Genomic DNA, 114,931 nt, shown 5'->3' with positions numbered 1-114,931 from the left:
GATGGTGGTGTTCGCGTTGCTGGTTTCGGGTCGACTGGTGCAAGGCCTGACGATGGGCGCGGTGAAATAGAATCTCGGCGCCTTTCATTGAACAGTGGGAAAACATGAGCAAGAGCGCACCGCCCATCGCCCTCGCAGAAGCGGACGATGCCATCGACTCGGAAGAGGAACTGCAGGCGCGCGTCGCGTGGCACTACTACGTCGGCAACCTGACGCAGCAGGAGATCGCGCAGCGCATCGGCAGCAACCGCGTGCGCGTGAACCGGCTGCTTGCCGCGAGCCGCGAGTCCGGGCTCGTGCAGATCACCATCAACAGCAAGATCGCGCCGTGCGTCGCGCTGGAGGAAGCGCTCGCCAAACGCTTCGGCCTGGAGTGCGCGATCGTCGTGCCGACGGGAGCGAATAACGAAGCGAACAACGCGGCGCTCGGCATCGGCGCGGCCGCCTACTTCGCGAAGCAGATCGTCGCGGGGCAAACCATCGGCCTCGGCTGGGGCCGCACGATCCGCGCCGTCCTTCGCGCGATGCCGCAACGGCACTACGGGCCCGTGTCGGCGGTGTCGCTGCAGGGTGGCTTGTCGCATTGCCCGAGCATCAACACGTTCGACATCGTGTCGGACTTCGCCAACATCTGCCGCGCGGATGGTTATCTCTTCGCCGCACCGATCTACGTCAGCAGCCAGAAGGCGCGCGACGTGATCCTGCAGGAAGAGACCGTGCGCGAGACCTACGAGCTCGCGCGCAATTCGGATCTCGCGCTGCTCACATGCGGCGATCTGACGGAATCGCTCGTCGTGACATACGGCATCGACAATCCCGAGCAACTGCGCACGCTGGAGAAGGCGGGCGCGGTCGGCGACATGCTCGGCCATTTCATGGATGAATACGGCGAGCTGATCGATCATCCGCTGAACCGGCGCACCGTCGCCATCACGCTCGAAGACCTGCGCAAGATCAAGCGCGTGATTCTCGTGAGCGGCGGCAAGAAGAAGTTCCACGTGACGCGCGCGGCGTTGCGCGGGCGCTATCCGTCGGTGCTCGTGACCGATGAGGACACCGCGCGGCGTCTCTGCGACGAGCCTTGAAGACGACACCATGACGACCATCGACAGAAACCGCGAGTTCGCGGGCAAGACCGTGCTCGTCACGGGCGCGGGCAAGGGCATCGGCCATGCGACCGTGCATCTGCTGATCGAGCGCGGCGCGCGCGTCATCGCACTGAGCCGCAGCGCCGCCGATCTCGACGCCTTGAAGAAGGAGACGGGCTGCGAAACCATCGCCGTCGAGCTCGCCGATGCGAACGCCGCGCGCGAGGCGGCGCGCGCAGCGCGGCCGGTCGACCTGCTCGTGAACAACGCGGGTCTCGCCGAATTGCAGCCGTTTCTCGAGACGACGGTCGAATCCTTCGACCTGACGATGAACGTGAACCTGCGCGCCGCGATGATCGTCGCGCAAGAGTGTGCGAAGAGCATGATCGAACGCGGCGTGGGCGGGTCGATCGTCAACGTGTCGAGTTTGTCCGCGAATGTGGGCTTCGCGCTGCACGCGGCGTATTGCGCATCGAAAGGCGGACTCGATGCGATGACGCGCGTGATGGCCAACGAACTCGGGCCGCATGGCATCCGCGTGAATGCGGTGAACCCGACTGTCACGATGACGCCGATGGGCGAGAAAGCCTGGAGCGACCCTGCCAAGGCCGGTCCGATGCTCGCGCGCATTCCCTTGAACCGCTTCGTGCAGCCGGTGGAAGTGGCGCGCACGATCGCCTATCTGCTGAGCGACGACTCGAGCATGGTGAACGGCGTGAGCCTTCTGGTCGATGGCGGTTTCCAGGCTTGCTGAGCCGACTTCGACGAGCCGCATATATCCCTGTACAAAGGAACGACGATGGAAGCACTGGTTCTCGAAGAGGCGAGGCGCATCAGCTTGCGCCCGTTCAGCCTGCCGCAGGTCGTGGGTCCGCGCGACGTGCGCATCCGCATTCATACCGTGGGCATTTGCGGCAGCGACATTCACTACTATCAGCACGGCCGCATCGGGCCGTTCGTCGTGAACGAGCCCATGGTGCTGGGGCATGAGGCATCCGGCACGGTCGTCGAAGCAGGCGAGGAGGTGAAGCATCTCAAGGTGGGCGACCGCGTGTGCATGGAGCCGGGCGTGCCGGACATGGAATCGCGCGCATCGCGCGAAGGCATGTACAACCTCGATCCGAAGGTGCGTTTCTGGGCGACGCCGCCGGTGCACGGGTGCCTCGCACCCTTTGTCGTGCATCCGGCCGCATTCACGTACAAGCTGCCGGACAACGTGAGCTTTGCGGAAGGCGCAATCGTCGAGCCGCTGTCGATCGGCCTGCAGGCCGCGAAAAAGGCCGCGATCAAGCCTGGCGATGTCGCCGTGGTGCTGGGCGCGGGCACGATCGGCATGATGTGCGCGCTCGCCGCGCTTGCGGGCGGATGCAGTCGCGCGATCGTCTGCGATCTCGTTCAGGAGAAGCTCGATCTTATCGGCGGCGTGCAGGGCGTGACCGCGGTGAATATCCGCGAGAAACGCGCGCTGGATGTGGTCAACGACCTGACGGACGGCTGGGGCGCGAACATCGTGTTCGAGGCGAGCGGCAACGAGAAGGCGTTCGAAGGCATCGTCGATCTGCTGTGCCCGGGTGGCTGTCTCGTGCTGGTCGGCATGCCGCAGCACGCGATTCCGCTCGACGTGGTGGCCGTGCAGATCAAGGAAGCGCGCATCGAGTCGGTGTTCCGCTACGCCAATATCTTCCCGCGCGCGATTCAGCTGATTGCATCGGGCAGGCTCGACGTGAAGCCGTTCATCTCGCGCACGTTCCCGTTCGCGGAAGGCATCAAGGCGTTCGAGGAAGCGGCGAGCGGCGTGCCGACCGACGTGAAGGTGCAGATCGTACTGGAAGAGTGAAGTGAAACTCACATAACTATACGGAGACACGCCATGCCCGATTCATCAATGACGGCGATCGTATGCCGCGCGCCGAAAGACTATCGCGTGGAACGCGTGGAGCGTCCGCGCCCCGGCAGGAATGAACTCGTGATTCGCATTGCCGCATGCGGCATCTGCGCGAGCGACTGCAAATGCTGGTCGGGCGCGAAGATGTTCTGGGGCGGCCCGAATCCGTGGGTCAAGGCGCCGGTCATTCCGGGGCATGAATTCTTCGGGTATGTGGAGGAACTGGGCGAAGGCGCGGCGGAGCACTTCGGCGTGCAGAAAGGCGACCGCGTGATCGCCGAGCAGATCGTGCCGTGCGCGAAGTGCCGCTATTGCAAATCCGGCGAGTACTGGATGTGCGAGGTTCACAACATCTTCGGCTTTCAGCGCGAAGTGGCCGATGGCGGCATGGCGGAGTACATGCGCTTTCCGCCGACGGCGATCGTACACAGGATCCCCGACGGCATTTCGCTCGAAGACGCGGCGATCATCGAGCCGCTCGCGTGCTCGATCCATACGGTGAATCGCGGCGATATCCAGTTGAGCGACGTCGTCGTGATCGCGGGCGCGGGACCGCTCGGCCTGATGATGACGCAGGTCGCGCATCTGAAGACGCCTAAGAAGCTTGTCGTGATCGATCTCGTCGATGAGCGCCTGGCACTCGCGCGCGAATACGGTGCCGACATCACCATCAACCCGAAGACCGACGACGCACTGGAGACGGTCCGCTCGATCACCGACCGCTATGGCTGCGACGTATATATCGAAACGACCGGTGTTCCGGCGGGCGTATCGCAAGGGCTGGAGCTGATCCGCAAGCTCGGGCGCTTCGTGGAGTTCTCGGTCTTCGGCGCCGATACGACCGTCGACTGGTCGATCATCGGCGACCGCAAGGAACTCGACGTGCGCGGCGCGCATCTCGGACCGTATTGCTATCCGGTCGCGATCGATCTGCTCGCCCGCGGCCTCGTAACCTCGAAGGGCATCGTCACGCACGGCTTCACGCTGGATGAGTGGGACGAAGCCATCAAGGTCGCGAATTCACTCGATTCGATCAAGGTGCTCCTCAAGCCGAAATGATTGCATCTGCAATCATCGTGTGAATCCATGTGGCAGGAACCGGCAAGCGATCGTGCTAAGCGCGAACAGGCTGCGAATGCGCTCAATGAACGCCTGCCGTCGCGGGACAACGGACGTGTCAGAAAGGCGCCTCGGCCACGTGCCAAAGCACGCCCGAAGGATCGAACACGAAACCGACCTTCATGCCCCAGCTCTGCATCGCGGGCGCGCGCGCCGCGTTGACGGGAAAGCGCTCGCGGAGCGCTTCGGGATTCATGTCGCGCCACCAGGCATCGACATCACGCACCAGCATCTGCAGCATGCAGTTCTCCGCGAATTCCTTCACATAGAAATTCTGCAGGATGAAGCTGAAGCTTTCGGCTTTCAGCATGGCGACGTCGTCGTCCTGATGCGTGATGCGAAAGCCCAGTGCTTCGTAGAAGCGTTTGGACAGCTCGAAGTCCTTGGCGGGAACGAAGGGGCGCAGCGCGAGGAGTTGGCTCATCGGAAAGAGTCGGCGTGGCGGGAGCGCACAGTGTACCGGTTCATCGAGGTGGCGGCGCGCCGCCACCATCGGCACCACGCCCCGCACACACGCATCACGATCCCGACGCGTGCAGGAAGATCTGGTTGAACGTCCTGTTCCACTGGCCTCGTTCGCTCATCGTCATGGCCGGATCGACGAGCGCGACGCTGATGCCCTGCAGCGGCGATGCGACGCTGCGATTGGTGGGAACGTAGTCGCGCGAGACGAGGATGCGCTGGGCATCGACGGATAGCAGGTAGTCGTAAAGCAGCAGCGCCGCGGCCGGATGCGGCGCATGCGTGAGAAGCGCGACGCCGTTCGCGCGCGCCGCCGCCGGCTGCAACACGAACCAGTCGATGGGCGCGCCACGACGCTTCGCCTGCGCGGGCATGTAGTTGTAGACCTCGAGCGCGAGCGGCACTTCACCCGCAACCACGAGATTGTTCAACAGCGAGTTGCCCGTGCGCGCGGCCACGCCGTTCGTATCGACGAGCGTGCGAAAAAACTCGATGCCCTTGTCGCGGCCCATCTGCGTGGCGACGGTCGCGAACCAGTCCGCGCTCTTCGCTTCGATGCCGAGCTTGCCTTTCCAGTGCGCGGCGAGGAGATCGTCGTAGCGCTTAGGAAGGTCTGCGGGTCTGATGAGGCGCGTGTTGTACGCCTGAACCCATACCGAAAGCATCGTCGATGCCCACTGGCGATGCGCGGGCACCACGTTCGACGCGAGCTCCGCGAGCACCGGCGACGACACCGGTGCGAGCAGCTTTTCGCGCCGCAGCGCGTCGAGATATGACGAACCGGTGTGCACCGCGTCCACGATATAGCGATGCCCCTGCGATTCCGCGACGATGCGCTGCACCACCTGCTCGTCGCCCGCGCGCCAGACGTTGACCTTGATGCCGTAGCGCGCTTCGAACGGATCGATAAGCGGGGCGACGTCCGGCTGTGCAATGGACGTGTAGAAGTTGAGCTCGCCTTCTTCCTTCGCGGCGGCGAGGATTTTCCCGGCGCGATCCGGTCCTTCGTATGACGCGAGCGCGAGATTCGGCTGCGGCTGCGATTCCCTGGCGCTCGGCGCGATCGGCAGGCCGGCCGCGCCGAGCGCGAGCGCCGTACCGGCCAGACGCATCATGTCTCTTCTCGTCGTTGTCATGGGGTCTCGGGCCTCGTCGTGTCGGTCGTTCGAATAATTGCACCTGCAACTACATGCGCCATCATGACGCCATTCCGGCGAAGTTGCTTTGCCATACGAGATGCAGGCGCGCGTTGAGTTCGTCGGGGAATGGTCCCATGCCGGAGACTGCGCATAACTCCTTCAATTGCTGCATCGAAGAGAATCCGCCGAGCGCCGTCGTCACGCCGGAATGCGCGAGCACGAAGCGAAACGCAGCCTGCGCGAGCGAGATTCCCGTTTCGCGAGCGAGAAAACTGACCCGCGCCGCCTTCTCGCGCATTTTCCCGGCATCCGTAGCGTTGGCGGAGATGTCGCGCGCAAGCGGATGATGTGCTTCTCCGGCGACGCTCTGATCCGAGAGAAAGCCACGCGCCAGCACGCTGTAGACCGCGGCTCCCGCGCCGGCGTTGCGTGCATCGTCGAGAACGGCGCCGCCGTCCTTGTCGACCTCAAGGTTCGCGGGCAGCACCATGCCCGCGCTCGGATTGAGCAACGTGTACGGCACGTTGAGCATGCCGAACATGCCTGTTGCGAGCAACTCGCGCACATAGGGCGCGTCGTTGCCGCGACAGACGAAGCCGACGTGCCGCACCTTGCCCGCATCGAGCAATCGTCTCAACCCTTCGAGCGCGCCGCGCGGCCCGAGAAAATGCTGCACGCCCAGCGTGTGATAGTCGCTACCGGCCGGCGCGCGCGATCCGGCCACGGGCGCGTTGTGAACCTGCAGCACATCGAGATGATCGACGCCCAGTTCCTTCAGGCTCGATTCCGCGGAGCGCACGACATGCGCGGCGATATCGTCGAGATTCCCGGCGCGTATCTCGACCTTCGAGTTGAGCAGGGGGCGCGCGCCAAGCGCGTGCAGCACGCGGCCCAGGTTCGCTTCGGCGTCGATGTAGTCGGGCGCGACGTCGAAGTAATTGATGCCCGCTTCGAGCGCAGCCTCGACGATGCGCAACTGCTCGTCGAAGCTGCCGCGCACCATCAGGCCCGCGTTGCCGCCGCAGCCGAAGCCGATCTCGGACACCTTCAGATCCGTGCGCCCGATGCTTCTGTATTTCATCGCGAGCCTCCGGACGCTTGATCAGGTCGTGCTCGCGCTGGCTTCGCGCGCGGCGATTTCCGCCTCCTCGATGCGGCGATGCAGATCCTTCACATCCTCGATGATCGGGCCATAGCGGTCCGCATCGTCATTGAAGAAGCCGCGATGATAGAGCTTGCGGAAGTTGTGCTTGAGAAGCGGCTTGCTGTAATCCGGCGCTTCGCCCGATCCGTAGATGATGTCCGGCGATTCGCCGCGCCAGAAGTTAATCGGATCGAGCCCTTCCTCGACGCGGCGAATCTGCTCGTCGAGTTGCTTGCGCAGCAGCACGATGGGGATGTCGGTGCGGCCGAGCAATTCCTGCGAGCGATCGGTGATCGGGCCCTGGGCGTCCCACACGAGCGCGTCCTGCGCGAGCACATAATCGAGGATCGGCTTGCCGTTCTCGTCGAAGCGCGGCGGCTCGTACCACGGCACGATGTCCTGCTTCGGCGCCTCGACGCCCGGCGGCGCCGCATAGACCTGATAGCAGATGTGATACGTGTGCTCGTCGTCGATCGGCACGCGAATTTGATATTCGCTGCGCGGCGCGCCGGTCTTGCCCGTCTGCGTGAAGAACGGGAAGATCACGGTCGAGTGCTCGCGCGTGTAGTCCTCGTCCGCGCCGAGCTCCTTCGAATAGCGCACGCCCTTCGAGATGCCGTGCGTGCTCGGATTCGCATACAGCTCCTTGATGCCGATTCCGGTTTTCAGGCGCGTATGCAAGGTATGTTCGGCGCGCGCGGCCGCTTCCTCATAACGTCCCTGCTTCTCGAGAACGTACTGGAACATGTGTCCGTGCGCCCATGCGCTGTGTGTTGGATCGCCCGTGTTCTCGTGACATTGGAGCCAGTTGCAGTCGATCTTCATGATGGCGACCTGGCGAATCGCGTTCGGCCATACGAAGAGGTCCCAGCGCGGCAGCGCGGGTGCGGGCAGAGGCCCGAGGTACGCGAACACGAGACCGCCCAGCTCCTGCACCGGATACGCCTTCAGCTTCTGCTTGATCTCGCCGCGCGGCGTGGCTTCCATCGGACGCTCGACGCACTTGCCGTCTTCGTTGAAAAGCCAGCCGTGATATGGGCAGCGCAAACCGCACTGATCGGGGATGCCGAACTTCAAGTCGACGTTGCGATGCAGACAGCGATCGCCGATGAGACCGAGCGTGCCGCTCTTGTCCTTGTACAGCACGAGGTCCTCGCCGAGCACGCGCACCTTATGTACCGGGTTTTCTTCGTCGAGCTGCGAATAGGGCGCGATCGGAATCCAGTAGCGCCGCATCAGTTCGCCACCGGGTGTGCCTGGTCCGACGCGTGTGAGTCTTTCGTTCATCGCTGCACTCAGCATGTTCCGTCTCCATGTTCAGGTGAGTGCAGATTAGGGTTCACGTATCGTTCTGACAAGCGGCACAAATTCTGTTGGACAGAATCAATGTCCGGCGCTATAAATTCCCTCACGAACGAACATTGAGGAGACGGACGCGATGAACCTCGACCACCCGATGCAGTCGGCGCAGACGGATGCGTCATACGACGAAGCGAACGAGATCGAGGACAAGCGTCCGCGCGTCGAAGCGGTCGAACGTTCGCTTGCGATCCTTCAATGCTTCCGCCTGCCGGGCGAAGCGTTGTCGCTCGCCGTGCTGGCGCAGCGCTCGGGCTTCTACAAGAGCACGATTCTCAGGCTGTGCGCATCGCTCGTGCACATGCGTTTTCTCGAACGCGACGCGAGCGGGCATTTCACGCTCGGGCCGGAATTGCGGCGTCTGGGCGCACTGAGCGAGGCTGAAGTGAGCCTCGAAGATCTGGTGCGTCCCGCGTTGAAAAAGCTCTCGACCTTCACGCGCGAGACGGCTTCGTTCTACGTGCGTGACGGCGACGAGCGCGTCTGTCTGTATCGCGTGAATTCCCCGCGCTCGGCGCGGCATCACCTGGACGAAGGCTCGCGTCATCCTTTGAAGGGTGGGGCAGCGGGGCGCGTGCTGTGGGCATTCGATCCGCAATCGCGTGGCGAGGAGGCGAGCATGTCGGTGCGCGCGCGCGGCTGGGTGGTATCGAAAGGCGATCGCGATCCCGATCTTGCCGCTGTCGCCGTGCCGCTTCTGAACGAGCGCGGCGAACTGCTCGGTGCGCTGACGGTATCGGGCCTGCTCACGCGCTTTACGACGGATCAGGTGAAGGTATTCCGCAAGATGCTGCTCGATACCGCGGCCGCGCTCAAGCCGCGCCTGCCGATGAGGAGCGTGCTCGAGAGCACGGCCTACGGCATCAGAAGAGATTGAACTCGGGGCGCACTGCCGCCGAACGTAAGGAGGAGTGGTTTCATGTCTTTGCAGATGGGTGCATCCGATGCGCCGATGAACATGCGTGTGACGGCGATCCGTTACGCCGCCGACGACATCAACGTCTACGAAATTCGCCGTCCGGACAATGCGGCATTGCCGCGTGCGGAGCCGGGCGCGCATATCGACGTGCATATGCCGAGCGGGATCATGCGTCAGTACTCGCTCGTGACGGCCGATGGCGACGAGCGAGCGTATCTCATCGGCATCAAGCGGGATCGGGCGAGCCGGGGCGGGTCGCGGTTCATGCATGAGCAATTGCGCGTCGGTCAGATGCTCGATATCGGCGGGCCGCGCAACAACTTTCCGCTGTGCGAGACGGCGGAGCATACGGTGTTGATTGCGGGCGGCATCGGCATCACGCCGATCTGGTGCATGGCGCAGCGTCTGATGCGGCTGAACAGATCGTTCGAGTTGCATTACGCGTGTCGGGAGCGGCGCGAAGCTGCGTTTCTCGATACCTTGACTTCGTTGCCGCAGGCGAAGCTGCATTTCGATGCGGAGCGTGATGGACGTGTGCTCGATATCGCGGCGATCGTCGCGTATGCGCCTGCTGGTTCGCACTTCTATTGCTGCGGGCCGCAGCCGATGCTGGCGGGCTATGAAGCCGCGACGGCATCGATCGATCCGGAGCGCGTGCATATCGAGTATTTTGCGCCGCGCGCGGCGGCGGCGGCTTGCGAAGGCGGGTTCGTCGTGCAGTTGCATCGTACGGGGCAGCAGTTCGAGGTGCCTCCAGGTAAAACGATTCTTCAGGTCTTGCGCGAAGGGGGTGTTGCGGCGCCGTATTCCTGCGAAGAGGGGATTTGTGGGGCGTGTCAGGTGGATGTGATCGAAGGCACGCCGGATCATCGGGATAGCGTGTTAAGTGAGCGGGAGCAAGCCGCTGGGGACACGATGATGATTTGTTGCTCTGGCGCCCGGGGTGGGCGGATTGTGATTGATTTTTGATTTTTGATTTTGGTGTGTTTGTGTGCTTGTTCTTATGTGGAATCCTGAGTTCTTAGTGGTCTATTGGTGTTGCCCCTGTGCGGGGCGGCAGTCACTTTCTTTGCTGCTGCAAAGAAAGTAACCAAAGAAAGCAGCTTTTGGCCCGGAGTGCTTGAGGCAGACTCGTTGTCATGGTTCGGAGTGGCCCAGCCCCTAAGTGTCGCCTTCAAAGGACTAACGGGGCGTGGCTCGCGCACGGTCTGACGAGCTAGTCCGTTTAGGTGGCTGGTTCAGCCCCAAAGCGTTCCGGCACAGCGCTACGCGCTGCCGCAGGGTCTGCAAGGGAAACCAATCTTTAGCGAATGCAGCGAGATGGAGGCGTTATCCAAGAAGCACGGGCAGACCCGATGAACCCTTCGGTCGCGCAGCGGGCCGGAGCTCTTTGGTGCTGAACCAGTCCGTCATGCAATACGAGGTGGCAGACCGTGCGCGAGCCACGCCCCGTTAGTCCTTTGAAGGCGACACTTAGGGGCTGGGCCACTCCGAACCATGACAACGAGTCTGCCTCAAGCACTCCGGGCCAAAAGCTGCTTTCTTTGGTTACTTTCTTTGCAGCAGCAAAGAAAGTGACTGCCGCCCCGCACAGGGGCAACGCTAATAGACCACTAAGACTTCAGGATTCCACAGAAGCGCAAGCAACGAAGCAAACCCACCCCAACAAAAAACTCAAGAATTCACTTCAACAGACTTATCGAGCCCCATACCAGCCGAGGTATTCAAACCCTTCCTCGGATCCCCTTGCTCCGGATAAGCATAAGGCCCGAGGCGCATGATCGAAACCACCGACAAGGCGACCAGCCCAGAAAATACCCACAACGCCAGATGATAAGAATGCGTGAGGTCATAGCAGAGTCCGGAAAGAAAAATCATGATCCCCGCTCCCCAACCCCAGCAAGCCCACATCCCCCCGCAAACGCGGCCAAACAACCTCAAATCGAAATAGCGACTCACGATGAACGTGATGATGTCGGCCTCCGCGCCAATACTCACACCGATCATCGCCGAAGCAGCCATCGCAGCATCACCGGTCGCGCCCGCAGCGAGAATCACCACGCCGCATAGCGTAAGACCGAACGACATAGCCGCGACGTAGGGCGCGTGAACACGGTCCATCAGATAGCCGGCGAACAAACGGCCGACCGCGGAAGCAAGACCCGCGATGGATAGCATCGTCCCCGCTGCGCGGACGGTCTCTCCGCGATCGGTCATCATCGGCACGAGTTGCGAAAGCAGGGCGAGCAACACGCCCGACATGCAGAAGATCGCAATGCCCAGCAGACGGAACGTGCGGTCGTGACGGAAGATCGTCCACAGCGAAGGCAAATCGGCACGCGCCTCGCGCGCACGGCGAGAGATCGCTTCGTCGACGCCCGGCGGCATCTTCACGAGGAAATAAAGCGCGGGCATGGAAAGCACCGTCATCAAAGCGGCGACGCCGAGATAACCCGTGCGCCAGCCGAAATGACGAAGCAGATAGCCCGCGTATTGCGGCATCAGCATCGCGCCGATCGCCGTGCCGCCCACGGTCAACCCGAGCGCCAGCCCACGCCGGTGATCGAAGCGCGCACACACGACCTTCGCATACGGCAACGCATTGCTGCCAGGCGCGAAGAAGCCGACCATCACGAATACGAGGCAGAAAAGCACCAGCGACACAGGAATCACGCCGACAAGCGCAATCGATCCCGCGAACAACAGCAGGAACAACAGAGTAGGACGACGCACGCCAAAGCGGTCGATCAGCGAGCCGAGCACGATCGTGCCCGGACCCATCGCGAACTCGAAGATGGTAAGGCCGAGCGACACCTGCGCGCGGCTCCAGCCGTTCTCCGCGGCGATCGCCTTGATGAAGGTGCCGAACATGAACGCCGATATCACGCCCGCGCCGACGGAAAGGCAAATCGCGCCGCCAAGGACGGTCCACCATCGATTGATGTCTTGCTTCAAAGCATGTCTCCTGCATGTCCGCGCGTGCGTGGACGAATTCGATTGTTCATGCACCTAGCGCGGCGAGCAGATCTTCCAGATAGCCCGCGCTTACCGGGAGGATCAGCATCGTGCAATGCGGACGCAACTGGTCGGCGGTGCGCGCCGGCGCGCGGTCGTCGTCGGAAGGACCGATCACGCCCGACACGGTCACACCGCGGCCGCGATACGCCTGCGCCGCGACCGCGCCCGCCTGCGCATCGTCGCCTTCGCGGCCCGCGATCACCACGAGATCCGGCGTGCCGAGCCACGCATTCAATGCGGCCGCGTTTGCATCGACGCTACGCAGGATGCTCGCGGCGTCCGTGCCGTCCGTCTGCAACAGCGCGGCGAGCTCGCTTGCGCGCACGAATTGCACATCGGCGTGTGCGCGCCCGGTGCATCTTCCCATTTCCGCATCGTCATCCGTAAGAGCAATGACCCTGATGCGGCGCGGCGCGGAATTCGCGGCTCGTACCCTGAAACGCACCTCCGAGGGCGCGCGATGTTCGGGCGTCGTCACTTCCATGGATCGATCGTCATGTGGATCGCGCCTTCGACGCCTTCGCCCTGCAAGGTGCGCAAGGCGAGATCGGTGTCGTCGAGGCCGAAGGTGTGAGTGCTCATCTGCGCGACATTCTGGCGATTCGCGGCGATGAGTTGCAGCGCCAGCTCCACCGACTGATAGCTGTGCCCGCGCATGCCCTTTATCGTGAGGAAACGCGCGATGATCATGTCGCTGTTGAACTCGGGAATCGGCACGCGCTTCTGGCCGCCGAGCACGACGGTGCCGCGTTTGCGCGCGAGCTGAATCGCGGATGTGACCGTCGCAGGGCCTCCCGACGCGCAATCGATGACGAGATCCGCCATCGCGCCGCCGGTCAGGTCGGCGACGCGTTCGAGCACGTCTTCCTGATCGACTTCGATGGTGTGATCCGCGCCCAGGCGCTTCGCCAGTTCGAGACGTTCGCGATCGGTCTTCGTCGAGAGTCCCGTCACGATGATCTTCGCCGCCCCCGCTTCGCGCGCCGCGACGACGCACGAAAGCCCTTGCTGCCCCGGCCCCTGAATCACGACGGCCTGACCCGGTCCCGCACCGCCTTGCAGATAAGCCCATTCGATGCCGTTGCCGAGCGGAAGCGCGAGCGCCGCATGCTTGGGCGCGACGTTCGAGGGCACGCGATGAAACACCGTGTTCAACTGCAAGTACTGGTACTGGCTGAATCCGCCCCAGAAACTCGGCGCGGTGCGCAGGCCCGTCGCTCCGTAGCGCAGGCCGTTGAGCCGCCAGTCGGTCGCATCGCAAAGACGGAACTCGTTGGAGAGACAGTATTCGCAATGGCCGCAAGGCACGTACTCTTCGAGTGCGACGTAATCGCCTTCCTTCAGGCCCCATCGCGCGCGCGCGAGCTCCCCCCCTTCCTCGATATGCCCGACCGTTTCATGCCCGAGAATCAGCGGCCCGCGACTTTGCGGCAGTTGACGATAGTAGGGGCCGTCGCTGCCGCACACGCCCGTGATCGCGACGCGCAAGAGCCCCGTCGATGCGGTGATGTCCGGCCGCTCGAACGTCTGAATCTCCGTGCGCGAAGGCGCGACAGCAACGGCTGCCTTGAAGGTGCGCGAGGATTCGCTATGTCGATGTGCTTCGTTCATGCGTGAAATGCGCGCGAGGCTTCATGAGTCATGAAGCCTCGCGCTCGCCCTCGTCAGATGGTGGTGTGTGCCTTGCCCGCTTCCGCATAAAGCGCGTCGTGCGCGCCTTCCTTGAACGGCTTGTCGCGATGCAGGACGATCGCGACCGAGCGCACTTTCTGCGATTCCGGATCGCGTCCCGGCGGCTCGATGCCCTTCTCGGCGAGCGCACGCGCTGCCTTCATCAAGCGATGGCGCACCATGATGATGCCGTTGTCCGTCGACACGAGATTCTCGCGCGTGCGGTCCTGGATCGGGCCCATGCTTTCCTGCAGCGAGGCATCCTGCATCGCGATGCCCTCGACGCCGCTATACGTGATGCCCGCTTTCTGCGCGGCGCGGTCCATAAGATAGTTGTTGGTCTTGTTCTGCAGCGGAATGTACGTGCCGGGGATGTAGCGCACGTGGATGCCCTTGCCGTCTTTCATCGCCTGCACTTCGGCTTCGGTCAGGTCGCGCGTCGGATGGTAATCGAAGCTCCAGGCCCAGCAGTTCTCGTCATCGATCGGCACCCAGAAGTGACCGTGCACCGGATGGTCTCCGCGCGGCGGAACCATCGTGAAGCAGGGCATGACCCACGGCGTGATGCGCCAGTAGTACTGGTTGTTCTCGGCGTTGCGGCGTGCGCCGATGAAGAGGCCGCCGTCCGATTCCACCACTTCGAACACCGGGCTCAGATCGGACAGGTTGTACTGATTGCCGCGCGAGCCCTTGAACAACGGGTCCGTGTTGAGGCTGCCGCTGTGCAGGAACGAGACGTGGCTCGAATCGACGCCGCCTTCGAGCGCCTGCAGCCAGTTGCATTCCTGCAGCCGCTTGCTCATGAACGACTGACTCGCCGGTACGGTCGAGAACTCGAATGCCGGCAGCGGCGGCTGCTCGTCCTTAGGCCCCATGTAGACCCAGATCACGCCGCCTTGCTCGACGAGCGGATACGACTTCAGCTTGATCTTGTTGCAGTAGCCGCTCTCGGCCGGTTCCGACGGCACGTCGACGCACTGGCCGTTCACATCGTATTTCCAGCCGTGATACGGGCAGCGGATGCCGCCTTCCTCGTTGCGGCCGAACCAGAGCGAGACGCCGCGATGCGCGCAGAACTCGTCGATGAGGCCGAGCTTTCCCGTCGAATCGCGGAACGCCAGCATGCGCTCCGACAGCAGCTGCAGGCGCACCGGCTCGCCGCCCGGCTCCGCGAGTTCCTCGGAAAGCAGCGCGGGCAGCCAGAAGCGCCGGAACAGTTCGCCCATCGGGCTGCCAGGGCCGGTTTGCGTGACCAGATCGTTTTGCTCTTTTCTCAACATAGTGCTTGCCTCAGGGTTTGCTGTCGTCTCTCGACGTGTCTTCGTGCGGACCGGGCGCGCCGCATGCGCTGCGCCCTTCATTCATGCCGTTGCTTACGGTTCTGTTCTTCGTGTCGTCTTCCAAGTGTTCCGTATAAAGGAACACTGTTCTTTAAACAGGAACAAAGTTATCATTTGCCTTATTCCATGTCAAACGGAGAAGGAGAAACCCGATGCATCAAGCTTGCGCATTTGCCCGCCTTTGCAAAGCCGGCGACGTCGCCGATGGCCAGGCCATCAAGGTCGAGAAGAATGGCCTCACGCTCGCCGTGTTCAACATTCAGGGCGAATACTTCGTCACCAACGACACCTGCACGCATGGTCCCGGTTCGTTGTCGGAGGGCTATATCGACGGCGACGTGGTGGAGTGCGATTTCCATAACGGCTCGTTCAACATCAAGACGGGCGAGGTCGTCGCGCCGCCCTGCATGATTCCGCTCAAGACATACAAGACGCATGTCGAGGACGGCGAGGTGACCATCGAGATCGACGGCCAATGAAACATGCGCTCGAGCGCGTGCGTTCTTGCGTGCGCGCCTAGCGCGATGTCGCTGCTTTCAGGATCAACGTGAGTCCGCTCTTCACCCCGTTCGCGTTCACGGAAGCGTTCGTGATCTGCGCACGCCCGTCGCCACGCGCGAACTGCACGATCGCGATCGAGTCCTGGTTTTTCAGCCGCACCAGGCCCTTCAATCTCAGCAGCGAATCGCCATGCTGTTCGACGAGCGCATCGACGCGTGCGTGCAGCGCGTCGATATCGGGCGCTTCGTCGATCGCGATGAAGCGCGTCACCGCATCGTGTGGGCGTCGTCGAGAGAAGGGCACCGCAACGGTGTTCTCGCTGCGAGGCACGGGTTGAGAGAGAAGCGAGAGCGCGTCCTGTAGCCCGAAGCTGGCGTTGGTCGAATGCGCGATCCGCGCTCCGCGATACGTGTCGCGCAAATTCGCTTCGACGGAAGCAAGCTCGCGCGCACTGACCATATCCATCTTGGTGATGATCACCGCATCCGCGCCTTGCAGTTGCGCGCGTGCAATGCATTCGTGCGAGAGCGTATCGAGCGCGTTGGGTGCGGCGATCGTCGTGAACGTGCCTGCGATGCGGTAGCGTTCCTTCACGAACGCATTGAGACTCAGTGACGCGACGAGCGGTCCGGGATCCGCGAGTCCGGTAGTTTCGATGACAACCATCTCGAAGCGCGCGATGCTGCGATGCAGCCGCGCCCAGAACAGCTGCTCCAGCGCCTCGTTGAGCGCGGGCAGGCCGCTGCAGCAGACGCACGCATCGGCGAGCAGCACCGACGCATCGCCCGAGAATCCGAGCGTTGCGTGATCGATGCCGACTTCGCCGATTTCATTGACGATCAGCGCGGCGTTGGAGAAGGGTGCTTCCTTCAGCCAGCGCGAGAGCAGGGTTGACTTGCCGCTGCCGAGAAAGCCGGTCACGACATAGACCGGTATGCGTTCGCGATGCATGTGAGACGGAGATCAGCCGCGCGCGCCGAGCTTGCCCGCGTGATAGTCCCAGACCTTCTGCAGGAGATTCGGCTTCCAGAGATTGCGCCGGATCACCTCGATCTGTGCCGCATCGAGCACGGTCGGCTCGCCGAGCTGGCTTGCGAGATACTGGCGATGCGCGTTCTCTTCCAGATAGAACGCGAGCACGAACGCCTCGAGAATGCTCGACGCCGCGATCACCGAGCCATGCGACTTCAGCATGGCGACGCGATGTGGCCCGAGTGCTTCGGCGAGCTCCTCGCCGAGTTCGTTGCGATTGATCGACGCGGTCTTGGGAAAGCGTTGAATCTCGCCGAGCACGGCGGCCTGCATGATGACGGGCAGCACCGGCTTGCCCGTCATGCTGAAAAGCGTGGACCACAGCGGATGCGCGTGAATCACCGAGCCGACGTCCGGCCGTCGGCGATAGATCTCCGAGTGGATGTGAAACTCCATCGGCGGTGCGGCATCGCCTTCGATCAGATTGCCGTCGAAATCGATGATGACGATATCGGCCGCCGTGAGCGCGCTGCGCACCGACGCGCCGGAGTTGATCAGCATGCGCTCCTGGCCGGGCACGCGCCAGCTTGCGTGCCCGTTGAAGTCGATCACCTCGGCGCGCTCCAGCATGAGGATCGCGTCGGCCAGCATGCGCTTCTGGCCGGTGTGGCTTTCGCTTTGAATCGTTGCGGTCGAGTTCATGACGTGACGTATTGATGATGCGCGTTCAACGGGACGACTTCCACGGAATCAGCTTGCGCTCGAGTTCGGTCAGCACGACCGAGATGCCATAGCCGAGCGCGGCGATGACGAGCAGCCCGACATACATCGTCTCGACGGACAGCAGCTCCCATGCGTTCCAGATCATGTAGCCGAGGCCGCTCTTCGAGCCGATCATCTCCGCGATCGCGATCAGCATGAGACCGAGACCGATGCCGAGCTTGATGCCGCTCATGATGTGCGGCACCGCGCCCGGCAGCGCGATCGTGCGAAACACCTGCCAGCGGCTCGCACGGAAGTTGCGGCCGACGTCGAGATAGATCTTGTTGATCTCGAGCACGCCTGTCGCGGTGTTGATGAGCACCGGGAAGAACACGCCAATCGCGACCATCACGATCTTCGATGCTTCGCCGAGGCCGCAGATCAGAAGCAGCAGCGGGAAGATCGCGCTCTTCGGCACGGGATACGTCGCCGCGATGAGCGGATCGAACACGGCGCGCAGCGGCCGCGAAAGACCGATGGCGACGCCCAGGATCAGCGCCGGAATGCCGCCCGCGAGCGTGCCCCAGAAGAGGCGTTGCAGCGTGGCCCAGGTGTTGTCCCAGAGCGAGCCGTCGTTGACGAGCGCGATGAAGGTGCCGAACACCTTCGACGGCGCGGGAAAGAAGCGTTCGTCGATGACGCCGGTTTCCGCGAGTATCTGCCAGACGATCAGCAGCACGATCGGCGATGCGATGCTGATCATGCGGTCGCGGTTGTTGCCCGAGAACCAGCGCTTGAGCCGGGAAGGAGAGGACTTGTATTGCATCGCCGGTGCGGTAAGTTTTTGCGCGGTTTTCATGCGTGAATCTCGCCAAGGTCGCGTGAACGGGCGCGCTGAACTTCATCGCGCAGTTGCCCCCAGATGGAATAGACGAACTCGCCGTACGCGGGCCGCGAACGAAGTTCGAGCACCGAGCGCGGACGTTCGAACGGCACGTCGACGATCTGCTTCGCCGTGCCCGGCTGCGCGGTCATGATCATCACCCGGTCGCCGAGCGTCACCGCTTCGTCGACGCTGTGCGTGATGAAGAGCACCGTCTTGCGTGTCTCCTCCCAGATGCGCAGCAACTCTTCCTGCAGCAGCAGCTTGTTCTGTTCGTCGAGTGCGGAGAAGGGCTCGTCCATCAACAGGATGTCGGGATCGTTCGCGAACGCGCGCGCAATCGACACACGCTGGCGCATGCCGCCCGAAAGTTGATGCGGATAGGCTTTCGCGAAACGCGTGAGGCCCGTGCGGCTCAGGTAATGACCGACTACTTCGCGGATCTGCGCCTTGGGCACGCCGCGCAGCGTGAGACCATAGGCGGCGTTGTCCCACACGGTCATCCACGGAAAGAGCGAGTCGCCCTGAAACACCATGGAGTTGCTCGGGCGCTTCTCAGCGGGCGCGCTGATCTCGACGGTGCCGCTCGTCGGCTCTTCGAGATTCGCGAGAATCCGCAAGAGCGTGGACTTGCCGCAGCCGCTCGGTCCGACGATCATGAAGAAGCAGCCCGTCGGGATGTCGAGCGACATGTTGTCGAGCGCGGTCACGACGCCGCCGCCCGACTGGAACGACTTGGTCAGGTTGCGCAAGCGGATCTTTGCCGGCGCATCTTCGGGAATGGGGGAAATCGACATGCCGGCTCCTTACTTGAGAGGTTTGTACGGGCCGAGTTCCTTCACGGCGTTTTCTGCAAACGACGTGTCGAGCACTTGCGCGACCGTGACGTTGCCCTTCACGACGCCTTCGCTCTTGAAGAACGCGAGGTCGTTCTCCAGGCTTGCAACATTGAGCTTGCCATCCGGGTTCGTGCCCTGGGGCACGATCGTGCGATAGATGCCGGCGTCCTTGATCGGCGTGTATTCGGTCAGGATCGAAATGACTTCCGGCGCGTTCGGGCCTGCCAGCTTGCCGTTCGAAAGCGCGTTGTTGTAGTCGCGCACGGCGCGGATATACGCGCGCATGAAGGCCTTCGCCGCTTCCGGATGATCCTTGATGAAGCCGGTGGAATAGAGCACCACAGCGAGCTGATGATTCGGATAGATTTGATCGTCGCCGACCACGCGCACTGCGGCGCCGCGCTTGACGGCTTCCGTCGCCGAGGGCTCGGTGGTGAGCGCGGCATCGACGGCCTTGTTCTGCAGCGCCATCACATGCTGCGGGAACGAGAGATAGATGCGCTCGACATCGCTCGTCTTGAGGCCGGCTTTCTTGAGCGCCTCGTTCATGGTGGACGTCGATGCGCTGCCGGTCGCGCTGCCCGCGACTCTCATGCCCTTCAGGTCCGCAAGGGATTTATAGCGGCCGTTCGCGACCAGATCGCTGCGCACGAGTAGCGGCTGATAGCCGTATCCCGGCGGCGTCGAGCCCTTGTCCGCAACGATCTTGATGCCGATGCCGCGCACCACCGCGTTATAGAGACCGGCCGAAGGCGAGCCGCCCGCGACATCGAGCTGGCCCGCGCCGAGGGGCGCGACCATCTTGGCGCCGGAGTCGAACGGGATGAACTTCGCGTCGAGTCCCTCCTGGTGGAAGTAGCCTTTCTTCTCGGCGATGAAGAACGCGACGTCGCTGCTCGCGTTGGCGATGCCGACTCGCACGGTCGTCACGTCGGCGGCGGCGGCCACCGATCCCAGCGCGACCCACGCGACGAGCGTCGCGCCCAATACCCTGACTCCTTTCACTGCATGTCTCCTTGATCGAACTTCAACGCGCAATCCTTCATGAGGCGCGGCGCCCGCGCGCCGTGCCCTGTTAGTCGATCAGGGGCGCGACGTGGGGCGCCGGTGTTCATTTACTGCATCTTTCTATCGTTCCTTTATATGGAACGACGTGTCGTTGTATGGAACAACATTAGCATTGGCGAAAACGGGGTGTCAATGCAAAATCGAATCAGAAGCGATGGCGCAGCGAAAGTTTGACCGCCACCTGGTTCGGCGTGGTCGATTGTCCGAGCGAGCCGATGGCCGCGACGGCGGGCTTGCCGGTCGAGTCGATGCCCGATGCATGCTGCCATACGCCCACGAGGTTCACGTCGGTGCGCTTCGAGATGAAATAGTCGGGCCCGAAATCCACTTGCTCGTATTTCGCGGATTCGGCCCTCGTATAGTCGAAGGAGGCGGCGATCTGCAAGGTCGGAATGACGAACCAGCGCGCGTTCACTTCGTAGCTGTTGAAGGTGGCCTTGCCGGTGTTCGGTGTGGTAGGCGTGCGCAGGATGTCGTTGAAGCGCGTGTTCGTATACACGAAACCGATCTTGCCGGCGCCGAAGCTATAGGAGATGCCCGCGCCGAAGATCTCGACCGAGTTCGCCGATGCGTAGCCGCTATAGACAGGGCTCTTGCCTGGCGACGTGTAACCCGTCTCGCCCGGATTCACGGTGCCGTCGTAAGCGGACACCGACGGATTGTTCACGTTGTCGTAAGCGATTGCCGCGGTGATCGGACCGTTCACGTAAGACGCGGCGAGCGTATAGACCCGGTTCGATGCAAAATTGCCCGCGACGCCGCCGGGCGCGAAGATGCCGGAAAGGCGCAGACCGTAGAGGTTCGGCGACGTGTACTTCACGGCATTGTTGACGCGGAAGTTCGAGTTGAGGTTGTCGAAGTCGCCTGGGTGGGTGCCGACCCACGCCCACAGCGAGGTTGCCGCGATCTCGCCGATCCATTCGGTCATCGGGTCGTACTGACGGCCGAGCGTGATCGTGCCGTAGGGGCTCGACAAGCCGACGAACGCCTGCCGCCCGAACTCGCGGCCACCCTGAAGCAGCTTGCCGTTGGAAGTATCGAATCCGTTTTCGAGCGTGAATATCGCCTTCATGCCGCCGCCGAGATCTTCGGAGCCGCGCAGGCCCCAGCGGCTGCCGTTCGTCTGTCCCGTCACCGTCTCGATGTTCGAGTGTCCCGACTGGTTGTTGATATAGACCACACCGGCGTCGAGCAGGCCGTACAGCGTGACCGAGCTCTGGGCATGCGCCACGCCGGCACCGGCCAGCATGGGAAGTGCGAGAAACATCGCTGTCTTTTTCATGGGGTCTCCGTCCCTTGTTTCATCGTGATGCCGGTTCGTCGAACCGGGATGCTTTGCTGCGAAATCTTCTAATCGTCTTTTTCGTGAAAGCAGATTGATATGGATGACTAACGGAATCTATGTCTTTGGCGCACTTCTCGCACCGCTTTCTGACGAATGTTCGTTTCCTTCTACCTCGCGCCGCGCGGATCGGCGGCATTGGCGGGAACACCAGTGGAATTTTGGGGCTGCGATTATGTTCCGCTATACAGAACTATGGTCTGCTAGAATGGGACGAATCGAGTTTCGCTTTGATTAGGTCCCTAAGTCAAGCGGAACGAAAGCTTGTCAGGGTTATTCCGCATATGAACGACGCGGGAACGTCCGGGATTCGAACGATCCGTTGTTTTTGCATCGCGGGAGATTGCATCGGAACAATTCAAGGGATGATTACTGACGTTCTTTTATACGGAACGCTATTCCATTTTGGTGTTTGTGGAGTATATTTCGATGAAATCAGAGGTCATGCAGAACGAAGCAGGCAGGGCGCAGGACAAGGAAGAAGGACCGCAGAGGCTGTCGTCGGTGACTGCGGCGCTCCAATTGCTCAAGGTATTTTCGGAGCATGAGCCGGAGCTGGGCATCAGCGTGCTGGCGAAGCGCATGGGAATTGCGAAGAGCACGGCGCACCGCCTCGCGAGCGCGCTTCTCGCCGAGGGCATGCTGGAGCAGAACGCGGAGAACGGACGGTACCGGCTCGGCATCCAGTTGTTCACGCTGGGCGCGCTCGTGCGTCGTCGCTTCGACGTGGCGAAGCAGGCCGTGCCATTCCTGCACGTGTTGCGCGAGCATACCGACGAAACCGTGCATCTCGCGGTGCTGGACGATACGAGCATCGTGTACCTGTTCAATCTCGAGAGCGATCAGGCGATCCGCATGCGTTCGTACATCGGCGTGCGCAAGCCCGCGTTTTGCACCGCCGAAGGTCATGTGCTGCTTGCATCGCGCACGCCCGACGTCATTTCGCGCGTGCTGAAGGAAGGGCTCACGGCGCGTACGCCGAAGACCAACACCGACACGCAGGTCTTCCTGAAGACGCTGGAGGCGGCGCGGCGCGACGGTTACTCGATCGACGACGAAGAGTCGGAGGTCGGCATGCGCGGCATCGCGGCGCCCGTGCGGGACATCTCGGGCAACGTGGTGGCGGCAGTGGGTATCGGCGGGCCGGCGCAACGGCTCACTAAAAAGGCGCTGCGTGCAGCGGTGCCGCATTTGCTTACCGCGGCCGAAGGCATTTCCGCAACACTCGGATACCACAGGCTGCTATGAAATAACTCTTGAAACCAGGTGGATTCATGCATTCGGACGGCCACGCACGTCGCATCACGCTCGCAGCATCTGATCAAACCTTCGAATGCGGGGCCGGCGATGTGATGCTGCGCTCGGCCCTGCGCGCGGGCATCGCATTTCCGTACGAATGCAACGTGGGGGCGTGCGGCAACTGCAAGTTCGAACTGGTCGAAGGCGAAGTCGATGTCGTGTGGCCCGAGGCGCCGGGCTGGAGCGCAAAGGATCGTGAGCGGCGCCGCTATCTCGGCTGCCAGAGCGCGCCGCGCGGCGATTGCACGATCAGGATGCGTCCGTCCGCGCACTATGCGCCGAAGCATGCGCCCCGCCACGTGAGCGGCACGCTCACCGCGCGCCGCGCGATCACGCACGACATCGAGGAATTTTGCTTCGATCTTTCCGGCGACATGCCGTTCGAACCGGGCCAGTATGCGCTTCTGACGCTGCCTGGCGTCGCGGGCCCGCGCGCGTATTCGATGAGCAATATCGCCGATGCCGCAGGTCAGCCGCGCGAACTGCATTTCCAGATTCGCCGCGTGCCGAACGGGCAGGGCACGGGCGTGCTCTTCGATGCGCTCGAACCCGGCGCGCGCATCGATATCGACGGGCCTTATGGCATGGCGTATCTGCGCCGTGACGTGAAGCGCGACATTCTCTGCATCGCGGGAGGTTCGGGTCTCGCGCCGATGATCTCGATCGCGCGCGGCGTCGCTGCCGAGCCCGCGCTCGACGACGTCAAGCTGCATTTCCTCTATGGCGGCCGCACGCCGCGCGACGTATGCGGCCGCGACATGCTCGAAGCGTTGCCGGGCTGGGCCGAGCGTCTGCACTTCCAGGCCGCCGTGTCCGATGTCACGCCCGATAGCGAAACCGTCTGGGATGGTCACGTCGGCTTCGTGCATACGGTCGCCGAATCGCTCTTCGGCGAGCGCTTGCGCGACATGGAGATCTATTTCGCCGGACCGCCCGCGATGGGCGCGGCCATCCAGCGCGCGCTCGTCGCGTTGAAGGTGCCATTCGAGCAGGTGCACTTCGACCAGTTCTACTGATACGCGCAATACGCGCCGCATGAATCCCCAACACGCTGCCAGGAGCAGACCTTGTCCAAGCTTAGACTTACCTTCGGATGCTGGAATTACGACCGCACGCGCGCATTGATGGACGGCAGCGTGCAGCCGGACGGCATCGATCTCAACTATCTGAACATGCCAGTGGAAGAGACGTTCTTCCGCATGCTGCGTCATCACGAGTTTGACGCATCGGAGATGTCGCTGTCGTCGTACACGATGTCGTGCTTTCGCGAGCCGCGTCCGTTCATCGCGATTCCGGTGTTTCCGTCGCGCTTCTTCCGTCATTCCTGCATCTACGTGAACGCGGATTCGGGCATCGAGAAGCCGCAGGACCTGATCGGCAAGCGCATCGGCAATCCGGAGTATCAGATGACCGCGCCCGTGTGGATTCGCGGCATTCTGTCGGACCATTACGGCGTGCCGGTCGATAGCGTCACGTATTACACCGGCGGCGAGGAAGAGCCGAATCGCCCCGAGAAATTGAAGCTCGATCTGCCTTCGAACATTCGCGTCGAGCAGATCGGCCCGGACAAGACGCTCTCGCAGATGCTGCTCGACGGCGAGATCGATGCGCTTTATACCGCGCGCATGCCGTCGTCGTATGTGAACGGCAAGGGGCGCGTCAAGCGTCTGTTCGAGAATTACATCGACGTCGAGCGGCAGTATTTCCGTGACACGAAGATGTTCCCGATCATGCATACGGTCGTGCTCAGGCGGGAAGTCTATGAAGCGAATCGCTGGGCTGCGCAATCACTGTACAAGGCGCTGATCGAAGCGCAGCGCCGCACGTATGCCGATCTCAACGAAACCGCCGCGCTCAAGTCGATGCTGCCCTGGCTGAACGCACATGTCGAAGAGACGCGCAAGGAAATGGGCGACGATTTCTGGCCTTATGGTCTCGACAGGAATCGCGAGAATCTGCGCACCTTCCTGCGCTATTCGTATGAGCAAGGCTTGTCGAAGCGCTTGCTCGAGCCGGAAGAAATCTTCGCGGCCGAGACGTTCGAGTCCTTCAAGATCTGAAGCGCGAACGTGGTGCGCCGCGCTTCGTTCTGCGCGGCGCGTCCTTCATGAAAGCGAGACGCCCAATAGCTTGCCGAGCCCGAACGTGCAGCCCGCGGCGATCATCCCGATCAGCACTTGCCGCACGGCCGAAAAGAGCGCGCCGCGGCCATTGAACAGCGACGTGAAGACGCCGATGGCCGCAAGCCCGAGCCCGCTCAACGCGATGCATTGCACGATGCCTTCCGCGCCGCTCGACCAGAGAAACGCGACCGCCGGACAGATGGCGCCGATAGCAAACAGCGTGAACGATGCAAGCGCGGCAGTCCACGGATTGCCGCCGAGTTCGCGCGGATCGAGACCGAGTTCCTCGCGCGTGAGCGTGTCGAGCGCCTTGTCCTTGTCGCGCATGATCTCGGCGGCCACGCGCCGCGCCTCCGCAGGATCGATTCCTTTCGCCTGATAGATGAGCGCGAGCTCGTGGCGCTCCGCATCGGGCATGTGGTCCAGCTCGTCCTTTTCCTTCGCGATCTGCGTGCGCGCCAGTTCGCGCGCGTTGGTGACGGAGAGCCATTCGCCGAGCGCCATCGAGGCCGCGCCCGCGATGAGTCCGGCGAAGGCGGTCAGAAGCACCGTCCTGCTGTCGCTGCCCGCGCCCGCGACACCCATGATGAGGCAGAAGTTCGACACGAGGCCATCGTTCGCACCAAGCACCGCGGCGCGCAGGTCGTTGCCCGATGCGACGCCGCGATGCCACGATTCCGCTGCGGCGATCGCATTGCCCTTGTCGAGGCCTTTGTTGCGGTTCGCCACCTCCTGCACGATGTCCGCATGATGGCGTTCCTCCGCTGACATCTGGGCGGCGTCCGGCTGCCCGGCGTACTTGTCGCGATCGGCCATTTCGTTCGCGGCGACTGAGCGCAGCACGAAATCGGGCCCGAACGCGCGTGCGAGCATGCGCATGATCCGCGTCTTTGCACCGATGCGATGTGCTCCAACGGAAACGCCGTTCGCCCGCAGTTTCGCTGCCCATATGTCCGCGTGCCGGCGCTCGGCTTCGGCCAGTTCGGCATAGACGAGTCGCTTGTCTTCCTGCTTTTCGGCTTGCGCGAGCGTGTCGTAAAGCGCGGCGCTGTCGAGTTCGTCGGCGAGATTGGAGGAGAAGCGCTTGAGCTCGGCTTGGGACGCCATGACGTCACCTTTTATCGTTCGTCTCGTTGGTTCAAGAGTAAAGACGAACGTCACGCGCCGGTGCTAATACCCCCACGAAACGCGATGAGTGAGAATGTAAGCGCGTCTCATCGTCGTCATCGTTCAGGCGCTCAGATGTCCAGCACCAGTTCGTCCGAGCAGGCACGCGACACGCAGATCATGATTTCCGAGGCTTGCTCGTCTTCATCGAGAACGAAATCGCGATGATCGGCCTCGCCCGCGAGCAGGCGCGTTCTGCACGATCCGCACGTGCCCGCCTCGCATGAGCTCGGCGTTTCGATGCCGTTCGCGCGCAGCGCATCGAGGATCGTTTCGCCGGGTGCGACATTCACGCATCCGCCGCTGCGCGCGAGCCGCACCGTGAAGGCTTTTTCGCCGGCCGCGTTCTCGTGCGCGCTCGTGCCGAAGTCTTCGAAATGCACGGCGGAAGAGGGCCAATGCGAAGTCGCGTCGCGCACCGCCTGCATCAGAGGACGCGGGCCGCAACAATAGACGTGCGTATCGCCGTGACGTTCGGCGACGAGCGGCGCGATGGCGAGCGAGCGCCCCCGATCGCCGAAGTCGTGATGCAAGCGCACCCGCGACGCGAATTCGCCCGTCTTGAATTCGTCGAGAAAGGCGGTCGATTCGGGCGAGCGCGTGCAATAGATCACGTCGAATTGCGCATCGCGCGCGGCGAGTTCGGCCATCATCGCGCGCATCGGCGTGATGCCGATTCCTCCTGCGATCAGCAGATAGCGCGACGCGTCGTTCGCGAGCGGAAAGAAGTTGGCGGGCGGCGAGACTTCGAGCGTCGCGCCGACGTGCACGTCGCAGGCCATGCTGACCGATCCGCCGCCGCCCGCCGCATCGCGCTTGACCGCGATGACATAGCGATTGCGTTCGGATGGCGCGTTGCACAGCGAATAGCGCCGCGCCATGCCGGCGGGCGCGTGCACGAGCAGATGCGCGCCGGCGGTGAAGGGCGGCAGCGTACCGCCATCTTCGTCACGTAATTCGAAGAGAAAGATATCGTCGGCGATCTCGTTCTTGGCCGTGACCGTGAGCGCGAGCGTTCCTTCAATGGCTTTTGTTTGATCAGGCATGCTAAGTGTAGTCATGATTCTCACACGGCTTCGTTCGCCGCCTCGCAGTTCGATCAGGCAGTCACGCGAGCGCGACCTGATGCTTCAGAAAAACTTCCTCGCCACGTTCCGAAGAAGTGATCGCCGCCGCGCAGACTTCGAGATTGGCGAGACCCCAGCGGCCGTCGTGAACGGCGCGCTTGCGGCCGCTGATCGCGCCGTGGAACTCGCGCATCACGAGTTCGCGCGGCGAGACATCGGTCGGCAATTCGATTTCGCGCCGACCTTCGTGCGTGTAGACGTAGAGCCCCTTCGGCGACTGGCGCATCTCGCCACGCTCGCAGCTTACGAGCGTCAGGCCGAAGAACGGCTGATTCGGCGCCCCCGCGGGAATCGCGTGACGCGCGCGCTCGGCCTTGGCGCGCAATTCGTCTTCGACGCTCGACGGTTTTGCAATCGCTTGCGCCTGCGCGGGAAAGCCCCATTCGCCGATGTCGAAGCAGAGCTCCGCGCTTGCGAAGCGTCCATAGCCGTTGTAGACCGCGGTGGCGGCGGCGCCATCGTCGAATTCGATGAACACCGTGTGCGCACCGATCGCGCGGCGCTCGGGGTCCCAGTCGAAGGCCTTCGCGCGCACGCTGCGCGCAGCACCGCCCGCGAGAAGGCGAATGATGTCGAACTGATGCGAGCCCTGGCGCAAGGTCACGCCGCCGCCTTGAGCCGCGTCGAGTTCGTCAGGACGGCGAGGGCGATAGATCCAGTCCGTGAAGCACCACGTATGCACCATGCGCACGCGCCCCACCTCGCCCGATTCGATCAGCTCGCGCATCGCATGGATCGGCTGATCGTAACTGTGCGAATGTCCCGCGAGCAGCACGATGCCCGCGGCATCGGCGGCTGCGACCATCGCGCGGGCATCGTCGAGATTCGCGGCCATCGGCTTTTCGACGAGCACATGCTTGCCCACGCGCGCAGCAAGCTCGACGTGCGCGCGATGCAACGTGGTAGGCGACGCGACATACACGGCATCGAGGGCGCCATGCGCGATGAGATCGTCGATGCTCTCGTATGCGGTAACGCCATATTCCCGCGCGCCTGCTTCGCGCACGGTCGCGGATGGATCGGCGAAGCCCGCGAACACGAAGCCCGGATGCTTCCCGATGGCGGGTACGAACGCGCGTCCCGCCGTGCCGAAGCCGACGATGCCGATGCGCACGCTCTTGCGCGCTGCGCTTTCCCAACTGCTGTCGGACTTCGATCCGTTCGTCACAGTGAATCCTCGCTTAAATCGGCGTTGGCCGAATCGCGGCCGTTCCTCGGAACTGCGACTTCGTCGGCGGCCAGGTTCTCGATCATCGCGAGCAGCGTGCGGCGGGTTGCCGCGATGTCTTCCTGCGTGATGCCCGCGAGCGCAATGCGGTTCACATCGATCGCGCCCGGCACGAGCATGCTGCGCAGCGCGACGCCCTTCGGCGTGAGGAATACGCGCACCTGCTTGCGGTTGTCGGGCAGCTTCTGGCGCGTGAGATAGCCGAGGTGTTCCATCGTCTTCAGCGCGGAAAACGTGGTCGGCTCGGCGACGCCCGCCTGCTCGCTCAATTGCCGCTGCGTGAGGCCGTCGGTTTGCCAGAGGATGCGCAGGAACGTCCAGTGCCCGTAGAGCACGTCGTGCTCCTTGAGCCGCGCTTGCAGCGAGCGCGAAAAGCCGCGCGCCGCGTCCTTGACGAGATGCGCCATCCGTTCTTCCGGCAATGCCTCGCGCCAGTGCTTGAGTGTGCCCGGCTGCGGGTCGCGCGGAATCTTTTGCTCGCTCTTGTTCATCCTCTCACCTGTTTGCGGCATGCACGCATGCCCCTTTTCGTAAACTTAGATAACTAAGTTAAATTTGTCAACGATCCGGATATAAGGGTGAATCCGGATTCGGCGGCTGCATCGCATTACATACAGAAAGTTGCTTACCCATAGCACTATAAGCGCTGCAACGGGACTTCGGGGCGCACGCGAGCCCACCTAGTACTTTCCATGATTTTTAAGTTAGATACCTAAGCATAGTATGGATTCAAGGCTGGCGGCATGAGGGGTGCCGCCGGCGCACTTCTCCACCATACGGGAATCGACTCATGCTCACGGCTGAACAAAACGAAACAATGACGCGCATCGGACCGGGTACGCCGATGGGCAAGCTGCTGCGTCGCTATTGGCAACCGTTCGCGGCCGCGTCGGAACTCGACGACAAGTGGACGCGGCGCGTGCGTCTGCTCGGCGAGGACCTCGTGCTCTTTCGGGATCGTCAGGGAAGGCGCGGCTTGATCGCGGAGCAATGTCCGCACCGGCGCGCGTCGTTCGCGCATGGGATCCCCACGGAGCAGGGGATTCGCTGTCCGTATCACGGCTGGGAGTTTAGCGCAGAGGGCAAGTGTCTCGATCAGCCGAATGAGCCGGACAACTGCGCCTTCCGCGACAAGGTGGCCACCGATGCGTACCCGGTCGAGGAACTGGGCGGCGTGCTTTTTGCATACATGGGACCGGAACCCCGTCCGCTCCTGCCGCGCTTCGACGGCTTCGTCGCGCCGGGCGCGATCCGCATGATGGGCCGCGCGCTCCTGCCGGTGAACTGGCTGCAGATCATGGAGAACTCGGTCGACCCGATCCACACGGAGTGGCTGCACGGTCATCACTATGAGTTCCAGAAGGAGCAGGAAGGCATCAAGGTGGCGATCAGCGCGAAGCACGAGAAGATCGCCTTCAACGAGTTCGAGTTTGGCGTGACGAAGCACCGCCTCCTCGCGGGCCATTCGGAGGACTCGGACGACTGGCGCATCGGCCATCCGATCGTGTTCCCGAACATGCTGGCCGTGGGCAACGGCGACGAAGCCTCGCGCTACTACTCTTTCCAGATCCGCGTGCCGGTGGACGACGAGCACACGCTGCACCTCTGGTACAACGCATACCTTCCGCCGAAGGGCGTCGATGTTCCGGCGCGCCTCACCGAGCGCCTGCATACGTACGACGTACCGTTCCAGGACGAGAGCGGCGAGTTCATCGTCGATAACGTCGACGGCCAGGACATCATGGCGTGGATCACGCAAGGCGCGATCGCCGATCGCACCCGCGAGAATCTCGGCGCCTCTGATCAGGGCCTCGCGATCTACCGCCGCATGCTTCGCCGCGAGATGAAGAAGGTCGAGGCAGGCGAAGACCCGATGGGTCTCGTGCGCGATCCCGTGCGCAACGAGTGCATCGAATTGCCGAACGAGCGCAAGAAGCACCACAACAGCGACGGTTTCTCGAGCTTCATGCTGCGCACGCATGCGAAGTATTCGCCGATCGCGCAGGACCTGGTGCGCATCTTCGAATAGGCGCGCGTGAGGCGCACGCCGCGTGCTGCATCTTGCATGCATAACGCATAACGCAATAGTGAATGCGTAATGCAAAACGCGTAATGCGGACATGCGCAGCGCCTTTCGGCGCGAGGCCACGAGCAGTTCGACTGGCGGTTCGACTACAAACGCCCGGCCACGCAGCCGGGAGATCACCGGAGACTTGAGATGCGACCCACGTGCAGCCGATCCCGCCGTCATGGCCGCAGTTGCGCCACGAGACCTGCCTATCCGGAGGCGTTCTGATGCTGGACGCCGCCCTCCATGCGCTTACCCTGATTCTCGATCCGCTGCGCCTCGGAATCATGCTGGGCGGCGTGCTGCTCGGACTCGCGCTCGGCGTCGTGCCGGGCCTGGGCGGTATCGTCGGGCTCGCGCTGCTCATTCCGTTTACCTATCACCTCGACGGCTACACAGCGTTCGCACTGCTGCTCGGCATGGCTGCGGTGACGACCGTATCCGACTTCATCCCGGCCGTGCTGTTCGGAGTGCCCGGCACCGTAGGCGCGGCGGCCACCGTGCTCGACGGCCATCCGCTCGCGAAGCAGGGCCATGCGCGCCGTGCGTTCGGCGCGGGCTATGCCTCGTCGCTCGCCGGCGGCATCTTCGGCGCGCTGCTGCTCGCGCTCGCGATTCCCGTACTGCGCCTGATCGTGCTCTACATCGGCTCGGCGGAACTGCTGGCGATGTGCGTCTTCGGCCTTTCGATGGTCGCGACGCTCTCGGGCAAGGCGCCGATGAAGGGCCTCGCGGTCGCGTCGTTCGGTCTGATGCTCTCGCTGATCGGTTCCGATCCGCAGACCGGCACGCTGCGCTGGACCTTCGGCACTTTGTATTTATGGGACCATCTGCCGATCGTGCCCGTCACGCTCGGCATCTTCGCGCTGCCGGAACTCGCGGACATGGCGATCGAGCGCACCGGCATCGCGCGCGCCGGTCCGCAGCCCGGCGTGCGCGCCAGCACCCAATGGGACGGCGTGATGGACGCCATGCGTCACTGGTGGCTCATCCTGCGCTGCAGCGGCCTGGGCGCGCTTCTCGGCGCGGTACCGGGCATCGGCTCGGCGGTGATCGACTGGATGGCATACGGACACGCCATTCGCACCGAAAAGAACCCGGAGAACTTCGGCAAGGGCGATATCCGCGGTGTCATCGCATCGGAAAGCTCGAACAACGCGAAGGAGGGCGGTCACCTCATTCCGACCGTCGCGTTCGGCATGCCCGCGGGCGCGTCGATGGCGCTGCTTCTGAGCGCATTCATCATGCACGGCTTCACGCCCGGTCCCGAGATGCTGACCAAGCATCTGGACGTGACCTACACGATCATCTGGACGCTGACGATCTCACACATCATGGGCGCGGTGATCTGTCTCTCGAGCAGCAGCGTGTTCTCGCGGCTCGCGACGGTGCGCGTCGGCATCCTGATTCCGCTCGTCGTCGCGATCGTCTATCTCGGCGCGTTCAATGCGAGCCAGAGCTGGGGCGATCTGTGCTCGCTCGTGCTGTTCGGCGGCATCGGCTGGATCATGAAGCGCCTGAACTGGCCGCGCCCGCCGCTCATACTCGGGCTCGTGCTCGGCAGCATCTTCGAGCGCTATTACTTCATCTCTCACGAGATCTACGGCATGGGCCTGTTCGCGCGGCCGGTCGTGATCGTGATCCTGCTCGCCGCGCTGTGGGTCGTGCTAGGTCCGACGATCAAGGGCTTGCGCAAGACCTTGCGTGCGCGTTCACAGGCGACGTCGCGAGGCGCGACGCCTTCATTCAGGTTGCGTCTGCGCGGCTTCGACTGGCAGATCGTCTTCACGCTGGTGATGACGGCGCTCGTGATCGCGGCGATGACGGTTGCGCGCGACTGGACGTTCGCCGCGCGCCTCATGCCGATGACCTGTGCCTGCGCCGCGCTCGTGTTCTGCGGCATCGTGCTGATCGAGCAGCTGTTCACACGTGAGGTGATGACGCACGAGAAGGAGGCATCGCTCTCGCTCGATGCCTCCGCTCCGATAGGCGAGCTCGCGATGGCCGGTGTGGGCGCGCATTTCAGCGAGCCGCGAGGCAACGTGGACACACAACCCAATGCCATCGCGAAGACCAATGCGGGCGCCAACGCGAGCGCGGGCTTCGGCGCACACGGCGATCCGTCGATGCACGACAACCTCGCTTCGACGCTCGACACGCGGACCATCTACATGCGCGGCGTGCGCTTCTTCGCATGGATCGCGGCCGCGCTCGGCGCGGCGGCTGTCATCGGCCTTCTGCCTGCGTTGCTGATTTTCATGCTGCTCGTCGCACGCTTCGAGTTCGGAGAACGCTGGTGCACCTCGGCCGTGCTGTCGATCGCGATGACCGTCGCGCTGTACCTCGTATTCGGCCGCATCTTCGCGACGCCGTGGCCGCAATCGCTCATTGGCGACTGGTGGCCGGTACTGCGCCAGCTGGGCGGTATCGTGTAATCGGATATTCAATCAAAAGACATCGGCGGCGAGCCCACATCAGCCAGCCGGTCATAACTGGTGGAGACAGAACCATGAACGATCGACTCTCGCAGATCCCGTCGCGCCAAAGCCTCGCAAGAAGGGCTGCGCGCGGCACGCGACGCATGATTGCAGATGCAACTATCCCGGCGCTCGCGGCCATGCTGCTCTGCGCGCCGCTGGCAAGCCGCGCGGCGGCCGAATCGGTAGCGGACTTTTATGACGGCCGCAATGTCACGATGACGATCGGTTATTCGGTCGGGGGCGGCTACGATACGTATGCGCGTCTGCTCGGCAAATACATCGGCAACTTCCTTCCGGGCAAGCCGACCATCACGCCGCAAAGCATGCCGGGCGCGGGCAGCCTGAAGGCCGTCAACTACCTGTATGGCATCGCGCCGAAGGACGGCTCGACGTTCGGCACCTTCGGCCGCACGATGCCCGAAGAGCCGCTCTTGGGCGATGCGAGTTTCGATGCGCGCAAGCTCACCTGGCTCGGCAGCATCACGAGCGACGTGAGCCTGTGCGTGACGTGGAAGACCTCGCCCGTCAAGACGTTCAAGGACCTCGTCGACAAGGAAGCGCGCATGGGCGGGCAAGGCGCGGGCTCTGACCCCGACGTGATCGCGTCCACCATCAAGAATCTCTTCAACTCGAAGCTCAAGCTCGTGACCGGCTATCCCGGCAGCAATGAAACGGCGCTCGCGATGGAACGCGGCGAGATCGACGGCGAATGCGGCGTGTCGTGGAGCACGATTCAGACGCGTCATCCCGACTGGATCTCCGAGAAGAAGATCAACATCCTCGTACAGGTCGCGCTGGAGAAGCATCCCGAGCTGCCCGACGTGCCGCTGCTGCTCGACCTCGCACCGAACGATGCGACGCGCCAGGTGTTGAAGGTGATCGTCGCGAGCCAGGTGTTCGCGCGCCCGTTCGCGGCGCCGCCGGGCCTTCCGCCGGAGCGCACCGCCGCGTTGCGCCAGGCATTCGAGCAGACGGTGAAGGACCCGCAGTTCCTCGCCGAGGCGAAACGCATGGGCCTCGAAGTGAGGCCCGTTTCGTGGCAACGCATGGCCCAGTTGCTCGACGAGCTCTACAAGACCTCGCCCGATGTGCTTTCGAAGGCGAAGGCCGCGGTGGGCGGGCGGTATTGACCGATTCATCACGATAGCGCGGTTTCCAGGCGGCTTCGGCCGCCGCCGCACGTTCTCACTCGAACGCAGGACGACACCATGACTCTGGAAGAAGCGAAGCAAAAACTCATCGACGCCGGCCGCATTCTCGAAGCCGAGGGCCAGGGCGATCTCACGCGCGGGCACATTTCCGTGCGCGTGCCGGGCGATCCCACGCACTTCCTGATGAAGCCGCATAGCCACGGTTTCGACGAGATTACCGAGGACAACATCGTCGTGTGCAATCTCGAAGGCGAGAAGGTGAGCGGTGGCGGCCGCCGTCATAGCGAGGTCTTCATTCATTCCGAGATCTTCAAGGTGCGCCCGGACGTGACGAGCGTGATTCATGCACATCCGACGCACGCGGTGGCGCTCTCCGCGACCGGCCAGCCGCTCGAGATGATCAGCCAGCCGAGCGTGCATTTCGCGGACGGCCTGCCGTACTACACCGACACGATGAACCTGATCCGCACGCAGGACATGGGCGCGGGCGTGGCGCGGGCGCTCGGACAGAGCAAGGCCGTGCTGATGCGCAATCACGGGGTTGCGGTGGTGGGACGCTCGATCGAGGAATCGGTCGTGCTCTCGCTTCTTCTGGACAATGCGTGCCGCATTCAATTGCTGACGAAGGCGGCGGGCGGCGTCGGCGAAACCTTCTCGCCCGAAGACGTGGAGCGCCTGCACGATGCAGTCACGCGCGCCGAGCAGTTCGCCGTCAACTTCGAATTCCTGCGCCGCAAGGTCAATCGCAATCTCGTGCACTCGCTGGTTTAATGCACTTTGCATGCAATCGACAATCAGGTCTTATGTACGCAACATGCAGGAGATTCACACGATGATCGGAAAACTGAAGCTCTCCGTCGCGATGGGCGACTACGACAGAACGCGTCCGCTGCTCGACGGCCAGGTGCAGATCGACGGCGCCGAGCCCGTGTACATGACGCTCTCGCCGGAGGAGATGTTCTTCCGCGCGTTCCGTCACGAGGAGTTCGATATCAGTGAGCTGTCGTTCTCCAGCTATACGGTGAAGACGGCTGAGGGAACATGTCCTTACATCGCCGTGCCCGTTTTTCTTTCGCGCGCCTTTCGGCATACATCGATCTATGTGCGCACGGATCGCATCGAGCGGCCCGAGGATTTGAAGGGTAAGCGCATCGGTCTGCCTGAATATCAGCTGACGGCGAATGTCTGGGCGCGCGCCGTGCTCGAGGACGACTTCGGCATAAAGCCGAGCGACGTGAAGTGGGTGCGCGGCGGCATCGATGAGCCCGGGCGGCCGGAGAAGATCAAGCTCGATTTGCCGTCCGATGTTCGCCTCGAAGCAGCGCCCGAAGGCGACACGATTTCGGCGATGCTCGATCGCGGCGACATCGACGGCTTCATGGCGCCGCGTCCGCCCGGCTGCGCCGCGACGAACCCGAACGTAGGCTGGCTGTTCCGTGATCCTGCCGCTGCCGCGAAGGATTACTATCGCCGCACGCGCGTGTTCCCGATCATGCATGTGGTAGGCATTCGCAAGACGCTCGTCGAGGCGCAGCCGTGGCTGCCGGCCGCCGTGCTCAAGGCGTTCACGGAAGCGAAGCGCATGGCGCTCGCGCGCTTGTCGGACACCTCCGCGACGAAGGTGACGCTGCCTTTCGTCGAAGAGCAATTGAAAGCCGCGCGCGAGCTGATGGGCGAGGATCACTGGTCCTACGGCATCGAGGCGAATCGCGATACACTCGATACCTTCCTGCGCCATCACCATTCGCAAGGGCTGTCGAAACGCCGCTTGCGTATCGAGGATGTCTTTCACCCGGCGACGTTCGAAACGGCCAAGATCTAGGCGCGGCTTCCAGCACGCAACACGATGACTGCCCACACGATCAGCGAGATCCCGCCCGCGCCTGCGGCAAGCGAAGTGAATACATCGGGGGCGCCGCCGGTGCCCACTTCGCTGGCGCTCTTCAAGGCGTTTTTCCTTATCGGCCTGACGGGCTTCGGCGGCGTGCTGCCGTGGGCGCGGCGCATGCTCGTGGAGCGTCTGGGATGGCTTTCGAACCGCGAGTTCGCGGAGTTGTTGCCGCTCGCGCAGTTGCTGCCGGGGCCGAACGTCGCGAACATCGCGACCGTGCTTGGTCGTCAATATCGCGGCGCGAAGGGCGCGGCGATTGCAGTGTTCGGCCTCTATCTCGCTCCGACCATCATCACGGTCGGCGTCGGCTATGCGTATGCGCGCTGGGGTCATGCGGCCATCACCGCACATCTGTTCGCGGGGCTCATGCCTGCGGCGACAGGGCTCGTCATCGCGACCGTGCTCAAGCTCGTGACGAGCCTCCCGCGCGGCGCGGCGAGCATCGTGCTCGTGACGGCGACCTTCATCGCCATTGCGGTCATGAAGCTGCCGCTCTTGCTCGTGCTCGCGGTGCTCGGGCCGCTCGGCACGATGGCGATGCTGCGCCGCGCGCGCGAGGAGTGACGCGATGTGGAGCACTCTCGCGGATCTCTTCGTGCACGGCGCGATCTGGTCCTTGCTCGCCGTGGGCGGCATGAACGCGACGCTCGCCGATATCCAGCGCTATGCAGTCGATACCCGCCACTGGCTCACGGGCGAGCAGTTCGTCACGTTCTTTTCCATCACGCAGGCCGCACCGGGCCCGAACGGCATGGCCGTCGCGCTGATCGGCTTTCAGGCGGCGGGACTCTCGGGCGCGCTCGTTTCGACCGTCGCGAAGATCGTCCCTTCTTCGCTGATGGCGTATTTCGTGAGCGCGTGGGTCGAACGCCGACAGGACTCGCGTCTCGTCATCGCGATACGCAAGGGACTTGCGCCTGTAACGGTCGGCTTGCTCGTATCGGCGGCTTACGTGTTCGCTCGCGAAACCGATGTGAACATATCGCGCGCGCTTTGCACGATGGTGTGTGCGGGGATCGCTTATCGCAGCAAGCTCAATCCGATGTATCTCGTTGCGGCAAGTGCATTGCTCGGACTGGCGGGTGTGTTCGGTTGAGCGTTCATCCGACTTGCGTCTCGACATCGACGACGATCTTGCCGCGCGCCGAGCCGTCGAGCAGCGCTTCATAAGCACGCTCCGCGCCGAGCAGGTCGAAGCGGCGGGCATCGACGCGCGGCGCGAGCCTGCCTTCATCGACGAGCCGCGCGGCTTCGCGCAACATCTCGCCATGATGCGCGCGATGTTGTCCGGTCAATAGCGGATGCAGCGTGAACACGCCCGAATAGCTGGCCTCGCGAAATGAAAGCGGCGCAAGCGCATGCGTGCCCCAGCCCAATGCGCTGACGACATGCCCGAAGTGCTTCACCGCCGCGAACGAGGCATCGAGCGAAGCGCCACCCGCGGTATCGACCACGACATCGAAGCCCGCGCCATTCGTGTGCGCGGCAACATATTGCTCGACGCTCATCGCGCGGTAGTCGATCGGCGTCATACCCAGGCCGGCGATGTACTCGTGATTGCCCGCGCTCGCAGTCGCGAAGACATGCGCGCCGAGTGCGCGCACGAGCTGCACCGACATGTGACCGACACCGCCCGCGCCGCCTTGCACGAGCACGGTTTGTCCGGCTCGCACTCGCGCACGATCGACGATTCCCGCATATGAGGTGATGAATGCGAGCGGCAAAGCAGCCGCGTCGTGCATCGAGAGACTGGCGGGCTTGTGCGCGAGCAGCGCTGCATCGATCGCGGCGTATCGCGCGAGCGAGCCCTGAATTCCGCCGACACCGCCCGTCATGCCGTACACCGCGTCACCGGGCTTGAACGCATCGACGCCCGCGCCTATCGCTTCGACGATGCCTGCCATGTCGATGCCGAGCACGAGCGGCAGCGGATGTTGTGCGTGCGCCGCCGTGCCCGCGCGAATCTTCGTGTCGAGCGGATTGAGCCCGCTCGCCGCGGGCCATCATGACAGTCGAGAACGAGTGCTTGCATGGTGGACATCGCGGCTCCTTCAGTGATTGAACCTCGTATTCGATGCGCTCATACTCCGCCATGCGCAGAGGCATGTAAATCGACAGTTCTGCGCGACACTCATGCGAAAATGAATGGACCGGATATTGACTGGGGCGATGTGCGCGTTTTCCTCGCTATCGCACGCAGCGGCACGCTGGGTGCGGCGGCGCGGATGATCGGCCAGACGCAGCCGACGATGGGCCGCCGTTTGCGCGCGCTCGAAGAGGCGCTCGGTCACGTGCTTTTTCAGCGCACGAGCGACGGCTTCGTACTGACCGACGAAGGCGCAGCCGTGCTCTCGTACGCCGAGCGCATGGAAGAGGAGGCGCTCGGCTTCACGCGCGCGCTGGCTGGCCAGGACGCGAAGCTGACGGGACTGCTGCGGGTTTCGTCATCGGACTGGTTCGGCGTGCATGTGCTCACGCCGGTATTCGCGCGCTTTCTGGCGAAGCATCCGGAGGTGTCGCTCGAACTCGTCACCGATGCGCGCCGCTATAACCTCGCGCGGCGCGAGGCGGACCTCGTGTTTCGCATCACGCCATTCGACGAACCGGATGTCGTGCAGCGCAAGCTCATGCATATCGATTACGCGCTCTACGGCCGCCGCGAACTTGAACCGCCACGCACGGGCGACGGGCATGGGCAGACGCTCATCAGCATGGATAGCGCGTTCGAGCAATTGCCGGATGTGCTTTGGGTTGAGCGCATGTTACCAGGGCGAAGGTCGTTTTCGGCAGCAACAATCGCGACGCGCAAGCGCATATGTGGGCGCAAGGCGCGGGCTTCGCGGTGTTGCCGTGTCCGCTAGGCGATGCCAATAAGCGCTTGAAACGCTTCGATTTGAACGAAGCGCCGCCCGGGCGCGACGTATGGCTCGCCTATCACCGCGATCTCAAGCGAGTGGCGCGCTTACGCGCATTGCTGGATGAAACGATATCCGCTTTAGGCGAGGGCTAAGGCTCTTCAGAAAAGAAAAGCGTAAATGCCTGGATTAAATTGCAATGCAACTAACCGTCTTTTTCACCAAAACTCTTTGAATTTATTAAGAACCATCACCCGGATCACCTCTAAAGGAAAATTGAAACAAGGCTAGTAGCCGGAGTTTCAAGCAAGCGAGCAAATATAAAGTTGACGCACCAGTTTGAAGCGCAACGCAAAGCGATTCGTAAAGCACATCCTGGTTCAAGCTCGATTTTTAAAGCAGGGCTACAATCCGGTTGCCTTGTCAGTTTCACGTCGCGCAAGGCTCCTATTCGATGTATCGCTGACTGCCTCCCCACGCAGTCAGCCATTTGCGATATCCGCCAACACCTACACTCAAGCCGGAGCCGCTCATGACCACGCTTTCCATCAACGGTCAGACTCACACGATCGATGCGCCGCCCGACATGCCTCTGCTCTGGGTATTGCGCGATCTCGTGGGACTGACCGGCACCAAGTTCGGTTGCGGCATCGCGCAATGCGGCGCCTGCACGGTTCATCTCGACGGCGCCGCTGTCCGCTCTTGCGTCTTGCCGATCGCAGCCGTCGGCGATCGCAAGGTGACGACGATCGAAGGCGTCGGCGACACGCCCGCCGGCAAGAAAGTGCAGCAGGCCTGGCGCAAGCTCGATGTCGTGCAGTGCGGATACTGTCAGTCCGGGCAAGTGATGTCCGCTGCGGCATTGATTGCGACCGTCCCTGATCCCAACGACTCCGATATCGATGCCGCGATGGCGGGAAATATCTGCCGCTGCGGCACCTATCACCGCATCCGCGCCGCCATCAAGCAGGCCGCGAAGGAGGCGTGACATGTCGCAAGGATTGATCGAAGCGGGACGTCATGCGGCTCGCGCGGGATTTTCGCGTCGCGCGTTCTTGAAATTCGGCGTGAGCGCGGGCGTTGCGGCCGGCGGCGGACTCCTGATCGGCTTCAGCCTGCCCGCCGCAAGTCAGGATCAGAGCAAGGGCAAGTCGGTGATCGGCGGCGACGGCATCGAGACGCCGCAGGACGGCGTATTCGCGCCGAATGCATTCGTGCAGATCGACAAGAGCGGCAAGGTCGTCCTCATCATGCCGAAGGTCGAAATGGGGCAAGGCGTTTATACGGCGCTACCCATGCTGATCGCGGAGGAACTGGAGGTGCCACTCGATCAGGTCACGATCGATCATGCGCCGCCGAATGAGAAACTCTTTACGGACCCGCTTTTGGGTGGTCAGTTGACGGGGGGGTCGACTTCCGTGCGCTATGCATGGGAGCCGCTGCGCAAGGCGGGCGCGGCAGCGCGCATGATGCTCGTCGCGGCGGCGGCGCAGCAATGGCAGTGCGATCCGTCGTCCTGTCAGGCACAAGCCGGCAAGGTCACGCATGCATCGGGCGACCGAAGCGCAAACTATGGCGATCTCGCCGAAGCAGCCGCGAAAATGCCCGTGCCCCAGGACATCAAGCTCAAGGATCCCAAGGACTTCAAGATCGTCGGCACGCCGGTCAAGCGTCTCGATTCGCCTGAAAAGGTGGACGGCACCGCGATGTTCGGCCTTGACGTTCGCTTGCCCGACATGGTCTATGCGGCCATCGTCAATTGCCCGGTTTTCGGCGGCACGCTCGCATCCGTAGACGACAGCAGCGCGAAGAAGATTCCCGGCGTGCGGCAGGTCGTGAAGTTCGACAACGGCGTTGCGGTAATCGGCGATCACACGTGGGCCGCCAAGCGCGGTGCGTCCGCCTTGAAGATCCAGTGGAACGAAGGCCCGAGCGCGAACGTATCGACGCGGCAGATCGTCGACGACATGGCGAATGCATCGCAGCGCACGGGCGCCGTCGCGCGCAAGGAAGGCAATGTGAACAACGCGTTCTCCGGCGCCAAGACGCGCGTCGACGCCGTCTATGTTCAGCCGTTTCTCGCGCATGCGACGATGGAGCCGATCAACTGCACGGTGCATGTGCGTCCCGATGGTTGCGATATCTGGCTCGGCACGCAAGTGCCCACGCGAATCCGCGATGCGGGCATGAAAGCGACCGGCCTGCCGGCGGACAAGATCGTCGTGCATAACCATCTGCTCGGCGGCGGCTTCGGCAGACGGCTCGAATTCGACATGGCCACGCAGGCGCTCAAGATCGGCAAGGCGCTGGGTGTGCCCGTCAAGGTGACATGGTCGCGCGAGGAAGACATTCAGCACGACATGTATCGTCCGTGCTATTACGACAAGCTTTCCGCGGGACTCGATGCAAACGGCAAGCCAGTGGCGTGGACGCATCGCATCGTCGGGTCGTCGGTGCTCGCGCGTTTTGCGCCGCCCGCCGTGAAGAACGGTGTCGATCCGGATGCAGTCGAAGTCGCGTCCGATCTTCCATACGATCTGCCCAACCAGCTCGTCGATTACGTGCGCCTCGAACCGCACGACGTGCCCACGGCGTTCTGGCGCGGCGTGGGTCCGACGCGCGGAACCTTCGTCGTGGAGAGCTTCATCGACGAACTGGCGGCGCAGGCGAAAGTCGATCCCGTCAAATACCGGCGCGATCTGCTCGACAAGTCGCCGCGTGCGCGCAATGTGCTCGATGTCGCGACGCAAGCGGCGGGATGGGGGCAGCAAACGGTGCCGCAAGGTCAGGGGCGCGGCGTGTCCGTGATGCACGCGTTCGGCAGTTTCTTTTCGATCGTCGCCGATGTCGCCGTCGACAAGGACGGCGCGGTCAAGGTGAACCGCATCGTGTGCGCGGTGGATTGCGGCATGGTCGTCAATCCGAATACCGTCGAAGCGCAAGTGCAGGGCGGCATCATTTTCGGCATCACGGCGGCTCTCTATAGCGAAATCACGATCAAGGACGGACGCGTCGAGCAAAGCAATTTCACCGACTATCGAATGCTGCGCATTCATGAAACGCCGCCGGTGGAAGTGCATATCGTCAAGAGCACGGAAGCGCCGGGCGGAATCGGCGAACCGGGTACGGCGGCGCTTGCGCCGGCGATCACCAATGCGATCTATGCGGCGACCGGCAAGCGACTGAGGCGGTTACCGGTCGGCAGCCAGTTGCAGAGCGCCTGAGGGAGTCCGTCCATGAAGAACGCATTCAAGCCTCTTTTTACGGCGCTTTTCGCAGCAGGTGTCGCGTTTGGCATGTCTTCACCGGTTGCTCGCGCCGCGGATGCCGCCAACGATGCGCTGGTCGCGCGAGGCGCTTATCTCGCGAAGGCGGGAGACTGCGTCGCCTGTCATTCGGCGCCGCGCGGCAAGCCGCTCGCCGGTGGCCTGCCGATGACGACGCCGCTTGGCGCGATCTATACGACCAACATCACGCCCGATCCGGACACGGGAATCGGTCGCTATACGGAAGAGGATTTTGCGCGTGCGGTGCGCGAAGGCGTGGCCAAGGACGGCCACAATCTTTATCCGGCGATGCCTTATCCGTCATACGCGAAGATCAACGACGAAGACATGCATGCGCTGTACGTGTATTTCATGCATGGCGTCACGCCTGTCAGGCAGTCGAATCGCGAATCGAATATCAAATGGCCGCTCAATGCGCGCTGGCCATTGAAGCTCTGGAACGTCGTGTTTCTGGACAAAGGCGTTTATCAGAACAAGACGGGGAAGGATGCAGCCTGGAATCGCGGCGCGTATCTGATACAGGGTCTCGGACATTGCGGTTCGTGCCATACGCCGCGCGGCATCGCGTTTCAGGAAAAAGGCCTGGACGAAAGCAGCGGCACGTACCTGACGGGCGGCTTGCTCGACAACTGGTTCGCATCCAATTTGACGGGTGAGCACAACATGGGGTTGGGACGCTGGTCCGAGCAGGACGTCGCAACCTTTCTCAAGACGGGAGCGAACGCGCACGCGTCGGCATTTGGCTCCATGACGAGCGTCATCAACAACAGCACGCAAGCGCTGAGCGACGCCGATATCGCGGCCATGGCGCGCTATCTGAAATCGCTGCCCGCATCGGGCGGCAACGGCGGGACGCCATATTCGTATGATCCAAAGGCGACCAGGGTATCGCTTTCGCGCCCGGGCGCAACGGACTCGGGCGCGCGCGTCTATACGGCGTATTGCATGCATTGCCACGGCGTGGACGGGCACGGCTTCGCACCGATGCTCGCGCCGCTCGCCGGTAATCCGAACGTGCTGGAAAAGGACGCGTCGTCGCTCATCAGCGTGACGCTGAACGGCACGGAGGATCTCGTCATTCAGGGCGTGCCCGCGCCTTATCCAATGCCGCGTTACGCGCCCGTGTTGAGCGATCAGCAGATCGCGGACGTGCTGACGTTCATTCGTGGAGCCTGGAACAACAATACACCGGCGGTGCAGGCGGACGATGTAGCGAAGATGCGCAAGGCGACTCAGGCGGCGCGCTAGGGCGCGCCGCTTTGCGGCTGATGCCTCCGTCAGGAGGCAAAGTCGATGACATCCAGATGAATCGAACTGGACGGATGCGCCAGGAATTTACGATGCACGCGCGCACTGATACGCTCGTAGCCATCGCTCAACGCCTTGAGCAGACGCTCGTCACTCGCCCCGACCGGCGCCCAGAAGCACTGTTCCAACGCCTTGCGCGTGATGTTGCATTGGATCGCCTGTTCGCGGGAAAACGCGACAAAACTGACGGACGCGCGGTCCGCCGAGATGCTGGCATGGATCGAGAGCTTGCTTGTCATGATTCGACAGGAAAAATCCGGTTCGCTGGTTTTATTGTGTCAGAAATCGGCGCGTGCGCGCATGCCCGATTGATTGTGAAACGTGCGCAAACGGCCAAATGCCATGTTTTTAGCGGCTTGACACGTCAGTTTCATCGAGCGGGCGAATTGTAAGCCAGTGCAGTCAAAGCGAACGTCCGTTCGCATGAGCCATGCGTTAAGGAGTTGCTGACTAGCTCCCTACGCAGCCATACTTCGGCTGCCGACGAGGTCGATCCGAAATGCGATTTCATCTGCCGGGCCCTGCGAACTCTCAGGGTGAAAGCTGGCGCGTGTGTTCGAGCACGGCCGAGAAAAATGAAAACAAAGCATGCTAAGGTGTACTACCCTAGGAACGATCATGCGAAGCGGCAGTGTCGTCCAGATCAGCAAGGGCGATTCGGCGCGACGAACCGGCTCACCGTCGGACTCCGTCGCGCATTCCCGGAACTCCACCGGCAACGTCCACCCGGTTGCTGTTGCCGCGTGCGTTGTCGCCAGCAGGAGCGGAACATGAAGCATCCATCGTTGATGGATCCCTGGAGCCGTACTCTGGCAATGCTCGATAGCCGATCGGGCCGCCCGTCGGAAACGAACGACAAGACTGCGTCGATGACGCGATCGCTCGTGCGCAATGTGCCTGCCAGAAGCGGCTGCACTGGCGAAAGTGACGCGCACTGCGTGAACATTCGCGTACTGGAGCGCTTGAGCGATTCGACGCTCGCCTTGTCCTGGCATGACCCTACTTCGTTCAATTACTCGGAGCAGGTCTGGTCGCTATGCACCGCGCGCAAGCGCGGAACCTGCGCGTTGAGCGGACAAGCCATCCGGCGCGGGCAGCCGGTGTATCGGCCGAGGCGTGTCGGCAGCTCGGTGCCGCTCAATAGCGGTGCGATGATTCTTGCGCTTGCCCTTTCACCGTGCGAACAGGAAACGAGCGTCGCTTCCGAATGAAAGACTGAGTCAATGCCGGACGCGTGCGCAATGCGGGCGTCCGGCATTCGAGCACGACAGCTTGCGCCTGTGCTTGAGTGTGACATCCGTGAATCCGCATGCTCTGGCGAGGACGAACCTTTCCAATTGCCTGAGCAGTAGTAGGCAAAAAGAAATAGGCCATTCTGCTTCAGGAGGCATTTGGCGATATGTTTAAGAACGCGCCATTGGAATAGACGCATCCAAAGGTAATCTTTTGCGCAAGAGTGCTTGACATCGGTATGCGCCGTATAAGATTCCCCTGTGGCAGAATGCACGCGACAAGAGGGCTGCTACGAATTCATATCGAGCATCGCTTCAAGCAGCAATCTTGCAGTCGCCTGCAACGCCGGTTCATGGCTCTGCCCAGTCACGTTTGTCGCATAACGTTTGGGAGGAAAGATGGCTACGTTGGCACAATTGGAAATCCAGATACAGAAATTGCAGCGCCGCGCGGATGCATTGCGCGAACGAAAATCGGTAAGAGCGATCGCGGATATCCGCGCGCTCATGGAGGAATACGGCTTGACGACCGCAGATCTCGTTAAAGCCGGTTTGGGAAAGAAACCGGGCCGCCCGGTTGGTTCCAAAAATGCGCCGGGCTCGAGCAAAAAGACGGCGGCGAAATCCAAGCTTCCGCCGAAATACCGCGACCCCGTATCGGGCGCGACCTGGAGCGGACACGCGCGCCCGCCCGCATGGATCAAGGATGTACCCGACCGCAGCGTGTATTTGATCGGTGGCGCGGGCGGCGCGAAATCGGGCAAGAACGGTGCGGCGAGGAAGGGCACGTCGCGGGGCCGCGGCGCATCGGCGTCGGCGTCGCGTGCGGCGGGCGCCAAGCGGGCCGCCAGAGGCGCCGTCAAGAAAACGGTCAAGCGGGCAGGCCGTCCGGCCGCCAGTAAGACGGTCCGCAAGAGCGCGCAACGAGCTGCCGCCGCCTGAACTTCGCTTTAGCCGAGCAAGGGACTGCGTGCTTTGGAAAATCCGCTTGCGCGATCGTAAGCGAGTCCGATCTGCAGCACGCCCAGATCTCCCTGAGTCGGACCGATAATCTGCAATCCGGCCGGCAAGCCATCGGCGCTGAAACCGGCCGGCGCACTGAGCGCGGGCAGCGACGCCATCGTGGCAGGAACGACGGTCTCCATCCAGCGATGGTACGTGTCCATCTCCCGGCCGCCGATTGCATGTGGCCAATCGAGCGCAGCATCGAACGGAAACACCTGCGCCGAAGGCATCACCAGATAATCGAATCGACCGAATAGCGAATTGACAGCCTGATACCACGCCGAGCGATCGCGAATCGCACGAGAAACGTCTTCTCCCGAAAGTCTCAAGCCTCGCTCGATCTCCCAAACGGCTTCGGGTTTGAGCAGCCGGCGCTTCGTGTCGTTGCGATAGAGCGGCGCATTGGTGCCCGCAAAGGTGAGGCTGCGCAAATCGATCCAGGCGTTCCAGAGACGATCGAGATCGAACTCCAAGTAGGCGGCTTCGACCACGCAGCCTATGGTTTCGAAATGACGCAGCGCGGTTACATACGTGTCCATCAAACCCGCTTCGGTCGGCAAGCGTCCGTTCAGATCGCCGAGCCAGCCGATGCGCGTGCCGCGCATATCGCGCTCGAGCGCGTGAGCGAAATCGGCGGGGCGATCGCTTCTGCGCGAGAGCGGGGCGCGTGCATCGAAGCCCGCTTGCACGGACAACAACAGGCCGAGGTCGGGGATCGTTCGCGCGATCGGACCGGCAACGCTGAATTGCTGAAAGAACACGTCGTCGCTGGGCGCGTAAGGTACGCATCCCGGCGACGTGCGAAATCCAAAGACGTTGTTGAATGCGGCGGGCGTGCGCAACGAGCCCATCATGTCGGAGCCATCGGCGCAAGGTAGCATGCGCAGCGCGACGGACACCGCCGCGCCGCCACTGCTGCCGCCTGCCGAACGCGATTGATCGAACGCATTGCGCGTGGTTCCGTACACGGGGTTATACGTATGGCCGCCCAGGCCGAACTCCGGAGAATTCGTGCGTCCCACGAATAGCGCGCCCGCGTTGCGCATGCGTTCGAACACGACTGCATCGACCTGACTGACTTCGCCCGCATGGATCGGCGAGCCCTTCGTCGTGACCATGCCGGCGGCCGGCAGAATGTCCTTGGGTGCTTGCGGAAATCCGTGCAGGGGTCCAAGGCTTTCCCCTTTGGATAGCTGCGCATCGCGTTCGGCGGCCAGCTTGAGCAGCGCATCGCGATCCTGCATCGCAACGATTGCATTGACCGCCGGATTCATGCGGTCGATTTGCGCAAGGTATGCGTTCATCACTTCGACGCAGGATGCGTCGCGTGCGTGAATCGCGCGAGAGAGCGCGACCGCATCGAGCGACACGATGTCGTCGTTCGGCAAGGAAGCGGAAGTTGTATCGAGTGCGGTCATGGTCTAGTGGTGAATGAGCGGGCTGAATCAGCGATGAAACTCGGGAAGCACATAGGCGGCGACCTCTTCGATGATATCGCGCGCGGGGCGCCGTTCCGAACTGACATTGAGCGTGACGTGATGCGTGCCGCTTTCGCGCATTTGATGCAAAAGGTCTATGAGTGCGCGATGCCCCGTGCGATAGCCGAGCGAAATGTCGGTTGCCGGTTCTTCGGGTCTATCGCTGAGATCGAGCCGCATCGCGACGCCAAATGCGCGGAAGGCGCCGGAAGCGGCCCGTTCGACTGCCGCGCGCCACATGCTGTATCGGCCGCGTTGCGCGTGCGGTTCGCGGTGATAGGTCATCCAGCCGAGCGAATGGCGCGCGATCCAGTCGACGCTTTGGCCGCCTGAACCGACGGCTAGCAATGGAATCGATGAGCTTTGGCGAGGCAGGAGATAGAACTCGGGCGCGCCCTCCGGCGCGCTGTCCGGAATCACCCGCGAGGGTAGTGCGACAGCCGCGGCCAGCGTGTCCCAATGCCGTCGATACAAGTCGCGTCGCTCATCGGGGTCGCGGCCGAACGCGGCATATTCCGGCGGACGGTCGCCCGAGCCGACGCCGAGGATGAAGCGGCCTCGCGAAAGCGTGTTGACCGAGAATGCGCCTTTGGCGATATGAAGCGGATGTCTGAGCGTCAGGACAATCGCGCCGCTGATGAGCGCGGCGCGCTCCGTGTTCGATGCCAGCGCGCCCAGCAGCACCCAGGGATCGAGATGCCCGACGGGATCCGGATAGTCAGCGCTGTTGAGCGGAACATCGCGGACCCAAAGCGCACGATAACCGAGCCCGTCGGCGAGGCACCCGAGGGCAATCTGTTCGTTGAAGTCGACGATGCTCTGATGGTCGGCCGTGATCGGCAACGTGAGGCCGATGGAGAGCTCGTCGCGAGCGAACACATCGCTCGCGATGGACGACGAGGGCGGAATGTGTTCGCTTGCGGTCATGGCACGCATCGCGTCAGGGAATTGGCTTGACGTCGATGGTATCACCGCGATTCGAATGGGCGCCGGCATCGGCCGCGCGAAAGAATGTAAAGCCCGGCGCCAGGAAGGTGCCGGGTTTCGTCATCATCGAGCGTCGGGTTATACCGCAGGCACGACGCTGCGCGGCGTAACGAGCGACACGGCATAGGTCACGACGATATTCACCACGAGCGCAATCAGCCCGATATAAGTCGGCCAGGAAGCGTCACCGACATGCAATACATAAACCGGCTTGAGGCCTTGCGAGATCGCGAGCCCGGTGCCGAGGACGATCCCGCATAGCCAGCCGAGGAAAAGCCCCGGCGTCGTCAAGCGGCGCGTATAGAGCGAGAACACGATGGCCGGGAAGATCTGCAGAATCCACACGCCGCCGAGCAATTGCAGATCGATCGCATACTGCGTCGGCAGGAACACGATGAAGAGCAGTGCGCCGAACTTCACGACGAGCGACACCAGCTTTGCCGTCGAAGCTTCAGATGCGGGCGTCATGTCGGGCGACACCAGCGGACCCCACAAGTTACGCGTGAAGAGATTCGCCGCGCCGATCGACATGATCGCCGCCGGCACGAGCGCGCTGATTGCAATGGCTGCCGCGGCGAAGCCGACGAACCACGACGGAAACAGTGTGCCGAACAAGGCCGGCACGACATCCGAAGCGGACTTCACATGCACGCCCGCCGCGATCGCCATGTAGCCGAGCAGCGCGATCAGGCCGAGCAGCAACGTATAGGCGGGCAGGAAGATCGCGTTCTTGCGCACGGTCGACGCGGAGGACGATGACAGCACCGCGGTCATCGTATGCGGATACATGAACGCCGCAAGCGCCGAGCCGAGCGCAAGCGATGCATATGCGGTGAACTGGCCTGGCTTGAGAATGATGCCGGTCGGGCCGCCCTTCGCCTTGAAGTACTGATCGGCTGAATCGAACACATGTCCGTAGCCGCCGAGCTTGAGCGGAATGAGCCATACCGCCGCGATCACGACGATATAGATCATGATGTCCTTGACAAAGGCGATCATGGCGGGCGCGCGCAGGCCGCTCGTATAGGTGTAGAGCGCGAGAATCACGAACGCGATGATGAGCGGCAGTTCGCCCGTCACGCCAAGCCCCTTGATGACGACCTGCATGCCCACGAGCTGCAGCGCGATATACGGCATCGTCGCGACGATTCCGGTCAGGGCGACCGCGGCCGGAAACCATTTGCCGCCGTATTCGCCTTGCACGTAATCGGCGCCGGTGATGTGGTTCTTCGCATGAGCGACCTTCCACAGCTTTGGCATCACCGCAAAAACGAATGGATACACGATGATCGTGTAAGGCAGCGCAAAGAACCCATATGCGCCGACCGAATAGACCAGCGCAGGCACCGCGATCACCGTATAAGCGGTATAGAAATCACCGCCGACGAGAAACCACGAGATCAAGACGCCGAACTGGCGGCCACCCAGACCCCACTCATGAAGTTGCGTGAGATCGCCGCGTTTCCAGCGTGCGGCAAAAAAACCGACGACGGTCACGAGCACGAAGAACGCGATGAAGATGGTCATCGCGACCGGATCGACTGGAGTGAAATCGTTCATCTGAGGCCCCTGTAGACGACATAAAGCAGGAGCGACGTGAGCGGCACCCACAAGAACTGATACCAGTAGAAGAAGGGGAAACCCCCGAAGGACGGACGCGTGTCGTTATAGAACGGCAGCCAGAGCAGGGCGACGTAAGGGATCAATAGCGCAACCCATAGCCAGGGGCTGCGGGGCGCATCGTTGTTGGGCTCCAAAGCTTTTCTCCTCGTGAATCAGCGCTGACAGGAACGTGCCGGCGCGCGGTCTCGACGTTCGTTTCGCTGATGCGAGCGAGGGCCGCCGCCAACGGGTGCGCATTATCCAAGATATTCTGGATTGTTGCCCGGCGCTCGAGAGCCGAAGGATTGGAGCAGGAAGGCATGCTTACGCAGTGCTTTCGCGGTGATGCCGACCTGCCGGATTGAAGCTAAAAGCGCCAGAAAAACGCCTTCATCCAGGGGCGACGAACGCTTACGAAACCTTGACGTTCTAAGAGCGGCCCCGCCTGCCGACGAGCATCGCGCGCTTGCCGCCAAAGCCCGTGACCTTGCGATATTCGAATCCGTTCTGCAGAAGCGCGCGTTTGACGTCGCCCGCGCTGGTGTAGGTGGCGAACGTCGCGTCCTCGCTGGCAATGTCAGCGAGCGACGCGAAGATGGCGGGTGTCCACATGTCCGGATTCTTCGCGGGCGCGAAGCCGTCGAGGTAAATGGCATCCGCCCTCATGCCGGATCTGGACAAACGCGGCAGGAGATCGGTTGCGTCGCCGAAAGCGACCTTCAGCGTCACCGCGCCCGCATCGAATTCAAGCCGATGCACGCCCGGCACAAGCGGCGGCCACGCCGACGCGAGCGCATCGGCGAGCGGTACGATCGTTTCGTCGTCGATGATCGTCGCATGCGCGCGGCGCAAATCGTCTGCGCTAAAAGGATGCTTTTCGATTGAGACGAATTCGATCGAAGCGGCGCGTTGAACATCGTCACGCCATGCCGCCCAGGTCGCAAGAAAGTTGATGCCCATGCCGAAGCCCGTCTCAAGCACGCTGAAACGCGCCTTGCCGCGCCATCGCTCGGGCAAGCCATTGCCATTCAGAAAGACATGGTGGGCTTGCGCGAGTGCGCCCGCGGCGCTGTGATAGATATCGTCGTGGCGCGGCGAATAGGGGGTTCCGTCGTCGCGGAACACCAGCGGTGCGGAAGCGAGCGGTTCGTGCATGTGCAAGCGTACGTGCTCAGGCGTCAGGTTCCGATTGATCGAGCGAAATGCCCAGCTCACCTGCCATGCGCTGAACCATCGCGCGCAATTGCATCACTTCGTGAGCGAGCCGTTTCTGCTCGGACTTGAGCGCTTCGAATTCGGAAAGCGAGAAGGATTCGCCGCCTTGCATGTCTCGCGCGGGCGCTTCGCTCACGCTTACCTCGCCGCAAAGCAGATGCATCCACCGGCTTTCGCGCTCGCCCGGCGTACGCGGCAGCTTGACGACGCGCGGCGGATCGTTCGCGGCGAGTTCGTCCAGAAAGCTTTCCACCGATGAAATGTCCGCGAAGGAATGCAGCCGTGCGCTGTTGGCGCGCAATTCCGCCACCGTTTGGGGACCGCGCAGGAAAAGCGTTGCGAGCAGGGCAACCGATTGGCTCGGCACGCCGAGCACGCGGTTCACGTTGTGTTCGAAGCGCGGCACGCGGCTGCTGCTTCCTTCGAAAACGAGACTCAGACGCTTGAGCCCGTCGATGGTCGTCAGCACTTCATCCTCGCTGACATTCATGACAGGCGCGCGCGCCGTCTTCTGGTTGCAACCCGCCGTCAGGGAATTCAGCGAGAGCGGATACGTGTCCGGCACCGTATGCTGTTTTTCGACGAGCACGCCGAGCACGCGCGCTTCAAGGGGCGTGAGCTCGCGCAGCGCGGGGCGGGGAGCGGCTTCGGAAGGGGTGTTCATATGCGTGAGAGTCATGCTGAGAGACGCCTATGATACCGGTGCCGCCGGAAGCGCCAAGCTTTGCGCACCGACTTGCGGCATAAAAGCGATACTTAAGCTGTGCAGCCCGCGGCAAGCGTGCGCCGTCTTGGTGCAAGGTAATTCAGCGTTATCGTTCGACGGTGCGTTTTACAGGGAGACCAAACAGCCAGATTCATTGGCATTGAAGTTGCTTTTTGACATGCGGCACTGGGCTGCCCGCGCAATCGATGCTCCGCACAAGACAACGTGACGGAATTGAACGCATCGCGCTTCGAGGTCGCCTATCGGCGCATCCGGCATGGTCCGGCGCGCTGCGTCTTTCAGGCTCTTCAGGCGTCTTGCGAGTGCAACCAGGAACATGAGCGAAAGGGGATCGTCACCCCGGCATGCACTTCATATGGAAGACCGGCTATGACGCAAGCATTCTTCAACGAGATGTTCGAGCGCTTCGATCTGGAGGCTCGCGGTGTGTCGGCGGCGGTATTTCGTGGCGTGGGCGATCCACGCACGCATTACCGCGACTTCATGAACTGGCTGACCGCGCAAAGCGATCAGCAGATCGATATCAAGCGCGCGGAAGCGGATCTCAACTTCCGGCGCGTGGGCATTACGTTCGCGGTGTATGGAACGAGCGATGTGCCCGGCATCATTCCCGAGCGCACGATTCCCTTCGACGTCATTCCGCGCATCTTTCCCGCCGACGAGTGGCGCGCACTGGAGCGCGGCTTGCGGCAGCGCGTGAACGCGCTCAACCGCTTCATCCACGACGTCTATCACGAGCAGGACATCATCCGCGCGGGAATCATTCCCGAAGCGCAGATTCTCGGCAACGCGCAGTATCGTCCGCAGGTGCGCGGTGTAAGCGCCGCGCGCGGCATCTATGCGCACATTGCGGGCATCGATATCGTGCGTGCGGGACAAGGCGAGTTCTATGTGCTCGAGGATAACTTGCGTGTTCCGTCGGGCGTGTCGTACATGCTCGAAAACCGCAAGATGATGATGCGGCTCTTTCCCGATCTCTTCGCGCGCAATCGCGTGGCGCCGGTCGCGCATTATCCGGATCTGCTGCTCGACACGCTGCGCGCGGCGGCGCCTGCCGGCGTGGAAAACCCGACCATCGTCGTGATGACGCCGGGCATGTACAACTCGGCGTATTTCGAGCACGCGTTTCTTGCGCAGCAAATGGGCGTCGAGCTCGTCGAAGGGCAGGACCTCTTCGTCGAGAACGACTATGTCTATATGCGCACGACGCAAGGTCCGCAGCGCGTGGACGTGATCTATCGTCGCGTCGACGACGATTTTCTCGATCCGCTCGTGTTCCGGCCGGATTCGGCGCTCGGCGTTCCCGGACTGATCGGCGCGTACCGCGCGGGCAATCTCTCGTTGTGCAATGCGGTAGGCACCGGTATCGCGGACGACAAGTCGATCTATCCCTACGTGCCGGACATGGTGCGCTTTTACCTCGGCGAAGAACCGGTTCTCAACAACGTGCCGACGTGGATGTGCCGCAAGCCGGACGAGCTCAAGTACGTGCTCGATCACCTGCCCGAACTCGTCGTGAAGGAGACGCATGGCGCGGGCGGTTACGGCATGCTGGTGGGTCCGGCGTCGACCGCGGCGCAGATCGCCGAATTCCGGGCGGTGCTGGAAGCGCATCCGGAGAAGTACATTGCGCAGCCGACGCTCGCGCTTTCCACTTGTCCGACCTATGTGGAGGCGGGCATTGCTCCGCGTCACATCGATTTGCGTCCGTTCGTGCTCTCGGGCACCGAGGTACGCATGGTGCCGGGCGGCTTGACGCGCGTTGCATTGCGCGAAGGCTCGCTCGTCGTGAATTCGTCGCAAGGCGGCGGCACGAAGGATACCTGGGTGTTGGAGCGCTAGAGAAAATTGCCAGGCGATATTGCCAAGGAAAGTTCAAGCATCGCCGGCCATGCCGCACTAAGGACAACGACAAACAACCGGGAATACCCATGCTGAGCCGTACCGCGGATCATCTCTTCTGGATGGCGCGCTATACCGAGCGCGCCGAAAACACCGCCCGGATGCTCGATGCGAATTATCAGCTCTCGCTCCTGCCGCAATCCGACGAATATGCGGAACTCGGCTGGCGCGCGATGCTGTCGATATCGGAACTGAGCGGAATCTATTCCGCCGCGCATCGCGGCATGAAAAGCCGCGACGTGATCGACTTCATGGTGCGCGATCTGTCCAACCCGTCGTCGATCGTCAGTTGCCTGCGCGCCGCGCGCGAGAATGCGCGCGCCGTGCGCAGCTCGACGAACAGCGAGCTCTGGGAAACCCTCAATACGACGTGGCTCGAATGCCAGCGCATGCTCGCCGACGGCATTCTCGAGCGCGAGCCGTATACGTTTTTCGAATGGGTCAAGTTCCGCTCGCATCTGTCGCGCGGTGTGCAGCTCGGCACCCTGGTCAAGGACGACGCGTTTTATTTCATGCGCCTCGGGACTTTCATCGAACGCGCGGACAATACGGCGCGCATTCTCGACGTCAAGTTCGAAATGATGGAGCAGCGCGCCGACACCTCCGCCCAGCCGTTCGATTACCACCACTGGACGGCGGTGCTCGGTTCGGTGTCGGGCTTCGAGGTGTATCGCAGGGTGTACCGCGATGTCATTACGCCCGAGCGCGTCGCGGGCTTGCTGATTCTATATGGCGACTGGCCGCGTTCGCTGGCGGCGAGCATCGCGGAAGTGGAGCAGCTGATCGCACAGGTGACGAAAGGGCGAGATACGGAAGCGGGACGTCTCGCCGCGCAACTGAGCGCCGAACTGAAGAACGGGCGCATCGGCGACATTCTGAAAGGCGGATTGCACGCTTATCTCGTGGACTTCCTTGCGCGCGTGAACGATCTGGCAGGCCGCGTGAGCCGGGAGTTCTTGCTGCCCATCGCGCCAGAAGAACCCGCAGCGCAGGAACAAACGCAAACCCAAACCCAAACCCAAACCCAAACCCAATCGCAAAGCAAGGGCTAGACGCGTGCATTTAGCGTTTGTCCGCCGCCGCCGCAACGACGCGATGCACGAAGCGCATCTTGTCGATGACCGCGGGCGGAAGCGTGAACGGATAGCCGTCCGGCATGCCGAGACTGCGGTTCAGGCTGTTCAGCACATAGGTGAGCGGGAACCAGCGTTTCATCAGGTTATCGAAGGTGGTTTCCTCGACCGGTGTCTGGTCCGTGAGCGTGGGCTCGTGCGGACTGTCGGGCACGAGCACGAGCCCGCACGATACCGCTGTGTCGAGCGTGTCGACGATATGCAGATAGTGCGCCCAGGTCTCCGCCCAGTCTTCCCACGGATGCATCGTGGCATAGGCGCTGATGAAATTGTCTTCCCATTGAGCGGGCGGGCCTTCCTTGTAATGACGATCGAGTGCGGCGGCATAGTCGGCCTGTTCGTCGCCGAACGCGGTGCGAAACGGCGCGATGCGCGCGGTGTCGGCGATCAGGCGATCGAAGAAATAGTGCCCGGATTCGTGACGAAAATGGCCGAGCAGCGTGCGGTACGGTTCATGAAGCGCGGAGCGCGTCTTCTCGCGATGCGCATCGTCGGCTTCGGCGATGTTGAGCGTGATGATGCCGTTGTTGTGCCCCGTCATGACGCCGTGGCCGTGCGCGTCGCCTTCGAGAAATTGGAATTCGAGGCCGCGCTCCGGGTCTTCCTGGCGCGATTTCACCTGCAGGCCGAGTTCGGCGAATGTGTAGAGCAAGCGGCGCTTCGCGGCTTCGAGGCGATACCAGTAGACGCGGTTCTCCGGATTCGAGAGGTTGGGAATGGTGCTCGTGAGCTGGCACGAACGGCAGAGCGTTTCGGATGGATCGACCTCGGGCGCGGGGACGACCCAGTTGCAGACGTTCTCCACCGCGTAGTTGTGGCACGGCCGATAGAAGAGATCCTGCGCAAGCGGATGCAGGCTGCGCCAGCGGCCGTCCTCGGTTTCCTCGAACGCGCTGATCTGGTTGATGTCGGGCACGTAGCCGAGCCGCGCGCCGCAGTTCTCGCAATGCGTGTTTTCGAAAAACACCAGCTGGTTGCAACGGTTGCAGTGAAAGGTCTTCATCGTGTGGTCGGAAGATGTGGGATCGCGCGACGTTCGCGTGCGCTTGCGCTGTCGGCAGAGCCGTCGCAAACATCGTGCCGCGAATCCGTCGGCTTTTCCATGACAAACAGAAGAACGTGTGAGCGTGCTTCGCCCGTGCACGGCGTCATTTGAATAAAGGAGTCCGGTGTGTCCATTCGTGTCGCGTTGAACCATGTCACGCATTATCGCTATGACCGGCTCGTCGGTCTTTCGCCGCAAGTCGTGCGCTTGCGGCCGGCTCCCCATTGCCGCACGCCGATCGTGTCGTATTCGATGCGCGTCGAGCCCGAAGATCATTTCATCAACTGGCAGCAGGATGCGTTCGCGAACTATCAGGCGCGTCTCGTGTTTCCGGAGAAAACGCGCGAATTCAAGGTGACGGTCGATCTCGTCGCCGAGATGGCGGTCTATAACCCGTTCGACTTTTTCCTTGAGCCGGCGGCCGAAATCTTCCCCTTTACCTATGCCCCGGAGTTGCTGCACGATCTCGCGCCATACATGGTCAAGCGCGAGTTGACGCCGCGCTTTGCGGCATTCGTCGAAAGTATCGATCGAACGCCGCGCGGCACCACGGACTTTCTCGTCGACCTGAACCAGCGGCTGTCACGCGAGATCCGCTATCTGATCCGTATGGAACCGGGCGTGCAGACGCCCGAGGAAACGCTCGAAACCGCGGCGGGCTCCTGCCGCGACTCGGGATGGCTGCTCGTCGAGACGCTGCGTCATCTCGGCCTCGCGGCGCGGTTCGTGTCGGGCTATCTGCTGCAGCTCGCGCCGGACACCAAATCCCTCGACGGCCCGAGCGGCACCGAAGTCGACTTTACCGATCTGCACGCATGGTGCGAGGTGTATCTGCCGGGCGCCGGCTGGATCGGCTTCGATCCGACCTCGGGCCTGCTCGCGGGCGAAGGGCACATTCCCGTCGCGTGCACGCCGGAGCCGGACAGCGCAGCGCCGGTTTCCGGGGCGGTGGACAAGAGCGAAGTCGAATTCGTCCACACGATGTCGATCGAGCGCGTGCTCGAAACGCCGCGCGTGACCAAGCCCTACAGCGAGGAGGACTGGAGCGCGGTGCTGCGCATGGGCGAGCAGGTGGATGCGCAGCTCGATGCATCCGACGTGCGTCTGACGATGGGCGGAGAGCCGACCTACGTTTCAGTGCGCGACCGCGATGCGCCCGAATGGAACACCGACGCGCTCGGCCCGACGAAGCGCTCTTACGGCGTGTCGCTGATGGACAAGTTGCGCGCGCAGTACGGCGCGAGCGGTTTTCTGCATATCGGGCAGGGCAAGTGGTACCCGGGCGAGCAACTGCCGCGCTGGGCGCTGTCGTTGTTCTGGCGCGCGGACGGCGAGCCGTGCTGGCAGAATCCCGCGCTCTTCGCAGACGAGCGTCAGTCGGCGTCGTATACGTCGGATGACGCCGCGCGCTTCCTCCGCCATCTCGCGGGCAAGCTGTCTTTGGATTCAAAATACATCCAACCCGCCTACGAGGATACCTGGTACTACCTGTGGCGCGAGCGACGCCTGCCGGTCAACGTCGATCCGTTCGATTCGCGTCTCGACGACGAACTGGAGCGTGCGCGTCTGCGCCGCGTGTTCGACGCCGGCCTGCCCTCGGTCACCGGCTATGCGCTGCCGATCTCGCGCGAAGAAGGCGTTCCCGCGATGCGGCCGGGCCGCTGGGTGAGCGGTCCCTGGTTTTTCCGCGACGAACGCATGTTTCTGATTCCGGGCGATTCGCCGATGGGCTACCGCCTGCCGCTCGATTCGCTGCCGTGGGTGTCGCAGGGCGATTACCCGTGGCAGCACGAGCACGATCCGTTCGGGCCGCCGACGCCCTTGCGCGCCGCAGCGGAATTACGCATGCAATATGCGGATCTGGATGTTGAATCACGCATGCAAAATGCCGAAGCGGGCACTACCGGGCGCATCGGAGCATGGAGCGGTGAAGCGGGAGCCTCGGGGACGCGGGGACCGTCGGGTGAATCGCGGGACCGCGCGCCGCAGCGCGGCGAGTCGGCAGGCTGGATCACGCGCACGGCGCTGTGCGTGGAAGCGCGCGACCCGGCGCGCGCGGCAGGCCCCAAGGCGGAAGCCGATGCATTGGAAAAGCTCGGCAGCGGCAACAAGCTGATGCATGTCTTCATGCCGCCGCTCACCGCGCTCGACGACTATCTCGACCTGCTCGCCGCCGTGGAGGCGACAGCCGCCGACCTCGGGATTCCGGTGATCATCGAAGGTTATCCGCCGCCGCGCGATCCGCGTCTCAAGATGCTGCAGGTGACGCCCGACCCGGGCGTGATCGAAGTGAACATTCATCCGGCGGCAAACTGGAACGATCTCGTCGAGCACACCGAGTTTCTCTACAACGCCGCGCACGAGTCGTATCTGAGCCCGGAGAAGTTCATGCTCGACGGGCGCCACACCGGCACCGGTGGCGGCAATCATTTCGTGCTCGGCGGCGCGACACCCGCCGACAGCCCGTTTCTGCGCCGCCCCGATCTGCTGGCGAGCCTGATCGCCTACTGGCACAACCATCCGTCCCTGTCGATGCTGTTCTCGGGCCTCTTCATCGGCCCGACGAGCCAGGCGCCGCGCGTCGACGAAGCGCGCAACGACCAGGTCTACGAACTCGAGATCGCATTCGCCGAGTTGCAGCACCAGCTCGATTTGCTCGGCGGACGCGGCAGCGCGACAGTGCCGCCGTGGCTCATCGACCGCATCCTGCGCAACATCCTGATCGACGTGACGGGCAACACGCACCGCGCGGAGTTCTGCATCGACAAGCTGTATTCGCCCGATGGCCCCACCGGCCGTCTCGGGCTGCTGGAGCTGCGCGGCTTCGAAATGCCGCCGCACGCGCGCATGAGTCTCGTGCAGCAACTCCTGCTGCGCGCGCTCGTGGCGCGCTTCTGGGAGATGCCCTATACCGCGCGCCTCACGCGCTGGGGCACGGAACTGCACGACCGCTTCATGCTCGGCACCTTCGTGCAGATGGACTTCGACGACGTGCTCACGGAACTGCGCGATGCGGGCTTCGCGTTCGAGCGAAGCTGGTTCGCGCCGCACTTCGAGTTCCGCTTTCCGCTCGTCGGCGCGTACGACACGAGCGGCATCGCGCTCACGATCCGCAACGCGCTGGAGCCGTGGCACGTGATGGGCGAAGAGGGCGCGATCGGCGGCACCGTGCGTTTCGTGGATTCGTCGGTCGAGCGGCTCGAGGTGCGCGCACTCGGCCTGAACGGCAATCGTCATGTCGTGACCGTGAACGGCGAGGCGCTGCCGCTGCAACCGACCGGCCGCGTCAGCGAATACGTGGCGGGCGTGCGCTTTCGCGCGTGGTCGCAGGCGGCGTCGCTGCATCCGACCATCGACGTGCATGCGCCGCTCACCTTCGATATCGTCGATACATGGACGGGGCGCGCGATCGGCGGATGCCAGTATCACGTCGCGCATCCCGGCGGCCGCAACTACCAGACGTTCCCGGTCAACGCATACGAGGCGGAAAGCCGGCGGCGCTCGCGCTTCTTCGCGATGGGCCATACGCCCGGCGCGATGCGCGTCGAAGCGCGCGAACGCAGCCTCGAATTTTCCTTCACGCTCGACCTGCGCTATCGTTGAAAGCACAATCATCATTCGAATAAAGAGCAGAGACGACATTGGCTTACCAATCGACGTTGCCCTTCGATATCGCCGCCGCGCGCGTCGATGCGCTCGCGCTGCTGCGCACGCTGCCGGCGCGCGAAGGGCATTGGGACGAACTGCGCGACGCCTCGGGTCAGTTGCGCGAGCCGTGGCGGCAGTTCTTCGAATTGCTCGGCGAACAGGGCATTGCTCGGCTGGACGATGGCGTCGCCGCCGTCGCGCAGCAAGTGCGCGACAACGACATCACCTACAACGTCTATGCCGACAACGGCAAGCCGCGCGCGTGGTCGCTCGATCTTCTGCCGCTCATCATCGACGAAGAAGAATGGGCCGTGATCGAGCGCGGCGTCGTGCAGCGCGCACGGCTGATGGAAGCGATCGTCGCCGACGTCTACGGGCCGCAGACGCTTCAGCATCGCGGCCTCCTGCCGGGCGCGCTGGTGTTCGGGCATCCCGGCTATCTGCGATCCGTGAAGGGCTTCGTGCCGCCGCTCGGCCGCTTCCTGCAGATCGTCGCGGTCGATCTGGCGCGTGCGCCGTCGGGTGCGTGGACCGTCATCGCGCATCGCACCGAGGTGCCTTCGGGGCTCGGCTATGCGCTGGAGAACCGCCTGATCGTCGCGAGCCTGTTCGCCGATCCGTTTCGCGCAATGCGCGCGAGCCGGCTCGCGGCGACGTATTCACAGCTCATCGCGACGATCGCCCACGGCGCGCGCGCCACCATGCGCGACGACGAAGGCGGCCGCGTCGACGCGTCCAGCGATGCGCCGCATATTGCCTTGCTGAGTCCGGGCCCGTTCAGCGAGACGTACTTCGAACATGTGTTTCTCGCGCGCTATCTGGGCGTGACGCTAGTCGAAGGCAAGGACCTCACGGTGCGCCACGACAAGCTCTATCTCAAGACGCTCGCCGGCTTGTCGCGCGTGCATGCGGTGTTGCGGCGCCTCGACGATGCGTTCTGCGATTCCGTCGAATTGCGCGCGGATTCGACCATCGGTGTGCCCGGCCTTCTGCAGGTGATGCGCGCGGGCAATGTGATGGTGTCGAACGTGCCGGGCGCGGGCTTCACGGAATCGCCTGCGCTCAATGCGTTCTTGCCCGGCATCGCGCAGGCGCTGCTCGATGAAACCCTCGAATTGCCGACCGTGCCCACGTGGTGGTGCGGCGAGGAAGCGGCGCGGCGCGAAGCGTTCGAGTGTCTCGACAGCGCACTCATCGCGCCGACATGGCCGAACGCGCAGGCCGACCAGGCGCCGGGCATCGATGCAGGCGTGCAGCAGCTTGCGGCATGGCGCGAGCGCATCGAGCGCGCGCCGGATCTCTTCACGATTCAGGAGCATCTGCCTTTTTCCAGCGCGCCGCGCTTTCACGACGGCGCGCTCGGCTCGCGCCCGTGCGTGCTGCGCGCCTATGCGATCGCCAATATCGACGGAAGCTGGAGCGTGATGCCCGGCGGCTTCACGCGCCTCGCCGCCGACAAGCGCGCGACGGTATCGATGCAATTCGGCGGCAGCAGCGTCGATACGTGGGTGATGTCGGGCCAGCCAGGCGGCGCGGTCTCGCTGCGTCCTACGCCGATGAAGCCCGGCGACTTGCGCAAGCATCGCACCGTCTCGAGCCGCGCGGCGGAGAACCTCTTCTGGGCCGGTCGTTATGGCGAGCGCGCGGAAAACAACGTGCGGCTGTGCCGATTGCTGCTCGGCATGCTCGATGGCAGCGACGCCGAAGAATTCTTTCCGACGCTCGCCGAACTCGCGTCGCAATGCGGGCTGATTCCGTCGGTCGATACGCTCGCGCGCAGCACGCCTCAGGCGTTCGAGCGGGTCCTGATCGCGGGGCTGCCGGAGAACAGCCGGGCGACGAGCATCGGGGGCAATCTAGCGGATCAGGCGCGCGCATGCGGCGAGATTCGCGACCGTCTCTCGACCGACCACTGGCGCACGATCGTCGCGTCGCGCAACGACTTCCGCGATGCGCTCGCGCGCCTCGCACTCGCCAGTGCCGGCACGGAAGGCACGCCGCGCATCGGCCGCGACTATGACCGCGTGATGCTCGCGGGCGCGCTCGAACATCTCGCGACGCAGTTGTCGGCGATCAGCGGCGCGCAAGGCGATCGCATGACGCGCGACGAGGCGTGGCGGCTCTTGTTCATCGGCCGTCATATCGAACGCGTCGCGACGATGGCCACGTTCTTGCGCGTCGTGGCCGAGTGCGGCACGCTCGCGTCGCCCGCGGGTTTCGATCTGTTGCTGCAGCTCTTCGACAGCACGCTCACGTATCGCTCGCTGTATCCGGGAAGGCTCGAAGTGCCGGCGCTGATCGATCTGATCGTCGTGGATCAAACCAATCCGCGCGGACTGTACGGCGTCTACGCGCGCCTGCGCACGAAGCTCGACGAAATCGCGGCGGCTGCGGGCGGTGCACGACGCGCGCAGGCGACGCGTTTCGCGGATCTGCTCACGCACGCCGATGCCTTGCCGCAACTCGCGGTGCTCTGTGAAACGCGCGAGAACGGCCGCTACGATGCGTTGATCGCGCTCTGCGACAGGCTCGTTGCATCGGTGGGTGCGGCCTCCAACGAAGTGAGCGCGCGCTATTTCAGCCATGCGAACACGCTTGCCGCACAGGTCTCGCCATGAATATCGGCATCAATGACACCGTGCTCGCGGTCACGCATCGCACCACTTATCGCTATTCGACGCCGGTCGAGATCGCGCAGCATCTGGCGACCATTCGTCCGCTGCATTGTCCGTGGCAGCAGGTCATCTCGCATACCGAGCGCATCGAGCCCGTGCCGTCTTACGTGCATAGCCGCGTCGATGCATTCGGCAACGACGTGCTGTATTTTTCGCTCGATGCCCCGCACGAGCGCCTTTCGATGACGAGCGAGACCACCGTGCGTCTGACGCCGCGCTGGAGCACGCTCGATGCCGATGCGACGCCGCCGTGGGAGGAAGTCGCGCAACGCTTGCGGTATCACGCAGGCGCGCCGTTTTTCGCGGAGAGCGAGTTCTGTTATGCGTCGCCCAACATCTCGCTCGATCATGAGTTGCGCGAGTATGCGCAAGCGAGTTTCGAGGCGGGCACGCCGCTCGTCGCCGGCGCGATCGATCTCATGCATCGCATATACGCGGATTTCGAATACCGGCCTTCTTCCACGTCGTTCGACACGCCCGCATCGCGCGCATTCGAATTGAGGCACGGCGTATGCCAGGACTTCTCGCAAGTGATGATCGGCTGCCTGCGCGCGCTCGGCCTTCCGGCGCGCTATGTGAGCGGCTACTTGCGCAACGATCCGCCGCCGGGACATGCACGGCTGATCGGCGCGGATGCATCGCATGCATGGGTATCGGTGCATTGCCCGCAAAGCGGCTGGATCGACCTCGATCCCACCAACGACGTCCTCGCCGATCTCGATCACGTGACGCTCGCCACCGGCCGCGACTACAGCGACGTGTCGCTATTGCGTGGCATGATTCTCGGCGGCGGCGCGCATCACATGGATGTCGCCGTGAACGTGCTCGCCCTGTAGGAATGCAAGGGCGTTCTTCGAGCCGACTTCAAAGAACGTGAAAGCGCGCCGCGCCGCGCTGCGCTAATCTCTAGGGTCTCGTCGCTCATGCGCGCTATCGCGCATGTCCTTTCGTTTTGCAAGGAGATTCTCACGATGGAATACGTGAAACTGGGCTCGACCGGACTCGACGTATCGCGGCTGTGTCTCGGCTGCATGACCTACGGCGTGCCCGGGCGCGGCACGCATCCGTGGACGCTTGATGAAGAGATGAGCCGTCCGCTCATTCAGCAGGCGCTCGAAGCGGGCATCAATTTCTTCGATACGGCCAACACCTATTCCGACGGCACGTCGGAGGAAATCGTCGGGCGCGCGCTGCGCGACTTCACGACGCGCGATGACATCGTGATCGCGACGAAGGTATTCAATCGCATGCGTCCCGGCCCGAATGGCGCGGGACTGTCGCGCAAGGCGATCTTCAACGAGATCGACAACAGCTTGCGGCGCCTGGGCACCGATTACGTCGACCTGTATCAGATTCATCGCTGGGACTACACGACGCCGATCGAGGAAACGCTCGAAGCGCTGCACGATGTCGTGAAGGCGGGCAAGGCGCGTTACATCGGCGCCTCGTCGATGTATGCGTGGCAGTTCAGCAAGGCGCTCTATACGTCGCGCGCGAACGGCTGGACCGAGTTCAAGACGATGCAGAATCACCTGAACCTTCTGTATCGCGAGGAAGAGCGCGAGATGCTTCCGCTGTGCGAGGATCAGGGCATCGGCGTGCTGCCGTGGAGTCCGCTCGCGCGCGGCCGTCTCACGCGCGACTGGGACACGACGAGCGCGCGCCAGGAGTCGGATGCGTTCGGCAGCGCGCTTTACCGGACCGATGAGGCGGATCGCGCCGTGGTCGAAGCGGTGGCCGCGGTGGCGAAGGCGCGCGGCGTGCCGCGCGCGCAGGTCGCGCTGGCGTGGGTCGCGCAGAAGACGCCGGTCACCGCGCCGATCATCGGTGCATCGAAGCCCAATCATTTGAGCGATGCGGTCGCGGCGTTGTCGCTGAACCTCACGGCGGCGGAGATCGCGCAGCTCGAAGCGCCGTATGCGCCGCATGCGGTTTCCGGCTTCAATTGACGCAACGATAAACGCACACGCAAGCGCGCGGCTCACAACTGCGATTCGATCGGCAAGATGCCCAGCATCCAGATGCCCGCGCGCTTCAACGCCGACGCGTCGGGCTCGCTGTCGAGCTCGGTCGTGCTGCCGTTGGCATCGGTATCGATCCACACGAGGCGCCGGCTTCCCGTGCCGTCGTAGCGCAACTCGACGCGCCACGCGATGCGATCGATATTCGTCCCGATGCCGCTCGCCACCTCTTCAGCCGCATCCGCGCTCTCGCAATACACGCCGATCTCCGTATTCAACTCCACCGAGCGCGGATCCAGATTCATCGAGCCGATGAAGATGCGCTTGCGGTCGAACACATAAGTCTTCGCGTGCAGCGAAGCCTTGGACGAACCGAATGTGGTCTTCTTCTGGCCCGTGTCGCTATCGTCCGACGCGACGGGCTTCAGCTCGTAAAGGCGCACGCCTGCTTCGAGCATGTCCTTGCGATAGCGCTGATAACCCGCATGCACCGCCGCGACATCGGTGGCCGCGAGAGAATTCGTGAGCACGGTGACGCGCACGCCGCGCGACGTCATCGAGCGCAGCCATTGCACGCCTTCCTTGCGCGGCACGAAGTAGGGCGACACGATCAGCATTTCCGTGCCGGGATGGAGATTCAGCGCCTTGAACTGCGACATCAGATGCCCTTCGGTATCGCCGGGCGCGCGCGTGATCTTCGCCGGATCGTCGTAGAGCAGCGTGGCCTTGCCCCATGAGAACGCGGCGCCGTGCGTCTGTATCACGTTCGTGTAGCGCTCGCGCACCTGCGCGACATAAGGCGAACTCTTCTCCGACAGCAGATAGGTATCGAGCTTCTCGCGATAGGCCGCGAGTGCATCGGGGGCGGCGTGACGGCCCATCAGGTTCTCGATCGGATACGCCGCATCCGAGTTCCAGTAAAGGTCGAACGCGCTCGACACCTCGCGCACCACGGGCCCGTGCACGAGCACATCGAGATCGCCGAATGCGACCGTGCTCGACGCCCCGAAGTATTCGTCGCCGATATTTCGCCCGCCGAGGATCGCGGCCTGGTTGTCGGCGATCAACGCCTTGTTGTGCATGCGCCGGTTCACGCGAAAGAATTCGAGCGCCGAGCCGAGCTTCTTGAACGTGCGGCTCGCGACCGGATTGAAGAGCCGCACCTGCACGTTCGGATGCGAGGCGAGCGCGAGCAGGAACTGGTCGTCGGCATTGGTGCCGAGATCGTCGAGCAGCAGGCGCACGCGCACGCCGCGATCCGCGGCGCGCATGACGGACGCGGCCATCTCGCGGCCGGTCAGATCGTCGTGCCAGATGTAGTACTGGAGATCGAGCGTGCGCTCGGCGGTCTCGCTCAGGATCACGCGGGCGATGAGCGCGTCCATGCCGTTCGACAGCAGATGAAACGCGTTGTCGCCGGGATGCGCCGCCTCGCTCGCCGCGAAGGCCGTGCCGAGTCGCGTGCCGCCGGTATCGGTCAGGGCGTGGCTTTCCATGCGTCCCGTTTGCGGCGGAAGGCTGGCGCAGGCCGTCATCAGCAGCGTCAGCGCGACGGCTTGAAATGCGGCGAACCATCTTCGAAGCGTCATCGCGTGCCCTCCGCTTGAATCGGTCATGTAGCGCGCCTAGGCGATGCTCCTTTCCCGCCGCGCCGCTTCGCTCAAACGCGCGCGCACGAAGCCGATGTGCTCGCGCAGCACGTACAGCGCATCGGCATAGGCGAGCGGCAGCCTGAGCGTATCGAGCGATTCCTCGATGTAATCGAGCTCGACGAGCAGCACGCGCCGTTCGTCTTCGCTGGTCAGTTTCATCGCGCCGCGCTCCACCGCGATCAGCGCGCCGTAGTAGCGATAGATGCGCGAGCGCACGCGCCATCGGTAGAGCGCGGGCACGACCCTGAGCGCCGGAAAGATCAAGACCGCGACGGGCAGCAACAGCACGAGCGCGCGGTCCGCGATATTCGCGAGCCAGAACGGCAACGCGCGATACAGGAAGCTCTTGCCGGAACGGTAATAGCGGCTCGCATCCTCGCTGATCGGAAACTCGTGCGCGACGGGGCTCGGGAACTGACCCGCGCGTTGCAGCAGGCCCGCCATGCCGTGCACTTCCTGCGCGGCTTCGATGAGCAGGTCCGACAGAGCCGGATGCAGGCTCGGCCGCGCGACCAGCTCGACCGTCGGGCTGACGAGATGCACGGTCTCCGGCGGAATGCGGCGGCCGAGGTCGAGCACGCCGGGCGGCAGCTCGATATCGTCGAGATAGGGAAAAATGCGCGTGTAGGCGCTCGCTTCCTTGAAGTCCATCACGGAGATGCCGGGCACGCGCAAGAGGCGCAGCATGAGTCCGCGCGTCGCGGAGTCGCCGGAGAGAAAGACCGCGTCGGCTTCGTTGCTCACGAGTTGCGTCGCGGCTTGCAGACCGTCCGTCGGCAGAAGCTGCGTGCTTCCGCCCGGATAGATGCCGTTCGCCTCGAGCAGCCTCAGCGAGAGCATGCGCGTGCCGCTGCCCTCGCGGCCGATGGCGATGCGCTTGCCTTCCAGTTGCGACAACAGCGTGAGGCCCTTGCCGCGATAGAACACGACGAGCGGCACATACGACACGCTGCCGAGCGACACCAGCTTCGACGCCTGTTCGTTCGTTGCGATACCGCCTTGCACGAGCGCGAGATCGACGCGCTGCTTCGGATCGAGCAGGCGCTCGAGGTTCTGCACGGAGCCGTCGGAGGGCAGCACTTTCAGGGTGATGCCGTTGCGCGCGAGCAGCCGGGCATATTCCTGCGAGATGACGTAGAACGAGCTGTCGGGCTGGCCCGCGCTCATCGTGATGGTCTTGGGCGGCGCGGGATCGACGAGCCAATACACGAGTGCGGCGACGATCGCGATGATCAGCACGACCGGACCGGCGGTCCAGGTGATGTCATGCAGGACCCCTTTCGCGTGATCCTGAGGCAGATGAGGACGCTTCATGCGGTGCCTCGTCATGCGCGATCGCTCACGGGTGCCTGCGCGTCGGGAAAGACATGGAGCATGTCGTGCCTGTGTCGGAAGCGGCGTTGACTCGCAGTGTAACGCTGTCCGCAGACAAAACGACAAGGCCGGTGCACGTGCGGCCGGCCTTTGCGTTTCATCGGTTGTCGTTCATGCCCAGTGCGCGGGAATCCAGACCGCGCCGACGTAGTGGCCCGGAATCCAGATTGCGCGCCGCGGCACGACGTAGACGGTCTTGATGGGCGGGGGCGGGGCGACGTAGACGGTCTTGACGGGCGGCGGGGCGACCACCACTGTCTTTGCGGGCGGCGGCGGTGCAGGCGTGACCACGACCGTCGAAGGCGGCGGGGACGGGGCGACCACGACGGTCGTCGAGGGGGGCGGAGGCGGCGGCACGATCACGGGCGCGCCGATCACCGTCGTCGAGCCGCTCACGACCGTCGTGCTCGACGTCACCGTGCCGCCGCCGACCACCGTCGTGCTGTGCGAGCCGCTTGTCGCCGTCGCGGTGCCCGAGGTCACGACGACGCCAGGCGCCACGCTCGTCGCGCTGCCCGAATGCGTCACCGTGCCGCCGTTCGCCGTATTGACCGTGCCGGAGCGGTTGCAGGTGTAGCCGCCGCAATTCGTCGACGCCGTATGCGTCGACGTGTTGCCGTTCGGCCCGGTCACCGAGCCCGACGATGAGTACTGTCCGGGAGCGGTGCGCGTGACGGTGTCGGTGCCGGTCGCGGTCTTGCCGTTCGGGCCGGTCGCGTTGCCGCTATGCGTGCAGCTGCCGCCGGCGCAGCTCGTATCGCCCGCGTGCTGCACGGAGCGGCCGTTCGGTCCGTACGCCGTGCCGGAGTTGGAGAACTGGCCGGGCGCGGTGCGCGTCACGGTGCCGGAGTTGGTGGCGACGCGGCCCCACGGATTCTCGACGCCGCCCGCATGCGAGCAGCTGCCGCCGCCGCACGAGCCAAAGTGCGCGCCCTGATATTCGCCACGGCCGGTGTAGGCCGTGCCGCCGCGCGCCCAGCCGGCGAATGCGGAGCCGCTGCACAGCGTGAGGGCGGCGGCCGTCGCGATGAGGAGCAGATGGCGTGCGCGGCGCTTCTGCGAACCTGCGTGCGAAGCGGGATCAACGCGGGCGTCTGAAGCGAAAGTCGGGCTGTTCTTCACGGAGTGTCCTTCTCGGTTTCTTGGGCCACGTTGCGTCTCGTGTGGCGACGGAAGTGACTATAGGGGAAGGGTCCGGCGAAGTCCTGCGCTAACTTGTTTCGCCCGATGTCACGCATCGAAGATCGGCGCTCTTCCCCGTGGTGTAAGGCCTTGCGGCATTTTCGACAGATCGGCGAAGGGTGCGTGCGACATGATTTCGCGCGTTGCGTCACACTAGCAGTTGCTGCCGATCAACGCATTCGTCACAACAAAGGAAGCCGAAGAGTCCACCATGTCAACGTCCACTCCGATCAGGATTGCCGTACTCGACGACTATCAGAACGTCGCGCTTTCCATGGCCGACTGGTCGCCGCTCGCCGCGCGCGCCGAGATCACCGTCTTCAACGATCACATCGCCGAACGCGACGCATTGCTCGAACGCCTGCGTCCGTTCGACGTCGTCTGCGCGATGCGCGAGCGCACACCGTTTTCGCGCGACATCATCGAGAACCTGCCGAATCTGAAGCTGATCGCATCGACCGGCGCGGCCAATGCGGCGATCGATCTGGAAGCCGCGGCCGAACGCGGCGTCGAAGTGCGTCACACGGGCTACGCGTCGACGCCGACGATCGAATTCACTTGGGCGCTGATTCTCGCGATGGTGCGCAACATTCCCGCCGAGCATCGCTCGCTCACCGAAGGCGGCTGGCAGACCGGCCTCGGCACCGAACTGGCGGGCAAGACGCTCGGCTTGCTGGGTCTCGGGCGCGTGGGTTCGGCGGTCGGCGTGATCGGCCGCGCGTTTCGCATGAACGTGATCGCGTGGAGTCAGAACCTGACGCCCGAGCGCGCGGCGGAGAAGGGCGTGCAGCTCGTCGACAGGGACACGCTCTTCAGGACCTCGGACGTGCTCTCGATTCACGTGCGTCTGAGCGAGCGCACGCATCATCTCGTCGGCGCGAAGGAGCTCGCGCAGATGAAGCCGACGAGCCGCCTCGTCAACACGTCACGCGGGCCCATCGTCGATAACGCCGCGCTTGTCGATGCGCTCAGGTCGGGCAAGCTCGCGGGCGCGGCCATCGACGTCTATGACGAAGAGCCGCTCGCCGCGGACGACCCGCTGCGCTCGCTGTCGAACGTGCTGGCGACGCCGCACATCGGTTATGTGTCGGAAGAGCTGTATCGCACGTTTTATGGCGATACCGTGCGCAATATCGTCGAATGGCTCGATACGCGGAAGGCTTGAGCCTTCGCTCATGACCTGGCGCGCCGCGTAGTCTCTTTCGATTCCTCGGGCGGCAGCAGCGAGAACAACGTTTCGACTGCCACGCTCGCGCGGCGCTTCGCGTCCGCGCGACCGACCGCGAGCTCGATGATCGCCAGCCCGACGACGAGCGCGTGCACCATCGACACGTGTTCCTTCGACACGGCGAGTCCCATCGATTCGAGCATGCGCGTGATGCGCACCGCGACGCCCTCGGCCAGCTCGCGAAACAGGCTGCGTAGGGTCGGCTCTTCGTCGGCGGCCTGCGCGAGCGCCATCAGCACGCGCGTGTTCTCGTGGCGCATCGCGACGTTCGCAATCGACGCGGCGGTGATCTTCGGCGACGGCTCGCCGGCGAAAGTATCGACGGCGGCGAGCTGGCCTTCGATCGCGGTGCGCGCAACCGCTTCGATCAACGCGAGCCGCGTCGGGAAATAGTAGGTGAGGTGACTTTGACGCACGCCCGCGCGCGCGGCCACGCGCGGTTGCGTGAAGCCCGAATAGCCCTCTTCGCGCAGCGTGGCGAGAGCGGCTTCGAGTATGGTTTGTCGGCGATCCTGCACGAGCATCTTCCGCGTTTTTGGTTAATTTACCAAACCTTAGCGCGGGGGCGGTGCTGCGTCAACCTCATCGGCTTGACTGGTTTCCGTATGAAGGCGGCTGAGGGTTGTTTGCCGGATTCGTGTCGTATTTGCGGATCTCGGCGATCGCATCCGTCGCGAGCGACTGGAGGTCGGCTTCGAGTGCATCGGCCACGCCTTTCTCATAGACTTCCTCGCCGTTCACATACAGCGTGAACGATTCGAGATATTTGGCTTTTTTCGCGCGATTTTCGATGGTTTCCCGCGTCCATCGATAGAGCGGATAGTGCTCGATGCCATCGCGCTCCGCCTGCGCCACGTAATCGGCGAAGGCATCGTACTGGCACTTCGGTTCGGCGTTGTGCTTCGCGAGCACCGTGTTGATCGGCGCAAGCTTTTCGTTCGACGGGTCCCGACGGGCCATGGTCGCGTATTCGGGCGCGAGTTTGATTCGAACTTGGTATTGCCAGGATTCGTTCATGATGTCCTTTCAGCATTGAAAGCGATGAGAACGCTTGCGTGCGGATCATGCGCTTCATGCACTACACTTCCCCTCGCATCGCGAAGCAAGCCAACCATCAATGTTCATCATTGCAGGCGACGAACAAGAGGAGGGTAACAGTGAGTCTTCGACATTCGATGTTCTGCCCATGTTGCGATAGTCAGCCGGACGCCGCAAGCCGCCGCCGCTTCCTCGCGCTGGCGGGCCAGAGCGCGGCGGCGCTCGCGCTCTTTCCGCATCTCGCCTACGCCGACGACGACGTGCCGGCAATCCCCTACGATTCCGTGCCCGATCCCGTGCGCCTGCCGCGCGACGTGTACTTCGGCGAATGCTCGGGCGTCGCGCTCAATTCGGCGGGTCACGTCTTCGTGCTTTCTCGCGGCAACAGCACGGGTCCCGCATACGGGGCGGCCGCGGCCCAGTTGCTGGAGTTCGACCGCAACGGACGCTTCGTGCGCGAGATCGGGCATAACCTCTATGCATGGTCGTTCGCGCATACGGTCAAGGTGGATCGGCAGGACAACGTCTGGGTCACCGACAAGGGCTCGGACATGATCATCAAGTTCACGCCCGAAGGCCGCGTCGCGATGGTGTTCGGCCGCAAGCAGGAGGCGTCGGACGAAGAGACCGCGCCGCTCAAGCATCCGAATCCGCCGCTGCCATCCGAGCCCGGGCGCTTTCGTCAGGTCACCGACGTTGCGTGGGACACCGCCGGCAATACCTATATCAGCGACGGCTACATCAACTCGCGCGTGGCGAAGGTCGACAGGGACGGCAACTGGCTCAAATCCTGGGGCGAGCGCGGCAAGGGGCCGGGGCAGTTCCATACGCCGCACAGCATCGCGGTCGATGCGAACAACATGGTCTATGTCGCCGATCGCAGCAACCGCCGCATTCAGGTGTTCGACGGCGAAGGCAATTTTCAGCGCCAGTTCACGATCGATGTGCCCGTGCCGCCCGATGCGCGTCCGGCCATCGGCAACATGCCCGATGAAGCGGCGATCGCGGCCGGCACCTTCGCGCCCGGCTCACCGTGGGCCATCTGCATTTCGCCGGGTCCGAATCAGGTGCTGTACTGCGCCGACGCGTTTCCCGGGCGCATCTACAAGCTCTCGCTCGACGGCAAATTGCTCGGCGTGCTCGGGCGATCGGGCAAGCAGTTGAAGCAATTCGGCTGGATCCATGAAATGGCGTGTCCCGCGGAAGGCACGCTATTCGTCGCTGAATTGCTCAACTGGCGTGTGCAGAAGCTCGTGCTGCACGCGTGAATGCGCGTCTTGCCCGCATCGTCATTTGGGGGGCTTTCCGCGCATCGACATGATCGGCGTCGGCTGCGCGTCGCGGCGATCTTCGCGCCATGCGCGCAGCGTGTCGAGCGCGACCGAGTTGCGCACGTAGCGATGCCACACGAACGCGAGATCGAAGATCAGGATCGCGAGCCACCACGCATAGAGGAAGAACAGGCCGCCGAGCACGACGGGCCATAGCGGCTTGCCGGACAGATCGCCCCATAGCCTCACGCCGACGATGAGCACCATCATCAGCGCGCCGAGCGCGACGAGGATGCGCCGGCCCACGCGCGGCTTGCGCGGCGCGACCCAGCCGCTGATGGCGCATATGAGTCCGGCAAGGACGAAGACCGCTTTGCCGACGACGGGATCGGCGTCGTCGCGATGCAGGAGATCCGCGAACGGGCTCGCGAGGAATGCCGCCACGCCGCTCAACAGCACGAACCAGAAGATGAGCGCGCCCGCCGCGAATGCCGCGAGCGCGACGATGCGCCATCGCAGCCACGCGCCCGTGCGCCGCGCGCCGCGTGCCTTGACGAGACGCGGTATGCGCGCGGCGACCGTCGTGCCCATCAGCAGGCAGGCGAGTGCGAACACCGAGCGCGTGAGATAGATGAACTCGGGCGCGGTGCTCGAGCCGCCCGCGCCCGAATCCGACGAGGCCGTGACCGCCTTGTAGATGAAGAACACCGCCGCGAGATGCAGCGCGAAGCTGAGCAGATAGGGAATCGCCGTGCTGACGATGCCGCGAAGACGCCTGTTTTCCGGGGCTTTCGCGGCGTTTTTTCCGAGCACGACGTTCTCGATGAAATGACCGAAGACGTCGGCATCGGTCCAGTAATCGGTATGCGCCTTGCCTGGCATCCAGTAGCGCGAGAAGCCGATGTCGTGCGCCGGCTCGAACTCGAACGCCTGGCAGCCGTGATGACCGAGATACGCGCGCGCCGTATCGAGCGCGAAGCCGACCGGGTCGCCGAAGTCGTAATAGTTGCGCCACTTGATGCGCGAGGGCAGCGTGACCGGTCCGCCGGGACGCTCGCTTTGCGTGACTGCTTCCCCCTGCATCTCGCTCTTGAGCGTCATGCCTTCCCAGAGCTTGGGCCACAGGAGGATGTGCTTGTCGATCGGCGAGCCGATGGTCATGAAGCCGCGCAGGCTTTGCACCCAGGCGGTGCTGATCGCCTGCTTGCCGTCCTTCGGGTCCGTCACGGTCGGCGTGGACAGCGCCTGCAAAATGCCGAGAAAGCTGATCACGGTGCCTTCGCTATGCGCGACGATATAGACCTCGGGCGCACAATCGCAACGCGCGGTCACGAGCGCGACGAGGCGCTCCATTACGCGATGGAAGCGAAAGACGATGGTGTCGCGATGCTGTTTGAAATCGGCGACGAGCTGCACGTCGCCGACGTAGTCGCGCAGCATGGGCGCGAGATCAAACTTGAAGATGCCCGCCTTCTCCGCGACCGAGAGCAGGCTCTGCATGACGGCCACCGTCTCGACGATTTCCTCGACGACGCCCGACGCCAGCGAGAAATCGGCGGGCTCGAGCTTGCGCTCCTCGACGTTGAGCATGTAGGTCGCCTGCGCGCGGCTCACGATGGAAAGGCCCCACGCCTTGCTTTCCTCGAGCGTGTCGTCCTGCTTCACGACCTCGCGCGGAATGTCGGCCCAATACACTTCGGCGAAGCCGAGCGCCGAATAGAACGCGCGTTGCTCGGCGGTGTACGGGCCGCCGGGCGGCAGATCGAGCTGGCGCACGTCCACTTCGCCGACGCCCGCGATGTCGAAATAGCCGAGCGGCATGACGGGCAACGGCGGGTCGTAGCGCGCACCGAACCGGCTCGCGACCGAGCGCACCGTGTCGCTGTGCAGCTGATTGCCGATGCCGTGTATCGCGACGACGATCTTCTGCACGCGCGGCGCGATCGGCACCTCGGGCATGCGTGCGGCGGACGATGTGTGCGATGCGCCTGGCGCGCCGCTCTGGTTGTCGTCGTCGAGGGATGAGGCGTTCATGTGCGTCTCCCGGTGGCCTTTGGATGGCGCTTCTTCGTGTCCCGACCGTTGCGCCGCGCGCGCCCGCATCCGGCATCGGCGGCGTTCGCCTGCTCGATGCAGATTAGTCTATTTTTAAGACAAGAGAACGAAATGATTGCCGCGATGCATTCGGAGCGGATCGCGCCGGCGGCATTTTGCATGCGTGATAAAGAATGCAAACGGCGCGGCGGTCGAATGCATGCAACATCAGCCGCCGCGTGCGAGCCCTGTTTCCATCGCCACGCCGTTCCACAGATGCATCGCCGCGTATGCGCGCCACGGCCGCCAGCGTTCGGTGCGCGCGCGCTGCTGAGCGGGCTTCGCGAGCGAGGGGTCGCGCTTTGCGATCGCCTGCATGAGCACGAGATCCGCGTCGGGCCATGCATCGGGATCGCGCAAGGCGCGCATCGCGACATAGCCGACGGTCCACGGCCCGATCCCCGGCATGGCGAGCAGCTCGCGCCTGACTTGCTCCGGATCGGCGCCCGGCGCATCGAGCGGCAGTGCGCCCGTCGCGACCGCTTGAGCGAAGCGCTGCACCGTCTCGATGCGTTTCGTCGGCATGCCGATCTTCTCCAGATCGGCGGCGGCGAGCTCGGCGGGCGTGGGAAAGCGCCACGCGGTGCCTTCGTGCGGATGACCTTCTATGCGCTTGCCCGCGCGCTGCACGATGCGGCTCATGATCGTCGACGCGCCTTTCACGCTCACCTGCTGCCCGACGATGGTCCGCACCACCAGTTCGAAGCCGGACCACGCGCCCGGCACGCGCAAGCCGGGCGCGGCCTCGACGAGCGGCGCGAGCACCGGATCAACGGAAAGGCAGCGGGCGATCTCGCGCGGGTCCGCATGCAGGTCGAACATGCGCGCGAGCGGGATGGCCAGCTCTTCCGCATGACGCGCCGCGGCGCCCTCGACGGTCACGATGAGGCGATGCCTGCGTTCGTGCGGCCTGACTTCGACAGTGCCGTCGTCGCCGCGCCATTCGATCACGCGGCGATAGACGCCGTCTTCGGCCGACTCCACGCCCGCCGACGCGCGTCCGCCGATGAATTTCAGCATGCGCGTCCAGTCGAAGGGCCGCCTGAAGGGCAGTTCGAGCGTGGCGGACGAATTGTTCAATGTCGAATGCATTTTGAATGCCGGGCGCGAGATGGTCGATTGCATGCAGATGTTACCTTGGCGAGCCCGCGTCCACGGCGGTGGCGCGGACGATCGGTCACCCGCGGCGGCGCTCATTTTTCGCTAACTCTCGGCGATGACAATGCTTTTCACGGGCAGCGCATGACGCAGCCAAACGAACGAGTCCCCTGACCCAGGCAAAGGAGCCGAACATGAACGCCATCTCGATCAGCATCGTCGCCATCGTCCTTACTGCGGCGCTTGCCGCCATCGCGCCCGTCAAGCATTACGCGCAGCATGAGATCGCGGTATTGAGCGCGCCTGCGGCGAGCACGCGCGCGCAAGTGCGACCTGGCGACGGTAGTGGACTGACGGCGTGAGCGCGCGCTCGTTTGCGGCGCCTTGTGCCGTCAGGGGCGCTGCGCGAGCTCCAGCGTGCTCGTGTTCACGAGCTGCCTGAACTCGGGATCCTGAGAAAGGGTTTGACGCGCGTTCGTGACCAGTTGGGGACGGCGGTCCCATTGATCCGAGCGCACGATGCAGCGCGAAAGCACGTCGGTATAGATGGGACGAAGCCCCTCGCGGTCATGCGCCGCGGTGAGCCGGGCGATGCGGACTTTTTCGTCGTGCGTGAGTCCGCGTGTGAGGCAATCGACGGTCTGGCGGTCCATTGCGGCCTGCGCCGCGTCGAATTCCGGCGAGCGGTAGAAGGTAAACCCCGTGATGACGAGCAGCACGCCGAGCGCGACGCACGCCCCTCGAATCTCGATCAACGTTTTCCCCGGTTGAAGGCTCTGACGGCCTTAGGCTTTTATCGTACCTTACCTTCAGCGGACGCGTGCGACCGTTCGATCAATCAGTGTTGCCCGTCGCGCGTTCGGCCCGCTCCGTCGCCCGCTTCTTCGGCGCCGGGGCTTTCACCGTCGTCAACGTGCGCTCGGCGAGCACCGCGTCGCGCTTCGACAGCAGGTGCTTGCGCAGAATCTCGCCCATGCGTCTGCCATCGCGCGTTTCCAGCGCCTCGATCATCTCTTCGTGATCGCGAATGGCGCTATCCCACTTGGGCGTCTGGAAGTTCGAGCGAAAACGCAGCGCCATGAGGCGTCGGTTGATGGACACGTACGTCTGGCGCAGGGCCGTGTTGCGGGCGGCTTCGTTGATCTTGTCGTGAATGGCCTGATTGCGACTGTAGTAGCCGGAGAGGTCGTTCTGTGCGCGGCAGGCGAGCATCGCATAATGCAGCGCCTTGATCTCCGCGATCTCGAGCGGCGTGATGCGCTCGCACGCAAGCTCCCCCGAGAACGCTTCCAGGCCGCTCATCAGTTCGAACATTTCGCGGATCTCGAACTCGCTCATCTGCGACACGGACGCGCCCCGGTTCGGCGAAATCTCGATCAGCCCCTCGGCGGCCAGCACCTTCAGTGCCTCGCGCAGCGGCGTGCGGGAGATGCCGAGCGTCTCGCACAGCTTGCGCTCGTTGAGCTTCACGCCGGGCGCGAGCAAACCCTCGACGATGAAGCCGCGCAAATGGTCCACGACAGTGTCGTGCAGGCGCAGTCGCTCCACCTTCGGCAGCGATTGTGCAACGTGCGTTTGTGGCAAATCGGGATTTTGCATTCAATACCTCGAATCCGTTTCCGGCAATTTTAACCCAGTGATAACGGAAAAAAACGCCAGCGGGTTATCCCTAGGCCGTTCGGCCTATGTATTCCTTTACGGCGGCAGAACGCTGCGTTATTGTATTTTGCATGCAAAATTACATTTAAGGACGTGTACTCATGCTCAAGCTCGATTTCCACCCCGCTGGCCGTCACTTTTTGCAGATTCCCGGGCCGAGCCCGGTGCCCGACCGAATCCTGCGGGCGATGAGCTATCCGACGATCGATCATCGGGGTCCGGAGTTCGGCGCGCTGGGCCTGAAGGTCCTCGACGGCATCAGGAAGATCTTCAAGACGAGCCAGCCGGTGGTGATCTATCCGGCGTCGGGCACGGGTGCATGGGAAGCGGCGCTCTGCAATACGTTGAGCCCGGGCGATACCGTTCTGATGTACGAGACCGGCCATTTCGCGACGCTGTGGAAGAAGATGGCGGAGAACCTCGGTCTCAAGCCCGAGTTTCTGGGGCTGCCGGGCATCGAAGGCTGGCGGCGCGGCGTGCAGGCCGACATGATCGAAAAGCGCCTGCGCGAGGACACGCGGCATGCGCTCAAGGCGGTCTGCGTCGTGCATAACGAAACGTCGACCGGCGTGACCTCGGATATCGCCGCCGTGCGCCGCGCCATCGACGCCGCCGCGCATCCCGCGCTGCTGATGGTCGATACGATCTCGGGTCTCGCCTCGGCCGACTATCGCCACGACGAATGGGGCGTCGACGTGACCGTTTCGGGCTCGCAGAAAGGCCTGATGCTGCCGCCGGGGATCAGCTTCAACGCCGTGTCGGAGAAGGCGCGCGCCGCGTCCGAACGCGCGACGCTGCCGCGCGCGTTCTGGGACTGGACCGACATCATCGAGATGAACAAGCAGGGCTACTGGCCCTACACGCCGAACACGAATCTGCTGTACGGCCTTTCCGAAGCGCTCGACATGATCCTCGGCGAAGGGCTCGACAACGTGTTTGCGCGGCATCAGCGGCTCGCGGCGGCATGCCGCGCGGCGGTTACGGCGTGGGGACTCGAGATCCAGTGCGCGGATCCGGCCGTCTATTCGCCGGTGCTGACGGGTGTGATGACGCCCGAAGGCGTCGATGCCGATGCGGTGCGCAAGCTCATCTACGAGCATTTCGACCTGTCGCTCGGCATGGGGCTCGGCAAGGTGAAGGGCCGCATGTTCCGCATCGGCCATCTGGGCGATTGCAACGATCTCACGCTGATGGCCGCGCTCTCCGGCTGCGAGATGGGGCTGAAGCTCGCGGGCGTCGAGCTGAAGGGCAGCGGCGTCGGGGCGGCGATGGATTATCTGACGAGCCACGTCGCGAAGCCCGCGCTGAAGGCGGCCGCATGAGCGCCGCGTTCGACGCCGACGCGCTCGCGCGGCTCTTCGTCGAGGCGCGCGCTCATCGCGCGAAGCTGGACACGCTGGCGGAGGGCGCGCGCCCTTCGAACGCCGACGAAGCCTACGCCGCGCAGGAAGCGACGCTGCGTTTGCTTCATGCCGGCATCGGCGGCTGGAAGGTCGGCGCCAAGTCGCTCGACGGACCGATTCAGGGCGCACCGCTTCCCGCGGACGGCGTGCATGGTTCCGGCGCGCGTCTCGCCGTGCATGCGTTCGGCAAGACTGGCCTCGAACTTGAAGTGGCGTTCAGACTCGGCCGGCGTTTCGAGCCTGGCAGCGGTCCCTACCGCGACGAAGACGTGCTGGGTGCAATCGAGTCCGTGCATGCGGCGATCGAAGTGGTGGCGAGCCGCTTCGCCGCCTGGCCCGATGTCGAGAAACCGTGGCAGCTGGCGGACCTGCAGAATCACGGCGCGCTGATCGTGGGCGAGGGCGTGCCGTACGACGCGGCATTTCCCTTCGTGTCGCCCGCAATGACCTTCACGTTCGACGGCGCGCCGCTCTTTCAGGGCGAACCGGCAAACCCGGCGGGCGACCCGCGCCGTCTGCTCGCATGGACGGTGAATCACAGCGTATCGCGCGGGCTCGCGATCGAGCCCGGGACCGTGCTCACGGCGGGGTCGTACACCGGCATCGCCTTTTCCGATGCGCCCGGCATAGCGCTCGGCGCCATCGAAGGCCTGCGGCCCGTCGAATTGCATTTCGCATAACGCATTACGCATTCAACCGCTACCGGCACTCAACCACAGAGACGATGCTCAACTCTCCCGCCGACCGACTCGTCAAGCCGATTCATCTGATGCCCGCTTCCGCCCGCGCGCGGCTCGTGTCCGCGCCGACGCCGCTGCAGGCGCGCTTGCAGCGCGAGCTGAAGGGCGACGTGCTGTTCGATCGCGCATCGCGCGGGCGCTATGCCACCGATGCGTCGATCTATCAGATCATGCCGGTCGGCGTCGTCGTGCCGAAGGATCAGGAGGATTTGCGGCTTGCATTGCGGATCGCGGCGGATGGCCGGGCGAGCGTGCTGGCGCGTGGCGCGGGCACGAGCCAATGCGGGCAGACGGTGGGCGAGGCGCTCGTCATCGACACGACGAAATGGCTCAACAACATCATCCGCTTCGACAAGGACGCACGCACGGTAACGGTCGAGCCGGGCGTCGTGCTCGATCATCTGAACGCCTGGCTGAAGCCGCATGGGCTGTGGTTTCCGGTGGACGTATCGACGAGCGCGCAATGCACGATCGGCGGCATGGCCGGCAACAACTCCTGCGGCTCGCGCTCGATGGAATACGGGATCATGGTGCACAACGTCGAGGCGATCGATGCGATCCTCGCCGATGGATACGAGACGCGCTTCGGCAAACTCTCGAGCATGACGGCCGATGCGCGCACGCGCGATCTCGTCGACGGCGTGCGCGGCATCGCGCTGCGCGAGCGGAACGAGATGCGCGAGCGCATCCCGAAGGTGCTGCGTCGCGTAGCCGGCTACAACCTCGATCTCTTCGATTGCCAGAGCCCGCTGCCTTTCAGCGATGGCGGCGAGCCCAATCTCGCGAATCTGCTCGTCGGCTCGGAGGGCACGCTCGCGTTCAGCCGTCAGCTGACGTTGAAGCTGGCGCCACTGCCCGCGCACAAGATGCTGGGCGTGGTGAACTTCCCGAGTTTCTACGCGGCGATGGAGATGACGCAGCACATCGTGAAGCTCGGACCCGTTGCGGTCGAACTGGTCGATCGCACGATGATCGATCTCGCGATGTCGAATCCCGCGTTCCGGCCCGTGATCGAGAAGGCGTTGGTGGGTGAGCCGCAGGCGGTGCTGCTCGTCGAATTCGCGGGCGAGGATCGCGATACGCAGGTGGCGAAGCTCGCGCAACTCGTCGAACTGATGGGCGATCTCGGCTTGCCCGGCTCGGTCGTACAGATGCCCGGCGCAGACCCGCAAAAGGCATTGTGGGAAGTACGCAAGGCAGGCCTGAACATCATGATGAGCATGAAGGGCGACGGCAAGCCGGTGTCCTTCATCGAGGATTGCGCGGTGCCGCTCGAGCATCTCGCCGAATATACGGGTCGTCTGACCGAAGTCTTCCGGAAGCATGGAACGGAAGGAACCTGGTACGCGCATGCGAGCGTCGGCACGCTGCATGTGCGGCCGATTCTCGACATGCGCCGCGACGGGGCCAGCAAGATGCGCGCGATCGCGGAAGAGGCCGCGGCGATGGTGCGCGAATACAAGGGCGCTTATTCGGGTGAGCACGGCGATGGTCTGTGCCGCGGCGAGTGGGTCGCATGGCAGTACGGTCCGCGCATCAACGAAGCGTTTCGCGACATCAAACGACTGTTCGATCCCGAGAACCGCTTGAGTCCGGATCGAATCGTCGCGCCGCCGAAGATGGACGATGCCGCCAATTTCCGCTTTCCGCCGTCTTATCGCGAGCGCGCATTCGAGCCGCGCCTCGACTGGTCCGCGTGGAACGTCACGCGCGATCCGTCGACGGGTGAAGAGGGCGCGCCGGGATCGGGCGGCGATCTCGCGGACGGCCTCACGAAAGCAGTCGAGATGTGCAACAACAACGGCCATTGCCGCAAGTTCGATGCGGGCACGATGTGCCCGAGCTATCGCATCACGAAGGACGAGCAGCATGTGACGCGCGGCCGCGCCAATACCTTGCGGCTCGCATTGTCGGGGCAGCTCGGTGAGGACGGTTTCGCGAGCCAGGACGTCAAGGACGTGCTCGACTTGTGCGTGTCGTGCAAGGGCTGCAAGCGCGATTGCCCGACGGGCGTCGACATGGCGCGCATCAAGATCGAGGCGCGCGCGGCCTGGACGAAACGTCATGGCGTGCGCATGCGCGAGCGTCTCATCGCGTTTCTGCCGCGCTACGCGCCGCTCGCGAGCCGCATGCCCGCGCTTGCGGGCGCTGTCGAATCGGGCATGCCAGGCGTGGCGCGCTGGCTCAAGACGAAGCTCGGCCTCGCGCCGCAACGCGAATTTCCGCGCTTCAGGAAGCCCTTTCTCTCGGACACGACGAGCAAACCAGTTGCATCCGCAACCAATGAAGTCCTGCTCTTCGTCGATACGTTCAACAACTATATGGAACCCGACAACGCGCGTGCAGCGAAACGCGTGCTCGAAGCGGCGGGTTATGCGGTTCGTCTGAACGTGAACGCGGGCGAGCGGCCGTTGTGCTGTGGACGCACTTTCCTGTCGGCCGGTCTCGTCGACGAGGCGAAGGCGGAAGCGCGGCGCACGCTCGACGCGCTTCTGCCCCATGTCGAACGCGGCGTTGCGGTCGTCGGGCTGGAGCCATCCTGTCTGCTCTCGCTACGCGATGAATTTCTCGCCTACGGCTATGGCGATGCCGCGCACAAGCTCGCGGAGGCATCGTTTCTCTTCGAGGAATTTCTCGTGCGCGAACACGCGGAAGGGCGATTGCATCTGAAGCTCGGGCCTCTGGACAAGTCGAAGGCGCTGCTGCACGGGCATTGCCATCAGAAGGCGTTCGATGCCGTGCGTCCGGTCGAAAAAGTGCTCGGCTGGATTCCCGGGCTGGATGTGCAGACGATCGAATCGTCCTGCTGCGGCATGGCCGGCAGCTTCGGCTATGAGGCGGAGCATTACGAAGCATCGCAGGCGATGGCCGAGTTGTCGTTACTGCCGGCGGTGCGGGCGGCAGAGGATGCGTTGATCGTCGCGGACGGGACGAGCTGCCGTCATCAGATCGCGGACGGCGCGCAAAGAGAGGCGTTGCACGTTGCGCGCGTGCTGGCGATGGCGCTCGATTCAACGGACTGACGACAGATTCATTAACCAGAGCACAACAGCGGATAGCAACGAGCCGCGATCAGGAGACAAGCCATGACATCACCGCGCAAACCACGCATTCGCAAGCTGCGCCGCAGGACGCAGTAGGCGCGCAGATCGATCCGCAGTCCTCATCCGACGCACCCCAGGGAAGTTCCGCATTCCGTGACATCCGGCGCCTCTCGATGATCCGAAGGCTCCCGGCTCACGCACGCGGCTACACAAGGAGACGAAGATGTTCCGTCGAGCCACGACGCGCGTTCTGCTGCTGCTATGCGCGATGTATTTCATCACCTATATCGACCGCGTCAATGTCAGCACCGCGGCGAGCCAGTTCGGCGCGGAGCTGGGCCTCTCGCATACGCAGGTCGGTTTCGTGTTTTCCGCGTTCGCGTATCCGTATCTTGTATTCCAGATCATCGGCGGATGGGTCGGCGACCGTTTCGGGCCGCGTCGCACGCTTACGCTCTGCGCGATCATCTGGGCAGGCGCCACCGTGCTGACGGGTCTCTCGGGCGGCTTCGTCTCGCTGATCGTCGCACGCGTGCTGCTCGGCCTCGGCGAAGGCGCGACTTTCCCGACCGCGACGCGCGCCATGTCCAACTGGATGCCCTCCGACCAGCGCGGTTTTGCACAAGGCATTACGCATGCAGCGTCGCGCATCGGCAATGCGGTCGCGCCGCCGCTCATCGTCTGGCTGATGGTCGCGACGAGCTGGCGCGGCGCCTTCGTCATCACGGGCGTCGTGAGCTTTCTGTGGGCGATCGCGTGGGTCTTGTACTTCCGCGACAATCCGCGCGATCATCCGCGCATCACGGAATCGGAATGCGCGACGCTCGTCACTTATACAGGCGTGAAGGAGCGCGCGCCCGTGCCATGGCGCACGCTGCTCGGCCGCATGGCGCCCGTCACTGCCGTGTACTTCTGCTATGGCTGGGTGCTGTGGCTTTTTCTCGGCTGGATTCCGCAGTATTTTCTGCACAGCTATCATATGGAGCTCGGCAAATCCGCGCTCTTCGCCTCCGGCGTGTTCTTTGCGGGCGTGCTCGGCGACTGGCTCGGCGGTTCCGTCACCGACCGCATCCTGAGAAAGAGCGGCAACGTCCGGCTCGCGCGCAACGTGATGGTCGGCGTGTGCATGCTGCTTACGCTGCTGTCGCTCGCGCCGATCATGCTCGTGTCTAACATCTCGATCACGCTGGCGGCGCTCTGTCTTTCTGCCGGCTTCTTCTTCAACGAAATGACGATCGGCCCGATGTGGTCCGTGCCGATGGACATCGCGCCGAAACACGCGGGCACCGCCTCCGGCATCATGAATTCGGGCTCGGCGCTCGCCGCGATCATCAGCCCGGTCTTGGGCGGCTGGCTGATCGACCGCACCGGCAACTGGAACCTGCCGTTCACCGTGTCGATGATCCTGATGGCGGTGGGCATCATCCTCTCGTTCACGATGCGCCCCGACCGCGTCCTCGACGTGGAAGAGGAACAACCGGACGCGGCGCAGGTGCGCAAGTTCGTGTGACCGGGCGACGCCCGCGGGCGTCGCGGTTCGATGCATTCTGCATGCATCGAACCGCATCGGAACAATGCATGCAATATTCAATTCAAGGAGGCGATGTGGCGGAACCATCCATCCTGATCGAGCGCGAGGGCGATATCGCCACGGTCGTCATCGACCGCCCCGAGAAGCTCAATGCGATGACCAAGCCTCTGTGGCGCTCGCTGGGGGAGACCATGGAAAGGCTCTCCGGCGACGACTCTTTGCGCTGCATCGTATTGCGCGGCGCGGGCGAGAAAGCGTTTTCGCCGGGCAACGACATCGGCGAGTTCCGGACTGACCGCGCCAATGTCGAGCAGGCGAAGGCATACGGCGCGATCATGCATCGCACGTTGAATGCGTTGCGCGAGTGCCGCCATCCGATCGTCGCGATGATTCACGGCATTTGCGTCGGCGGCGGCCTCGAGATCGCGGCGATGTGCGACCTGCGCATCTGCGGCGAATCGAGCCGCTTCGGCGTGCCCATCAAGAACCTCGGCCTCGTGATGGCGCATGCGGAAATGGATGGCCTCGTGAGGCTCGCGGGACCGGCGGTCGCACTCGAGATTCTTCTCGAAGGCCGCATCTTCGGCGCGCAGGAGGCGCTTGCGAAAGGGCTCGTCACGCGCGTCGTCGCGGACGGCGAAGTCACGGCGCACACCTGCGAGACCGCGCGGCGCATCGCCGATGGCGCGCCGCTCGTCGCACGCTGGCACAAGCGGTTCGTGCGTCGCGTGATGGATTCCGCGCCGCTCACCGAAGAAGAACTCGACGAAGGCTTCGCCTGCTTCGGCACGGAAGATTTCCGCATCGGCTATCAGGCCTTTCTCGACAAGATCAAACCGCAATTCAAGGGACGTTGAATCATGGCAGACACGAAACCAGTTGCCGCGCCGGGCACGGGACCGCTTGCGGGCATGCGTGTGATCGAGCTCGCGCACATCATGTCGGGGCCGATCTGCGGGATGATGCTCGCGGACATGGGCGCCGACGTCATCAAGGTCGAAAAGATTCCCAATGGCGACGATTGCAGGCGCTTCGCGCCGATCCTCGCGAGCGGCGAGTCCGCATCGTTCATGATCGTGAACCGCAACAAGCGCGGCATCGCACTCAATCTCAAGACGGAAGGCGGCAAGGAAGTGCTCAGGAAGATGCTCGCGAGCGCGGACGTCGTGACCGAGAACTATCGGCGCGGCACGATGGAAAAGCTCGGCATGGGCTACGAAACGCTCAAGGCGGCGAACCCCGGGCTCATCTATTGCGCGATCTCGGGTTACGGACGCAGCGGGCCCATGGCGGACAAGGGCGGTTTCGATCTCATCGCGCAAGGTTTGAGCGGGCTGATGAGCATGACCGGCGAGCCGGGCCAGGCGCCGATCAAGGCAGGCTCGCCCGTCACCGACATCAACGCGGGCATTCTGGCGGCGCTCGGCGTCAGCGCGGCGTATGCGAGGAAGCAGGCCACCGGCCTCGGGCAGATGGTCGATACATCGCTTTTCGAAGCCGGCCTGCAGCAGATGTACTGGGCCTTCGCCAACTACTTCGCCGATGGCACCGTCTTGCCCAAAGCCGGATCTGCCAATCCGACGAGCGCGCCGTATCAGGCATTCCGCACGCGCGACGGCTGGGTCAACATCGGCGCGGCGAATCAGAGCAATTACGAGCGACTCGTCGGCGTGTTGAACATTCCTGGCCTGGCCGAAGACGAGCGCTTTCAGACCAACGCGGGGCGGCTGAAACATCGCGAGGCGCTGGTCGGGATTCTGACGGCGCGGCTCGTCGAGCGGACCACCGACGAATGGCTCGCGTGCTTCGACGAAATCGGCTTGCCGAGCGGCGCGGTGCTGGGCGTACCGGAAGCGTCGTCGCATGAACAGGCCATCGCGCGCGGGATGATCGTCGAAACCGAGCATCCGCTCGCGGGCCCGATGCGCGGCATCGGCTTGCCGATACATTTTTCGGAGGGCTGCACGAAGGCGTCGCGCCCCGCGCCGCTGCTCGGACAGCACACGGGAGAGGTGCTCGGCGAATACGGCTTCGACGACGCGCGCATTCAGGCGCTCAAGGACGAAGGCGCGATTCTGGAAACGGAAGTTCCGGCTTGAGTCCTGACTGCGGCCATATTGCGCTATGCATTCATCATGCAGAATGCAGCGATATGATCGAGGCTTGACGATACTTCACCGCCACCCTTCACCATGACACTCGCCCCTCCGCCCGCCGCTCGCGTAGGCGACTCGCTTGCATCGGTCGCCACGCCTTCCCTGATGATCGACCTCGACGCCTTCGACGCCAATCTCGCGGCGATGACCGCGTTCGCCGCGCGCCACGGCGTCGCGCTGCGACCACACGCGAAGGCGCACAAGTCCAGCGAGATTGCGAAGCGTCAGGTCGAAGCGGGCGCGGTCGGCGTGTGCTGTCAGAAGCTTTCCGAGGCGTATCCGTTCGCGGCGGCCGGGATCGCGAGCATCCACGTCAGCAACGAGTTCGTCGGCGCCGACAAGCTGGCGATGGCCGTCGAGCTCGCCGCGCACGTGCGGCTGTCGGTTTGCGTGGATGCATTGCCACAAGTGCTGGCGTTGGGCATCGCGGCGGCGCGCGCGGGCGTGACGATCGACGTGCTGCCCGAAGTCGATGCCGGTCAGCATCGCTGCGGCGTGACGAGCGAAGACGCGCTCCTCGCGCTCGTGGACGGCATCGCCGCGCAGAATGCGCTGCGCTTCGCGGGCATTCAGGCGTATCACGGCGGCATCCAGCACGTCGCCGACTGGAACGCACGCAAGACCGCAGCCGGTCACGCGGCGGAAATCGCCGCAAGCTACGTGCGCGCGCTCGATGCACGCGGCGTGCGCTGCGGCATCGTGACGGGCGGCGGCACCGGCACGGTCGAGTTCGATGCCGCGAGCGGCGTCTATACCGAAGTTCAGCCCGGTTCGTATCTCTTCATGGACGGTGACTACGGCGGCCTCGGGTGGGGCGGCGAATTGCGCTGGCGCCATAGCCTGTTCGTGCTCTCGACGGTGATGAGCGCGACTCGCCCCGGCATGGCCGTGTGCGATGTCGGCCTGAAGGGACTCGCGGTGGATTCGGGCTTGCCGCGCAGTGCGCTCTGGCTCGATGGAAGCGCCGAGCCCGCGCTGACCTATATCGCGGCGAACGACGAGCACGGCATGTTGCAGGCGCAAGGCATGCCCGAAGAAATCTTCACGGCGCTCGTCGGCGAGCGGTTGCGCCTGCCGCCCGGGCATTGCGATCCGACGGTGAATCTCTACGACCAATATGTCTGCTATCGAGGCGAACGCGTGGCCGACATCTGGCCGATCGACGCGCGCGGCCTTTCGCGTTAAGCGCTCGGCTCCTTGAGCGGATAGATGGTCGAAATCAGTGCGTCGAGATCGGCGACGATGAGGCCGGCGACGAACTGCGCCACTTCCTGTGCGCCGTGGCTCGGCTCGCGCGCGGCCAGCGCGTCCTTCAGTTCGTTCACCGACGCGCGTGCGCGTGCGAGCTTCGCTTCGTCCTGATGAGTCGAAGCGAGCACGCTAGCCAGTGTTTCGAAGAGCGCCTGCAACGCGCGGCCCGTATCGCCGAGCCGGGCCGCACACGTCTCGCTGTCGAGGCGAGCCACCGCCTTGGCGAGAAAGAGCGCATCGCTGTGCAGGCGGCGCAGGAAAGGCGCGGCCTTGTCGATCGCATCCGAGCGGCGATTCTGCACGAGCACGATGATGTGCTCGCGTTCGGCTTCTTTCAACGCATCGTCGAGCGCCTTCTGCGCATCCGTGCTTTTCGATTCGAGGCGCATCGCGCGGGCTTCGTCGTGCTCGCCGGACAGATACAGTCCGATCAGTTGACCCAGGCTCCTCAAGGTGTCGGCGACGCTGCGATGCGCTGCCTTGAGCGCGCGATTCGGCCAGATTGCCGACACCACGAACGCCGATGCCGCGCCGATCAATATCTCCAATACGCGATGCAAGGGCCGCTCGAAAGGCGAGCCTTCGCCTGCCGGAATCAGTACGACGATCACGAGCGTGACGCATGCGAGTCTCAACGCGGGACGTTTCGCACTCAGCGCGGCGAGCGGCACGAGCGCGACGGCGAACACCGCGAGCGGCGGCGCGCCGCGCTCCATCGCGACGATGCCGAGCACGCCCGCCACCGCGCCGATGCATGCGCCGATGATCTGGTCGCGCGCCGTATCGACCGCTTGCGTGAGGCTCGGCTGCGTCACGATGACGAGCGTCGTGATGAGCGCCCAGTAGCCCTCCGGCAGCGCGGCGAGACGCGCTGCGGCGTAGCTGATCGCGCAGCTCATCAGCGTGCGCAAGAGGCGTCTTGCTTCGGGCGCGCCGAAGAAGGCGCGCAGGTGGCGTCGAGTGCGGGTGATCGCTGTCATGCGCTCTGTGTCGTTGACGAACTGGATATGCGGCGAAGACGCGACGCATGTGCGCGCGGTCGGTGCTGCATTATGCCAAGTGCCACGCACGGCGCGTGATGAAGAAGGCGCTAACGGACGAACGGACAACAGAGAACGAGGCGGCATACATGCCCGATCTTGCAGGGCATGCTGCTGCCTCGATGTCGCGACGAACCGAAGACTGACGAAGCGTCAGGGGGTGTCAGGTAAGAATCGGCACCGCTTCGATCAACGCGAGCCCGAGTAACGCCCCGATGGCTGCGCTGATGAGCTTCGGATGCCAGCGGTCCAGATGCAGCGCCGTGAGCAGCGCGCCGATCAGGATGACGCCGAGCAAGGCGAAAACCACGACAAGATAGCCGATTTCAAATTCGTTGTTGATGAGCACGACGCTGGCCTCCCGCCGGCACGAGCCGGCCCGACTTGCGCATTGCGCCGCCTCGCGGCTCATGTCGATCCGCTCGCGCGACAACTTGATTATATATCACATTGTGATGCAATCAAGGTCGCGCGGCGGATGTGCGCATGCGGAATCTAATGTGCGGGTCCGGCGTTGAGCGGCAACTTGGAGGCGCGCGCGCTGTCGGCCGTCATCTTCGTCGCGCCCGGTTTGTATCCGTTCGACAGCAGCAGGAAGGCCATGATGTCGGCATAGTCCTGGTCCTTGAGCTTGCCTGGGCGATCGGCGGGCATGTTGGTCGCCATATAGGTGAAGATGCCGCCCACCGTCAGATGAGAGTTCGATGGCGGCGCGAAGGCCGGTCCTTGCAATGCGGGCGCCGTCACGCCTTGCAGTTGAGCGCCGTGGCATTTCGCGCATGAGCTTGCATAGAGCGTCTTGCCGTGCGTAGTTTGCGCTTGTTCGAACGAGGGCGGCTCCCCACCGCCTTCGTTCGCGATCTTGATGAAACGGCCCTCGCGCGACGCGTTCATGTCGGCGAGCATGAAGCCCGAACGCGCAGACGACGCAGTGGAAGGCGTGTCGGGATGGCGTGCCGACGCGGTGTCGGCGGGCAAGGTCCATTGCTTCGTCAGTTCATGCAGGCGGCCATCGTTGGTCAAGGCCGTGAGCGCATCGTCGATGCGGGGGCGCAAGGCTTCGCTCTTCGGCCCGAACGCGAATGTCAGCTGCCAGTCCGCATACGGCGAATGCGCGGACGCGACGCTGAAGCTGCGCTCCGGATGCGCCATGCGATAGGCGACGACAGCCGGATACCAGACGATCGCGCGTTGCGCACGTCCCTTCGCTACTGCTTCGACCGTCAATGCCGACGTGTTCTCCAGATCGAGTTTCACATCGGGCTGTTGCACGGCGATCAATTGCGCGGGACTCGCATACGTCGCGGCGACCGTGCGCTTCGCCGCGTCCTGGAGATCGGCCCCGGGTGCTTCGATGCTGACGTAGCCCGCGCGCAGATAGCCGCGCGAGAAGCGCATCTTGCCGCCGGATGCATCGGCGACGGTGGAGCGCGGAAAGCCCGCGATCACATCGCATTCGCGTGCGAGGGTCTTGTCGAGTTCCCTGAGCGATACGCCGTCGTCATCGCCTTCGCCGATGCCCTTCGCAATGAACGTCGCGGCGATGCTGGCGCGAGCGAAGACCGCTTGAGCAACGGTGCGATCCAGTGCCGCCGACGGACTGCCGGGAAACGTGCAGATCTTCACGGCTGCGTCCGAGGGCGACGGCGTGAGTGCGACGCATGCCGCCAGCATGCTCACGGCGCGAATGCTGTTGAGTGGATGATTCATGTCTGAGCGTCCGATGAAATCGATGAGGACCGCGAGCGCGCGATGATGCGCGCTCGCCGTGCCTGAACAAGCGTGATGAAGACGAGGCTCAAGTGCGATTGAGCGCGAACACGTAGAGCGTGCCGCCGCGCGGCACCTTCTCCGCGGCCTTCGCCATCGGGCCGCCCCAGATCGGGTTCGCGCCGCCATAGCCCGCGAGCACGGCGACATACTCCTTGCCGTCGATTTCATACACCGAGGGCTGCGCGATGATGCCGCTTGCGAGCTTCGGGCTCTGCCACAGGACCTTGCCCGTGGCTTCGTCGAAGGCGTAAAGGCGTCCGTCGAGTGAGCCGCTGAACGCGAGACCGCCCGCGGTCGTTGCGACACCGCCGTTCCACGGCAGCTTGCTCCAGTGACTCCAGACCTTCTTGCCGGTATCGACGTCGATTGCCTGCAGTTCACCGTAGCCCTTGCTGTTGGGCTCGGGCTTGATCTCGAAGCCTTCGCCGAGATATGGCAGGCCTTCCATGTAGGTCACCGATTTGCCCGACAGCGACATGCACGCATGCAGGGCCGGCACGATTGCGAGATGCTTTTGCGGATCGTATGAAACGGACCACCAGTTCTTGCCGCCCAGGAAGCTCGGACACGTTTCGATGGTCGTACCCGCCTTCGGATACTTCGATGCGTCCTGCACTGGCTTGCCATCGGCCGTATAGCCCGTCACGGATGTCGCCGTGACGAAGGGCCGCGCGTAGATCAGCTTGCCGCTGCTGCGATCGATCGCATGGAAATAGCCATTGCGGTCCGCATGAATGATCGCGTCGTAGTCCTTGCCCTCGTACTTGATGTTCGCGAGCACGGGTGTGTTGACGCCGTCGTAGTCCCACGTGTCGTGGGTCGTGTATTGATAGTGCCACTTGAGGCCGCCCGTTTTCGGGTCGAGCGCAAGCAGCGAATCGGAATAGAGATTGTCGCCGGGACGAAGATCCGCGAGCCACGGTCCCGGATTGCCCACGCCCCAGTAGAGGGTCTTGCTCGCGGCGTCGTAGGTGCCGGTGAGCCATGCGGGCGCGCCGCCATGCTCCTGCATGCCGTCGGGCCATGTGTTGCCGCCCGCTTCCTTCGCGCCGGGCACTGTGTAGCGTTTCCAGAGCACCTTGCCGTCGGCCGGATCGAGCGCCGCGATGAAGCCGCGCGCGCCATACTCGCCGCCCGAACTTCCAACGACGAGCGCGCCGTCGAGCGCGAGCGGCGCAAGCGAGAACGCATAGCCGACGCCCGGATCGAACATCGCCTTCTTCCAGACGAGCGCGCCGGTTTGCGCATCGAGCGCGGCCACCTCGCCGTTCAGCATCGCGACGTAGACGTTCTTGCCATAGAGCGCGACGCCGCGATTGACCACGTCGCAGCATGCCGTCTTGAACGACTCCGCACCGAGGTTGGGCTCGTATTTCCAGAGCTGCTTGCCCGTTGCGGCATCGAATGCGTAGACGTTGTCCTTGGGCGTCGTCACGAAGAGAAAGCGACCGTTGACGATGGGCGTCGCTTCGAAGCCTTGCTGAAGATCCGCGGGAAATTTATAGCTCCACGCCTGCTTCAGATTCTTCACGTTGGTCGTGTCGATCTGCTTGAGCGGCGAATGCGCATGGCCGTTATAGGTGCGGTAGTACGTGAGCCATCCTGGATCGTCCTGCGCACTCGCAAGACGTTCATAGCTGACGTCCGGATACTGCGCCGGCGTGCCGCCGGCCGCGGTGGCCCGTTGCTGCGCGAAGCCGAATGCGACGGCGGCGCCTGCGGCGAGGGCCGCGATGCGCATGGCCGGTACTGGGCGTGTCTTCATCGTTGTCTCCTGGGAATCTCGGGTGCGACGTCTTGTTTGAATCTCTATAGGCATGCGAAGCGGTTGCGAGCTCATCAAGGCAAGTCATGTGCCATTGACGTTTCGTGTGCTCGCATTCCTTGCTGCATGCGGATGTCGCTCAAACGACGATGCATCGCCGCGCCGCGCGGAGCATGTTCAGGTGTGTTGCATCGTGGAGCAGTGAGAGGCTGGCGTGTTGCCCGATGTGACAGTCGCGATTCGACGCGATGTTCAATCGAGCCAGCCGAGACGGCGCGCCTCGTCGATGAAGCGATACACGTCCGCGGCAAGACCCGACGTGCCGAAGCGCGCTTCGAGTTCGCCGATGATGTCGTCCAGCTCGCGCGTGCCGTCGCAGCGCGCGAGTATTTCGCCCGCGCTGCGGTTCAGTTCGACGCTGCCGCGTGAATGCACGATTTCGCACGAACGCATGTCCGCATGCCAATGCAGCTTCCATGGCGCGCGCAAACGTGGACGCGTGCGTGCGGTTGCACGCGCGGTGGTCGGGTTCATGTGGAAGAAATCCGGGAAGAAGATGCATGCCCGGGTTCGGTGGAACCCGGGCATGCCTTCATCGAGGCGCTAGCGGGTGGCGATATACATCGTGATCTCGAAGCCGAAACGCATATCGGTAAAGGCGGGGGTGCTCCATTGCATGGTCATCTCCTTTGCTGATGTTCGAGTTGCGATCGCAAACCGTTTCGCGATCGGGCGTCGAAAATGCAAGCTCCATGCCTTCCATGAATCGACCGTGCAGACGCACGATCATTCTTTCAGTTCGATTTCGATGATGCGCGGCCAGCACGTCCGGGCTGTACCTCTTGGTGACAAGGGTGTATCGAGGTGAAACACCCGATGCAACGGGTCATTGCTCCATTGTTGAACAGAAGGGCATCTTGCGATAGATGGTGTTGCGCGAGACGCCGAGTGCGCGCGCCGCCGCGGATACGTTGCCACGATGACGAGCAAGCGTCGCCGCGATCACCGTAGCGGTGACTTCCTGAAGGCGCCCCGAGGCGAGCGTCGGTGAAGCGTATGCTTCAGACATGTTCTGCACGGTGCTTCGTGGCTCCTCGAAGAAGTCTTCGGGAAGATGGTCCCGGCGGATGCAGCCGTCGTCGTCCACCATGGCGGCTGCGGTGCGCAGCAGATTGCCCAGTTGCCGGCAATTGCCCGGCCACGCGTAGTGTTCGAAGAGCGTCATGACTTCCTCGTCGATGGACAGGCGCACGCCGCACGCTTCTTCGGCGCTCACCGTGTCCAGCATCTTCGTGATCACAGCCGCAAGGTCGGTGCGCTCGCGCAAGGGCGGCAGTTTCACGACGAGGCCGTTCAGGCGGTAGTACAAATCCTCGCGGAAGCGGTTCTGCGCGATCATTTCGCGCAAATTGCGGTGCGTCGCGCAGATGATCGCGACGTCGACCGGTATCGACTTGCTCGATCCAAGCGGATCGACGACGCGCTCCTGCAGCACGCGCAAGAGCCTGACTTGCAGCGAATAAGGCATGTCGCCGATTTCGTCCAGAAAGAGCGTGCCGCCGTTCGCCTGCATGAGCTTGCCCGCCGCCCCCTTGCGCCGCGCGCCCGTGAACGCGCCTTCTTCATAGCCGAAGAGCTCGGATTCGATCAGGTTCTCCGGAATCGAAGCGCAGTTCACCGCGACGAACGGCCCCGCGCGACGCGGCGAATCGCCGTGAATGGCTTGCGCGAACAGCTCCTTGCCGGTGCCGGTTTCGCCGGTGATGAGGATCGGTATGTCCTTGCCGATCACCTTGCGCACCTTGCCGATCACGGCAGCGACTTTCGGGTCGCCGGTATCGAGCGAGGCCAGTTTCGATGACGCGTCTTTCGAAGCGGACGGTCGCGGCGCCGCTCGCGTCGCAAGCGACATGGACGGCATGTCGGCCACCGGCGCGCGATTCAGCCGCACGCGGGCGCACACCACGGTGCCGTTGTTCAGATCGAGCGTCATATGCGGCCCGCGGCTCGCGCGCGAACGATCGATCAGATGCGCGCTCGACAGTCCGAAGAGCGAAGAGAGCGTGTGCGCGCGCATCGCCGTGAGCGGCAGGCCGAACTGGAACTGTGCGCTGCGGTTTGCCGACAGGAAGCGGCCATCGCATGTGAAGGCCATGATGCCTTCCATCAGCGTGCCGAGAAACTCGGGGCGGCTGTGAAACGCGATCTGCAGCATGCCCTGAAAAGTGCTGGAAAACAGATGGTTTTCGATCATCTGCACGGACATGCGCGCGAGCGCCATCGTGTGGCGATGGTAGCTGCGGTGATCGCCTGTCACGTCGAGCACGCCGATCAGCTCGCCGTAAGGGTCGAGAATCGGCACGCTGGAGCACGTCAGGAAGCGGTTGGCCGCGAGATAGTGCTGATCGCCGTGCACGACGGTGGGAGACCGCTCGGCGATCGCCGTACCGATCGCATTGGTCCCTTGCCGTTCCTCGGCCCAGTTGGCGCCGGCCCTGAGCGCGACTTTCTCCGCGCGGGCGAGGAAGTCGTCGTCGCCGGTGGAATGGAGGATGAGTCCCTGCGCATCGGTCAGCACGATCATGCTCTGCGTGTTGACGATCTGCTCGCGCAAGGTCTCCATGACCGGCGTCGCGTGCGCACATAGCACCCGGTTCTGTTCGAGCTTGAGCAGCAGCTCGCCGTCGGTCAGCACGTCGTAGTCGGGTCGCGTAGACGCGTTCAGACCGAACGTCTCCGACCGTTCGTGCGCCTTGCGGATCGACGGGATCAGCCAGCCGTTCTCTCGTTCGTCGTGGGAAGCCGCGATGTCGCGGATGTCGTCTTGCATCATCTCCTCCTTGTGCAGGCACCGGTCGTGTCGCCGGATGTTTGAGCCCCGGGAAAAGCAAGTCCTGCGCCAATGCACGGTGGGCATCGAGAGTGTTAGCGAAACGAAAGGAGGGGATGATGTTGCGAATGCCGACAGTTCGCGCGCGTCCTGTTGGGCGGAGTCGAACTGACGGGTTCAGGGAGTCGAGGGAGCGCGTGCGTCGCAGGCCCGCGGCACAGTGCCCGGCGCGTATCGAAGCCGAGGCCGCGCCGATTGGCATACCCGATGCAAAAGAACCTGGCGGGCGCCAGCACGCGCTCGATCCTCGTTCACGCATCGCAAGGAGAAACGTCATGACGCAACTGAAGCTCGATGATCTGACCCACGCGGAAGAACTGTCCTCAGCCGAAATGACCCGCATCGTCGGCGGCGACAAGAAGGAGCCGGCGGGCAGGCCTATCCATATCGACGCCCAGAGCGGCGTGCTGACGTTCAAGGATGGCTCGCAGTGGACGATGGACCTGAACGGCAAGCTGCATCCGCTGTGACGCGCCCGCCTTGAAGGCGCTCATGTGAAGAGGCCGGGCGTGCCTTGCGGCGCGCCCGGCCCTTTGCATTCAAAATCCTGAATGCCGTTTCGGCTTAGGCATGCGCCATCACAGGCCAGCCTTGCCCGCGGTCAGCACGAGGCGCAAGCCGAGCGCCGCGATCACGCCCGCGGCCACGCGGTCGATCCACTTTTTCGCACGCAGGTACATCTCGCGCGGACGTTGGCTGGAAAAGCCGAGCGCGACGATCGTGTACCAGCCCGTCTCGATCGCGAAGACCATCGGCGGCAGCACGAAGTAGCACCACAGCGGGGGATGCTGCGGCAGGAGCGCCGCGAAGATGCTGCCGTACCAGATCGCAGTCTTGGGATTGCTCAGCTGCGTCGTGAGGCCGAGCCAGAACGACTTGCGCGCGCTTTTCGCGGGAGCGGCCGCCTCGCTTCGCGTCGACATCTGCATCGGTTGCGCGGCGCCGCGCCATATTTTCAAGGCGATATGGATCAGATAGAGCCCGCCGGCGACCTTCAGCGCGATATAGAGCCATTCGACGGCGACGAGCAACGTATAGAGTCCGGCCAGCGCGATGCCGCCGAAGAAGATCCCGCCCACGCCCATGCCGAGCGCGGTCGCCAACCCATCTGTGCGCGATACGCCTATCGCATTGCGGGCTACGATCACGAAGCTCGGGCCGGGGATCATCGCGCCCAGCAGCAGCGAGAACAGGATCGCGAGTACGGCGGTTGATGCGGTCATCGATTTGTCTCCTTCGGTATGCGGCATGCAAAATGCCGGAATGCATGCCACATGCATGATACGCCGGAGGCCGTGGATTTTGCTCTGCGGCATCCTCCGCGTGGTGCGGTCCGTCTATGTATCATGAGCGACGGATTGCGATTGGCCGGAACAACCAAAGCATCTGTCGAAGGAGATACGCGCATGCGCATGAAGATCCTCATCGCGCGAATGAATCACGAGACCAATACATTTTCGCCGGTGGCGACGCCGCTCGAAGCCTTCGGGCGCGATGGTCCCTGTTACGGCGAGGACGCATATCGCGAGAACGCGGGCATGCGCACTGCGATGTCCGCGTTCATCGATGCGGCCGAGCGCGAGGATGCGCAGATCATCACGCCGATATCCGCGTCGGCGAATCCGAGCGGGCGCGTGGCGGCTGCGGCCTACGACGCGATCTGCGCATCGATCGTCGAAGCGGCCGACGGCTGTGACGCCGTGATGCTCGACTTGCACGGTGCGATGGTCGCGGAAAATTCCCCCGATGGCGAAGGCGATCTGCTCGAACGAGTGCGACGCGTGCTGCCGCATGCGCCGATCGCCGTATCGCTCGATCTGCATGCGAACGTCACGCAAAAGATGATCGATCACGCGGATGTGATCGTGAGCTTCAAGACCTATCCGCACGTCGATATGTATGAGAGCGGCGAGCATGCCGCGCGACTGTTGCTCGATCAGATGCATGGCAAGGCAAGGCCCGTGATCGCGTGGGCGCAGCCGCCGCTCATCACGCACACGCTCAGAAGCGCGACGGCCGAGGGCGCGATGAAGCGTGCCGTCGACGCCGCGCGCGCCGCGGAAGGCGAGGACGGCGTGCTGGCGGTATCGGTGTTGCCGGGCTTTTCTCTCGCGGATATCGAGGCGCCTTGCATCAGTGTCGTCGTTGTCGCGAACGGCGAGCGTGCAAAGGCGCAGGGTGTGGCGAACCGTATCGCGCGACAGATCTGGAACGAACGTGAAGGCTTCGTGTATCGCAGCGCACCGCTCGTGCATTCGATCAGCGAAGGCGCCCAGCTTGCGCGCGCAACCGACAAGCCGGTGCTTCTGCTCGATCACGGCGACAACTGCATGTCCGGCGGAACATGTGACACCACCGATGCGTTCGAGGAAGCGTTGAAACAGGGGCTCGATGGCATCGTCGTCGGACCGTTGTGCGATCCGCAAGCCGTCGCGAAGCTCTTTGCCGCGGGCGAGGGCGCAACGGTCACGGTCGGCATCGGCAACAAGCTCGCGAGCGTGGCCTCGCGCGGCAAGCCACCGCTAGAAGTCACCGGCGTCGTGCGCGCGCTGACGGACGGCGAATACATCATCAGCGGTCCGACTTACACCGGGCAGCGCGCTTACATGGGACGCGCGGCCGTGATCGAAACACCGAAGGCGTGCATTCTCGTGACGGAGCGCACACACGAGCCCTGGGATCTGGGCGTGTTCGAAAGCGTAGGCATCGATCCTCGCACCGCGCGGTTTCTGATCCTCAAGTCGCGCATGTATTGCCGTCCGGTGTTCGTGCCGATCGCGGGCGGACTCGTCGAATGCGACAGTCGTGGCGTCACGAGCTCCGACTACGGGCTTTTCTCATACGGCAATCTGAAGCGGCCTGTCTATCCGCTGGATGCGAACGTCGAGTATTGAGCCAAGCGTGCCTGCTATTTGACGAGGCGCAGGCGCTTGGTCACGATCGTGCCGTCCTGGCGATCGATGAGCCATGCGGCGTCGACGCTGCCGTTCAGCGTGGACGTTCTGCGCGTGATGTCGGTCGGCTCTTCGTCGGTCGGCGCGCTGTGCTCGACATCGTCCGTCAGATACGGAGGCTCGAGCGTGCAGATGAGCACGATCGCGAAGTCGCTGTTGCCGTGCCCGTGATCGAAGTTCGGCAGCAGCGTGCGACCGGTGACCGTCGTCCTGGCGCTGCCTTCCGACCTCAACTGGATGGCGTCGAAAGTCTGGACGAAACCCTTCGCCTTTGCCTCGGGCGCGACGACGAGCTTGCGGCCGCTTTGTCCCTTGACCGTCTGCTTGAGCAGGATGGCCCGCGGATCTTCCGGCGCCGCGAGCGAGACGTTCACCGTGAGCACCTTCTTCTTCGCCTGATAGCGCACGCCGTATGAAACGGGGATGACGAACACGAACGTGCGGTCCGACTGCGCGTTCGTTTGCGCTTGCGGCCGGCTCGCACCCGATGCCGCCGATGCGCCATGTTCCCACTTCCCGAACGGACGCGAAAGAAAAGCGCGTACCCGGCTGGTGATCGATGGCGGCTGTCCGGGCGACGGGTGGCCGGCGAGCGCGTCCCTGACGTATTCGGGATCGTCGCCGGCAAAGTCGGGCGGGAGCGATTCGGCCGACATGATGCTTGGCGTCGGGACGCCGCTCGCGGCACCGACAGTGCTCGCAGCACCGCCGCCGTGCGTCCCGGCCGCAAGAGCGAAGACGGACCAGCACAACAGCGCGCAGCTCGCGCACGCAGCAACGCTTCTTCGATGTTTCGAAAAGAACACGTACCACCCCTGGCGCATGGAGCCGAGTCAAGGAGAAGTGGTTATCTTAAAACGAAGCAGGCGGATCGGCAGCGCCGGCGGGCTCGTGCCGCGCGCGGACACATGCCCGTCGCGTGCGGTGAACTGGCATTTTGCATGCGCGATTCAAAATTCAGCTTCGCGATTTTGAACTTCGCATTCAATCGATCCGCGCATACTCGGCGATCGCCGCGACCGCGCCGCTTTGCAGTTTCGCCGCCGCGCGAACGAGCGCTTCTCGAAACGCCGGATTACGCGCCAGGTCCGGGGGAAAGACTTCGTTCACGGCGAGCATCGCATCGACCAAACCTTCGGGCGTGCCGGCGCCCTCGGCTGCCTTCGTGAGACGCTCCGCCAGCGGGTCGTCGATCTCATGGCGCGTGCCGTCGTCGGCGCGGCCGCGCAGGAACTTGAACCACGCGGCCGTCGCCAGCGCGAGCCGCTCGATCGATCGACCCGCGTCGAGCCGTGCGGCGATAGTCGACAGAATCCGCGGCGGCATCTTCTGGCTGCCGTCCATCGCGATCTGGGCGCAGCGGTGTTTCAGCGCGGGATTGGCGTAACGGGCGAGCAGCGCATCGCGGTATGCGAGGAGGTCGAACGACGCCGGCACGTCGAGCGTCGGGGCGATTTCGCGCGTCATCATTTCGTGGATGAGCGCCCGCAGCGGCGCGTGGCCGACTGCATCGCTGATGGTCTCGAATCCCGCCAGCATCGAGAGGTACGCCAGCGTCGAATGCGTGGCGTTGAGCATGCGCAGTTTCGCCACTTCGAAAGGCGCGACATCGTCGACCAGTTGCGCGCCTGCCGCTTCCCACGCCGGGCGCCCGGCGGGAAAGCGATCCTCGATCACCCACTGGCGGAACGGCTCGCACGGCACCGGCACCCGATCCCACACGCCGAGGGCCGATTGCGCGGCTTCGCGGTCGGCATCGGTCGTGGCGGGGACGATGCGGTCGACCATCGTCGACGGAAAGGCCACCTGCGTTTCGATCCATTCGGCAAGCGCAGGATCGAGCCTGCGCGCGAACGAGCATACGGCCTGCCGCAGCGCGTCGCCGTTGTGCGAGAGGTTGTCGCAGGAGAGCACGGTGAAGGACGGCTTGCCCGCGTCACGGCGCGCTTTCAGCGCGGCGCACAGAATGCCCGGCACGGTGGATGGTTCGTCGGGATGCGCGAGATCGCGCGCGATGCCTGGGTGGGCGATGTCGGCGTCCCCCGTCTGCGGGTCGCGACAGTAGCCTTTTTCGGTGACCGTCAACGACACGATGCGAACGCGTTCGTCGGCGAGAAGCGCGAAAAGCCGCGCGCGATCGAAGGGCATCGCCAGCACCTCGCGCAGAGCGCGCACGACCGTCACGCGCACGCCATCGGGACCGCGCTCGACGATGCTGTAAAGCCCGTCCTGCTCCATCAACGCGTCGCGCTTGCTCACGTCGCCCTGCAAGGTGACGCCGCAGATTCCCCAGTCTCCCGGCCGCGCGAGCATTGCTTCCTCGGTGTAGAGCGCTTCGTGCGCGCGATGGAAGTTGCCGATGCCCAGATGCACGATGCCGATTTCCGGCTCCCGCCATTCCGGCGAGAGCACATGAGCGTTCAGTGTGGCGAGCGATGAACGGGAAAGCCTTGATTTATCAGTCATTTTCGATGGAATTTTGAATTCGGAATGGGGAAAACCCGCAATTGACCGTGTGACATACTGGTATGGTAGTATCCGCCACATCGAATGCCCATTCAAGGAAATCCCAATGAAAATCATCAGCGCCGACGTGATCGTGACTTGCCCCGGACGCAACTTCGTCACGCTGAAGGTGGAGACGGACGAGGGCATCTACGGCATCGGCGATGCGACGCTCAATGGCCGCGAGCTGGCCGTGGCATCGTATCTGAAGGATCACGTGTGTCCGCTTCTGATCGGCCGCGATCCCGGCCGCATCGAGGATACGTGGCAGTTCCTCTACAAGGGCGCGTACTGGCGCCGCGGCCCGGTCACGATGACGGCCATCGCCGCCGTCGATATGGCGCTGTGGGACATCCTCGGCAAGGCGGCGAACATGCCGCTCTACAAGCTTCTGGGCGGCGCGTCGCGCGAGGGCGTGATGGTGTACGGGCACGCGACGGGCCGCGACATTCCCGAGGCGCTCGACCGCTACGCCGAGCATATCGAAGAAGGCTACAAGGCGATCCGTATCCAGTGCGGCGTGCCCAACATGCGTTCGGTGTACGGCGTCGCGAAGGGCAACGGGATGTACGAGCCGGCGACGAAGGGCTCGGTGGAAGAGCAGAGCTGGTCTTCCGAGAAGTATCTGGATTTCGTGCCGAAGCTTTTCGAAGCCGTGCGCGAGAAGTTCGGCTTCGACACGCACCTGCTGCACGACGTGCATCACCGTCTGACGCCGATCGAGGCCGCGCGGCTCGGCAAGTCGATCGAGCCGTACCGCCTGTTCTGGATGGAAGACCCGACGCCCGCCGAGAATCAGGCCGGCTTCCGCCTGATCCGCGAGCACACCGTCACGCCGATCGCGGTGGGCGAGGTGTTCAACAGCATCTGGGACTGCAAGCAACTGATCGAAGAGCAACTGATCGACTACATCCGCGCGACGCTCACGCATGCGGGCGGCATCACGCATCTGAAGCGCATTGCGGATTTCGCTTCGCTTTATCAGGTGCGCACGGGTTGTCATGGCCCTTCCGATCTGTCGCCGGTCTGCATGGGCGCGGCGCTGCACTTCGATCTGTGGGTGCCGAACTTCGGCGTGCAGGAATACATGGGCTTTCCGAAGGAAGCGCTCGACGTGTTCCCGCATGCGTGGTCTTTCGACCGCGGAATGATGCATCCGGGCGAAGCACCGGGGCACGGCGTGGACATCGACGAGAAGCTCGCCGCGAAGTATCCCTACGACCCCGCGTACCTGCCTGTCGCACGCCTCGAGGACGGCACCCTCTGGAACTGGTAATCGCGCGAAGTCGATGCATTAAGCATTCGAGGTACAAAATACCGGAGAGAGACATGGCAGACAGAGAAACCAGCGCGATGCTGCGGCGTGTGGCCGCGGCATCGACCATCGGTACGGCGGCCGAGTACTACGACTTCTTCGTGTACGGCACGGCGGCGGTGCTCGTGTTCGGCGCGAAGTTCTTTCCGAGCCACGATCCGCTGATCGGCACGCTCGCCGCATTCGCGACCTACGCGGTCGGGTTCGTCGCGCGGCCCATCGGCGGGATCGTGTTCGGGCATTTCGGCGACAAGATCGGCCGCAAGAAGGCGCTCATCGTCACGATCCTGATCGTCGGGCTCGGCACGTTCGCCATCGGGCTTTTGCCCGATTACTCGCAGGCGGGCATCTGGGCACCGGCGGCGCTCGTTCTGATTCGTGTGCTGCAGGGCTTCGGCGTCGGCGGCGAGCAGGCGGGTGCGGTGCTCCTTACCGCCGAATATGCGCCGCCGCGCGAACGCGGCTTCTTCGCGAGCCTCGTCCAGCTCGGCGCGCCTGCTGGCTTTCTGATTCCGTCCGGCATCTTCGCGGTGCTCACGGCGACGCTCACGCACGAGCAACTGATGGACTGGGGCTGGCGTCTGCCGTTTCTCGGAAGCATCGTGCTCGTCGCGGTCGGGCTCTATATCCGCCTGCGCACGGAGGAGTCGCCCGTGTTCGCGGCGATCCGCGAAACCAAGGCGGTCGAGTCGCGCCCCGTCGTGGAAGTGGTGAAGCAATACGGCGCGACCATCGCGAAGGGCGTCGGCGCGAAGCTGATCGAGGCCTGCACGTTCGCGATGTACACGATGATCGTGCTCGCCTACGGCCGTGCGCACGGCATCTCCGATGCGCTCCTGTTGCAGTCCATCATCGTCGCGGTGCTGCTCGAGCTGATCGCGATTCCGCTGGCGGGCGCGCTGTCGGATCGCATCGGCAGGCGCGCGACCTTCATCGCGGGCGCGGTGCTGCATGTGTTGCTCGTGGTGCCGCTCTTTCATGCCATCGACAGCGGCAGCCGCCTCGCGATTCAGACCGTGATGATTCTCGCGATCACGGTCGGCCATAGCCTCTGCTATGCGCCGCAAGCCTCGCTCTTTCCAGAGCTTTTCCCGGCGCGCGTGCGCTGCAGCGGCATCGCGCTGATCTGGCAGATCGGCTCGCTCATCGGCAGCGGCGTGCTCGGTCTCGTCGCGGTGAAGCTGATTCAGGCGACAGGCGGCAGTTCGATCGGGCTGATCGCTTACGTGGCGATTCTCGGCGTCGTCTCGACGATCTCGCTCCTGCTTCTGCCGGAAACCGCGCCCGTGCGACTGGGCGCCGATCTGCACGACTGGGCGGCGCCGCAGCATGACGCGGAAGCAGCCCGAACGCCGGCTGCGCCCGCTTTCGCAGCGCGCCGCTGAACCCGCGCGCCAAAACTGCCAAAACTGGCATTCAAAATTCCTCATTCAAAACACCGCAAGACTCAGGACATCGATCATGCTCGCAGCCGTTCTCCACGAACCGAAGAAACTCGTCATCGACGAGATCGACACGCCGGAGCCGCAACCCGGCCAGGTGCAGATCCGCGTGCGCGCGGGCGGCATCTGCGGATCCGATCTCTCCTATTACTTCAAGGGCAAGAGCGGCGACTTCGCGGTGCGCGAGCCTTTCGTGCTCGGTCATGAAGTGGCGGGCGAGATCGCCGCATTGGGCGAGGGCGTGACCGGCCTGAAAGTCGGCCAGCGCGTCGCGGTCAATCCGGGCCTGAATTGCGGCGCGTGCCGCTTCTGCGTGAAGGGCATGCCGAACCATTGCCTGAACATGCGTTTCATGGGCAGCGCGTCGACGTTCCCGCACATGCAGGGCATGTTCCGGCAATACATCACGGCAGCGGCGCGGCAATGCGTGCCCGTGCCGGACAGCCTCGACTTCGCGCAGGCGTCGATGGCCGAGCCGCTCGCCGTCGCGCTGCACGCGCTGAAGCTCGCGGGTTCGCTCGTCGGCGCGAAGGTGCTGCTCGTCGGCTGCGGGCCGATCGGCTGCATCGTGCTCGCGGCGGCGCGGCGCGCGGGCGCGCATCGCATCGTCGCACTCGATCTCGCCGAGAAGGCGCTCGCGATGGCCGCCTTGCTCGGCGCGGACGAAACCGTGCTCGCGAACGATCAGGCGCGCATCGATGCATGGTCGCGCGAGCGCGGTACGTTCGACGTGGTGATCGAGGCATCGGGCAGCACGGCCGGCCTCGATACCGCCTTGCGCTCGGTGCGCGCGGGCGGCACGGTCATTCAGCTGGGCAATCTGCCGGCGGGCCAGTCGCCGGTCGCGGCGAATCTCGTGATGGCGAAGGAGTTGCGCTACCAGGGCTCGTTCCGCTTCACGGACGAGTACGCCACCGCCGCCGACGAGATCGCGTCGCAGCGGATCGATCTTCGTCCCGTCATGACGCATGCGTTTCCGCTCGCCGACGCGAACCGCGCATTCGAAGTCGCGCAGGACCGCAGCCAGTCGATGAAGGTGCACCTGCAATTCGACTGAGGCGCACCCGCGCAGCGGTATTCAAAATTCATCATTCATTAAACCGCCGGCCGGAAGGCTGAAGAAGCGGTGCATCGGAGACTCACCATGATCAAAAGCCAGCGATGGTTCGTCGTCGGCCTGCTGTTTCTCGCGGGCGTCGTCAACTATCTCGACCGCGCCGCACTCTCCATTGCCGCGCCGCTCATTCAGAAAGACCTGCATTTCACGCACGCGCAGATGGGCATCGTGTTCAGCAGCTTTTTCATCGGGTATGCATTATTCAATTTCGTCGGCGGCGTGCTTTCGGACAAGATCGGCGCGAAGAAGGTCTTCGGCGGCGCGATGGGCATCTGGTCGCTCTTTTGCGGCGCGACCGCACTCGCGAGCAGCCTCGCTTCGCTGATCGTCCTGCGCGTGCTCTTCGGCATGGGCGAGGGGCCGTTCAGCTCGTCGAACAGCAAGATGGTGAACAACTGGTTTCCCCGCCGCGAGGTCGCGAGCGCGATCGGCGTCATCAGCTCCGGAACGCCGCTCGGCGGCGCGCTGGCCGGCCCGGTCGTCGGCTATATGGCGATCCAGTTCGGCTGGCGCTGGGCGTTCGTCGTCATCATGCTGATCGGCTTCGCATGGCTCGCGCTGTGGGCGCTCTCGACGACCGAGCATCCGCAGCAGAACAAGCGCGTCACGCCAGCCGAGCTCGATCTGATCGTCGCAGGCCAGCAAGGTGCCGCGTCGATGGAGCACGGCGCGCATGGCAAGAAGGCGAATCTCGGCTTCTACCTACGTCAGCCGATCATCCTAGCCACGGCGTGCGCGTTCTTCGCGTACAACTACGTGCTCTTCTTCTTTCTTTCGTGGTTCCCGACCTACCTTACCGAAGCGCATCACATGTCCCTGCGCGACATGAGTTTCGCGACGGTCATTCCGTGGCTGCTCGGGAGCATCGGGCTTGCGGCGGGCGGCTTCATCACCGATGCGATTCTGCGCATCACCGGCAAGCCGTTGATGTCGCGGCGCATCGTTCTGACGGCGTGTCTCGGCATGGCCGCGCTATGCGTGGCGTTCGCGGGCCACGTACAAAGCACGCAAGGCGCGGTGGCGCTGATGTCCGTGACGATCTTCTTCCTCTACGTGACGGGCTCGGTCTACTGGGCCGTGATCCAGGACACGGTGCGGCGTGAGAACGTCGGTGGCGTGGGCGGCTTCGTGCACCTGCTGGCGAATCTGGCGGGCGTGATCGGGCCGGCGGTGACGGGCTTCATCGTGGAGGCGACGCATGGCGCCTACGGCAGCGCGTTCGTCCTTGCCGGCGTGATCGCGGTGCTCGGCGCGCTGTGCTCGCTCGTGTGGATCCGCGAGCCGAAAGCGCGTGCGAAGCGCGAAGGCGCGGCAAGAACCGCGTGATAGTATCGGGAAGCGGTGCGCGCGTGCGTGCATCGCACTTTCCTCACATAGCGTTCAGGTTTCAATCATGCAAGAAGGTATCGTGTCGAACGGCTCGGCGGTGCGGCGGGCTCGCGTGCGCCGGCCGCTCGCGTCGCAGAAGATCGAGTTGCCCGATCTGACGTCGCAGATTTCACACGACTCGCACGAGCCCATCGGCAAGCAGATCTTTCGGGCGCTGCGCCAGGCCATCTTCGCGGGGCAGCTCGTGCCCGGCACGCCGCTCTCGGAAAAGGAAGTGTCGGAGATGTTTCGGGTCTCGCGCCAGCCGGTGCGCGAGACCTTCATCAAGCTCGTCGAGGCGGGCGTGCTGCAAGTGCTGCCGCAGCGCGGCACCTTCGTGAAGAAGATCTCGCCGCGTCAGGTGCGCGAAGGGCGCTTCATTCGCGAGGCGATCGAAACGGCCGTCGCGCGCAAGGCTGCCGTTGCGATCACCGATTCGCAACTCGACGATCTCGCCGCGAACCTGCGCGAGCAGAAGACCGCATCGAAGGTGAACGACACCAGCGCGTTCCTCACGCTCGACGAGCAGTTCCACATGCTGATCGCGCAATCGATCGACTGCGTCGCCGCGTGGGACACGATTCAGGACATCAAGGCGCAGATGGATCGCGTGCGCTATCTGAGCCTGCCGGATGTGTCGCCGCTCGATCTGCTCATCAAGCAGCATGCGCGCATCGTGAGCGCATTGAAGGCGCACGATCCCGATGGCGCGGAGGAAGCGATGCGCGCGCACCTGCGCGAGATTCTGGTATCGCTGCATCCGATCGCAGAGCGTAATCCCGACTGGTTCGAGCCGGATGAACCGGAGCGCGTGCCGCTGGGTTCATGAAACGAAAAAGAGCGGCACGCAGCCGCTCTTTTGCGTTTCGGCGATGCGGCTTACATGCGCGCCGTCGCCGCATGCTCCTCTTCGTTCTTGGCCTTGCGGCTCAACACGAGCGTGATGACCGCGGACATCGCGAGCGTCGCGCCGACCACGTAGAGGCCCGCCGCATAGCTGCCCGTCGTGTTCTTCAGCCAGCCGATCGCGAACGGTCCGACGAAGCCGCCCAGGTTGCCGATCGAATTGATCATGGCGATGCCCGCCGCCGCGCCGGCGCCCGAGAGGAACATGCTCGGCATGGCCCAGAGCGGCGCCTTCGCCGCGCTGATGCCGACGTTCACGACCACGAGCGCGAGGATCACGAAGAGCGCCGTGCTCGCCTGACCCGCGAAGATGAAGCCGAGGCATGCGAGCGCGCAGGGAATCACGACGTGCCACGTGCGCTCTTGCGTGCGGTCCGAGTGCTTCGCCCAGAGGATCATCGCGACGACCGCAACCACGCTCGGAATACCGTTGATGAGGCCCGTTTCCAGCGCGCTGAAGCCGTACTGCCGGATGATGAGCGGCGCCCACAGACCCAGCGTGTAAAGCCCCGCCGACGTGCCGAAATAGATCAGGGCAAGCGCCAGCACGCGCGGATCGCGCAGCGCGTTCCATGCGCCCGCGGTATGGCCTGCGTGGGCCTGCTTCGCATCGGCCTCGGCCTTCAGTTTGGCGATGAGCCATTCGCGCTCGTCCGTGGCGAGCCAGTGCGCCTTGGCGGGCGTGTCCGTGAGGAACCTGAGCACGACGAAGCCGAGCACGATCGCGGGCAGTGCCTCGATGATGTAGAGGATCTGCCAGTCGGCGAGACCGAACATCGGAGGCAACTGCATGATCGCGCCGGAGAGCGGCGAGCCGATCGCGGTCGAGATCGGCGCGGCGGCCATGAACCATGCGGCCGCGACCGCGCGCTGCTTCGCGGGGAACCACAGGCTCAGATACAGGATCACGCCGGGGAAGAAGCCCGCTTCGGCGACGCCGAGCAGAAAGCGCAGCACGTAGAAGCTCGTCGGCCCGGCGACGAACGCCGATGCCACGGACACGATGCCCCACGTCACCATCACGCGCGCGATCCAGATGCGCGCGCCCACCTTGTGCAGGATCAGGTTCGACGGCACTTCGAACAGGAAATAGCCGATGAAGAACAGCCCGCCGCCGAAACCGAAGGCGGTGGGCGACAGGCCGATAGCCTTGTTCATCGTCATCGCGGCGAAGCCCACGTTGACGCGGTCGAGAAAACTGATGAAGTACAGCAGCATCACGAACGGAATGATGCGCCACGCGAGCTTGCGGGATACGCGTGCTTCGACACTGGATTCGATGCTGGATTGCATGTGTCTCCTCCTTGGGAGGCCAGAGCGTCGCTCTGTTTGCTCGATAGGGACGGAGCGAAGCGCGAAGGCACGCGCGTCTCCGCTGCCCGCGACGTGCATTGCATCGCGGGTCAGGCGTTCCGGCCGCGCGGGCGGCCGGGTTCCTCGATGAAAAGTGCCGGGCCTTAAGCGGCTGCGGCTTCCACGCGCTCGACGAAAGCGCACACGGCGGCCGTCACTTGCGCGGTCGTGGCCGTGCCGCCGAGGTCGCCGGTGTGCAGCGCGGGATCGGCGGTGACGGCTTCGACCGCGTCCATCACGCGCCTCGCGGCCTCGAACTCGCCGAGGTGTTCGAGCAGCATCACGACGGACCAGAACGTGCCGATCGGATTGGCGAGGCCCTTGCCCATGATGTCGAAGGCGGAACCGTGGATCGGCTCGAACATCGACGGATAGCGGCGCTCGGGATCGATGTTGCCGGTCGGCGCGATGCCGAGGCTGCCCGCGAGCGCGGCGGCCAGATCGCTCAGGATGTCGGCGTGCAGGTTGGTGGCGACGATCGTGTCGAGCGTGGCGGGCCGGTTGACCATGCGCGCGGTGGCCGCATCGACCAGTTCCTTGTCCCACTTCACGTCCGGGAATTCCTTCGAGATCGCCAGCGCGACCTCGTCCCACATGACCATCGCGTGACGCTGCGCGTTGCTCTTCGTGATGACGGTCAGCAGCTTGCGAGGACGCGACTGCGCGAGTTTGAATGCAAAACGCATAATGCGTTCGACACCGGCGCGCGTGAGGATCGACACGTCGGTCGCCGCCTCGATCGGATGGCCCTGATGCACGCGGCCGCCGACGCCCGAATATTCGCCTTCCGAGTTCTCGCGCACGATCACCCAGTTCAGATCCTCGGGCTTGCAGCGCTTGAGCGGCGTGTCGATGCCCGGCAGGATGCGCGTCGGGCGCACGTTCGCGTACTGGTCGAAGCCCTGGCAGATCTTCAGGCGCAGGCCCCACAGCGTGATGTGATCGGGCACGTCCGGGTCGCCGGCGGAGCCGAACAGGATTGCGTCCTTGTCGCGGATCGCGTCGAGGCCGTTGGCGGGCATCATCACGCCGTGCTGGCGGTAGTAGTCCGCGCCCCAGTCGAAAGTCTCGAATTCGAATGCAAAATTTTGCGTGCTGCGTGCCAAAGCTTCGAGCACTTGCTGGCCGGCTGGCACGACCTCCTTGCCGATGCCGTCGCCAGGAATGCTTGCGATGCGATACGTCTTCATGTCTCGTCTCCGTCTTCGATGTGTCGGGTGTGTTGCGGCGTGAGTTCACTTTACCCAACTTCGAGCACTGCAACCGGTGCTAAACTCAAAGCATCTTTAACTTTGATTCACAAGTGAAAGCCGTGGCCGACACCGTCCAGCCGTCCGATCTGAGCTTCTTTTCGACGCTCTCCGCCTCAGGCAGCCTGAGCGCGGCGGCCCGTGAGCTGGGCCTGACGGCGGCTGCCGTCAGCAAGCGGCTCACGCAGATGGAGGCGCGCGCCGGCGTGCCGCTCGTCAACCGCACGACGCGCCGGATGATGCTCACGCCCGAAGGCGAGCTCTATCTGGAGCATGCGCGGCGCATTCTGGACGAGATCGACGAACTGGCCGAGTTGCTCGGCAACGCGAAGAAGAGCCCGAAGGGGCTGCTGCGCGTAAACGCGACACTCGGTTTCGGGCGCAGTCATGTCGCGCCGGCGATTTCGCGCTTCGTCGCGCGGCATCAGCAGGTGTCGGTGCAGCTTCAGTTGTCGGTCGCGCCGCCGCCGCTCACCGACGACACTTTCGATGTCTGCATCCGCTTCGGCGAGCCGCCGGACACGCGCGTGATCGCGCGGCGTCTCGCGCCGAACCGGCGGCTGCTATGCGCGGCGCCCGCGTATATCGCAGCACACGGCACGCCGGCGACGCCGCATGATCTGACGCGGCACAACTGCATCGGCATCCGTCAGGGGGATGAAGCATATGGTGTATGGCGGCTGACGACGGGTCGCGGCGCCGCGCGCAAGACCGAAAGCGTGCGCATCAAAGGCAATCTCACGACCAACGACGGCGAGATCGCGGTGAAATGGGCGCTGGAAGGGCACGGCATCCTGATGCGCGCGGAGTGGGACATCAAGGACTATCTCGCCGACGGCCGTCTCGTTCACGTGCTGCCCGAGCACGAAACGCCCAACGCCGATATCTACGCGGTGTATTCGCGGCGGCATCAGATGTCGGCACGCATACGCGCATTCGTCGATTTCATTGCGCTCGATCTGAAGCATGCGCACGGTGTGTGAACGTTGGCGTTTGACGCATTGCGTGGACAGTTCCGAGCCCTTGATTTCCTGACGCACATCGTCGAGCGGATGATTCGACGTAAATGCGCCTGGAAAATATGCGCGCTTGATTTTAAGAAATTCCCGCGTCAAATCGGCGACCGCTTCCTGATGAACGATTAAACCGGCAATGGCGAGAAGCGGTTGAATGTCAGTCTTTTTCTCAGGCAGCGCCGTACTGCACCCTGTCTCGTCGATATAGCAGATGCACAACACGTGCTTTCTTTCCTGGGAATGAAAACGACCACTCATAGCGGCCGTCTGGCTGGCTGGCTGGCGCCGTATTTGTCGCGCGAGTCGGACCCCGTTCGACAGCGTTCCGATAGTCCTGAAACGTGCTTGAATGTCAATTGCCGCTGAAATGCGTGGACGACGTTGGCGATTCCGAAATCCAGTGTCTTTGAAATCGTCCAAATAGCGAAGGATGCGATTTCTGCGATCGCTCAAACCGGACATCGGTCGCAACGGAATGCAGCGCTATACTGACCGTCCATCCACCGCACTCCGACCCGCGAAACCACACGGCGGCGCAAGCTCATAAATTGGCTGAACACGATTTAGAAAAACTGAGGATCGACCGGGGACAGTCCGCCGTCATGCCGCGGCGCCGGCGCAGCTGGCTCCGCTATGCGGTCATTGCACTGATCCTGCTCGCGCTGGTCGCCGTGGCGTTCAGGCTCACCGGACCGCAAGCCGTGGAGACGGCCACGGTCACGTCCGTCTATCCGTCGCAAAGCTACACGCTGCTGAACGCCACCGGCTATGTCGTGCCGCAGCGCAAGGCGGCGGTGGCGTCGAAGGGGCAGGGGCGCGTCGAATGGCTCGGCGTGCTCGAAGGCACGGAAGTCAAGGAAGGCCAGATCATCGCGCGGCTCGAAAGCGCTGACGTCGCCGCTTCGCTCGCGCAGGCGCGCGCGCAAGTAAAGGTCGCGCAGGCGAATCTCGAGCTGCAGCGCGCCGAGCTCAAGAACGCGGAAGTCGACCTCAGGCGCTTCAGGATCCTCGCGCCGCAGGGCGCGATTCCGGCCACGCAGTACGACGCCGCGCTCGCCCGCTACGACAAGGCCCAGGCCTCCGTCAACAGCGACGAAGCCGCGATCGTCTCCGCGCGCGCCAACGCGCAGGCCGCGCAGGTCGCCGTCGATCAGACCGTGATCCGCGCGCCCTTCGACGGCGTCGTGCTGGAGAAGCACGCCAACGTGGGCGACAACATCACGCCGTTCTCGTCGGCGTCGGACAGCAAGGGCGCGGTCGTCACGATCGCCGACATGAAAACGCTCGAAGTCGAAGCCGATGTCGCCGAGTCGAACATCGCGCGCATTGCCGTCGAACAGCCATGCGAGATCCAGCTTGACGCGCTGCCCGACGTGCGCTTCGCGGGCCGCGTGTCGCGCATGGTGCCGACCGTCGACCGCTCGAAGGCCACCGTGCTCGTCAAGGTGCGCTTCGTCGAGCGCGACGCGCGCGTGCTGCCGGACATGTCCGCGAAGGTCGCGTTTCTCTCGAAGCCGGTGCCGCCCGAGGAAAAGAAGGCGGTGGTGGCCGTGCAGCCGGCGGCGGTCGTCACGCGCGGCGGCAGGAAAGTGGTCTACGTGGTCGAGCACGACACCGCACGCGAAGTGCCGGTGACGACGGGCGAGCGCATCGGCGATCTGCTCGCGGTGCAGGGCGTCAAGCCCGGCGACGTGGTCGTTCTGTCGCCCGGCGACAAGCTCAAGGATGGCGCCAGGGTCACCCTGGCGAAGAAATAGCGTGAGCGCGGCGCCTCTGGTTCAGATCAGCCACGTCGCGAAGTCGTATCGTCGCGGCGTGCAGACCGTGCCGGTGCTGACGGACATCACGTTGTCGATCGCGGAAGGCGATTTCGTCGCGCTGATGGGCCCGTCGGGCTCCGGGAAGAGCACGCTGCTCAACCTGATCGCGGGCATCGACCGGCCCGACAGCGGTGAGCTGCTCGTCGGCGGAGTCGACATCACGCGCCTGCCCGAAGCCACGCTCGCGGACTGGCGCGCGGCGAACGTCGGCTTCATCTTCCAGTTCTACAACCTGATGCCGGTGCTGTCCGCGTTCGAGAACGTCGAATTGCCGCTGATGCTCACGCGCCTCACGCGTCACGAGCGGCGCGAGCGCGTCGCGATGGTGCTCGACATGGTCAACATGGCCGACCGCATGAGCCACTATCCGTCGGAGCTGTCGGGCGGGCAGCAGCAACGCGTCGCGATCGCGCGGGCGCTGATCACGGACCCGAAGCTGATTGTCGCGGACGAGCCCACCGGCGACCTCGACCGCACTTCCGCCGCCGATGTCCTCGCGATGCTGCAGCGTCTGAACGACCGACTCGGCAAGACCATCATCATGGTGACGCACGACGCGCACGCGGCCGGCGCGGCGAAGGCCCTCGTGCATCTGGAGAAGGGAGAACTCATCGATGGCACCACGCCCTGAGCCGTCATGTTTCTGCTCAAGCTGATCCTGCGCAACGCGCTGCGTCACAAGCTGCGCACCGCGCTGACGGTGCTCGGGCTGACCATCGCCGTGCTCGCGTACGGCCTGCTGCATACGGTCGTGGACGCGTGGTACGCGGGCGCGTCGGCGGCATCGAATGCGCGGCTCGTCACGCGCAACGCGATTTCGCTCGTGTTTCCCTTGCCGCTCGCCTATGAGAACCGCATACGCGGCGTCGATGGCGTGACGCTCGTCGCGCGTTCGAACTGGTTCGGCGGCATCTATCGCGACCCGAAGAACTTCTTCGCGCAGTTTGCCGTGTCCGACAACTATCTCGATCTTTATCCCGAGTTCATCGTTTCAGAGCAGGCGCGCGCGGACTATCGGCGCGACCGCAAGGGCTGCCTCATCGGCAGGCAACTCGCGGAGCAATACGGCTTCAAGGTCGGCGACGTCATTCCGCTCAAGGGCACGATCTATCCCGGCACCTGGGACTTCGTGGTGCGCGGCATCATGGAAGGGCGCGACGAATCGACCATCACGCGGCAACTGATCTTTCACTGGGAGTATCTCAACGAGACGATCCGCAAGACGACGAAGCGCAACGTCGATCAGGTCGGCGTGTATGTGGTCGGCATCAAGGCCCCGGACGCGGCGGCGGCTGTCTCGCGCAACATCGACAACGTCTTCAAGAACTCGCTCGCCGAAACGCTGACGGAAACGGAGCAGGCGTTCCAGCTCGGCTTCGTCGCGATGTCGAATCAGATCATCGCGGCGATCCGTGTCGTGTCCTACGTGGTCATCCTGATCATCATGGCGGTGATGGCCAACGCAATGGCGATGAGCGCACGCGAGCGCATCACCGAATACGCGACGCTGAAGGCGCTGGGCTTCGGCCCCGGGTTCCTCTCGGTGCTCGTGTTCGGCGAATCGCTTGCCATTTGCGCGGTCGGCGGCGGCATCGGCATTCTCGCGACGCCGCCGATGGCCGAAGTCTTCAAGCACGCGACGGGCGGCGTGTTCCCGGTGTTCATGGTGTCGCGCGAGACGATGCTTCTGCAGGCCGCGTGCGCGCTCGTCGTCGCGCTCGCGGCGGCGATCGTGCCGGCGGTGCAGGCGAGCCGCGTGCGCATCGTCGAAGGCCTGCGGGCGATCGGCTGAGGGCGCGGCGATGGCGATTCCCGTTTCCTACGTCGCTCGCAATCTCTGGGCGCGCCGCCTCACGACGATGCTTACCGCGGGCGGGCTCGCGCTCGTCGTGTTCGTGTTCGCGACGGTGCTGATGCTCGACGCCGGCCTCAAGAAGACGCTCGTCTCGACCGGCGAAGCAGAGAACGTGGTCGTGATCCGCAAGGGCGCTGAAACGGAGATTCAGAGCGCGATCGACCGCGGCCAGGCGAACGTGATGGAGATGCATCCGTCGGTCGCGATGAACGGCGACGGCGAGCCGCTCGCCTCGAAGGAAACGGTCGTGCTGATCTCGCTCACCAAGCTCGGCACGAATACGCCCGCCAACGTCGTGATTCGCGGCGTCTCGCCGATGGGCGTGCAACTGCGTCCGCAAGTCAAGCTCGCGGCGGGGCGCATGTTCAGGCACGGCTCATCGGAGATCATCGTCGGCAGCAGCATCGCCAGGGGATTCGGCGGCACGCGCATCGGCGATCATCTGCGTTTCGCGCAGCGCGACTGGACCGTGGTCGGCCATTTCGATGCGGGCGGGAGTGGCTTCGACTCGGAAATCTGGGGCGACGTGGATCAACTGATGCAGTCGTTCCGGCGCACGAGTTATTCGTCGATGGTCGTTCGTCTCGCGCGCGACGATGCGTTTGAACGCTTCAAGGCCGACATCGACGTGGACCCGCGCCTCGCCGACGAAGCGAAGCGTGAGCAGGTGTTCTACGGCGATCAGTCGAAGGCGTTGTCGACCTTCATCAACATTCTGGGCTTCACGCTGTCGATCATCTTTTCGATCGCGGCGATGATCGGCGCGATGATCACGATGTATGCGTCGGTGGCGAATCGTGTCGCGGAGATCGGCACCTTGCGCGCGCTCGGCTTCAAGCGCTTCGATGTGCTTGGGGCGTTTCTGCTCGAGGCGTTGCTGCTGGGAATGGTCGGTGGCATCGCGGGACTGTGCTGCGCCGCGCTGATGCAGTTCGCTTCTTTCTCGACGACCAATTTCCAGACGTTCGCGGACTTGTCGTTTCGGTTCATTCTTACGCCTTCGGTGGTTGCGCAGACGCTCGTGTTTTCGCTCGTTATGGGGTTCGTTGGTGGGTTTCTGCCTGCGTTGCGCGCTTCGCGGATGAATATCGTCGAGGCGTTGCGGACTAGGTGATTTTTTTTGGTTTATTTGTTTGGTTTGCTTGCTTGGGCTTTGGTGGAATCCTGAGTTCTTAGTGGTCTATTAGCACTGCCCCTGTGCGGGGCGGCAGTCACTTTCTTTGCTGCTGCAAAGAAAGTAACCAAAGAAAGCAGCTTTGGCCCGGAGTGCTTGAGGCGGACTCGTCGTCATGGTTCGGCGTGGCCCAGCCCCTAAGTGTCGCCCTCGAAGGTCTAACGCGCCGTGGCTCGCGCACGGTCTGCCACCTCGCACTACATGACAGACTGGTTCAGCACCCAAGAGCACCGGCCCGCTGCGCGGCCGAAGGGGAAATCGGGTGTGCGCCCGCTTCTTTACTAACGCTTCCATCTCTCCGCTTCTGCCTAACGACGGTTTCCCTTGCAGACCCTGCGGCAGCGCGTAGCGCTGTGCCGGAACTCTTTCGTGCTGAACCAGCCACCTAAACGGACTAGCTCGGCAGACCGTGCGCGAGCCACGGCGCGTGAGTCCTTTGAGGACGACACTTAGGGGCTGGGCCACTCTGAACCATGACGACGAGTCTGCCTGGGCCAAAAGCTGCTTTCTTTGGTTACTTGTATATTGCCTTCAGCGTTCGAAAACTGATCCCTTTCGCTCGCTCGAAGCGGTAGCCCGTTTGTGTTACAAGGGCTCGCAGCCCGAAAGAAAGCTGGTGGCG

General features: G+C 63.7%; 97 protein-coding genes and 3 pseudogenes (1 of these 100 cut by a window edge). 52 read left to right on the top strand and 48 right to left on the bottom strand.

Features of this window, described 5'->3' with window-relative positions:
* The 5 genes in view from AWB83_RS24890 to AWB83_RS24870 are tightly spaced (at most 45 nt apart) and all read left to right on the top strand, a layout consistent with a single transcriptional unit that may run on beyond the window.
* A protein-coding gene (locus AWB83_RS24890) for a carbohydrate ABC transporter permease (RefSeq protein WP_244197875.1) crosses the window boundary here: on the top strand, positions 1-70 show its 3' end. Its footprint begins 812 nt before the window's first position; the window shows 70 of its 882 coding nt (coding positions 813-882); its start codon lies beyond the left edge, outside the window; it ends in the stop codon at positions 68-70.
* Positions 71-104: 34 nt separating this feature from the next.
* On the top strand, positions 105-1,085 hold the full coding sequence (locus AWB83_RS24885) for a sugar-binding transcriptional regulator (RefSeq protein WP_087048268.1): 981 nt from the start codon (positions 105-107) through the stop codon (positions 1,083-1,085).
* Between the two features lie 10 nt (positions 1,086-1,095).
* Positions 1,096-1,842, top strand: a complete 747-nt coding sequence (locus AWB83_RS24880; protein ID WP_087048267.1) for an SDR family oxidoreductase — start codon at positions 1,096-1,098, stop codon at positions 1,840-1,842.
* 45 nt (positions 1,843-1,887) lie between these two features.
* A complete protein-coding gene (locus tag AWB83_RS24875) occupies positions 1,888-2,925 on the top strand; it encodes an NAD(P)-dependent alcohol dehydrogenase (RefSeq protein ID WP_087048266.1) in 1,038 nt (345 codons plus the stop codon).
* A 33-nt stretch (positions 2,926-2,958) separates the two neighbouring features.
* Positions 2,959-4,032 carry an alcohol dehydrogenase catalytic domain-containing protein gene (locus AWB83_RS24870; protein WP_087048265.1) on the top strand — a complete coding sequence of 358 codons (1,074 nt, stop codon included), beginning with the start codon at positions 2,959-2,961 and terminating at the stop codon, positions 4,030-4,032.
* 118 nt (positions 4,033-4,150) lie between these two features.
* On the opposite strand, the gene AWB83_RS24865 is transcribed toward AWB83_RS24870, so the two are convergent.
* The 4 genes from AWB83_RS24865 to AWB83_RS24850 form a co-directional block, all read right to left on the bottom strand.
* Complete coding sequence (locus AWB83_RS24865; protein ID WP_087048291.1) at positions 4,151-4,516, bottom strand: VOC family protein; 366 nt, start codon at positions 4,514-4,516, stop codon at positions 4,151-4,153.
* Positions 4,517-4,610: 94 nt separating this feature from the next.
* A complete protein-coding gene (locus tag AWB83_RS24860) occupies positions 4,611-5,669 on the bottom strand; it encodes an ABC transporter substrate-binding protein (protein ID WP_244197874.1) in 1,059 nt (352 codons plus the stop codon).
* A gap of 82 nt (positions 5,670-5,751) precedes the next feature.
* A complete protein-coding gene (locus AWB83_RS24855) occupies positions 5,752-6,774 on the bottom strand; it encodes an aldo/keto reductase (RefSeq protein WP_087048263.1) in 1,023 nt (340 codons plus the stop codon).
* A gap of 21 nt (positions 6,775-6,795) precedes the next feature.
* Positions 6,796-8,139 carry a Rieske 2Fe-2S domain-containing protein gene (locus tag AWB83_RS24850; RefSeq protein ID WP_087048262.1) on the bottom strand — a complete coding sequence of 448 codons (1,344 nt, stop codon included), beginning with the start codon at positions 8,137-8,139 and terminating at the stop codon, positions 6,796-6,798.
* A 136-nt stretch (positions 8,140-8,275) separates the two neighbouring features.
* Between AWB83_RS24850 and AWB83_RS24845 the strand changes: the two genes are divergently transcribed.
* Positions 8,276-9,073 carry an IclR family transcriptional regulator gene (locus AWB83_RS24845; protein ID WP_087048261.1) on the top strand — a complete coding sequence of 266 codons (798 nt, stop codon included), beginning with the start codon at positions 8,276-8,278 and terminating at the stop codon, positions 9,071-9,073.
* A gap of 42 nt (positions 9,074-9,115) precedes the next feature.
* Positions 9,116-10,084 carry a PDR/VanB family oxidoreductase gene (locus tag AWB83_RS24840; protein WP_087048260.1) on the top strand — a complete coding sequence of 323 codons (969 nt, stop codon included), beginning with the start codon at positions 9,116-9,118 and terminating at the stop codon, positions 10,082-10,084.
* A gap of 705 nt (positions 10,085-10,789) precedes the next feature.
* Here the strand turns inward: AWB83_RS24840 and AWB83_RS24830 are convergent.
* Genes AWB83_RS24830 through AWB83_RS24815 form a run of 4 tightly spaced genes read right to left on the bottom strand, consistent with a single transcriptional unit; the run spans position 10,790 to position 15,084 of the window.
* Positions 10,790-12,070, bottom strand: a complete 1,281-nt coding sequence (locus AWB83_RS24830; RefSeq protein WP_087048258.1) for an MFS transporter — start codon at positions 12,068-12,070, stop codon at positions 10,790-10,792.
* A 46-nt stretch (positions 12,071-12,116) separates the two neighbouring features.
* Positions 12,117-12,617, bottom strand: a complete 501-nt coding sequence (locus AWB83_RS24825) for a hypothetical protein (protein ID WP_087048257.1) — start codon at positions 12,615-12,617, stop codon at positions 12,117-12,119.
* Positions 12,608-13,744, bottom strand: a complete 1,137-nt coding sequence (locus tag AWB83_RS24820) for a zinc-dependent alcohol dehydrogenase (protein ID WP_087048256.1) — start codon at positions 13,742-13,744, stop codon at positions 12,608-12,610. Before AWB83_RS24820 ends, AWB83_RS24825 begins: the two co-directional genes overlap by 10 nt.
* A 53-nt stretch (positions 13,745-13,797) precedes the next feature.
* On the bottom strand, positions 13,798-15,084 hold the full coding sequence (locus AWB83_RS24815) for an aromatic ring-hydroxylating dioxygenase subunit alpha (protein ID WP_087048255.1): 1,287 nt from the start codon (positions 15,082-15,084) through the stop codon (positions 13,798-13,800).
* 212 nt (positions 15,085-15,296) lie between these two features.
* Between AWB83_RS24815 and AWB83_RS24810 the strand changes: the two genes are divergently transcribed.
* Positions 15,297-15,623, top strand: a complete 327-nt coding sequence (locus AWB83_RS24810; RefSeq protein WP_087048254.1) for a non-heme iron oxygenase ferredoxin subunit — start codon at positions 15,297-15,299, stop codon at positions 15,621-15,623.
* A 37-nt stretch (positions 15,624-15,660) separates the two neighbouring features.
* On the opposite strand, the gene AWB83_RS24805 is transcribed toward AWB83_RS24810, so the two are convergent.
* The 6 genes from AWB83_RS24805 to AWB83_RS24780 form a co-directional block, all read right to left on the bottom strand.
* Positions 15,661-16,596 (bottom strand): CobW family GTP-binding protein, encoded by a 936-nt coding sequence (locus AWB83_RS24805; RefSeq protein WP_087048253.1) that lies wholly within the window; start codon positions 16,594-16,596, stop codon positions 15,661-15,663.
* A 12-nt stretch (positions 16,597-16,608) separates the two neighbouring features.
* Positions 16,609-17,319, bottom strand: coding sequence for a class II aldolase/adducin family protein (locus AWB83_RS24800; RefSeq protein WP_087048252.1), 711 nt, complete (start codon positions 17,317-17,319; stop codon positions 16,609-16,611).
* Between the two features lie 25 nt (positions 17,320-17,344).
* Positions 17,345-18,178, bottom strand: a complete 834-nt coding sequence (locus AWB83_RS24795) for an ABC transporter permease (protein WP_208636803.1) — start codon at positions 18,176-18,178, stop codon at positions 17,345-17,347.
* Positions 18,175-18,999, bottom strand: a complete 825-nt coding sequence (locus AWB83_RS24790; protein WP_087048251.1) for an ABC transporter ATP-binding protein — start codon at positions 18,997-18,999, stop codon at positions 18,175-18,177. The genes AWB83_RS24795 and AWB83_RS24790 overlap by 4 nt, the downstream gene beginning before the upstream one ends.
* A gap of 9 nt (positions 19,000-19,008) precedes the next feature.
* Complete coding sequence (locus tag AWB83_RS24785) at positions 19,009-20,046, bottom strand: ABC transporter substrate-binding protein (RefSeq protein WP_087048250.1); 1,038 nt, start codon at positions 20,044-20,046, stop codon at positions 19,009-19,011.
* A gap of 208 nt (positions 20,047-20,254) precedes the next feature.
* Positions 20,255-21,391, bottom strand: a complete 1,137-nt coding sequence (locus AWB83_RS24780; protein ID WP_087048249.1) for a porin — start codon at positions 21,389-21,391, stop codon at positions 20,255-20,257.
* 489 nt (positions 21,392-21,880) lie between these two features.
* On the opposite strand from AWB83_RS24780, the gene AWB83_RS24775 reads away from it, so the two are divergent.
* Genes AWB83_RS24775 through AWB83_RS24765 form a run of 3 tightly spaced genes read left to right on the top strand, consistent with a single transcriptional unit; the run spans position 21,881 to position 24,810 of the window.
* Positions 21,881-22,699: an IclR family transcriptional regulator gene (locus tag AWB83_RS24775; protein WP_244197873.1), complete on the top strand. Its 819-nt coding sequence runs from the start codon at positions 21,881-21,883 to the stop codon at positions 22,697-22,699.
* A gap of 26 nt (positions 22,700-22,725) precedes the next feature.
* The gene (locus AWB83_RS24770; RefSeq protein ID WP_087048247.1) at positions 22,726-23,766 is read left to right on the top strand and encodes a 2Fe-2S iron-sulfur cluster-binding protein; all 1,041 of its coding nucleotides are present in this window, start codon (positions 22,726-22,728) and stop codon (positions 23,764-23,766) included.
* Positions 23,767-23,817: 51 nt separating this feature from the next.
* Positions 23,818-24,810, top strand: a complete 993-nt coding sequence (locus tag AWB83_RS24765) for a 4,5-dihydroxyphthalate decarboxylase (RefSeq protein WP_087048246.1) — start codon at positions 23,818-23,820, stop codon at positions 24,808-24,810.
* Between the two features lie 45 nt (positions 24,811-24,855).
* Here the strand turns inward: AWB83_RS24765 and AWB83_RS24760 are convergent, their stop codons facing one another.
* The 4 genes from AWB83_RS24760 to AWB83_RS24745 all read right to left on the bottom strand — a co-directional run bounded on the left by AWB83_RS24760 (position 24,856) and on the right by AWB83_RS24745 (position 28,886).
* Positions 24,856-25,980 (bottom strand): VIT1/CCC1 transporter family protein, encoded by a 1,125-nt coding sequence (locus AWB83_RS24760; RefSeq protein ID WP_087048245.1) that lies wholly within the window; start codon positions 25,978-25,980, stop codon positions 24,856-24,858.
* A 131-nt stretch (positions 25,981-26,111) separates the two neighbouring features.
* Complete coding sequence (locus AWB83_RS24755) at positions 26,112-27,086, bottom strand: PDR/VanB family oxidoreductase (protein ID WP_244197871.1); 975 nt, start codon at positions 27,084-27,086, stop codon at positions 26,112-26,114.
* A 61-nt stretch (positions 27,087-27,147) separates the two neighbouring features.
* A complete protein-coding gene (locus AWB83_RS24750) occupies positions 27,148-28,335 on the bottom strand; it encodes a Gfo/Idh/MocA family protein (RefSeq protein ID WP_087048243.1) in 1,188 nt (395 codons plus the stop codon).
* Complete coding sequence (locus AWB83_RS24745; protein ID WP_087048242.1) at positions 28,332-28,886, bottom strand: MarR family winged helix-turn-helix transcriptional regulator; 555 nt, start codon at positions 28,884-28,886, stop codon at positions 28,332-28,334. The genes AWB83_RS24750 and AWB83_RS24745 overlap by 4 nt, the downstream gene beginning before the upstream one ends.
* Positions 28,887-29,185: 299 nt before the next feature.
* On the opposite strand from AWB83_RS24745, the gene AWB83_RS24740 reads away from it, so the two are divergent.
* From AWB83_RS24740 to AWB83_RS24710, 7 genes are all read left to right on the top strand, one after another.
* Positions 29,186-30,424 (top strand): aromatic ring-hydroxylating dioxygenase subunit alpha, encoded by a 1,239-nt coding sequence (locus AWB83_RS24740; RefSeq protein WP_087048241.1) that lies wholly within the window; start codon positions 29,186-29,188, stop codon positions 30,422-30,424.
* Positions 30,425-30,690: 266 nt separating this feature from the next.
* Positions 30,691-32,898 carry a tripartite tricarboxylate transporter permease gene (locus AWB83_RS24735; RefSeq protein WP_087048240.1) on the top strand — a complete coding sequence of 736 codons (2,208 nt, stop codon included), beginning with the start codon at positions 30,691-30,693 and terminating at the stop codon, positions 32,896-32,898.
* A 74-nt stretch (positions 32,899-32,972) separates the two neighbouring features.
* Positions 32,973-34,073 (top strand): Bug family tripartite tricarboxylate transporter substrate binding protein, encoded by a 1,101-nt coding sequence (locus tag AWB83_RS24730; RefSeq protein ID WP_087048239.1) that lies wholly within the window; start codon positions 32,973-32,975, stop codon positions 34,071-34,073.
* A gap of 78 nt (positions 34,074-34,151) precedes the next feature.
* Positions 34,152-34,865 carry a class II aldolase/adducin family protein gene (locus AWB83_RS24725; RefSeq protein ID WP_087048238.1) on the top strand — a complete coding sequence of 238 codons (714 nt, stop codon included), beginning with the start codon at positions 34,152-34,154 and terminating at the stop codon, positions 34,863-34,865.
* A gap of 64 nt (positions 34,866-34,929) precedes the next feature.
* Positions 34,930-35,916, top strand: a complete 987-nt coding sequence (locus AWB83_RS24720) for an ABC transporter substrate-binding protein (protein ID WP_087048289.1) — start codon at positions 34,930-34,932, stop codon at positions 35,914-35,916.
* 24 nt (positions 35,917-35,940) lie between these two features.
* Entirely contained in the window at positions 35,941-36,549 is a 609-nt protein-coding gene (locus tag AWB83_RS24715) for a chromate transporter (protein ID WP_087048237.1), read from the top strand.
* 4 nt (positions 36,550-36,553) lie between these two features.
* Positions 36,554-37,081 carry a chromate transporter gene (locus AWB83_RS24710; RefSeq protein ID WP_087048236.1) on the top strand — a complete coding sequence of 176 codons (528 nt, stop codon included), beginning with the start codon at positions 36,554-36,556 and terminating at the stop codon, positions 37,079-37,081.
* 4 nt (positions 37,082-37,085) lie between these two features.
* On the opposite strand, the pseudogene AWB83_RS24705 reads toward AWB83_RS24710, so the two are convergent.
* Positions 37,086-37,982, bottom strand: a pseudogene (locus tag AWB83_RS24705) (zinc-dependent alcohol dehydrogenase family protein); the annotation flags it as partial.
* 144 nt (positions 37,983-38,126) lie between these two features.
* Here AWB83_RS24705 and AWB83_RS24700 point away from each other — a divergent pair.
* The 4 genes and pseudogenes from AWB83_RS24700 to AWB83_RS24685 all read left to right on the top strand — a co-directional run bounded on the left by AWB83_RS24700 (position 38,127) and on the right by AWB83_RS24685 (position 43,375).
* Positions 38,127-38,995 (top strand): annotated as a pseudogene (locus tag AWB83_RS24700) (LysR family transcriptional regulator).
* Positions 38,996-39,372: 377 nt separating this feature from the next.
* Positions 39,373-39,828: a (2Fe-2S)-binding protein gene (locus AWB83_RS24695; RefSeq protein WP_087048234.1), complete on the top strand. Its 456-nt coding sequence runs from the start codon at positions 39,373-39,375 to the stop codon at positions 39,826-39,828.
* A gap of 1 nt (position 39,829) precedes the next feature.
* Positions 39,830-42,064, top strand: a complete 2,235-nt coding sequence (locus tag AWB83_RS24690) for a xanthine dehydrogenase family protein molybdopterin-binding subunit (RefSeq protein ID WP_087048233.1) — start codon at positions 39,830-39,832, stop codon at positions 42,062-42,064.
* Positions 42,065-42,076: 12 nt separating this feature from the next.
* Entirely contained in the window at positions 42,077-43,375 is a 1,299-nt protein-coding gene (locus tag AWB83_RS24685) for a c-type cytochrome (RefSeq protein ID WP_096059390.1), read from the top strand.
* 29 nt (positions 43,376-43,404) lie between these two features.
* Here the strand turns inward: AWB83_RS24685 and AWB83_RS24680 are convergent, their stop codons facing one another.
* Entirely contained in the window at positions 43,405-43,674 is a 270-nt protein-coding gene (locus AWB83_RS24680; RefSeq protein WP_087048231.1) for a DUF1488 family protein, read from the bottom strand.
* 531 nt (positions 43,675-44,205) lie between these two features.
* On the opposite strand from AWB83_RS24680, the gene AWB83_RS24675 reads away from it, so the two are divergent.
* Both AWB83_RS24675 and AWB83_RS24670 read left to right on the top strand, forming a co-directional pair.
* Positions 44,206-44,646: a DUF3331 domain-containing protein gene (locus AWB83_RS24675; protein WP_087048230.1), complete on the top strand. Its 441-nt coding sequence runs from the start codon at positions 44,206-44,208 to the stop codon at positions 44,644-44,646.
* Between the two features lie 420 nt (positions 44,647-45,066).
* A complete protein-coding gene (locus AWB83_RS24670; RefSeq protein ID WP_087048229.1) occupies positions 45,067-45,609 on the top strand; it encodes an H-NS histone family protein in 543 nt (180 codons plus the stop codon).
* A gap of 8 nt (positions 45,610-45,617) precedes the next feature.
* On the opposite strand, the gene AWB83_RS24665 is transcribed toward AWB83_RS24670, so the two are convergent.
* The 6 genes and pseudogenes from AWB83_RS24665 to AWB83_RS24640 all read right to left on the bottom strand — a co-directional run bounded on the left by AWB83_RS24665 (position 45,618) and on the right by AWB83_RS24640 (position 51,618).
* Complete coding sequence (locus AWB83_RS24665; RefSeq protein ID WP_087048228.1) at positions 45,618-47,090, bottom strand: amidase; 1,473 nt, start codon at positions 47,088-47,090, stop codon at positions 45,618-45,620.
* A gap of 27 nt (positions 47,091-47,117) precedes the next feature.
* The gene (locus AWB83_RS24660) at positions 47,118-48,077 is read right to left on the bottom strand and encodes an LLM class oxidoreductase (protein WP_087048227.1); all 960 of its coding nucleotides are present in this window, start codon (positions 48,075-48,077) and stop codon (positions 47,118-47,120) included.
* 138 nt (positions 48,078-48,215) lie between these two features.
* The gene (gene mctP, locus AWB83_RS24655; protein ID WP_087048226.1) at positions 48,216-49,697 is read right to left on the bottom strand and encodes a monocarboxylate uptake permease MctP; all 1,482 of its coding nucleotides are present in this window, start codon (positions 49,695-49,697) and stop codon (positions 48,216-48,218) included.
* On the bottom strand, positions 49,694-49,894 hold the full coding sequence (locus AWB83_RS24650) for a DUF3311 domain-containing protein (protein WP_087048225.1): 201 nt from the start codon (positions 49,892-49,894) through the stop codon (positions 49,694-49,696). The genes mctP and AWB83_RS24650 overlap by 4 nt, the downstream gene beginning before the upstream one ends.
* Positions 49,895-50,186: 292 nt before the next feature.
* Positions 50,187-50,894: pseudogene (gene mnmC2, locus AWB83_RS24645) on the bottom strand (tRNA (5-methylaminomethyl-2-thiouridine)(34)-methyltransferase MnmC2); the annotation flags it as partial.
* A gap of 16 nt (positions 50,895-50,910) precedes the next feature.
* Positions 50,911-51,618, bottom strand: coding sequence for a YceH family protein (locus tag AWB83_RS24640; RefSeq protein WP_087048223.1), 708 nt, complete (start codon positions 51,616-51,618; stop codon positions 50,911-50,913).
* Positions 51,619-52,050: 432 nt separating this feature from the next.
* Between AWB83_RS24640 and AWB83_RS24635 the strand changes: the two genes are divergently transcribed.
* Both AWB83_RS24635 and AWB83_RS24630 read left to right on the top strand, forming a co-directional pair.
* Positions 52,051-53,523: a circularly permuted type 2 ATP-grasp protein gene (locus tag AWB83_RS24635; protein ID WP_087048222.1), complete on the top strand. Its 1,473-nt coding sequence runs from the start codon at positions 52,051-52,053 to the stop codon at positions 53,521-53,523.
* An 89-nt stretch (positions 53,524-53,612) separates the two neighbouring features.
* Positions 53,613-54,635, top strand: coding sequence for an alpha-E domain-containing protein (locus AWB83_RS24630; RefSeq protein ID WP_087048221.1), 1,023 nt, complete (start codon positions 53,613-53,615; stop codon positions 54,633-54,635).
* Positions 54,636-54,645: 10 nt separating this feature from the next.
* Here the strand turns inward: AWB83_RS24630 and AWB83_RS24625 are convergent, their stop codons facing one another.
* A complete protein-coding gene (locus tag AWB83_RS24625; protein ID WP_087048220.1) occupies positions 54,646-55,719 on the bottom strand; it encodes a zinc-binding metallopeptidase family protein in 1,074 nt (357 codons plus the stop codon).
* A 168-nt stretch (positions 55,720-55,887) separates the two neighbouring features.
* Here AWB83_RS24625 and AWB83_RS24620 point away from each other — a divergent pair, with 168 nt between their 5' ends.
* The 4 genes from AWB83_RS24620 (at position 55,888) to AWB83_RS24605 (ending at position 64,033) form a co-directional block, all read left to right on the top strand.
* Positions 55,888-59,364 (top strand): transglutaminase family protein, encoded by a 3,477-nt coding sequence (locus AWB83_RS24620; protein ID WP_087048219.1) that lies wholly within the window; start codon positions 55,888-55,890, stop codon positions 59,362-59,364.
* A 38-nt stretch (positions 59,365-59,402) separates the two neighbouring features.
* Positions 59,403-62,027 carry a circularly permuted type 2 ATP-grasp protein gene (locus tag AWB83_RS24615; RefSeq protein WP_087048218.1) on the top strand — a complete coding sequence of 875 codons (2,625 nt, stop codon included), beginning with the start codon at positions 59,403-59,405 and terminating at the stop codon, positions 62,025-62,027.
* A complete protein-coding gene (locus tag AWB83_RS24610) occupies positions 62,024-62,920 on the top strand; it encodes a transglutaminase family protein (RefSeq protein ID WP_087048217.1) in 897 nt (298 codons plus the stop codon). The genes AWB83_RS24615 and AWB83_RS24610 overlap by 4 nt, the downstream gene beginning before the upstream one ends.
* A gap of 135 nt (positions 62,921-63,055) precedes the next feature.
* Entirely contained in the window at positions 63,056-64,033 is a 978-nt protein-coding gene (locus AWB83_RS24605) for an aldo/keto reductase (RefSeq protein ID WP_087048288.1), read from the top strand.
* Positions 64,034-64,065: 32 nt separating this feature from the next.
* Here AWB83_RS24605 and AWB83_RS24600 read toward each other — a convergent pair whose 3' ends face one another.
* From AWB83_RS24600 to AWB83_RS24590, 3 genes are all read right to left on the bottom strand, one after another.
* Complete coding sequence (locus tag AWB83_RS24600; RefSeq protein ID WP_087048216.1) at positions 64,066-65,634, bottom strand: phospholipase D family protein; 1,569 nt, start codon at positions 65,632-65,634, stop codon at positions 64,066-64,068.
* Between the two features lie 36 nt (positions 65,635-65,670).
* Complete coding sequence (locus AWB83_RS24595) at positions 65,671-67,026, bottom strand: TAXI family TRAP transporter solute-binding subunit (RefSeq protein WP_087048215.1); 1,356 nt, start codon at positions 67,024-67,026, stop codon at positions 65,671-65,673.
* 156 nt (positions 67,027-67,182) lie between these two features.
* On the bottom strand, positions 67,183-68,193 hold the full coding sequence (locus AWB83_RS24590; protein ID WP_374729137.1) for a hypothetical protein: 1,011 nt from the start codon (positions 68,191-68,193) through the stop codon (positions 67,183-67,185).
* 271 nt (positions 68,194-68,464) lie between these two features.
* On the opposite strand from AWB83_RS24590, the gene AWB83_RS24585 reads away from it, so the two are divergent.
* The gene (locus AWB83_RS24585; RefSeq protein ID WP_087048286.1) at positions 68,465-69,418 is read left to right on the top strand and encodes a D-2-hydroxyacid dehydrogenase family protein; all 954 of its coding nucleotides are present in this window, start codon (positions 68,465-68,467) and stop codon (positions 69,416-69,418) included.
* Positions 69,419-69,426: 8 nt separating this feature from the next.
* On the opposite strand, the gene AWB83_RS24580 is transcribed toward AWB83_RS24585, so the two are convergent.
* Positions 69,427-69,999, bottom strand: coding sequence for a TetR/AcrR family transcriptional regulator (locus tag AWB83_RS24580; protein WP_087048285.1), 573 nt, complete (start codon positions 69,997-69,999; stop codon positions 69,427-69,429).
* Positions 70,000-70,063: 64 nt separating this feature from the next.
* The gene (locus tag AWB83_RS24575) at positions 70,064-70,498 is read right to left on the bottom strand and encodes a hypothetical protein (protein ID WP_087048214.1); all 435 of its coding nucleotides are present in this window, start codon (positions 70,496-70,498) and stop codon (positions 70,064-70,066) included.
* Positions 70,499-70,656: 158 nt separating this feature from the next.
* On the opposite strand from AWB83_RS24575, the gene AWB83_RS24570 reads away from it, so the two are divergent.
* Positions 70,657-71,787, top strand: a complete 1,131-nt coding sequence (locus AWB83_RS24570; RefSeq protein WP_374729138.1) for a peptidyl-alpha-hydroxyglycine alpha-amidating lyase family protein — start codon at positions 70,657-70,659, stop codon at positions 71,785-71,787.
* Positions 71,788-71,808: 21 nt separating this feature from the next.
* On the opposite strand, the gene AWB83_RS24565 is transcribed toward AWB83_RS24570, so the two are convergent.
* Positions 71,809-73,824, bottom strand: a complete 2,016-nt coding sequence (locus AWB83_RS24565) for an MFS transporter (RefSeq protein WP_244197870.1) — start codon at positions 73,822-73,824, stop codon at positions 71,809-71,811.
* 228 nt (positions 73,825-74,052) lie between these two features.
* Positions 74,053-74,976, bottom strand: a complete 924-nt coding sequence (locus tag AWB83_RS24560; protein ID WP_087048212.1) for a DNA-3-methyladenine glycosylase family protein — start codon at positions 74,974-74,976, stop codon at positions 74,053-74,055.
* 200 nt (positions 74,977-75,176) lie between these two features.
* Here AWB83_RS24560 and AWB83_RS24555 point away from each other — a divergent pair, with 200 nt between their 5' ends.
* Entirely contained in the window at positions 75,177-75,344 is a 168-nt protein-coding gene (locus AWB83_RS24555) for a hypothetical protein (protein WP_244197869.1), read from the top strand.
* Between the two features lie 30 nt (positions 75,345-75,374).
* Here AWB83_RS24555 and AWB83_RS24550 read toward each other — a convergent pair whose 3' ends face one another.
* Positions 75,375-75,737, bottom strand: coding sequence for a hypothetical protein (locus AWB83_RS24550; protein WP_087048210.1), 363 nt, complete (start codon positions 75,735-75,737; stop codon positions 75,375-75,377).
* A gap of 79 nt (positions 75,738-75,816) precedes the next feature.
* Positions 75,817-76,581: a GntR family transcriptional regulator gene (locus AWB83_RS24545; protein WP_087048209.1), complete on the bottom strand. Its 765-nt coding sequence runs from the start codon at positions 76,579-76,581 to the stop codon at positions 75,817-75,819.
* Between the two features lie 161 nt (positions 76,582-76,742).
* Here AWB83_RS24545 and AWB83_RS24540 point away from each other — a divergent pair, with 161 nt between their 5' ends.
* From AWB83_RS24540 to AWB83_RS24510, 7 genes are all read left to right on the top strand, one after another.
* On the top strand, positions 76,743-77,963 hold the full coding sequence (locus AWB83_RS24540) for a pyridoxal-phosphate-dependent aminotransferase family protein (RefSeq protein WP_087048208.1): 1,221 nt from the start codon (positions 76,743-76,745) through the stop codon (positions 77,961-77,963).
* The gene (locus AWB83_RS24535; RefSeq protein WP_087048207.1) at positions 77,960-78,724 is read left to right on the top strand and encodes a 2-keto-4-pentenoate hydratase; all 765 of its coding nucleotides are present in this window, start codon (positions 77,960-77,962) and stop codon (positions 78,722-78,724) included. The genes AWB83_RS24540 and AWB83_RS24535 overlap by 4 nt, the downstream gene beginning before the upstream one ends.
* Before the next feature lie 44 nt (positions 78,725-78,768).
* Complete coding sequence (locus tag AWB83_RS24530) at positions 78,769-81,807, top strand: FAD-binding and (Fe-S)-binding domain-containing protein (RefSeq protein ID WP_087048206.1); 3,039 nt, start codon at positions 78,769-78,771, stop codon at positions 81,805-81,807.
* Between the two features lie 244 nt (positions 81,808-82,051).
* Positions 82,052-83,338 carry an MFS transporter gene (locus tag AWB83_RS24525; protein ID WP_087048205.1) on the top strand — a complete coding sequence of 429 codons (1,287 nt, stop codon included), beginning with the start codon at positions 82,052-82,054 and terminating at the stop codon, positions 83,336-83,338.
* A gap of 68 nt (positions 83,339-83,406) precedes the next feature.
* Positions 83,407-84,216, top strand: coding sequence for an enoyl-CoA hydratase/isomerase family protein (locus tag AWB83_RS24520; protein ID WP_087048283.1), 810 nt, complete (start codon positions 83,407-83,409; stop codon positions 84,214-84,216).
* A gap of 3 nt (positions 84,217-84,219) precedes the next feature.
* Complete coding sequence (locus AWB83_RS24515; RefSeq protein ID WP_244197868.1) at positions 84,220-85,458, top strand: CaiB/BaiF CoA transferase family protein; 1,239 nt, start codon at positions 84,220-84,222, stop codon at positions 85,456-85,458.
* Between the two features lie 93 nt (positions 85,459-85,551).
* Entirely contained in the window at positions 85,552-86,700 is a 1,149-nt protein-coding gene (locus tag AWB83_RS24510) for a DSD1 family PLP-dependent enzyme (RefSeq protein WP_087048204.1), read from the top strand.
* Here AWB83_RS24510 and AWB83_RS24505 read toward each other — a convergent pair.
* The 7 genes from AWB83_RS24505 to AWB83_RS24475 form a co-directional block, all read right to left on the bottom strand.
* Positions 86,697-87,746: an FUSC family protein gene (locus AWB83_RS24505; RefSeq protein WP_087048203.1), complete on the bottom strand. Its 1,050-nt coding sequence runs from the start codon at positions 87,744-87,746 to the stop codon at positions 86,697-86,699. The two genes, AWB83_RS24510 and AWB83_RS24505, sit on opposite strands and share 4 nt — an antisense overlap.
* 223 nt (positions 87,747-87,969) lie before the next feature.
* A complete protein-coding gene (locus tag AWB83_RS24500) occupies positions 87,970-88,155 on the bottom strand; it encodes a hypothetical protein (protein ID WP_087048281.1) in 186 nt (61 codons plus the stop codon).
* Positions 88,156-88,301: 146 nt separating this feature from the next.
* The gene (locus AWB83_RS24495; RefSeq protein WP_087048202.1) at positions 88,302-89,516 is read right to left on the bottom strand and encodes a c-type cytochrome; all 1,215 of its coding nucleotides are present in this window, start codon (positions 89,514-89,516) and stop codon (positions 88,302-88,304) included.
* A gap of 88 nt (positions 89,517-89,604) precedes the next feature.
* Complete coding sequence (locus AWB83_RS24490) at positions 89,605-91,344, bottom strand: methanol/ethanol family PQQ-dependent dehydrogenase (RefSeq protein ID WP_087048201.1); 1,740 nt, start codon at positions 91,342-91,344, stop codon at positions 89,605-89,607.
* Positions 91,345-91,596: 252 nt separating this feature from the next.
* The gene (pqqD, locus tag AWB83_RS24485) at positions 91,597-91,878 is read right to left on the bottom strand and encodes a pyrroloquinoline quinone biosynthesis peptide chaperone PqqD (protein WP_087048200.1); all 282 of its coding nucleotides are present in this window, start codon (positions 91,876-91,878) and stop codon (positions 91,597-91,599) included.
* Between the two features lie 69 nt (positions 91,879-91,947).
* Positions 91,948-92,022, bottom strand: a complete 75-nt coding sequence (pqqA, locus tag AWB83_RS37550; RefSeq protein WP_087048280.1) for a pyrroloquinoline quinone precursor peptide PqqA — start codon at positions 92,020-92,022, stop codon at positions 91,948-91,950.
* A gap of 208 nt (positions 92,023-92,230) precedes the next feature.
* Positions 92,231-94,174: a sigma-54-dependent Fis family transcriptional regulator gene (locus tag AWB83_RS24475; protein ID WP_087048279.1), complete on the bottom strand. Its 1,944-nt coding sequence runs from the start codon at positions 94,172-94,174 to the stop codon at positions 92,231-92,233.
* A gap of 335 nt (positions 94,175-94,509) precedes the next feature.
* Between AWB83_RS24475 and AWB83_RS24470 the strand changes: the two genes are divergently transcribed.
* The gene (locus AWB83_RS24470) at positions 94,510-94,704 is read left to right on the top strand and encodes a hypothetical protein (protein WP_087048199.1); all 195 of its coding nucleotides are present in this window, start codon (positions 94,510-94,512) and stop codon (positions 94,702-94,704) included.
* A 108-nt stretch (positions 94,705-94,812) separates the two neighbouring features.
* On the opposite strand, the gene AWB83_RS24465 is transcribed toward AWB83_RS24470, so the two are convergent.
* The gene (locus tag AWB83_RS24465) at positions 94,813-95,457 is read right to left on the bottom strand and encodes a LysE family translocator (protein WP_087048278.1); all 645 of its coding nucleotides are present in this window, start codon (positions 95,455-95,457) and stop codon (positions 94,813-94,815) included.
* Between the two features lie 189 nt (positions 95,458-95,646).
* On the opposite strand from AWB83_RS24465, the gene AWB83_RS24460 reads away from it, so the two are divergent.
* Complete coding sequence (locus AWB83_RS24460) at positions 95,647-97,128, top strand: M81 family metallopeptidase (RefSeq protein WP_087048277.1); 1,482 nt, start codon at positions 95,647-95,649, stop codon at positions 97,126-97,128.
* 14 nt (positions 97,129-97,142) lie between these two features.
* On the opposite strand, the gene AWB83_RS24455 is transcribed toward AWB83_RS24460, so the two are convergent.
* Together AWB83_RS24455 and AWB83_RS24450 are read right to left on the bottom strand one after the other, a co-directional pair.
* Positions 97,143-97,844 carry a hypothetical protein gene (locus tag AWB83_RS24455; protein WP_244197867.1) on the bottom strand — a complete coding sequence of 234 codons (702 nt, stop codon included), beginning with the start codon at positions 97,842-97,844 and terminating at the stop codon, positions 97,143-97,145.
* A gap of 328 nt (positions 97,845-98,172) precedes the next feature.
* Positions 98,173-99,654, bottom strand: a complete 1,482-nt coding sequence (locus AWB83_RS24450; protein WP_087048197.1) for a mannitol dehydrogenase family protein — start codon at positions 99,652-99,654, stop codon at positions 98,173-98,175.
* A gap of 106 nt (positions 99,655-99,760) precedes the next feature.
* On the opposite strand from AWB83_RS24450, the gene manD reads away from it, so the two are divergent.
* From manD to AWB83_RS24425, 5 genes are all read left to right on the top strand, one after another.
* Positions 99,761-100,969 (top strand): D-mannonate dehydratase ManD, encoded by a 1,209-nt coding sequence (gene manD / locus AWB83_RS24445; protein WP_087048196.1) that lies wholly within the window; start codon positions 99,761-99,763, stop codon positions 100,967-100,969.
* A 53-nt stretch (positions 100,970-101,022) separates the two neighbouring features.
* Positions 101,023-102,393, top strand: a complete 1,371-nt coding sequence (locus tag AWB83_RS24440; RefSeq protein ID WP_087048195.1) for an MFS transporter — start codon at positions 101,023-101,025, stop codon at positions 102,391-102,393.
* 76 nt (positions 102,394-102,469) lie between these two features.
* Positions 102,470-103,507 carry an L-idonate 5-dehydrogenase gene (locus AWB83_RS24435; protein WP_087048194.1) on the top strand — a complete coding sequence of 346 codons (1,038 nt, stop codon included), beginning with the start codon at positions 102,470-102,472 and terminating at the stop codon, positions 103,505-103,507.
* An 87-nt stretch (positions 103,508-103,594) separates the two neighbouring features.
* Positions 103,595-104,893 carry an MFS transporter gene (locus AWB83_RS24430; RefSeq protein WP_087048193.1) on the top strand — a complete coding sequence of 433 codons (1,299 nt, stop codon included), beginning with the start codon at positions 103,595-103,597 and terminating at the stop codon, positions 104,891-104,893.
* Positions 104,894-104,960: 67 nt separating this feature from the next.
* On the top strand, positions 104,961-105,764 hold the full coding sequence (locus tag AWB83_RS24425) for a GntR family transcriptional regulator (RefSeq protein ID WP_087048192.1): 804 nt from the start codon (positions 104,961-104,963) through the stop codon (positions 105,762-105,764).
* 50 nt (positions 105,765-105,814) lie between these two features.
* Here the strand turns inward: AWB83_RS24425 and AWB83_RS24420 are convergent, their stop codons facing one another.
* The gene (locus AWB83_RS24420) at positions 105,815-107,134 is read right to left on the bottom strand and encodes an MFS transporter (protein WP_374729136.1); all 1,320 of its coding nucleotides are present in this window, start codon (positions 107,132-107,134) and stop codon (positions 105,815-105,817) included.
* 164 nt (positions 107,135-107,298) lie between these two features.
* Positions 107,299-108,384 carry a tartrate dehydrogenase gene (locus tag AWB83_RS24415; protein WP_087048191.1) on the bottom strand — a complete coding sequence of 362 codons (1,086 nt, stop codon included), beginning with the start codon at positions 108,382-108,384 and terminating at the stop codon, positions 107,299-107,301.
* 122 nt (positions 108,385-108,506) lie between these two features.
* Here AWB83_RS24415 and AWB83_RS24410 point away from each other — a divergent pair, with 122 nt between their 5' ends.
* The 5 genes from AWB83_RS24410 to AWB83_RS24385 all read left to right on the top strand — a co-directional run bounded on the left by AWB83_RS24410 (position 108,507) and on the right by AWB83_RS24385 (position 114,249).
* Positions 108,507-109,427, top strand: a complete 921-nt coding sequence (locus AWB83_RS24410) for a LysR family transcriptional regulator (RefSeq protein ID WP_087048275.1) — start codon at positions 108,507-108,509, stop codon at positions 109,425-109,427.
* 635 nt (positions 109,428-110,062) lie between these two features.
* Positions 110,063-111,217: an efflux RND transporter periplasmic adaptor subunit gene (locus AWB83_RS24400; protein WP_244197866.1), complete on the top strand. Its 1,155-nt coding sequence runs from the start codon at positions 110,063-110,065 to the stop codon at positions 111,215-111,217.
* Positions 111,186-111,911: an ABC transporter ATP-binding protein gene (locus AWB83_RS24395; protein ID WP_087048189.1), complete on the top strand. Its 726-nt coding sequence runs from the start codon at positions 111,186-111,188 to the stop codon at positions 111,909-111,911. Before AWB83_RS24400 ends, AWB83_RS24395 begins: the two co-directional genes overlap by 32 nt.
* Before the next feature lie 6 nt (positions 111,912-111,917).
* Entirely contained in the window at positions 111,918-113,072 is a 1,155-nt protein-coding gene (locus AWB83_RS24390) for an ABC transporter permease (RefSeq protein ID WP_087048188.1), read from the top strand.
* Positions 113,073-113,082: 10 nt separating this feature from the next.
* Positions 113,083-114,249: an ABC transporter permease gene (locus AWB83_RS24385; protein WP_087048187.1), complete on the top strand. Its 1,167-nt coding sequence runs from the start codon at positions 113,083-113,085 to the stop codon at positions 114,247-114,249.
* Positions 114,250-114,931 lie beyond the last annotated feature (682 nt).

It is taken from the genome of Caballeronia ptereochthonis (assembly GCF_001545075.1).
GTDB lineage: Bacteria > Pseudomonadota > Gammaproteobacteria > Burkholderiales > Burkholderiaceae > Caballeronia > Caballeronia ptereochthonis.
The sequence above is the reverse complement of the archived record's forward strand: the minus strand, read 5'-3'. Positions and strand labels throughout refer to the sequence as shown.

Excerpts from the sequence above, each read along its gene's own strand:
- AWB83_RS24885 (WP_087048268.1), top strand. The coding sequence starts at position 105 with ATGAGCAAGAGCGCACCGCCCATCGCCCTCGCAGAAGCGGACGATGCC.
- AWB83_RS24880 (WP_087048267.1), top strand. The coding sequence starts at position 1,096 with ATGACGACCATCGACAGAAACCGCGAGTTCGCGGGCAAGACCGTGCTC.
- AWB83_RS24875 (WP_087048266.1), top strand. The coding sequence starts at position 1,888 with ATGGAAGCACTGGTTCTCGAAGAGGCGAGGCGCATCAGCTTGCGCCCG.
- AWB83_RS24870 (WP_087048265.1), top strand. The coding sequence starts at position 2,959 with ATGCCCGATTCATCAATGACGGCGATCGTATGCCGCGCGCCGAAAGAC.
- AWB83_RS24865 (WP_087048291.1), bottom strand. The coding sequence starts at position 4,516 with ATGAGCCAACTCCTCGCGCTGCGCCCCTTCGTTCCCGCCAAGGACTTC.
- AWB83_RS24860 (WP_244197874.1), bottom strand. The coding sequence starts at position 5,669 with ATGATGCGTCTGGCCGGTACGGCGCTCGCGCTCGGCGCGGCCGGCCTG.
- AWB83_RS24855 (WP_087048263.1), bottom strand. The coding sequence starts at position 6,774 with ATGAAATACAGAAGCATCGGGCGCACGGATCTGAAGGTGTCCGAGATC.
- AWB83_RS24850 (WP_087048262.1), bottom strand. The coding sequence starts at position 8,139 with ATGCTGAGTGCAGCGATGAACGAAAGACTCACACGCGTCGGACCAGGC.
- AWB83_RS24845 (WP_087048261.1), top strand. The coding sequence starts at position 8,276 with ATGAACCTCGACCACCCGATGCAGTCGGCGCAGACGGATGCGTCATAC.
- AWB83_RS24840 (WP_087048260.1), top strand. The coding sequence starts at position 9,116 with ATGTCTTTGCAGATGGGTGCATCCGATGCGCCGATGAACATGCGTGTG.
- AWB83_RS24825 (WP_087048257.1), bottom strand. The coding sequence starts at position 12,617 with ATGGAAGTGACGACGCCCGAACATCGCGCGCCCTCGGAGGTGCGTTTC.
- AWB83_RS24820 (WP_087048256.1), bottom strand. The coding sequence starts at position 13,744 with ATGAACGAAGCACATCGACATAGCGAATCCTCGCGCACCTTCAAGGCA.
- AWB83_RS24815 (WP_087048255.1), bottom strand. The coding sequence starts at position 15,084 with ATGTTGAGAAAAGAGCAAAACGATCTGGTCACGCAAACCGGCCCTGGC.
- AWB83_RS24810 (WP_087048254.1), top strand. The coding sequence starts at position 15,297 with ATGCATCAAGCTTGCGCATTTGCCCGCCTTTGCAAAGCCGGCGACGTC.
- AWB83_RS24805 (WP_087048253.1), bottom strand. The coding sequence starts at position 16,596 with ATGCATCGCGAACGCATACCGGTCTATGTCGTGACCGGCTTTCTCGGC.
- AWB83_RS24800 (WP_087048252.1), bottom strand. The coding sequence starts at position 17,319 with ATGAACTCGACCGCAACGATTCAAAGCGAAAGCCACACCGGCCAGAAG.
- AWB83_RS24795 (WP_208636803.1), bottom strand. The coding sequence starts at position 18,178 with ATGAAAACCGCGCAAAAACTTACCGCACCGGCGATGCAATACAAGTCC.
- AWB83_RS24790 (WP_087048251.1), bottom strand. The coding sequence starts at position 18,999 with ATGTCGATTTCCCCCATTCCCGAAGATGCGCCGGCAAAGATCCGCTTG.
- AWB83_RS24780 (WP_087048249.1), bottom strand. The coding sequence starts at position 21,391 with ATGAAAAAGACAGCGATGTTTCTCGCACTTCCCATGCTGGCCGGTGCC.
- AWB83_RS24775 (WP_244197873.1), top strand. The coding sequence starts at position 21,881 with ATGAAATCAGAGGTCATGCAGAACGAAGCAGGCAGGGCGCAGGACAAG.
- AWB83_RS24770 (WP_087048247.1), top strand. The coding sequence starts at position 22,726 with ATGCATTCGGACGGCCACGCACGTCGCATCACGCTCGCAGCATCTGAT.
- AWB83_RS24760 (WP_087048245.1), bottom strand. The coding sequence starts at position 25,980 with ATGGCGTCCCAAGCCGAGCTCAAGCGCTTCTCCTCCAATCTCGCCGAC.
- AWB83_RS24755 (WP_244197871.1), bottom strand. The coding sequence starts at position 27,086 with ATGCCTGATCAAACAAAAGCCATTGAAGGAACGCTCGCGCTCACGGTC.
- AWB83_RS24745 (WP_087048242.1), bottom strand. The coding sequence starts at position 28,886 with ATGAACAAGAGCGAGCAAAAGATTCCGCGCGACCCGCAGCCGGGCACA.
- AWB83_RS24740 (WP_087048241.1), top strand. The coding sequence starts at position 29,186 with ATGCTCACGGCTGAACAAAACGAAACAATGACGCGCATCGGACCGGGT.
- AWB83_RS24735 (WP_087048240.1), top strand. The coding sequence starts at position 30,691 with ATGCTGGACGCCGCCCTCCATGCGCTTACCCTGATTCTCGATCCGCTG.
- AWB83_RS24730 (WP_087048239.1), top strand. The coding sequence starts at position 32,973 with ATGAACGATCGACTCTCGCAGATCCCGTCGCGCCAAAGCCTCGCAAGA.
- AWB83_RS24725 (WP_087048238.1), top strand. The coding sequence starts at position 34,152 with ATGACTCTGGAAGAAGCGAAGCAAAAACTCATCGACGCCGGCCGCATT.
- AWB83_RS24715 (WP_087048237.1), top strand. The coding sequence starts at position 35,941 with ATGACTGCCCACACGATCAGCGAGATCCCGCCCGCGCCTGCGGCAAGC.
- AWB83_RS24710 (WP_087048236.1), top strand. The coding sequence starts at position 36,554 with ATGTGGAGCACTCTCGCGGATCTCTTCGTGCACGGCGCGATCTGGTCC.
- AWB83_RS24695 (WP_087048234.1), top strand. The coding sequence starts at position 39,373 with ATGACCACGCTTTCCATCAACGGTCAGACTCACACGATCGATGCGCCG.
- AWB83_RS24690 (WP_087048233.1), top strand. The coding sequence starts at position 39,830 with ATGTCGCAAGGATTGATCGAAGCGGGACGTCATGCGGCTCGCGCGGGA.
- AWB83_RS24685 (WP_096059390.1), top strand. The coding sequence starts at position 42,077 with ATGAAGAACGCATTCAAGCCTCTTTTTACGGCGCTTTTCGCAGCAGGT.
- AWB83_RS24680 (WP_087048231.1), bottom strand. The coding sequence starts at position 43,674 with ATGACAAGCAAGCTCTCGATCCATGCCAGCATCTCGGCGGACCGCGCG.
- AWB83_RS24675 (WP_087048230.1), top strand. The coding sequence starts at position 44,206 with ATGAAGCATCCATCGTTGATGGATCCCTGGAGCCGTACTCTGGCAATG.
- AWB83_RS24670 (WP_087048229.1), top strand. The coding sequence starts at position 45,067 with ATGGCTACGTTGGCACAATTGGAAATCCAGATACAGAAATTGCAGCGC.
- AWB83_RS24665 (WP_087048228.1), bottom strand. The coding sequence starts at position 47,090 with ATGACCGCACTCGATACAACTTCCGCTTCCTTGCCGAACGACGACATC.
- AWB83_RS24660 (WP_087048227.1), bottom strand. The coding sequence starts at position 48,077 with ATGACCGCAAGCGAACACATTCCGCCCTCGTCGTCCATCGCGAGCGAT.
- mctP (WP_087048226.1), bottom strand. The coding sequence starts at position 49,697 with ATGAACGATTTCACTCCAGTCGATCCGGTCGCGATGACCATCTTCATC.
- AWB83_RS24640 (WP_087048223.1), bottom strand. The coding sequence starts at position 51,618 with ATGAACACCCCTTCCGAAGCCGCTCCCCGCCCCGCGCTGCGCGAGCTC.
- AWB83_RS24635 (WP_087048222.1), top strand. The coding sequence starts at position 52,051 with ATGACGCAAGCATTCTTCAACGAGATGTTCGAGCGCTTCGATCTGGAG.
- AWB83_RS24630 (WP_087048221.1), top strand. The coding sequence starts at position 53,613 with ATGCTGAGCCGTACCGCGGATCATCTCTTCTGGATGGCGCGCTATACC.
- AWB83_RS24625 (WP_087048220.1), bottom strand. The coding sequence starts at position 55,719 with ATGAAGACCTTTCACTGCAACCGTTGCAACCAGCTGGTGTTTTTCGAA.
- AWB83_RS24610 (WP_087048217.1), top strand. The coding sequence starts at position 62,024 with ATGAATATCGGCATCAATGACACCGTGCTCGCGGTCACGCATCGCACC.
- AWB83_RS24605 (WP_087048288.1), top strand. The coding sequence starts at position 63,056 with ATGGAATACGTGAAACTGGGCTCGACCGGACTCGACGTATCGCGGCTG.
- AWB83_RS24600 (WP_087048216.1), bottom strand. The coding sequence starts at position 65,634 with ATGACGCTTCGAAGATGGTTCGCCGCATTTCAAGCCGTCGCGCTGACG.
- AWB83_RS24595 (WP_087048215.1), bottom strand. The coding sequence starts at position 67,026 with ATGACGAGGCACCGCATGAAGCGTCCTCATCTGCCTCAGGATCACGCG.
- AWB83_RS24585 (WP_087048286.1), top strand. The coding sequence starts at position 68,465 with ATGTCAACGTCCACTCCGATCAGGATTGCCGTACTCGACGACTATCAG.
- AWB83_RS24575 (WP_087048214.1), bottom strand. The coding sequence starts at position 70,498 with ATGAACGAATCCTGGCAATACCAAGTTCGAATCAAACTCGCGCCCGAA.
- AWB83_RS24570 (WP_374729138.1), top strand. The coding sequence starts at position 70,657 with ATGTTCTGCCCATGTTGCGATAGTCAGCCGGACGCCGCAAGCCGCCGC.
- AWB83_RS24565 (WP_244197870.1), bottom strand. The coding sequence starts at position 73,824 with ATGAACGCCTCATCCCTCGACGACGACAACCAGAGCGGCGCGCCAGGC.
- AWB83_RS24560 (WP_087048212.1), bottom strand. The coding sequence starts at position 74,976 with ATGCATTCGACATTGAACAATTCGTCCGCCACGCTCGAACTGCCCTTC.
- AWB83_RS24555 (WP_244197869.1), top strand. The coding sequence starts at position 75,177 with ATGAACGCCATCTCGATCAGCATCGTCGCCATCGTCCTTACTGCGGCG.
- AWB83_RS24545 (WP_087048209.1), bottom strand. The coding sequence starts at position 76,581 with ATGCAAAATCCCGATTTGCCACAAACGCACGTTGCACAATCGCTGCCG.
- AWB83_RS24540 (WP_087048208.1), top strand. The coding sequence starts at position 76,743 with ATGCTCAAGCTCGATTTCCACCCCGCTGGCCGTCACTTTTTGCAGATT.
- AWB83_RS24535 (WP_087048207.1), top strand. The coding sequence starts at position 77,960 with ATGAGCGCCGCGTTCGACGCCGACGCGCTCGCGCGGCTCTTCGTCGAG.
- AWB83_RS24530 (WP_087048206.1), top strand. The coding sequence starts at position 78,769 with ATGCTCAACTCTCCCGCCGACCGACTCGTCAAGCCGATTCATCTGATG.
- AWB83_RS24525 (WP_087048205.1), top strand. The coding sequence starts at position 82,052 with ATGTTCCGTCGAGCCACGACGCGCGTTCTGCTGCTGCTATGCGCGATG.
- AWB83_RS24520 (WP_087048283.1), top strand. The coding sequence starts at position 83,407 with ATGCAATATTCAATTCAAGGAGGCGATGTGGCGGAACCATCCATCCTG.
- AWB83_RS24515 (WP_244197868.1), top strand. The coding sequence starts at position 84,220 with ATGGCAGACACGAAACCAGTTGCCGCGCCGGGCACGGGACCGCTTGCG.
- AWB83_RS24510 (WP_087048204.1), top strand. The coding sequence starts at position 85,552 with ATGACACTCGCCCCTCCGCCCGCCGCTCGCGTAGGCGACTCGCTTGCA.
- AWB83_RS24505 (WP_087048203.1), bottom strand. The coding sequence starts at position 87,746 with ATGACAGCGATCACCCGCACTCGACGCCACCTGCGCGCCTTCTTCGGC.
- AWB83_RS24495 (WP_087048202.1), bottom strand. The coding sequence starts at position 89,516 with ATGAATCATCCACTCAACAGCATTCGCGCCGTGAGCATGCTGGCGGCA.
- AWB83_RS24490 (WP_087048201.1), bottom strand. The coding sequence starts at position 91,344 with ATGAAGACACGCCCAGTACCGGCCATGCGCATCGCGGCCCTCGCCGCA.
- pqqD (WP_087048200.1), bottom strand. The coding sequence starts at position 91,878 with ATGAACCCGACCACCGCGCGTGCAACCGCACGCACGCGTCCACGTTTG.
- AWB83_RS24475 (WP_087048279.1), bottom strand. The coding sequence starts at position 94,174 with ATGCAAGACGACATCCGCGACATCGCGGCTTCCCACGACGAACGAGAG.
- AWB83_RS24470 (WP_087048199.1), top strand. The coding sequence starts at position 94,510 with ATGACGCAACTGAAGCTCGATGATCTGACCCACGCGGAAGAACTGTCC.
- AWB83_RS24465 (WP_087048278.1), bottom strand. The coding sequence starts at position 95,457 with ATGACCGCATCAACCGCCGTACTCGCGATCCTGTTCTCGCTGCTGCTG.
- AWB83_RS24460 (WP_087048277.1), top strand. The coding sequence starts at position 95,647 with ATGAAGATCCTCATCGCGCGAATGAATCACGAGACCAATACATTTTCG.
- AWB83_RS24455 (WP_244197867.1), bottom strand. The coding sequence starts at position 97,844 with ATGTCGGCCGAATCGCTCCCGCCCGACTTTGCCGGCGACGATCCCGAA.
- AWB83_RS24450 (WP_087048197.1), bottom strand. The coding sequence starts at position 99,654 with ATGACTGATAAATCAAGGCTTTCCCGTTCATCGCTCGCCACACTGAAC.
- manD (WP_087048196.1), top strand. The coding sequence starts at position 99,761 with ATGAAAATCATCAGCGCCGACGTGATCGTGACTTGCCCCGGACGCAAC.
- AWB83_RS24440 (WP_087048195.1), top strand. The coding sequence starts at position 101,023 with ATGGCAGACAGAGAAACCAGCGCGATGCTGCGGCGTGTGGCCGCGGCA.
- AWB83_RS24435 (WP_087048194.1), top strand. The coding sequence starts at position 102,470 with ATGCTCGCAGCCGTTCTCCACGAACCGAAGAAACTCGTCATCGACGAG.
- AWB83_RS24430 (WP_087048193.1), top strand. The coding sequence starts at position 103,595 with ATGATCAAAAGCCAGCGATGGTTCGTCGTCGGCCTGCTGTTTCTCGCG.
- AWB83_RS24425 (WP_087048192.1), top strand. The coding sequence starts at position 104,961 with ATGCAAGAAGGTATCGTGTCGAACGGCTCGGCGGTGCGGCGGGCTCGC.
- AWB83_RS24420 (WP_374729136.1), bottom strand. The coding sequence starts at position 107,134 with ATGCAATCCAGCATCGAATCCAGTGTCGAAGCACGCGTATCCCGCAAG.
- AWB83_RS24415 (WP_087048191.1), bottom strand. The coding sequence starts at position 108,384 with ATGAAGACGTATCGCATCGCAAGCATTCCTGGCGACGGCATCGGCAAG.
- AWB83_RS24400 (WP_244197866.1), top strand. The coding sequence starts at position 110,063 with ATGCCGCGGCGCCGGCGCAGCTGGCTCCGCTATGCGGTCATTGCACTG.
- AWB83_RS24395 (WP_087048189.1), top strand. The coding sequence starts at position 111,186 with ATGGCGCCAGGGTCACCCTGGCGAAGAAATAGCGTGAGCGCGGCGCCT.
- AWB83_RS24390 (WP_087048188.1), top strand. The coding sequence starts at position 111,918 with ATGTTTCTGCTCAAGCTGATCCTGCGCAACGCGCTGCGTCACAAGCTG.
- AWB83_RS24385 (WP_087048187.1), top strand. The coding sequence starts at position 113,083 with ATGGCGATTCCCGTTTCCTACGTCGCTCGCAATCTCTGGGCGCGCCGC.